Source organism: Geodermatophilus amargosae (assembly GCF_900116515.1).
In the GTDB taxonomy this organism is placed as follows: Bacteria; Actinomycetota; Actinomycetes; order Mycobacteriales; family Geodermatophilaceae; genus Geodermatophilus; species Geodermatophilus amargosae.
Genome location: NZ_FPBA01000005.1, coordinates 55,905 through 169,499, shown reverse-complemented (window position 1 = coordinate 169,499; position 113,595 = coordinate 55,905). Strand labels below are relative to the sequence as shown.

112 protein-coding genes and 1 tRNA gene (2 of these 113 running past the window's edge) are annotated in these 113,595 nt (G+C 75.1%); 64 read left to right on the top strand and 49 right to left on the bottom strand.

The window, feature by feature from the left end; genetic code table 11:
- Together BM414_RS09580 and BM414_RS09575 are read left to right on the top strand one after the other, a co-directional pair.
- On the top strand, positions 1-967 hold the 3' portion of the coding sequence (locus BM414_RS09580; protein ID WP_093579205.1) for an AGE family epimerase/isomerase. It extends 215 nt beyond the left edge of the window; the window shows 967 of its 1,182 coding nt (coding positions 216-1,182); the start codon falls outside the window, past its left edge; it ends in the stop codon at positions 965-967.
- A 79-nt stretch (positions 968-1,046) separates the two neighbouring features.
- The gene (locus BM414_RS09575) at positions 1,047-1,514 is read left to right on the top strand and encodes an SRPBCC family protein (protein ID WP_093579204.1); all 468 of its coding nucleotides are present in this window, start codon (positions 1,047-1,049) and stop codon (positions 1,512-1,514) included.
- Between the two features lie 160 nt (positions 1,515-1,674).
- Here the strand turns inward: BM414_RS09575 and BM414_RS09570 are convergent, their stop codons facing one another.
- The 4 genes from BM414_RS09570 to BM414_RS09555 are packed head-to-tail and all read right to left on the bottom strand — an operon-like array spanning position 1,675 to position 5,927.
- A complete protein-coding gene (locus BM414_RS09570) occupies positions 1,675-1,935 on the bottom strand; it encodes an HPr family phosphocarrier protein (RefSeq protein WP_093579203.1) in 261 nt (86 codons plus the stop codon).
- A gap of 51 nt (positions 1,936-1,986) precedes the next feature.
- Positions 1,987-4,119 carry a PTS fructose transporter subunit IIABC gene (locus BM414_RS09565; protein ID WP_093579202.1) on the bottom strand — a complete coding sequence of 711 codons (2,133 nt, stop codon included), beginning with the start codon at positions 4,117-4,119 and terminating at the stop codon, positions 1,987-1,989.
- A gap of 18 nt (positions 4,120-4,137) precedes the next feature.
- Positions 4,138-5,163, bottom strand: a complete 1,026-nt coding sequence (locus BM414_RS09560) for a 1-phosphofructokinase family hexose kinase (protein WP_093579201.1) — start codon at positions 5,161-5,163, stop codon at positions 4,138-4,140.
- The gene (locus tag BM414_RS09555; RefSeq protein WP_093579200.1) at positions 5,160-5,927 is read right to left on the bottom strand and encodes a DeoR/GlpR family DNA-binding transcription regulator; all 768 of its coding nucleotides are present in this window, start codon (positions 5,925-5,927) and stop codon (positions 5,160-5,162) included. The genes BM414_RS09560 and BM414_RS09555 overlap by 4 nt, the downstream gene beginning before the upstream one ends.
- Positions 5,928-6,114: 187 nt before the next feature.
- Between BM414_RS09555 and BM414_RS09550 the strand changes: the two genes are divergently transcribed.
- From BM414_RS09550 to BM414_RS31330, 3 genes are all read left to right on the top strand, one after another.
- Positions 6,115-7,797 (top strand): putative PEP-binding protein, encoded by a 1,683-nt coding sequence (locus BM414_RS09550; protein ID WP_093579199.1) that lies wholly within the window; start codon positions 6,115-6,117, stop codon positions 7,795-7,797.
- Positions 7,798-7,934: 137 nt separating this feature from the next.
- The gene (locus tag BM414_RS29265; RefSeq protein WP_175551521.1) at positions 7,935-8,087 is read left to right on the top strand and encodes a hypothetical protein; all 153 of its coding nucleotides are present in this window, start codon (positions 7,935-7,937) and stop codon (positions 8,085-8,087) included.
- Between the two features lie 213 nt (positions 8,088-8,300).
- Positions 8,301-10,400, top strand: a complete 2,100-nt coding sequence (locus tag BM414_RS31330; RefSeq protein ID WP_093579198.1) for a diguanylate cyclase domain-containing protein — start codon at positions 8,301-8,303, stop codon at positions 10,398-10,400.
- Between the two features lie 82 nt (positions 10,401-10,482).
- Here BM414_RS31330 and BM414_RS09540 read toward each other — a convergent pair whose 3' ends face one another.
- A complete protein-coding gene (locus BM414_RS09540; RefSeq protein WP_093579197.1) occupies positions 10,483-11,325 on the bottom strand; it encodes a tyrosine-protein phosphatase in 843 nt (280 codons plus the stop codon).
- 170 nt (positions 11,326-11,495) lie between these two features.
- Here BM414_RS09540 and BM414_RS29255 point away from each other — a divergent pair, with 170 nt between their 5' ends.
- Positions 11,496-11,834, top strand: coding sequence for a hypothetical protein (locus BM414_RS29255; RefSeq protein WP_175551520.1), 339 nt, complete (start codon positions 11,496-11,498; stop codon positions 11,832-11,834).
- Here BM414_RS29255 and BM414_RS09530 read toward each other — a convergent pair.
- From BM414_RS09530 to BM414_RS09520, 3 genes are all read right to left on the bottom strand, one after another.
- The gene (locus BM414_RS09530) at positions 11,831-12,706 is read right to left on the bottom strand and encodes a 3-methyladenine DNA glycosylase (RefSeq protein WP_093579196.1); all 876 of its coding nucleotides are present in this window, start codon (positions 12,704-12,706) and stop codon (positions 11,831-11,833) included. The genes BM414_RS29255 and BM414_RS09530 overlap by 4 nt on opposite strands.
- Positions 12,707-12,825: 119 nt before the next feature.
- Positions 12,826-14,766 (bottom strand): helix-turn-helix domain-containing protein, encoded by a 1,941-nt coding sequence (locus tag BM414_RS09525; protein ID WP_093579195.1) that lies wholly within the window; start codon positions 14,764-14,766, stop codon positions 12,826-12,828.
- A gap of 14 nt (positions 14,767-14,780) precedes the next feature.
- Complete coding sequence (locus tag BM414_RS09520; RefSeq protein ID WP_093579194.1) at positions 14,781-15,533, bottom strand: 3-hydroxybutyrate dehydrogenase; 753 nt, start codon at positions 15,531-15,533, stop codon at positions 14,781-14,783.
- A gap of 239 nt (positions 15,534-15,772) precedes the next feature.
- On the opposite strand from BM414_RS09520, the gene BM414_RS09515 reads away from it, so the two are divergent.
- From BM414_RS09515 to BM414_RS09495, 6 genes are all read left to right on the top strand, one after another.
- Positions 15,773-16,801 (top strand): MFS transporter, encoded by a 1,029-nt coding sequence (locus BM414_RS09515; protein ID WP_217644635.1) that lies wholly within the window; start codon positions 15,773-15,775, stop codon positions 16,799-16,801.
- The gene (locus tag BM414_RS30150) at positions 16,684-17,145 is read left to right on the top strand and encodes an MFS transporter (RefSeq protein WP_342716146.1); all 462 of its coding nucleotides are present in this window, start codon (positions 16,684-16,686) and stop codon (positions 17,143-17,145) included. Before BM414_RS09515 ends, BM414_RS30150 begins: the two co-directional genes overlap by 118 nt.
- 178 nt (positions 17,146-17,323) lie before the next feature.
- Positions 17,324-18,274, top strand: coding sequence for an ABC transporter ATP-binding protein (locus BM414_RS09510; RefSeq protein WP_093579193.1), 951 nt, complete (start codon positions 17,324-17,326; stop codon positions 18,272-18,274).
- A 31-nt stretch (positions 18,275-18,305) separates the two neighbouring features.
- The gene (locus tag BM414_RS09505; RefSeq protein ID WP_093579192.1) at positions 18,306-19,112 is read left to right on the top strand and encodes an ABC transporter permease; all 807 of its coding nucleotides are present in this window, start codon (positions 18,306-18,308) and stop codon (positions 19,110-19,112) included.
- A gap of 41 nt (positions 19,113-19,153) precedes the next feature.
- Positions 19,154-20,365 carry a sensor histidine kinase gene (locus BM414_RS09500; protein ID WP_217644633.1) on the top strand — a complete coding sequence of 404 codons (1,212 nt, stop codon included), beginning with the start codon at positions 19,154-19,156 and terminating at the stop codon, positions 20,363-20,365.
- Positions 20,362-20,967 (top strand): response regulator transcription factor, encoded by a 606-nt coding sequence (locus BM414_RS09495; RefSeq protein WP_093579191.1) that lies wholly within the window; start codon positions 20,362-20,364, stop codon positions 20,965-20,967. The genes BM414_RS09500 and BM414_RS09495 overlap by 4 nt, the downstream gene beginning before the upstream one ends.
- Here the strand turns inward: BM414_RS09495 and BM414_RS09490 are convergent.
- The 11 genes from BM414_RS09490 to BM414_RS09445 all read right to left on the bottom strand — a co-directional run bounded on the left by BM414_RS09490 (position 20,964) and on the right by BM414_RS09445 (position 27,702).
- Positions 20,964-21,155, bottom strand: coding sequence for a hypothetical protein (locus BM414_RS09490; protein WP_093579190.1), 192 nt, complete (start codon positions 21,153-21,155; stop codon positions 20,964-20,966). The genes BM414_RS09495 and BM414_RS09490 overlap by 4 nt on opposite strands.
- A gap of 14 nt (positions 21,156-21,169) precedes the next feature.
- The gene (locus BM414_RS09485) at positions 21,170-21,406 is read right to left on the bottom strand and encodes a hypothetical protein (RefSeq protein ID WP_093579189.1); all 237 of its coding nucleotides are present in this window, start codon (positions 21,404-21,406) and stop codon (positions 21,170-21,172) included.
- A gap of 223 nt (positions 21,407-21,629) precedes the next feature.
- Positions 21,630-23,474: an acyl-CoA dehydrogenase gene (locus BM414_RS09480; RefSeq protein ID WP_093579188.1), complete on the bottom strand. Its 1,845-nt coding sequence runs from the start codon at positions 23,472-23,474 to the stop codon at positions 21,630-21,632.
- Positions 23,475-23,646: 172 nt separating this feature from the next.
- Complete coding sequence (locus BM414_RS09475; RefSeq protein ID WP_093579187.1) at positions 23,647-24,021, bottom strand: LapA family protein; 375 nt, start codon at positions 24,019-24,021, stop codon at positions 23,647-23,649.
- A 52-nt stretch (positions 24,022-24,073) separates the two neighbouring features.
- Positions 24,074-24,259: a hypothetical protein gene (locus BM414_RS09470; RefSeq protein WP_093579186.1), complete on the bottom strand. Its 186-nt coding sequence runs from the start codon at positions 24,257-24,259 to the stop codon at positions 24,074-24,076.
- A gap of 46 nt (positions 24,260-24,305) precedes the next feature.
- Positions 24,306-24,731, bottom strand: coding sequence for a hypothetical protein (locus tag BM414_RS09465; protein WP_093579185.1), 426 nt, complete (start codon positions 24,729-24,731; stop codon positions 24,306-24,308).
- A 62-nt stretch (positions 24,732-24,793) separates the two neighbouring features.
- Positions 24,794-25,456 (bottom strand): TetR/AcrR family transcriptional regulator, encoded by a 663-nt coding sequence (locus BM414_RS09460; RefSeq protein ID WP_093579184.1) that lies wholly within the window; start codon positions 25,454-25,456, stop codon positions 24,794-24,796.
- A 148-nt stretch (positions 25,457-25,604) separates the two neighbouring features.
- Complete coding sequence (locus tag BM414_RS29250; protein ID WP_175551519.1) at positions 25,605-25,745, bottom strand: hypothetical protein; 141 nt, start codon at positions 25,743-25,745, stop codon at positions 25,605-25,607.
- Positions 25,746-25,950: 205 nt separating this feature from the next.
- Positions 25,951-26,103 (bottom strand): hypothetical protein, encoded by a 153-nt coding sequence (locus BM414_RS29245; RefSeq protein ID WP_163476889.1) that lies wholly within the window; start codon positions 26,101-26,103, stop codon positions 25,951-25,953.
- A gap of 29 nt (positions 26,104-26,132) precedes the next feature.
- Positions 26,133-27,101 carry a ribokinase gene (locus BM414_RS09450; RefSeq protein ID WP_093579182.1) on the bottom strand — a complete coding sequence of 323 codons (969 nt, stop codon included), beginning with the start codon at positions 27,099-27,101 and terminating at the stop codon, positions 26,133-26,135.
- A 34-nt stretch (positions 27,102-27,135) separates the two neighbouring features.
- The gene (locus tag BM414_RS09445) at positions 27,136-27,702 is read right to left on the bottom strand and encodes a DUF6328 family protein (protein WP_175551518.1); all 567 of its coding nucleotides are present in this window, start codon (positions 27,700-27,702) and stop codon (positions 27,136-27,138) included.
- A 94-nt stretch (positions 27,703-27,796) separates the two neighbouring features.
- Here BM414_RS09445 and BM414_RS09440 point away from each other — a divergent pair, with 94 nt between their 5' ends.
- The 4 genes from BM414_RS09440 to BM414_RS09425 all read left to right on the top strand — a co-directional run bounded on the left by BM414_RS09440 (position 27,797) and on the right by BM414_RS09425 (position 30,713).
- Positions 27,797-28,141 (top strand): DUF3140 domain-containing protein, encoded by a 345-nt coding sequence (locus BM414_RS09440; RefSeq protein WP_093579181.1) that lies wholly within the window; start codon positions 27,797-27,799, stop codon positions 28,139-28,141.
- A gap of 9 nt (positions 28,142-28,150) precedes the next feature.
- A complete protein-coding gene (locus BM414_RS09435; RefSeq protein ID WP_093579180.1) occupies positions 28,151-28,933 on the top strand; it encodes a class I SAM-dependent methyltransferase in 783 nt (260 codons plus the stop codon).
- A gap of 40 nt (positions 28,934-28,973) precedes the next feature.
- Entirely contained in the window at positions 28,974-30,002 is a 1,029-nt protein-coding gene (locus BM414_RS09430; protein WP_093579179.1) for a type III polyketide synthase, read from the top strand.
- A gap of 69 nt (positions 30,003-30,071) precedes the next feature.
- Entirely contained in the window at positions 30,072-30,713 is a 642-nt protein-coding gene (locus BM414_RS09425; protein WP_093579178.1) for a response regulator transcription factor, read from the top strand.
- Positions 30,714-30,719: 6 nt separating this feature from the next.
- Here BM414_RS09425 and BM414_RS09420 read toward each other — a convergent pair whose 3' ends face one another.
- From BM414_RS09420 to BM414_RS09400, 5 genes are all read right to left on the bottom strand, one after another.
- Entirely contained in the window at positions 30,720-32,423 is a 1,704-nt protein-coding gene (locus tag BM414_RS09420) for a sensor histidine kinase (protein ID WP_245784603.1), read from the bottom strand.
- Positions 32,424-32,434: 11 nt separating this feature from the next.
- Complete coding sequence (locus BM414_RS09415) at positions 32,435-32,872, bottom strand: universal stress protein (protein ID WP_175551517.1); 438 nt, start codon at positions 32,870-32,872, stop codon at positions 32,435-32,437.
- Positions 32,873-32,915: 43 nt separating this feature from the next.
- Complete coding sequence (locus BM414_RS09410) at positions 32,916-33,812, bottom strand: putative protein N(5)-glutamine methyltransferase (protein ID WP_245784602.1); 897 nt, start codon at positions 33,810-33,812, stop codon at positions 32,916-32,918.
- 29 nt (positions 33,813-33,841) lie between these two features.
- Positions 33,842-34,396 carry a TOPRIM nucleotidyl transferase/hydrolase domain-containing protein gene (locus tag BM414_RS09405; RefSeq protein WP_093579175.1) on the bottom strand — a complete coding sequence of 185 codons (555 nt, stop codon included), beginning with the start codon at positions 34,394-34,396 and terminating at the stop codon, positions 33,842-33,844.
- A 64-nt stretch (positions 34,397-34,460) separates the two neighbouring features.
- Positions 34,461-34,531, bottom strand: a tRNA-Gly gene (locus BM414_RS09400).
- A 343-nt stretch (positions 34,532-34,874) separates the two neighbouring features.
- Between BM414_RS09400 and BM414_RS30740 the strand changes: the two genes are divergently transcribed.
- Positions 34,875-35,957, top strand: coding sequence for a dihydrofolate reductase family protein (locus BM414_RS30740; protein ID WP_245784601.1), 1,083 nt, complete (start codon positions 34,875-34,877; stop codon positions 35,955-35,957).
- Complete coding sequence (locus BM414_RS09385) at positions 35,954-37,108, top strand: RNA polymerase sigma factor (RefSeq protein ID WP_245784600.1); 1,155 nt, start codon at positions 35,954-35,956, stop codon at positions 37,106-37,108. The genes BM414_RS30740 and BM414_RS09385 overlap by 4 nt, the downstream gene beginning before the upstream one ends.
- A gap of 10 nt (positions 37,109-37,118) precedes the next feature.
- On the opposite strand, the gene BM414_RS09380 is transcribed toward BM414_RS09385, so the two are convergent.
- From BM414_RS09380 to BM414_RS09365, 5 genes are all read right to left on the bottom strand, one after another.
- Positions 37,119-39,812, bottom strand: a complete 2,694-nt coding sequence (locus BM414_RS09380; RefSeq protein ID WP_245784599.1) for an ATP-binding protein — start codon at positions 39,810-39,812, stop codon at positions 37,119-37,121.
- Between the two features lie 150 nt (positions 39,813-39,962).
- Complete coding sequence (locus BM414_RS09375) at positions 39,963-40,913, bottom strand: methyl-accepting chemotaxis protein (protein ID WP_093579173.1); 951 nt, start codon at positions 40,911-40,913, stop codon at positions 39,963-39,965.
- A gap of 1 nt (position 40,914) precedes the next feature.
- Positions 40,915-41,274 carry a hypothetical protein gene (locus tag BM414_RS30145; RefSeq protein ID WP_217644632.1) on the bottom strand — a complete coding sequence of 120 codons (360 nt, stop codon included), beginning with the start codon at positions 41,272-41,274 and terminating at the stop codon, positions 40,915-40,917.
- Entirely contained in the window at positions 41,235-41,489 is a 255-nt protein-coding gene (locus tag BM414_RS30140; RefSeq protein ID WP_217644631.1) for a PAS domain-containing protein, read from the bottom strand. Before BM414_RS30140 ends, BM414_RS30145 begins: the two co-directional genes overlap by 40 nt.
- A 120-nt stretch (positions 41,490-41,609) precedes the next feature.
- Positions 41,610-44,285 carry a S8 family serine peptidase gene (locus tag BM414_RS09365; protein ID WP_139245767.1) on the bottom strand — a complete coding sequence of 892 codons (2,676 nt, stop codon included), beginning with the start codon at positions 44,283-44,285 and terminating at the stop codon, positions 41,610-41,612.
- Between the two features lie 158 nt (positions 44,286-44,443).
- On the opposite strand from BM414_RS09365, the gene dcd reads away from it, so the two are divergent.
- Positions 44,444-45,031, top strand: coding sequence for a dCTP deaminase (dcd, locus tag BM414_RS09360; RefSeq protein ID WP_093579171.1), 588 nt, complete (start codon positions 44,444-44,446; stop codon positions 45,029-45,031).
- On the opposite strand, the gene BM414_RS09355 is transcribed toward dcd, so the two are convergent.
- Both BM414_RS09355 and BM414_RS09350 read right to left on the bottom strand, forming a co-directional pair.
- Positions 45,000-46,274 carry a CynX/NimT family MFS transporter gene (locus BM414_RS09355; RefSeq protein ID WP_093579170.1) on the bottom strand — a complete coding sequence of 425 codons (1,275 nt, stop codon included), beginning with the start codon at positions 46,272-46,274 and terminating at the stop codon, positions 45,000-45,002. The two genes, dcd and BM414_RS09355, sit on opposite strands and share 32 nt — an antisense overlap.
- Positions 46,275-46,332: 58 nt before the next feature.
- Positions 46,333-47,304 carry a DUF389 domain-containing protein gene (locus tag BM414_RS09350; RefSeq protein ID WP_217644630.1) on the bottom strand — a complete coding sequence of 324 codons (972 nt, stop codon included), beginning with the start codon at positions 47,302-47,304 and terminating at the stop codon, positions 46,333-46,335.
- Positions 47,305-47,492: 188 nt separating this feature from the next.
- Here BM414_RS09350 and BM414_RS09345 point away from each other — a divergent pair, with 188 nt between their 5' ends.
- Positions 47,493-48,548 carry an alcohol dehydrogenase catalytic domain-containing protein gene (locus tag BM414_RS09345; protein WP_093579169.1) on the top strand — a complete coding sequence of 352 codons (1,056 nt, stop codon included), beginning with the start codon at positions 47,493-47,495 and terminating at the stop codon, positions 48,546-48,548.
- A gap of 82 nt (positions 48,549-48,630) precedes the next feature.
- Here the strand turns inward: BM414_RS09345 and BM414_RS09340 are convergent, their stop codons facing one another.
- Complete coding sequence (locus tag BM414_RS09340; RefSeq protein WP_093579168.1) at positions 48,631-50,922, bottom strand: (Fe-S)-binding protein; 2,292 nt, start codon at positions 50,920-50,922, stop codon at positions 48,631-48,633.
- 614 nt (positions 50,923-51,536) lie between these two features.
- Here BM414_RS09340 and dnaK point away from each other — a divergent pair.
- The 7 genes from dnaK (at position 51,537) to BM414_RS09305 (ending at position 58,760) form a co-directional block, all read left to right on the top strand.
- Positions 51,537-53,405, top strand: coding sequence for a molecular chaperone DnaK (gene dnaK / locus BM414_RS09335; RefSeq protein WP_093579167.1), 1,869 nt, complete (start codon positions 51,537-51,539; stop codon positions 53,403-53,405).
- On the top strand, positions 53,402-54,100 hold the full coding sequence (gene grpE, locus BM414_RS09330; protein WP_093579166.1) for a nucleotide exchange factor GrpE: 699 nt from the start codon (positions 53,402-53,404) through the stop codon (positions 54,098-54,100). Before dnaK ends, grpE begins: the two co-directional genes overlap by 4 nt.
- Positions 54,101-54,161: 61 nt before the next feature.
- Positions 54,162-55,388: a molecular chaperone DnaJ gene (gene dnaJ, locus BM414_RS09325; RefSeq protein ID WP_093579165.1), complete on the top strand. Its 1,227-nt coding sequence runs from the start codon at positions 54,162-54,164 to the stop codon at positions 55,386-55,388.
- On the top strand, positions 55,385-55,861 hold the full coding sequence (locus tag BM414_RS09320; RefSeq protein ID WP_093579164.1) for a heat shock protein transcriptional repressor HspR: 477 nt from the start codon (positions 55,385-55,387) through the stop codon (positions 55,859-55,861). Before dnaJ ends, BM414_RS09320 begins: the two co-directional genes overlap by 4 nt.
- A gap of 38 nt (positions 55,862-55,899) precedes the next feature.
- Positions 55,900-56,379 carry a MarR family winged helix-turn-helix transcriptional regulator gene (locus tag BM414_RS09315; RefSeq protein WP_175551516.1) on the top strand — a complete coding sequence of 160 codons (480 nt, stop codon included), beginning with the start codon at positions 55,900-55,902 and terminating at the stop codon, positions 56,377-56,379.
- A gap of 137 nt (positions 56,380-56,516) precedes the next feature.
- Positions 56,517-56,987 (top strand): MarR family winged helix-turn-helix transcriptional regulator, encoded by a 471-nt coding sequence (locus BM414_RS09310; RefSeq protein WP_093579163.1) that lies wholly within the window; start codon positions 56,517-56,519, stop codon positions 56,985-56,987.
- A 144-nt stretch (positions 56,988-57,131) separates the two neighbouring features.
- A complete protein-coding gene (locus tag BM414_RS09305; RefSeq protein ID WP_245784598.1) occupies positions 57,132-58,760 on the top strand; it encodes a DHA2 family efflux MFS transporter permease subunit in 1,629 nt (542 codons plus the stop codon).
- Positions 58,761-58,920: 160 nt separating this feature from the next.
- Here the strand turns inward: BM414_RS09305 and BM414_RS09300 are convergent, their stop codons facing one another.
- Both BM414_RS09300 and BM414_RS09295 read right to left on the bottom strand, forming a co-directional pair.
- Entirely contained in the window at positions 58,921-59,364 is a 444-nt protein-coding gene (locus BM414_RS09300; protein WP_093579162.1) for an OsmC family protein, read from the bottom strand.
- 102 nt (positions 59,365-59,466) lie between these two features.
- A complete protein-coding gene (locus BM414_RS09295) occupies positions 59,467-59,937 on the bottom strand; it encodes a MarR family winged helix-turn-helix transcriptional regulator (RefSeq protein WP_245784597.1) in 471 nt (156 codons plus the stop codon).
- Between the two features lie 201 nt (positions 59,938-60,138).
- Here BM414_RS09295 and clpB point away from each other — a divergent pair, with 201 nt between their 5' ends.
- From clpB to BM414_RS09255, 8 genes are all read left to right on the top strand, one after another.
- Positions 60,139-62,736, top strand: a complete 2,598-nt coding sequence (gene clpB, locus BM414_RS09290) for an ATP-dependent chaperone ClpB (RefSeq protein ID WP_093579161.1) — start codon at positions 60,139-60,141, stop codon at positions 62,734-62,736.
- 122 nt (positions 62,737-62,858) lie between these two features.
- Positions 62,859-63,524, top strand: a complete 666-nt coding sequence (locus BM414_RS09285; RefSeq protein WP_093579160.1) for a hypothetical protein — start codon at positions 62,859-62,861, stop codon at positions 63,522-63,524.
- 73 nt (positions 63,525-63,597) lie between these two features.
- Positions 63,598-65,307: a molybdopterin-dependent oxidoreductase gene (locus BM414_RS09280; RefSeq protein ID WP_217644629.1), complete on the top strand. Its 1,710-nt coding sequence runs from the start codon at positions 63,598-63,600 to the stop codon at positions 65,305-65,307.
- A 176-nt stretch (positions 65,308-65,483) separates the two neighbouring features.
- Positions 65,484-66,164 (top strand): fasciclin domain-containing protein, encoded by a 681-nt coding sequence (locus BM414_RS09275; RefSeq protein ID WP_093579159.1) that lies wholly within the window; start codon positions 65,484-65,486, stop codon positions 66,162-66,164.
- 125 nt (positions 66,165-66,289) lie between these two features.
- Entirely contained in the window at positions 66,290-66,892 is a 603-nt protein-coding gene (gene pyrE, locus BM414_RS09270) for an orotate phosphoribosyltransferase (protein ID WP_093579158.1), read from the top strand.
- 104 nt (positions 66,893-66,996) lie between these two features.
- A complete protein-coding gene (locus BM414_RS09265) occupies positions 66,997-68,391 on the top strand; it encodes an FAD-binding oxidoreductase (protein WP_093579350.1) in 1,395 nt (464 codons plus the stop codon).
- Between the two features lie 78 nt (positions 68,392-68,469).
- Complete coding sequence (gene fbaA / locus BM414_RS09260) at positions 68,470-69,504, top strand: class II fructose-bisphosphate aldolase (RefSeq protein WP_093579157.1); 1,035 nt, start codon at positions 68,470-68,472, stop codon at positions 69,502-69,504.
- A gap of 78 nt (positions 69,505-69,582) precedes the next feature.
- Positions 69,583-69,987: a DUF3151 domain-containing protein gene (locus tag BM414_RS09255; RefSeq protein ID WP_093579156.1), complete on the top strand. Its 405-nt coding sequence runs from the start codon at positions 69,583-69,585 to the stop codon at positions 69,985-69,987.
- 57 nt (positions 69,988-70,044) lie between these two features.
- On the opposite strand, the gene BM414_RS09250 is transcribed toward BM414_RS09255, so the two are convergent.
- The 3 genes from BM414_RS09250 to BM414_RS09240 form a co-directional block, all read right to left on the bottom strand.
- Positions 70,045-70,851 carry an ATP-binding cassette domain-containing protein gene (locus BM414_RS09250; protein ID WP_217644628.1) on the bottom strand — a complete coding sequence of 269 codons (807 nt, stop codon included), beginning with the start codon at positions 70,849-70,851 and terminating at the stop codon, positions 70,045-70,047.
- Positions 70,848-71,891 carry an ABC transporter permease gene (locus BM414_RS09245; RefSeq protein ID WP_245784596.1) on the bottom strand — a complete coding sequence of 348 codons (1,044 nt, stop codon included), beginning with the start codon at positions 71,889-71,891 and terminating at the stop codon, positions 70,848-70,850. The genes BM414_RS09250 and BM414_RS09245 overlap by 4 nt, the downstream gene beginning before the upstream one ends.
- A gap of 78 nt (positions 71,892-71,969) precedes the next feature.
- Positions 71,970-72,584: a hypothetical protein gene (locus tag BM414_RS09240; protein WP_093579154.1), complete on the bottom strand. Its 615-nt coding sequence runs from the start codon at positions 72,582-72,584 to the stop codon at positions 71,970-71,972.
- 66 nt (positions 72,585-72,650) lie between these two features.
- Between BM414_RS09240 and BM414_RS09235 the strand changes: the two genes are divergently transcribed.
- Positions 72,651-73,940, top strand: a complete 1,290-nt coding sequence (locus tag BM414_RS09235; RefSeq protein ID WP_093579153.1) for an adenylosuccinate synthase — start codon at positions 72,651-72,653, stop codon at positions 73,938-73,940.
- 79 nt (positions 73,941-74,019) lie between these two features.
- On the opposite strand, the gene BM414_RS09230 is transcribed toward BM414_RS09235, so the two are convergent.
- Positions 74,020-75,060 (bottom strand): glycerophosphodiester phosphodiesterase family protein, encoded by a 1,041-nt coding sequence (locus BM414_RS09230; RefSeq protein ID WP_093579152.1) that lies wholly within the window; start codon positions 75,058-75,060, stop codon positions 74,020-74,022.
- A gap of 105 nt (positions 75,061-75,165) precedes the next feature.
- Between BM414_RS09230 and rsgA the strand changes: the two genes are divergently transcribed.
- The 3 genes from rsgA (at position 75,166) to BM414_RS09215 (ending at position 77,937) form a co-directional block, all read left to right on the top strand.
- Positions 75,166-76,197 carry a ribosome small subunit-dependent GTPase A gene (rsgA, locus tag BM414_RS09225; protein ID WP_093579151.1) on the top strand — a complete coding sequence of 344 codons (1,032 nt, stop codon included), beginning with the start codon at positions 75,166-75,168 and terminating at the stop codon, positions 76,195-76,197.
- Between the two features lie 76 nt (positions 76,198-76,273).
- A complete protein-coding gene (purD, locus tag BM414_RS09220; RefSeq protein ID WP_093579150.1) occupies positions 76,274-77,539 on the top strand; it encodes a phosphoribosylamine--glycine ligase in 1,266 nt (421 codons plus the stop codon).
- Entirely contained in the window at positions 77,536-77,937 is a 402-nt protein-coding gene (locus BM414_RS09215) for a hypothetical protein (protein ID WP_093579149.1), read from the top strand. Before purD ends, BM414_RS09215 begins: the two co-directional genes overlap by 4 nt.
- A 4-nt stretch (positions 77,938-77,941) precedes the next feature.
- Here the strand turns inward: BM414_RS09215 and BM414_RS09210 are convergent, their stop codons facing one another.
- Positions 77,942-79,357: an AI-2E family transporter gene (locus BM414_RS09210; protein ID WP_093579148.1), complete on the bottom strand. Its 1,416-nt coding sequence runs from the start codon at positions 79,355-79,357 to the stop codon at positions 77,942-77,944.
- Between the two features lie 118 nt (positions 79,358-79,475).
- On the opposite strand from BM414_RS09210, the gene purB reads away from it, so the two are divergent.
- From purB to BM414_RS09175, 8 genes are all read left to right on the top strand, one after another.
- Positions 79,476-80,783, top strand: coding sequence for an adenylosuccinate lyase (gene purB / locus BM414_RS09205; protein ID WP_093579147.1), 1,308 nt, complete (start codon positions 79,476-79,478; stop codon positions 80,781-80,783).
- Positions 80,780-81,646 (top strand): phosphoribosylaminoimidazolesuccinocarboxamide synthase, encoded by an 867-nt coding sequence (locus BM414_RS09200; RefSeq protein WP_093579146.1) that lies wholly within the window; start codon positions 80,780-80,782, stop codon positions 81,644-81,646. The genes purB and BM414_RS09200 overlap by 4 nt, the downstream gene beginning before the upstream one ends.
- A complete protein-coding gene (locus BM414_RS09195; RefSeq protein WP_175551514.1) occupies positions 81,643-82,401 on the top strand; it encodes an alpha/beta fold hydrolase in 759 nt (252 codons plus the stop codon). Before BM414_RS09200 ends, BM414_RS09195 begins: the two co-directional genes overlap by 4 nt.
- A gap of 185 nt (positions 82,402-82,586) precedes the next feature.
- Positions 82,587-83,414 carry a DUF559 domain-containing protein gene (locus BM414_RS09190; protein ID WP_139245765.1) on the top strand — a complete coding sequence of 276 codons (828 nt, stop codon included), beginning with the start codon at positions 82,587-82,589 and terminating at the stop codon, positions 83,412-83,414.
- A gap of 103 nt (positions 83,415-83,517) precedes the next feature.
- Entirely contained in the window at positions 83,518-83,757 is a 240-nt protein-coding gene (gene purS / locus BM414_RS29240) for a phosphoribosylformylglycinamidine synthase subunit PurS (protein WP_175551513.1), read from the top strand.
- Positions 83,758-83,760: 3 nt separating this feature from the next.
- Entirely contained in the window at positions 83,761-84,432 is a 672-nt protein-coding gene (gene purQ / locus BM414_RS09185) for a phosphoribosylformylglycinamidine synthase subunit PurQ (RefSeq protein ID WP_175551512.1), read from the top strand.
- Positions 84,429-86,714, top strand: a complete 2,286-nt coding sequence (gene purL, locus BM414_RS09180) for a phosphoribosylformylglycinamidine synthase subunit PurL (protein ID WP_093579144.1) — start codon at positions 84,429-84,431, stop codon at positions 86,712-86,714. The genes purQ and purL overlap by 4 nt, the downstream gene beginning before the upstream one ends.
- 8 nt (positions 86,715-86,722) lie before the next feature.
- On the top strand, positions 86,723-87,121 hold the full coding sequence (locus BM414_RS09175) for a sterol carrier family protein (RefSeq protein ID WP_093579143.1): 399 nt from the start codon (positions 86,723-86,725) through the stop codon (positions 87,119-87,121).
- Positions 87,122-88,084: 963 nt separating this feature from the next.
- On the opposite strand, the gene BM414_RS29235 is transcribed toward BM414_RS09175, so the two are convergent.
- Together BM414_RS29235 and BM414_RS09165 are read right to left on the bottom strand one after the other, a co-directional pair.
- On the bottom strand, positions 88,085-88,243 hold the full coding sequence (locus tag BM414_RS29235; protein ID WP_175551508.1) for an MFS transporter small subunit: 159 nt from the start codon (positions 88,241-88,243) through the stop codon (positions 88,085-88,087).
- Complete coding sequence (locus tag BM414_RS09165; RefSeq protein ID WP_093579142.1) at positions 88,240-89,658, bottom strand: L-lactate MFS transporter; 1,419 nt, start codon at positions 89,656-89,658, stop codon at positions 88,240-88,242. Before BM414_RS09165 ends, BM414_RS29235 begins: the two co-directional genes overlap by 4 nt.
- Before the next feature lie 207 nt (positions 89,659-89,865).
- On the opposite strand from BM414_RS09165, the gene BM414_RS09160 reads away from it, so the two are divergent.
- On the top strand, positions 89,866-90,957 hold the full coding sequence (locus tag BM414_RS09160) for an S-(hydroxymethyl)mycothiol dehydrogenase (protein ID WP_093579141.1): 1,092 nt from the start codon (positions 89,866-89,868) through the stop codon (positions 90,955-90,957).
- Positions 90,954-91,562 (top strand): MBL fold metallo-hydrolase, encoded by a 609-nt coding sequence (locus BM414_RS09155; RefSeq protein WP_093579140.1) that lies wholly within the window; start codon positions 90,954-90,956, stop codon positions 91,560-91,562. The genes BM414_RS09160 and BM414_RS09155 overlap by 4 nt, the downstream gene beginning before the upstream one ends.
- A 28-nt stretch (positions 91,563-91,590) precedes the next feature.
- Here BM414_RS09155 and BM414_RS09150 read toward each other — a convergent pair whose 3' ends face one another.
- Positions 91,591-91,917 (bottom strand): hypothetical protein, encoded by a 327-nt coding sequence (locus tag BM414_RS09150; protein WP_093579139.1) that lies wholly within the window; start codon positions 91,915-91,917, stop codon positions 91,591-91,593.
- A gap of 143 nt (positions 91,918-92,060) precedes the next feature.
- Between BM414_RS09150 and purF the strand changes: the two genes are divergently transcribed.
- Both purF and purM read left to right on the top strand, forming a co-directional pair.
- Positions 92,061-93,644, top strand: a complete 1,584-nt coding sequence (gene purF / locus BM414_RS09145) for an amidophosphoribosyltransferase (RefSeq protein ID WP_093579138.1) — start codon at positions 92,061-92,063, stop codon at positions 93,642-93,644.
- Positions 93,641-94,708: a phosphoribosylformylglycinamidine cyclo-ligase gene (gene purM, locus BM414_RS09140; protein WP_093579137.1), complete on the top strand. Its 1,068-nt coding sequence runs from the start codon at positions 93,641-93,643 to the stop codon at positions 94,706-94,708. Before purF ends, purM begins: the two co-directional genes overlap by 4 nt.
- An 80-nt stretch (positions 94,709-94,788) precedes the next feature.
- Here the strand turns inward: purM and BM414_RS09135 are convergent, their stop codons facing one another.
- Both BM414_RS09135 and BM414_RS09130 read right to left on the bottom strand, forming a co-directional pair.
- The gene (locus BM414_RS09135; RefSeq protein ID WP_093579136.1) at positions 94,789-95,007 is read right to left on the bottom strand and encodes a DUF3073 domain-containing protein; all 219 of its coding nucleotides are present in this window, start codon (positions 95,005-95,007) and stop codon (positions 94,789-94,791) included.
- A gap of 186 nt (positions 95,008-95,193) precedes the next feature.
- Positions 95,194-96,258, bottom strand: a complete 1,065-nt coding sequence (locus BM414_RS09130) for a Glu/Leu/Phe/Val family dehydrogenase (RefSeq protein ID WP_093579347.1) — start codon at positions 96,256-96,258, stop codon at positions 95,194-95,196.
- Positions 96,259-96,486: 228 nt separating this feature from the next.
- On the opposite strand from BM414_RS09130, the gene BM414_RS09125 reads away from it, so the two are divergent.
- Positions 96,487-97,830, top strand: coding sequence for a M23 family metallopeptidase (locus BM414_RS09125; RefSeq protein WP_093579135.1), 1,344 nt, complete (start codon positions 96,487-96,489; stop codon positions 97,828-97,830).
- Positions 97,831-97,957: 127 nt separating this feature from the next.
- Here the strand turns inward: BM414_RS09125 and BM414_RS09120 are convergent, their stop codons facing one another.
- Positions 97,958-98,503 carry a hypothetical protein gene (locus BM414_RS09120; protein ID WP_139245763.1) on the bottom strand — a complete coding sequence of 182 codons (546 nt, stop codon included), beginning with the start codon at positions 98,501-98,503 and terminating at the stop codon, positions 97,958-97,960.
- Between the two features lie 58 nt (positions 98,504-98,561).
- Here BM414_RS09120 and BM414_RS09115 point away from each other — a divergent pair, with 58 nt between their 5' ends.
- The 5 genes from BM414_RS09115 to BM414_RS09095 all read left to right on the top strand — a co-directional run bounded on the left by BM414_RS09115 (position 98,562) and on the right by BM414_RS09095 (position 104,851).
- On the top strand, positions 98,562-99,428 hold the full coding sequence (locus BM414_RS09115) for an MBL fold metallo-hydrolase (protein WP_093579346.1): 867 nt from the start codon (positions 98,562-98,564) through the stop codon (positions 99,426-99,428).
- Positions 99,425-100,735, top strand: coding sequence for a class I adenylate-forming enzyme family protein (locus BM414_RS09110; RefSeq protein ID WP_093579133.1), 1,311 nt, complete (start codon positions 99,425-99,427; stop codon positions 100,733-100,735). Before BM414_RS09115 ends, BM414_RS09110 begins: the two co-directional genes overlap by 4 nt.
- Positions 100,732-102,261 carry a mycofactocin dehydrogenase MftG gene (gene mftG, locus BM414_RS09105; protein ID WP_093579132.1) on the top strand — a complete coding sequence of 510 codons (1,530 nt, stop codon included), beginning with the start codon at positions 100,732-100,734 and terminating at the stop codon, positions 102,259-102,261. The genes BM414_RS09110 and mftG overlap by 4 nt, the downstream gene beginning before the upstream one ends.
- A gap of 98 nt (positions 102,262-102,359) precedes the next feature.
- Positions 102,360-103,340 (top strand): phosphotriesterase family protein, encoded by a 981-nt coding sequence (locus BM414_RS09100; RefSeq protein ID WP_093579131.1) that lies wholly within the window; start codon positions 102,360-102,362, stop codon positions 103,338-103,340.
- Positions 103,340-104,851, top strand: a complete 1,512-nt coding sequence (locus BM414_RS09095) for a class I adenylate-forming enzyme family protein (RefSeq protein ID WP_093579345.1) — start codon at positions 103,340-103,342, stop codon at positions 104,849-104,851. The genes BM414_RS09100 and BM414_RS09095 overlap by 1 nt, the downstream gene beginning before the upstream one ends.
- Before the next feature lie 63 nt (positions 104,852-104,914).
- Here BM414_RS09095 and BM414_RS09090 read toward each other — a convergent pair whose 3' ends face one another.
- The gene (locus BM414_RS09090; RefSeq protein ID WP_093579130.1) at positions 104,915-105,130 is read right to left on the bottom strand and encodes a hypothetical protein; all 216 of its coding nucleotides are present in this window, start codon (positions 105,128-105,130) and stop codon (positions 104,915-104,917) included.
- Between the two features lie 131 nt (positions 105,131-105,261).
- Here BM414_RS09090 and BM414_RS09085 point away from each other — a divergent pair, with 131 nt between their 5' ends.
- Positions 105,262-105,960 carry a phosphodiesterase gene (locus BM414_RS09085; RefSeq protein ID WP_093579129.1) on the top strand — a complete coding sequence of 233 codons (699 nt, stop codon included), beginning with the start codon at positions 105,262-105,264 and terminating at the stop codon, positions 105,958-105,960.
- Between the two features lie 133 nt (positions 105,961-106,093).
- Complete coding sequence (locus BM414_RS09080) at positions 106,094-107,107, top strand: glycosyltransferase (protein WP_093579344.1); 1,014 nt, start codon at positions 106,094-106,096, stop codon at positions 107,105-107,107.
- Here the strand turns inward: BM414_RS09080 and BM414_RS09075 are convergent.
- The 3 genes from BM414_RS09075 to BM414_RS09065 all read right to left on the bottom strand — a co-directional run bounded on the left by BM414_RS09075 (position 107,068) and on the right by BM414_RS09065 (position 109,037).
- Positions 107,068-107,559, bottom strand: a complete 492-nt coding sequence (locus tag BM414_RS09075) for a GNAT family N-acetyltransferase (RefSeq protein WP_093579128.1) — start codon at positions 107,557-107,559, stop codon at positions 107,068-107,070. The two genes, BM414_RS09080 and BM414_RS09075, sit on opposite strands and share 40 nt — an antisense overlap.
- Before the next feature lie 445 nt (positions 107,560-108,004).
- Complete coding sequence (locus BM414_RS30135) at positions 108,005-108,235, bottom strand: hypothetical protein (protein WP_217644627.1); 231 nt, start codon at positions 108,233-108,235, stop codon at positions 108,005-108,007.
- A 136-nt stretch (positions 108,236-108,371) separates the two neighbouring features.
- On the bottom strand, positions 108,372-109,037 hold the full coding sequence (locus BM414_RS09065) for a 3-keto-alpha-glucoside-1,2-lyase-like domain-containing protein (RefSeq protein WP_139245762.1): 666 nt from the start codon (positions 109,035-109,037) through the stop codon (positions 108,372-108,374).
- A gap of 522 nt (positions 109,038-109,559) precedes the next feature.
- Here BM414_RS09065 and BM414_RS09060 point away from each other — a divergent pair.
- The 5 genes from BM414_RS09060 to wecB all read left to right on the top strand — a co-directional run.
- On the top strand, positions 109,560-111,200 hold the full coding sequence (locus BM414_RS09060; RefSeq protein WP_139245761.1) for a DUF2334 domain-containing protein: 1,641 nt from the start codon (positions 109,560-109,562) through the stop codon (positions 111,198-111,200).
- A gap of 72 nt (positions 111,201-111,272) precedes the next feature.
- Positions 111,273-111,458, top strand: coding sequence for a hypothetical protein (locus BM414_RS09055; protein WP_093579125.1), 186 nt, complete (start codon positions 111,273-111,275; stop codon positions 111,456-111,458).
- The gene (locus BM414_RS09050) at positions 111,455-112,804 is read left to right on the top strand and encodes a glycosyltransferase family 2 protein (RefSeq protein ID WP_217644626.1); all 1,350 of its coding nucleotides are present in this window, start codon (positions 111,455-111,457) and stop codon (positions 112,802-112,804) included. Before BM414_RS09055 ends, BM414_RS09050 begins: the two co-directional genes overlap by 4 nt.
- A gap of 4 nt (positions 112,805-112,808) precedes the next feature.
- Positions 112,809-113,501 (top strand): 3-keto-alpha-glucoside-1,2-lyase-like domain-containing protein, encoded by a 693-nt coding sequence (locus BM414_RS09045; protein WP_175551511.1) that lies wholly within the window; start codon positions 112,809-112,811, stop codon positions 113,499-113,501.
- 26 nt (positions 113,502-113,527) lie between these two features.
- Positions 113,528-113,595, top strand: the start of a protein-coding gene (gene wecB / locus BM414_RS09040; protein ID WP_093579123.1) for a non-hydrolyzing UDP-N-acetylglucosamine 2-epimerase. Its footprint extends 1,099 nt past the window's final position; the window shows 68 of its 1,167 coding nt (coding positions 1-68); its start codon is at positions 113,528-113,530; its stop codon lies off the right edge, out of view.

Here is a 113,595-nt window from a genome sequence, read left to right as displayed (position 1 = left end):
GGGGCCGCTGCACGACGGCGTCTCCGGCGGCTGGCGCGCGGCCGAGGACGACGACACCAAGAGCGCGTACGTGCACGCGTTCGCCGTCCTCGCCGGGGCGACGACGACGGTGGCGGGTGTCCCGGGCGGGCGGGCGCTGCTGGACGAGGCGCTGGCCGTGTGGGACGCGCACTTCTGGGACGACGCCGAGGGCCTCGCCGTGGAAGAGTGGAGCGCGGACTGGTCGCGGCTGTCGGACTACCGCGGCGCCAACGCCAACATGCACGGCGTCGAGGCCACGCTGGCCGCGGCCGACGCCCTGTCCCTGGCCGGCGGCGCCGAGGAGGACGCCGTCCGGCTGCGGCGGCACGCGCTGCGCAGCACCGAGCGGATCGTGCACGGCTGGGCCCGGGAGCGGGACTGGCGGCTGCCCGAGCACTTCGACGCCGCGTGGACGCCGCTGCCCGAGCACAACCGCGACCGGCCGGCCGACCCGTTCCGGCCCTACGGCGTCACCGTCGGGCACCAGTTCGAGTGGGCCCGCCTGTGCCTGCACCTGCGCGCCGCGCTCGGCGACGCCGCACCCGGCTGGCTGCTCGACGACGCCGTCGGGCTGTTTGACGCCGCGGCCGGGCGCGGGTGGGCGGCCGACGGGACGCCGGGCTTCCCGTACACGCTCGACTGGGACGACCGTCCCGTGGTGACGGCGCGGATGCACTGGGTGCTGTGCGAGGCGGTCGCGGCGGCCGCCGTGCTCGGCGCGGTCACCGGCGAGGACCGCTACGCCGACCTGGCCGCGGCCTGGCGGGCACACGGCGAGGAGCGCTTCGCCGACCCCTCCACCGGCAGCTGGCACCACGAGCTGACGCCGTCGGGCGAGGTGGCCACCGGCACGTGGGCCGGGCAGCCCGACGCCTACCACCTGGCGCAGATGCTGCTGCTGGAGAGCGCGCCGGTGCGGGGGAGCGTGGCCCTGGCGCTGCGCTGACCCGGGTGTGTCCCCTCCAGCGACCCGGGGTAGGGGCGCGAGGACCGCAACGACACCCCGAGCCAAGAGGAGCGTTCCCGTGGCGAGCGTGCAGCAGTCCGTCGACGTCGACGTCCCGATCCGGGTCGCCTACGACCAGTGGACGCAGTTCGAGTCCTTCCCCCAGTTCATGGGCGGCGTCGAGCGCATCACGCAGATCGACGACACGCACACGCACTGGGTCACCAACATCGACGGTGTGAAGCGTGAGTTCGACGCCGAGATCACCGAGCAGCACGTCGAGGAGCGGGTGGCCTGGACGAGCACCGGCGGCGACGCCAAGCACGCCGGGGTCGTCACCTTCCACCGCCTCGACGACACCAAGACCCGCGTCATGATCCAGATCGACTGGGAGCCCACCGGGCTCGTCGAGAAGGCCGGTGCCGCGCTCGGCTTCGACGACCGCCAGGTCAAGGCCGACGCCAAGCGGTTCAAGGAGTTCATCGAGAGCCGTGGCACCGAGACCGGCGCCTGGCGCGGCGACGTCCCGCGCCCCGACCAGGCCTGAGCGAGGACCTCGCTGCCCCCACTCCTCGCAAGCTCGGGGCGGGTCCCCGCAGCGAGGCCGAACACAGACGACGGCGCCCGTCCCCTCCGGCCGGAGGGGACGGGCGCCGTCGTCTGTGCGGTCAGGCGGCAGGAACGGGCGTCTCTGCCGCCTGCGGGTGCTACTCCGCGTCGAGGTCGGCGGCCACCAGGCCCGCGATCTGCTCGACCACGGCGGCGTCGTCACTGGTGACGGTGACCTCGGCGCCCTTTTGGGCACCGAGCGTCATGATCATCAGCGGCGAGCCGGCGTCGACGGGGTTGCCGCCGGGCGTGGCCAGGGTGACCGGGACGCCGGCCTTGCCCACGGCCTCGGCGATGAGCGCGGCCGGGCGGGCGTGCAGGCCGACCCGGGAGCCGACGGTGACGGTCTGAGTGGGCATGGGCGGTGTCCTCGCTGCTCGGGGTGGGTGGACGGGGTCGAGCCTGCCGTGTCAGACGCGCGCGGGCGCGCTGACGGCGGGAGCCGGGTTGTGGGCGTGGGCGAGGTCGACGGCGTCCTCGGGCACCTCGTCGGCCTTCTTCCGGCCGATGCTCTTGGCGACGGTGACCGCGAGCGCGCCGACGACCGTGCCGACGAGCAGGGCGACGAGGAACATCAGCACCCCGTTCATCGCGAAGAGCACGAAGATGCCGCCGTGCGGGGCCCGCAGTTCGACGCCGCTGGCCGCGACGATCGCGCCGGTGGTGGCCCCGCCGAGCATCATCGAGGGGATGACGCGGAACGGGTCGGCCGCGGCGAACGGGATGGCCCCCTCGGAGATGAACGAGGCACCGAGCAGCCAGGCCGCCTTGCCCTGGTCCCGCTCGGCCGGGGTGTAGAGCCGGGGCCGGACGGCGGTGCTCAGCGCCATCGCCAGCGGCGGGACCATGCCCGCGGCCATGACCGTGGCCATGATGACCAGCGGGGCGCCGCTGCCCGCGGCCAGGCCCGTGGTGGCGAAGACGTAGGCCGCCTTGTTCACCGGGCCGCCGAGGTCGAAGCACATCATCAGGCCGAGGATGATCCCGAGCAGCACCGCCGAGGTGCCGGTCAGGCCGTTGAGCCAGTTGCCCAGCCCCGAGAGCGCCGCGGCCAGTGGGCGGCCGAGGACCACGGCCATCAGGCCGCTGGAGATGACGGTGGCCAGCAGCGGGATGATCACGACCGGCTGGAGCCCGCGGACACCGGTCGGCAGCTTCCAGGAGGCGATCCACCGGGCGGCGAAGCCGGCGATCACACCGCCGACGAGACCGCCGATGAAGCCCGCGCCCACGCTGCCGGACACGGCGCCGACGACGAAACCGGGGACGATGCCCGGACGGTCGGCGATCGCGTAGGCGATGTAGCCGGCCAGCGCCGGCACCAGGAAGCCGAACGCCGCCTGGCCGAGGACCGCGCACACCGCGCCGAGGTAGCCGAGGAGGCCGTCGTTGAGGCCCTCGATGCCCGGCGCGCTGGGCAGGTCGAACAGCGAGTTGCTCAGCACCCAGCTCAGCGCGTAGTTCTGGCCCTCGACGTCGGGGTTGCCGGTGACGATCCGGTAGCCGCCCAGCAGGAAGCTCAGCGCGATGAGCAGGCCGCCCGCCGCGACGAACGGGATCATGTAGCTGACGCCGGTGAGCAGCCAGCGGCGGACCTCGGCGCCGGTGCCCGGCCTGCCGCCGCCGCCGGAGGTGGACGCGGCAGCCGCGGCGCCGCTGCCCGCCACCTTGCGGGAGTGGGGGTCGTCGGCGGCCGCGAGCGCCTCGCGGATCATCACCTCGGGCTCGTTGATGGCCCGCTTCGTCCCCGACTGGATCACCGGCTTCCCGGCGAACCGGTCCTGGTCCCTGACACCCACGTCGACGGCGAAGATGACCGCTTCGGCGTCGCGGATGAGCGCCGGGTCCAGCGGGGTGGAGCCCGAGGAGCCCTGCGTCTCGACGACGAGGTCGACGCCCTCGGCCTGCGCGGCGGCGGCGAGCTTGTCCGCGGCCATGTAGGTGTGCGCGATGCCGGTGGGGCAGGCGCTGACGGCGATCAGGCGGCGGCGGGCCGGAGCGGCGGCAGCGGATCCGGCCGCGGGCTCGGCGGCCGCCGGGGAGCTCGCGGGCGAGGGGACCGAGGTCGCCGCGGTCGCACCGGTGGCCGGCTTGGGGGAGACGACCTCCTCGACCAGTGCGACGACGTCCTGCGCCGAGCCCGCGGCCCGCAGCGAGGCGACGAAGTCCGGCCGGACCAGGGCGCGGGCCAGCGCGGACAGCAGCGTGAGGTGGTCGGCGTCGCCGGCCGCGGGGGCGGCGATGAGGAAGACCAGGTCGGCGGGTCCGTCGGCAGCGCCGAAGTCGACCCGGGGCTCCAGGCGGGCGAAGGCCAGCGACGCCTGCGTCACCGCGGCCGACCGGCAGTGCGGGATCGCGATGCCGCCGGGCAGGCCGGTGGCGGCCTGGGCCTCACGGGCCAGCGCGTCACCGGCCAGGGCATCGGCGCCCGTGGCACGGCCCGCGTCGGCGACCAGGCCCGCCAGCCGGCGGACCACCGCGGCCTTGTCGGAGCCCAGGTCGGCGTCGAGGACGACCAGCTCGGGGGAGATGAGTGCGGTCATGACGGACCTTCCGGGGCGTCAGGGGACGTCGCGGCCGGCGGCCGCGACGGGATCGGGGGAGGGCGCGAGCCCGGACAGGCCGGGCGCCACGACGACGGCGGCCGGGTCGACCTGGTGCGGCACCGGCACCGCGGACCCCGGCAGCGCGGCGGCGGCCGAGCCGGTGGCGACCGCGCGCTGCAGCCGCTCGGCGGGCGGGGCGCCGGCCAGGTCGGCGAGCAGGTGGCCGGCCAGGCTCGAGTCACCGGCGCCGACGGTGCTGCGGACGGTGGTGCGCGGCGCGCGTGCCGACCAGACGCCGTCGGCCGTGGACAGCACGGCGCCGTCGCCACCGAGGGTCAGCAGCACCTCGGCGACGCCCCCGGCGTGCAGCGACCGGACCGCGGCGCGCAGTGCGGCCGGGTCGGCCAGGAGCGCGGCCTCCGTGGTGCCGGCGACCTGGGCGAGCTCCTCGGCGTTGGGCTTGAGCAGGTCCGGCGCCGCGTCGGGCCCGGCGGCGAGCAGTGCGCGCAGCGGCGCCTCGGAGGTGTCGACCGCGACGCGGGCGCCGGTGGGCCGGACCGCCCGGACCAGCTCGGCGTACCAGTCCGCGGGCGTGTCGGGCGGCAGGGAGCCGGAGAGCACCACCCAGCGGGCCTCGGCCGCGGCCCCGGTCAGCACGGCCCCGAGCGCGGCCCGGGTGTCCTCGTCGAGGGCCGTCCCCGGCTCGTTGAGCTTGGTGGTGGTGCCGTCGGGCTCGGTCAGCGAGTAGTTGGTGCGCACCGGGGTGCCGGTGGGCACGGTGAGCAGCGGCAGCCCGAGCGCGGTCAGTGCGGTGACCAGCGGGTCGGTCCGGTCGGCCGGGACCACGGCGACGACGTCGGCGCCGGCGGCGGCCAGCGCCCGCGCGACGTTGACGCCCTTGCCGCCCGGCTCGGTCGAGCTGGCGCCCAGGCGGGCCACCCCGCCACGGGCCAGCGGGCCGGGGAGGGCCAGCGTCCGGTCGAGGCTGGGGTTGGCCGTCAGCGTGACGACCCGTCCCCCGTGCGTGCGGCCGCCGGTCACGCGACCACGACCTCGACGCCCGAGGCCTCCAGGTGGTCGAGGACGGCCGGTTCGGCCCCGCCGTCGGTGATGACCACGTCGACGTCGTCGAGGGAGGCGAAACGGACCAGGTGCTCGCGTCCGAGCTTGCTGCTGTCGGCCAGCACGACCACCCGCTGGCCGGCGCGCACCATGGCCCGCTTGACCGAGGCCTCGGCCTCGTCCGGGGTGGTCAGACCGTGGCCGGGGGCGATGCCGTTCGTACCCAGGAAGGCGACGTCGACCCGGAGGTCGGCCAGCGCCCGCACCGGCGTCTCACCGACGGCGCACTGGGTCAGCCCGCGGACCCGGCCGCCCAGCACGTGCAGGGTGACGCCCGGGGCGTTGGCCAGCCGCGCGGCGATCGGCACCGAGTTGGTGGCCACGAACAGCGTCCGGTCGGCCGGCAGCACGTCCGCCAGGGCCGCCGTGGTGCTCCCGCCGTCGAGCAGCAGGCTGCCGCCGCGGCCGGGCAGCAGGTCCAGCGCCGCGGCGGCGATCTTGCGCTTCGCCTCGGCGTGGGTGGCGTGGCGTTCGGCCAGGGCCGTCTCCACGAGGGTGAGCGCCGCGGCGGGTACCGCGCCCCCGTGCACGCGCCGCAGGACACCCGCCCGCTCGAGGGTGGCGAGGTCCCGGCGCACCGTCTCGGTGGTGACACCGAACTGGTCGGCCACCGCGGTGACCGCGATCCGCCCCTGCTCGACGACGAGTGTGGCGATGGCCTGCTGGCGCTCCTCGGCGTACACCGTCCATCCCCTCGGTCGGTGCGCGAGACCACGGCGGGGCCTCGGCAGATGCCCGATCGTGTGGGACCGGACTTGTGTCTGTGTTGTTCTACGTGGATTACGTTGACAAGTCAACACCAAGTGGTGAGGCTGGTCACGGACGACGAGGTCCGGCGCCCGCCATCCCTCCGACCGACGTGAGGTCCGCATGTCCACCACCGCCGCCCGCACCGTGCTCACCGGGACGCCGGTCGTCCCCGGCGTGGTCCTCGGTCCCGTCGTCCGCCCGTCCGGCGCGGTGATCCTGCCCGCCGAGGCGTTCGACCCGCTGCCGGAGACGGCCCGGGAGGAGGAGCGGGCGCGGTTCACCGCGGCCGCCGAGGCCGTCGCCGGCCGGCTGGCCGAGCGTGCCGCGGCCGCGACGGGGATGACCGCCGAGGTCCTGTCGGCGACCGCCGGGATGGCGCGCGACCGCGGGCTGCTGGGCGCGGTCGAGCAGCGGATCACCGCCGGCGTCCCCGCCGCCGTGGCGACCGTGCAGGCCGCGCAGCAGTTCGTCGACGTCTTCACCTCGCTGGGCGGCGTGATGGCCGAGCGGGTGACCGACGTGCGCGACGTCCGCGACCGCGTGGTGGCCGAACTGACCGGCCAGGGGGAGCCCGGCGTCCCCTCGCCGGCGGAGCCCTCGGTCCTGCTCGCCGACGACCTCGCCCCCGCCGACACCGCCGGCCTGGACCCCGCGCGGATCGTCGGGCTGGCCACCCGCCTGGGCGGGACCACCAGCCACACCGCGATCATCGCCCGCCAGCTGGGCCTGCCCCTAGTGGTCGCGGTGGAGGGCCTCGACGCCGTCCCCGCCGGCGCGACGGTCCTCCTCGACGCCGAGGAGGGTGCGGTCACCGTCGACCCCGACCCGGAGGCGGCCGCCGGCCAGCTCGCCGCCGCGCGCCGGGCCGCCGAGGCGCTGGCCGGGTACGCCGGGCCGGGCACCACCCGCGACGGCGTCGCGGTCCCGGTGCTGGCCAACGTCCAGGACGGCGACGGCACACGGGCCGCCCTGCGCGCGCACGCCGAGGGGGTCGGCCTGTTCCGCACCGAGCTCGCCTTCCTCGGCCGGGCCTCCGAGCCGACCGTCGAGGAACAGGCGAGCGGCTACGCCGACGTCCTCGAGGCAGCGGCCGGCCGGCGGGTCGTCCTGCGCACCCTCGACGCCGGGTCGGACAAGCCGCTGGAGTTCGCGACGCCGCCCGAGGAGGCCAACCCGGCGCTCGGCGTCCGCGGCCTGCGGGTGGCCCGCCGCGACCCCGGTCTGCTCGACCGCCAGCTCGACGCCGTCGCCGAGGCCGCCCGCCGTACCGGTACCGCGCCGTGGGTGATGGCGCCGATGGTGGCCACCGAGGGCGAGGCCGCGGACTTCGCCGCGCGCGTGCGGGAGCGGGGGCTGGTGCCCGGCGTGATGGTCGAGGTCCCCTCGGCAGCGCTGCTGGCCGACCGGATGCTGCGGCACGTCGACTTCCTGTCCATCGGCACCAACGACCTGTCGCAGTACGCGCTGGCCGCGGACCGGCTCTCCGCCGACCTGGCCGACCTCACCGACCCCTGGCAGCCGGCCCTGCTGGCGCTGGTGGAGACGACGGCGGCGGCGGGCCGGAGGGCGGGCAAGCCGGTGGGCGTCTGCGGCGAGGCCGCGGCCGACCCGCTGCTCGCCTGTGTCCTCGTCGGTCTCGGCGTGACCTCCCTGTCCTGCGCCGGATCGGCCGTCGCGGGCGTCGGTGCGCGGCTGGCCACCGCCGACCTCGCCGCCTGCCGGGACGCCGCGGCCGCCGCGCTGGCCGCCGACGACCCGCGGGCGGCACGGGCCGCGGCGCGGGGGGTGCTGACCCGCGCGTGAGGGGGCATGACCTCTCCGATGGGTGAACGATCGTCGGACATCACATGACAGTCCCTGCGATCCTTCGGAATATTGACGTCCACACCTGCTTTGCTATGGGTGTAGGACGAAGACGTACCGAAGAGGGAGACACGGACATGTCCATCGGGACCACTTGGCGCCAGCGTCGGCAGGCGGCTCGCACGCGGCGGGCCATCGACCGGGCTCTCGCCCGTACCGGCAGCCCCGCGATGCGCGACGAGCTGCTCACCATGGCCAACAGCAGCGCGTTCTTCACCCGCGAGGTCTGACGAAGGACCTCCCTGCCCCCGCCCCTCGCACGCTCGCGGCGGGGCCCTGCAGGGAGGCGGCGCCGGTGACGGCGCCCGATCCGCACGGCCCCGGTCTGCACCCGCAGCCCGGGGCCGACTGCTGTCCGGGGCAGGTCCCCCGTGCGGGGGAGCGGGCCGCCCGCACGGGCCGGCGCACTCAACCCGGGCCAGGCCCGTGCCGAAGGTGCCGAGGTGAGCGCAGCGCGACCGGCGGACCCGGCACCCCAGGCGGAGGCGCGGGAGACGTCGGGCGCGACGACGGCCCTCGTCCTGGAGTTCGTCCGCCAGCACGCCGGTGAGGCGGCGGTCGAGGAGACCCTCCGCCGGTCCGGCGTGCCGTTCACCGCCGCCGAGCTGTCGCGGCCCTCGACCTGGACCAGCTACGACACGCGGATCCGCCTGTTCACCGCGGCCACCGAGGTCCTGGGCGACCCCGGCGCCATGTTCCGCATCGGCGCCGACTCGCTGCGCACGGGCATGAACGCCTCCGTCGTCGTCCTCGTGCGGGCCATGGGCTCACCGCGCCAGGTGTACGCCCGGCTGCCGCGCGCGGTCGCCAACTTCACCACCACCTCCACCATGGAGGTGCTCCGGTCCGACGCCACCTCGGCGACGCTGCGCTACCGACTGCACGAGGGCTACGCCCACTCGCGACTGGACTGCGACTACGCGCGCGGGCTGATCAGCATGGTCCCGACCGTCTTCGGCCTGCCCCCCGCCCGCGTCGTCCACGAGGAGTGCGAGTCCTCCGGCGCCCCGGCCTGCGTCTACCTGCTCTCCTGGGACCGCCGCAGCCGGTGGTCGCGCCGCCGCGGCAACGCGCCCTCGGCCGACCCGGAGCTGACCGCCCTCCGTGCGCAGGTCCGGAGCCTGCAGGAAGCGGCCACCGACCTCGTCGACGGCGGGGACCTCGGGACCGTCCTGCGCCGCATCGTCGACCGCGCGGCCTCCGCCGTCCTCGCCCCCGCCTACCTGCTCGCCGTCTCCGCCCCGCACGGCGGCGCGCCGCTCGTGCACAGCTCCGGCCTGGACCCCCACGAGGTGCCGCTGCTGGTCGCCCGGCTGCTGGCCGGCGACGACCTGGGGCCGGGAGCGGTGACCGTCGACGTCGCCTCCGCCCGCCGGACCCACGGCCGCCTGGCCGCGCTGCGCCGTCCGGGCGAGGGAGGGCTCGGCGACGAGCGGGCGATGCTCGCCGCCTACGCCGACCACGCGGCCGCGGCCCTCGACCTCGTCCTCGCCCTCGAGGACAGCCGGGCGGAGGCCCGCCGGGCCGGCGCCCTGCTCGACCTCGCCCACGAACTGGCCTCGGCGGCCGGGGCGCCGGAGGTCTGCGCCGTGGTGGCGGGGGCCCTGCCGGGCATCGTCGGCTGCGGCAGTTCCGGCGTGCTGCTCTGGGACCCCGCCGACGCGGTCCTGCGCGCGTCGGCCTGCGCCGGCCTGCCCCCGGAGCAGGAGGCGGTGCTGCGGGCGGCGACCCTGCGGGCCGGGGACGTCCCGGAGGTCTTCGGCATCCTCACCGATCGCGAGCCGCGCGTCATCAGCGCGACCGGTGCCAGCGCCCCGATGCGCGACCTGCTCGCCGCCCTGCTGCTGACCGACGTCGTGGCCGTCCCACTCCTCGCCGGCACGACTTTCCTCGGCGTGCTCACCGCGAGCTGGGCCGACGGCGAGGTCAGCCACGCCCTCGACGCCGACGTCCTCGCCCGGCTGCGCGGCGTCGGCGACCAGGCCTCCACGGCGCTGCAGAAGGCCCGGCTGCTGGAGACCGTCCGGCACCAGGCCAGCCACGACGCCCTGACCGGCCTGCCCAACCGCCGGCTGTTCCGCGAGCGGCTGGTCGACGCGCTCGCCGCCGTCGCCCCGTCCGGGTCCGTGGGCGTGCTGTTCTGCGACCTCGACCGGTTCAAGGCGGTCAACGACACGCTCGGTCACGCCGCCGGCGACGAGCTGCTGCGGCAGGTGTCGGCGCGGCTGCGCGCCGCCGTCCGCCCCGGCGACACCGTCGCGCGGCTCAGCGGGGACGAGTTCGGGGTGCTGCTGCCGCGGCTGGGCTCCCCGTCGGACGCCCAGGCGGTCGTGGGCCGGGTGGCGGCGGCCTTCACCGAGCCGTTCCGGCTCGACGGCCTCCCGGTGCCCGTGGGGACGAGCACCGGCGTCGCCGTGCACACCGGTCCCGGCGAGGACCCGTCCGCGACGGCCGAGCGGCTGCTGCGCGAGGCCGACGCCGCGATGTACCGCCACAAGCACCGCGACCGCCCGCTGGCCCGGGCTCCCCGCCTGCCGGAGTAGCGCCCGCTCGAGACGAGAGCGCGTCCACGGCGGTCCTCCCGGCCCCGGGGACGACCGTCAGCGCGTGGTGATCACGCGCGCGTCAGTCGCGGAGGCGGGCGCGCAGGGCGGCCTGCTCGCGGGCCCCGAAGCCGTTCTCCTCCAGCCACCCCAGCGGCCCGCCGTGCCGCTGGCGGAGGATCTCCAGCAGCCGGCGCATGGTCTCCGCCCGGGGCGTGTGGACGGCGACCTCGCGGCGGGTCATGTCCTCGGCGTAGGTCGGGGACTGCCGCAGCTTGGCCACCAGGGCGTCGATGACGTCGGCGGTCATGGCGTAGTCGGCGACGATCTCCTCGTCGGGCACGCCGGCCGCGGCCAGCGTGAACATCGCGACGACGCCGGTGCGGTCCTTGCCCGCCGCGCAGTGGACGACCACCGCGCCGTCCCCGGCCGCGACCGCCCGCAGCGCGGCCAGCACGTTGTCGGGCCGGTGGTGCAGGTAGCCGAGGTAGGAGCGCACCGCCGGCGGCTCGACCTCGTCGGCCTCGGTGGTCTGCCGCGGGAGCACCGTCTCGGCCCAGCCGGCTGGCAGTTCGGGGAGCTCGTCCTCCTCGGCGGCGAAGACGTCGGTGTGGTGCCCCCGCTCGGGCAGCAGGCTGAAGTGGAGGTGCGTGACGCCCTCGACCCCGCGCAGGGGCCCGCGCCCCTCGAGCAGCACCTCGGCCGTCGTGCGCAGGTCGATGACGTCGCGCAGGCGCAGGTCCTCCACCAGGCGGCGGACGTCGTCGTCGCTGAGGGTCTGCAGGTTGTCGCTGCGCAGGACGCGGCCGAACGCCGTGGTGCCGCCGTCACTGGTCGGCAGGCCGCCCAGGTCGCGCGTGTTGGTCGTCCCGTCGAGTCGCAGCCAGCGGCCGGTGCGCAGGTCATCGGGGGAGGTCGAGGTCACGCCCCGACGGTACGGCGCGCGCACGACCGGGAGGCGACGGGACGGTGACCGGCGGTCGCGACGGACGGCGCGAGTCCCCGTGTGGTCGGTGGCTCCACGCCCCGCACGACGACCGCCGACTTCACCCTCGGCCTGCTGGTGAGGGTCGTGCTCGGCGGGACGGGCAGCCGGTGGGCGCGGTGCTCGGCGGCGTCCTCTACACCCACCTCGACAGCCGGCTCACCGACCTGGCGTCCTCGGCCGTGGTGCAGGACCTGCCGGCGTGGCGGCGGGTCCCGCTGTCGGAGCCGCTGTTCCTGCTCGGGTCGCTGTTCGTCCTGGTCGTCTTCTTCGTCCCGGTCGGCATCGCGGGCCTGGCCGCCCGGCTGCGCGAGCGGCGCCTCGGCCGGCGTCCGGCCGCACCGACCGGAGGCGCCACGCCGCCGCCCGGCCGGGTGGTGGAGCAGCTGCGGGAGACGGCGTCGCGCGGGGTGGGCGTCGGCGCCGGCGGCCCCCGCGACGGCGTCTAGCCCAGCAGGGCGTCGCAGACGTCGACCAGCCGCTGCCGCAGCGGGGCGGCGCGCTCGGCGAACCCCCGCTGGGCGACGACGTACGCCGCCTTGCCCTCCGGCGTCTCGACCGGCACCGGCTCGTAGCCGCGGTCGCGCAGGTCGTAGGGCGAGGCGCGCATGTCCAGCTCGCGCACCTCGACGGCGAGCGCGAAGCAGTCGGCCACGAGCTCGCCGGGCACCGCGGGGGAGAGCTTGTAGGCCCACTTGTAGAGGTCCATCGTGGCGTGCAGGCAGCCCGGCTGCTCCATCGCGACCTGCGTCTCCCGCGTCGGCCGCAGCCGGTTGAGCCCCACCGCCGACGGCGTGAAGAAACGGAACGCGTCGAAGTGGCTGCACCGGATCGGGTGCGACTCCACGACGGCGTCGGTGCCCGCCTGCCCCAGCCGCAGCGGGACCGCGTGCCGCCGCTCGTCGGCGCGGTGCACCATCGCCCACTCGTGCAGACCGAAGCACCCGGTGTGCGCCGGCCGCGACGCGGTGGCCACCAGCAGGTCGCGCACGAACCGCACGGTGGGCGCGCGGTCGGCCAGGTAGCCGTCGACGTCGAGCCGCACCGTCCCGTCGTCGCCGGTCGCGTACCAGCGCCACCCGGCGTGGGGGGCCGGGCCGTCCGCCGACGGCGCCAGCGCGACGCCGGGGCCCGGGTGCCAGCGGCGCAGCCGCGACGGCGTCTCGGAGTAGTAGGTGAACAGGAAGTCGAGCACCGGGTGGCTCTCGCCGCGGCGCCGCCGCTCGCGGTGCGGTGCCGTCCACCGCTCCACCCGCGCCTCGTGCGCGGCCGCCCGCGCCGCCCACTCGCCCGCCGGCAGGCAGGGCAGGAGGGCGGTCACCGGACCAGGGTAGGAGGGTCCTCGGGACTCGCCGGCGGTGGCGCGGTCCCTCCCGCGGAGGTGGTGTGCGCTCCCGGCGCGTCCCGGAGCCGGAGTGCGCAGGCGCACACCACCGGCGCTCAGTCGTCGGCAGAGGTGAGCCGGTGCAGCCGCAGAGCCAGCTGGACCTCCAGCGCCCGCTCGGGCGCCGACCAGTCCCTGCCCAGCAGCCGGGCGACCCGGTCCAGCCGCTGGGTGACGGTGTTGACGTGCACGTTGAGCGTCTCGGCGGCGCGGGCGGGGGAACCGCCGGTGTCGAACCACGCCCGCAGCGTGGTGACCAGGTCGGTGCCGCGGCGCGCGTCGTAGTCGAGCACCGGCGCCAGCGTGGCCGTGACGAACCCCGGCACGTCCCGCCCCTCACCCACCAGCAGGCCGACGAAGCCCAGCTCGTCGGCGCTGGCCGACTGGCCGCCCCGTCCCAGCGCCTCCAGCGTCGAGGCGCACCGCCGGGCCTCGGCCTCCGCACCGGCGACCGCCGCCGGACCGTGCGCGGGGCCCGCGCCGCCGGCGGTGACCGCCCGCCCGACCGCGGCGGCGACCTCCTTGCACACCAGCGCCGCGGCGGCACCGGGAGCGAGGTCCGGCAGGCACAGGACGACGCGGCCGTCGCGCACCCCGGCCAGCCCGGCGCGGGTGGCGGCCAGGTGGGCCGCGGCGGCCAGCGCCCGCCCGCGGCAGCGCTCCTCCACCCGGACGACGACCACCGCCTGCGGCCGGTCGAGGTCGGCGCCCAGCCGGCGGGCCCGCTCCCGCAGGCCGTCGGGGTCGCGCAGCGGTCCGGTCAGCAGCTCGTCGAGCAGCTCGCCGCGCACCCGGCCCTCGGCCTCGCCGGCGGTGCGCCGGATGAGCAGCAGCAGAGCGGTGACCAGCGCCGCCCGTTCGAGGATGCGCTGGTCGGCGTCGGACAGGTCGCCGGCGCGCTGCAGCACCAGGCCACCGAGCAGGTCGTTGCCCACGGTCACCGCCGCGGTCCACCACTCGCCGTCGCCCACGGTGCGGCCGGTCGACCGGGCCAGGCCCAGCGCGCCGGCCGGGTCGGGGGGCAGGGCGCTCCCGGGGACCTCGGCGGGCGTGGGCCGGCCCTCCTCGTCGAGCACGGTGATCCGCCCGCCGAGGGCCTCGGTCACCGCGGCCGCCACGCCCTCGACGCCGCCGCCGCGCAGCACGACGTCGATGAACCGGTCGTGCGCCCCGGCGGCCCGCTCGACCGACTCGGTGTGCGCCCGCAGCTCCCGGGTCGCCGCCGACAGCTCGTCGAGCGCCGTGCGGGTCTCCTCGAGCAGCCGGGCGTTGTCGATGGCGATCGCGGCGTGCGCGGCCAGCGACCCGAGCAGCGCCACCTCCGAGCGGTCGAAGGTCCGCTCGGTGCGGTCGGCGGCGTAGAGGACGCCGATGACCTGCGACCCGCGGATCAGCGGCACGCCGAGGATGGCGACCAGGCCCTCCTCGCGGACGCCGCTGTTGATGTCGTCGGTGTGGTGGAACCGGGCGTCGGTGAAGTAGCTCGCCGTCGCGTACGGCGCGGCCGTCTGGGCGACCAGCCCGCCCAGGCCCTCGCCCATGGGCAGCCGCAGCGCCTGGAACCGGGCCGAGACCGAGCCGTCGGTGACCCGCATGTAGGTGTCGCCGTGGGCGTCGTCGTTGAGCGTCAGGTAGGAGACGTCGGTGCCCAGCAGCTGGCGCGCGCGGCGGACGATCGCGGTCAGGACCGAGTCGACACCGCGTAGCGTGGCCAGGTCGCTCGCCGTGTCGAACAGCGCCGACAGCTCCGACTCGCGGCGCCGGCGGGCGGCGAAGGCGGCGCGCACCTGGAGCGCCAGCAACCGCACCCGCTCGACCTCGGCGAGGGTGTCGGGGTCGGCGCCGCCGGCCCGGGCGCGCACCAGCGGGCCCTCGTACTCGATGGCCGCGGCGTCGTCGAGGACGAGCTGCAGGTACTCGGCGGCGGCCGAGGGGACGCGTGGCGCGCGTCCGGGACCGTCGGCGGGCAGCGGCGCGGTCCGGGTCACGACCGGCATCCTCCCCGGCCGCATCAGTGGGCGGTCCACCCGCCGTCCATCCGCAGCGACGTGCCGGTGACCGAGGTCGCGGCGGGGGAGCAGAGCCAGGCGACGGCGTCGGCGACCTCGGCGGGCTCGATCAGCCGCTTGAGCGCCGCGGGCGCCAGCATGACCTGCGCGACCACCTCGTCCTCGGAGATCCCGTGGGTGCGCGCCTGGTCGGCGATCTGTCCCTCCACCAGTGGCGTGCGCACGTAGGCCGGGGCCACGCAGTTCGACGTCACGCCGTGCGGGGCGCCCTCGAGCGCGATGACCTTCGACAGCCCCTCGAGCGCGTGCTTGGCCGTCACGTACGCGGACTTGAACGGCGACGCCCGGTGCCCGTGCACCGAGCTGACGTTGACCACCCGTCCCCAGCCCCGCCGGTACATGTGCGGCAGCGCGCCACGCACCAGCCGGAACGGCGCCTCGACCATCAGCCGTTGGATGGTCGAGAAGACCTCGACCGGGAACTCGTGCAGCGGCGCGACGTGCTGGAACCCCGCGTTGTTGACCAGGACGTCGACGTCGAGGTCGAGCGCGTCGACGGCGGCCAGGTCGGACAGGTCGACGGCGACCGCGCGGCCCCCGACGGTGCGGGCGACCTCCTCCGCCGACGCGCCGTCCCGGTCGACGACGACCACCTCGGCGCCGGCCTCGGCCAGCCGGGACGCGACCGCCCGCCCGATGCCCGAGCCCCCGCCGGTCACCATCGCCCGCCGCCCCTGGAGGTCGTCTGCGCCCATGGCCGGGACGGTAGGCCGCGGTGGCGGTGGCTGTCACGGCTCCGGCCCACACAGCTGGCACGGCCGGGGTGGGCGCTGACCACACCGCGCCCCGGTCGTCGACCGGCCACCGTCTCCCCGCTGGACATGGAGGCGGACCACATGAGCCCGCTCACGACACTGGCCTCGGCCACATGGGCGGTCCCGCCGGATCTTCCTGGCGTCGGGGCGGAACGGACCCGTCCACCGAGGAGACCCGCATGTCCGCACCCAGCCAGACGCCGCAGAGGCGGAGCTTCGGCCGTGTCGTCGGCGCGAGCATCATCGGCACCACCGTCGAGTGGTACGACTTCTTCCTCTACGGCTCGGCCGCCGCGCTCGTGTTCAGCGACCTGTTCTTCCCCGAGCAGGACGACTTCGTCGGGACCCTGGCGGCCTTCGCCACGTACGCCGTCGGCTTCTTCGCCCGGCCCGTCGGCGCGCTCGTCTTCGGGCACTTCGGCGACCGGATCGGCCGCAAGAAGCTGCTGGTCGTCCCGCTGCTGATGATGGGCGGGGCCACGTTCCTGATCGGCCTGCTGCCCACCTACGCGACGGTCGGCGTGCTCGCCCCCGTGCTGCTCGTCGTCCTGCGCCTGGTGCAGGGCTTCGCGCTCGGCGGTGAGTGGGGCGGCGCGGTCCTGATCGTCTCCGAGCACGGCCGGCCCGAGAACCGCGGGTTCTGGTCCTCCTGGCCCCAGGCCGGCGCTCCCGCGGGCAACCTGCTGGCCACCGGCGTCCTCGCCCTGCTCGCCGCCTTCCAGTCCGACGAGGCCTTCCTCAGCTGGGGCTGGCGGATCCCCTTCCTGCTCTCGGCCGTGCTGATCGTCGTGGGCCTGTTCGTCCGGCTCGCCGTCTCCGAGTCGCCGGTCTTCCTCGAGGCGCAGCGGGCCGCCGCCGAGACCGCCGCCCGCACGGGCGTGCAGGAGAAGGCTCCGATCGTCACGATCCTGTCGCGGTACAAGCGGGAGGTCCTCGTCGCGATGGGCGCGCGGATCGCCGAGGACGTGTCCTTCTACGTCCTCACCGCGTTCACGCTCGTGTACATCCGCGACGTGCGCGGCCTGGAGGCCTCGTTCGCGCTCAACGCCGTCCTCATCGCCTCGGCCGTGCACCTGGTGACCATCCCGATGTGGGGGCGCTGTCGGACCGGGTCGGCCGGCGCCCGGTGTACCTCCTCGGTGCCGCCGGCATCGGCGTGTGGGCGTTCGCGCTGTTCCGCATGCTGGACAGCGACGACTTCGGGCTGACGGTCCTCGCCATCACGATCGGCCTGCTCTTCCACGGCGCCATGTACGGGCCGCAGGCGGCGTTCTTCGCCGAGCTGTTCGGCACCAAGGCCCGGTACACCGGCGTCTCGGTGGGCGCCCAGCTGGCGTCGCTCGTCGCCGGCGCGCCCGCGCCCCTGATCGCGATCGCCCTCCTGGGCAGCTTCGACGAGCCGCGGCCAGGGCTCGTGGCCCTGTACCTGGTCGTCTGCGCCGCGATCACGCTCGTCGCGGTGTCCACCTACGGCGAGACGCGCACCCGTGACCTCGCCGCCGACCACGCGGTCCCCGCGCAGCGGACCGGCAGGAGCGCCGAGCGCGTCTAGCGGCACGCCGCCGGCACGTCCCGGGGCACCCCTGACACGTGTCAGGGGTGCCCCGTGCGCAGGTCCGGGCAGGTCGTGAGGGACGGCACCTGTGCCGGGCCCGGTCCGGCGGGAGCGTGGGGACGTGCCCCGGAGGACCGGCCCACCTCGGGCCGGCGGGGCACGAGGAGGAGGCCCCGTGCAGCTCACCCGCCCGCGCACCGACGTCCGCCCCCGCGGCGACGTCGGCAGCCCCGCCGTCGAGGTCACCGACCTGCGGCGCCGCTACGGCGACGTCGAGGCCGTCCGCGGCATCAGCTTCGAGGTCCACCCCGGCGAGGTCTTCGCGCTGCTCGGCGTCAACGGCGCCGGCAAGACCTCCGCGCTGGAGGTGCTCGAGGGGCTGGCCCCGGCGTCCGGCGGCACCGTCCGCGTGCTCGGCGCCGACCCCGTGGCCGACCGCGCCGCCGTCCGCCCGCACCTCGGCGTGCTCCTGCAGTCCAGCGGCCTGCCCGCCGACCTCACCGTGCGCGAGACGGTCCGCCTGTGGGGCGCCACCCTCACCGGCGCCCGCCCCGAGGACGAGGCGCTCGCCCAGGTCGACCTGACCGGCCGCGCCGACGTGCGCGTGCGCAGCCTCTCCGGCGGCGAGCGGCGCCGGCTCGACCTCACCCTGGCGCTGCTCGGCTCCCCGCGGGTCGTCGTCCTCGACGAGCCCACCACCGGCCTGGACCCCGAGAGCCGGCGGACGGTGTGGGGGCTGGTCCGGCGGCGGGTGGCCGAGGGGGCCGCCGTCGTCCTCACCACCCACCACCTCGAGGAGGCCGAGGAGCTCGCCGACCGGATCGCGGTCATGCGGGCCGGCCGGATCGTCCTCTCCGGGACCGCGGCCGAGATCGCCGCCACCCAGCCCGCCACGATCCGCTTCACGATGCCCGCCGGGGCGCCGGCACTGCCCGCCGTGCCGGGTGCCGAGGTCGTGACCGCGGCGCCGCGCGTGGTGCTGCACACCCGCGCGCTGCAGCCGGTGCTGACCCGGCTGCTGGCCTGGGCCGACGCGCACGGGCTCGAGCTCGGCGGGCTGCAGGCCCGCGCCGCGTCCCTCGAGCAGGCCTTCCTCGCCGTCGCCGACGGCGCCGACCCGTCCTGACCCACCCCTCCCGAGAGCGAGGAGCTCCGCCATGACCACCCTGACCGCCCCGGCGGCCGCGCCCACCCGGCTGCGCCGCACGCTCGCCCTGGCCGGCGCCGAGACCCGGCTGCTGCTGCGCAACCGCACCGCCGTCGTCAACTCGGTGCTGCTGCCGCTGTTGCTCGTCGCGTTCGTGCCCGTCGCCGGGCTCGGCGGCGACGGCCCGGTCGGCCCGCGCATCGCCGTCGCCGCGTTCGCCGTGACGCTGGTCTTCCTCACCTACTACAACCTGGTGACCACCTACGTCGCCCGCCGCGAGGAGCTGGTCCTGCAGCGGATGCGCAGCGGCGAGCTCACCCCCGGCGAGGTGCTGCTGGGCACCGCCACCCCGACGCTGCTCGTCACGGTCGCGCAGGTCCTCCTGGTCCTCGCCGGCACCGCCGTCATCGGGGAGTGGTCGGCGCCGGCCGACGTCGTCCTGCCCCTGGTGGCCCTGGTCGGCGGGATGGTGCTCATGACGCTGCTGGCCGCGGCGAGCACGTCGTTCACCCGCACCGCCGAGAGCGCGCAGATCACCACCCTGCCGCTGGTGGTGCTGGCCTCGGTCACCTCCGGCGTGGTCGTGCCGCTGGCCTCCTTCCCCGACCAGGTCGCGCAGGCCATGCGGCTGACGCCCATCGAGCCGATCGTCGAGCTCGCCCGGCTGGGCCTGGTCGGGCAGACCTGGGACGGCCGGTCGGTCGACTGGGCCGGCGCCTGGGCGGCCGCGCCGCAGCCGCTGCTGGTCCTCGCGGCCTGGATCGCCGTCGCCGCCGTCGTGGCGCCCCGGGTGTTCCGGTGGGCGCCCCGCCGGTGAGCGGTACGACCCGCGGCGGTCGGTACGGCAGCATGGGCGCCGTGCCGACCGTCGCGCGCTGGTGGCGGGACCGCTCCGACCCGCAGCGCCTGGACCTCTACACGCGCTGGTCGTTCTACGGCTGGCTGGGGCTGTCGCCGCTGCTCGCCCTGATGGTCGCCGGGTCGGCCGAGGACCCGGCCCCCGGAGCCCGGGTCGCCGCGTTCGTCGGCGGGTCGGTCGCCGTCGCGGTCACCACGCTCCTCCTGGCGCGGGCATGGCTCGCCGCGCGCCGGGAGGACCGCCCTCCCGCGCGGGCGCCGCTGGTCGCCGCCGCTCTCGCCGGCCTGGTGACCGCGGCGCTGGGCGTGCTGGCGTTCGCCGGCCAGGCGGACCGCACGCCGGCCCTGTCCTGGGGGGTGGCGATGCCGCTGGCCATGGTGCTGACCGCCACGACGCCGGTCTGGCCGACCCGCACGATCGCGCGGTGGGGCTTCGGCATCGGCGGAGCGACGGCGATCGTCGTCCTCGCCGCGGAGACCCCGTTCGGGACCGCAGCCGTCCTCGCCGTCGTCCTCGGGGCCGCGGTGACCGGGCTGGCCCTGGCCTTCCGGTTCTCGGTGTGGGTGCTCGACGTCGTCGTCGAGATGGACCGCAGCCGGGGCGTGGCGGCCCGGCTGGCCGTCGCCGAGGAGCGGCTGCGCTTCGCCCGCGACCTGCACGACGTCCTGGGCCGCGACCTCTCCGTGATCGCGGTCAAGAGCCAGCTGGCCGGCGAGCTGGTCCGCCGCGGGCACCCGGGTGCGGCCGACGAGCTCGCCGACATCAGCCGCGTCGCCGAGCAGTCGCTGCGCGAGGTCCGCGACGTCGTCCGCGGCTACCGGACCACCGACCTGGCCGGGGAGCTCGCCGGCGCCCGCTCGGTGCTGCGCGCGGCCGGCATCGCCTGCACCGTGACCGGCGAGGAGGTCGGTGCCGGGCTGCCCGAGCCGGTGCAGGTGGCGCTGGGCTGGGTGGTCCGCGAGGCGGTCACCAACGTGCTGCGGCACAGCTCGGCGGCGGAGTGCACGGTGACGCTGACCGCGGGGGACCCGGTGCAGCTGCGCGTCGAGAACGACGGCGTCGGTCCCGGCGGCGGGGGCCGCGGCAACGGCCTGCGCGGGCTGTCGGAGCGGCTCGCGGCCGCCTCCGGGCAGCTGTCCGCGGAGCGGGAGGGCGACCGGTTCGTCGTCGTGGCGCGCGTGCCCGTGCGCGCGGTGGAGGAGGTGCGGTGATCCGGGTCCTGCTCGCCGACGACGAGAACCTGATCCGCTCGGCGCTGGTCGCGCTCCTGGCGCTCGAGGACGATCTCGAGGTGGTCGCCGAGGCGGCCTCCGGCAACGAGGCGCTGGCCATGGCGCGGGCGCACACCCCTGACGTCGCCGTCCTCGACCTGCAGATGCCCGACCTCGACGGCATCACCGTCGCCGCCCAGCTCGGGTCGCTGGTGCCCGGCTGCGCGGTCGTCATCGTCACCGGGCACGGCCGCGCGGGGCACCTCAAGCGGGCGCTCGCGGCGGGCGTGCGCGGGTTCCTGCCCAAGACCGTGGCGGCGCCGGTCCTCACCGACGTCGTCCGGACCGTGGCGCGCGGCGGCCGCTACGTCGACCCCGAACTGGCTGCCGAGGCGATCAGCGCCGGCGACAGCCCGCTGACGCCGCGCGAGGCCGACGTCCTGGAGCTGGCCGCGGGTGGCGCCCCCGTCGAGGAGATCGCCGCCCGCGCGCACCTGTCACCGGGGACGGTGCGCAACCACCTGTCGTCGGCCGCGGGCAAGCTCGGCGCGGCCAACCGGCACGCCGCGGTGGAGGTCGCCCGCCGCCACGGCTGGATCTAGCTGGCCTCGTTGCCGCCGCGCACCACGGAGTCGTCGCGCTGGGCGTCCTCGTCGGTGGTCAGGGTGACGTCGTTCTCGCCGCCGTCGGAACGGTCCTCGCCGGGGACGCCGTCGACCATGTTGCTGCTCGTCGGTCCGTCGGAGGTGTCGGGGGACTCGCCGTAGCCGCTGTCGTCGGTCTCGCTCATCGGTCTGCTGCTCCTCAGGAACCGGGGGTGGGGCCGTCGACCTCGCCGGACGCACCCGCACCCCGGGCGCGGGCGACGTCGCTGTCGGCGCGAGCGGGCAGGTCGTCGTCGTGGGCGGCGTCCCGCTCGATCGCCTCGTCGGCGGTGAGCGGCACGTCGTCGAACGAGGACCCGGTGCTGCTGTTGTCACCGGTGGCCGACGCGGTCGGGATGTCCTGCTGGATGCGGTCGCTGCCCTGGGGGTCGCTCACCGTGGCCTCCTGTCCGACGCTGTCGGAGGGGCCATGCCCGTGGGCCCGGTCCGGAAAACGACCGGCGGCGGCGCGCCACCGTCCTCACCGCGCGGTGCCCGTCCCCACCCCGCAGCGCGAGGACGGCCACCGCGAGGTGGGGCCCGTCGCCGTCACGCCCGGACGGACGACGGCGGCCGCCGCCCCACGGGGGACGACGGCCGCCGGACGCGGGTCGCGAGGCTCAGAAGGCGCCCTCGGGGACCTCCATCAGCGCGTTGTCGGTCGCCTCGACGACGGCCCGCTCGCCGGCCAGGCGCGGCAGCACCTGGGTGGTGAAGAAGCGGGTGGCGGCGAGCTTGCCCTCGTAGAACAGGCGGTCCTTCTCGCCGACCTCGCCGGCCAGCGCGGCCAGCGCCACCTCGGACTGGCGGATCAGCAGCCAGCCGGTGACGAGGTCACCGGCAGCCAGCAGGAGACGGCTGGTGTTCTGCGCGACCTTGTAGAGCGAGGTCACGTCCTCCTGCGCAGCGGTCAGGTGGCCGAACATCGCGGCCAGCATCCCCTGCACGTCCTGCAGGGCGTTCGCCAGCAGCGCCCGCTCCTCCTTGAGACGCCCGTTGCCCGCCTCGGTGTCGATCGTGGCCTGGATCTGCTCGGCCAGCCAGGTCAGCGCGACGCCGCCGTCCTTGACGATCTTGCGGAAGAAGAAGTCCTGACCCTGGATCGCCGTCGTGCCCTCGTAGAGGGTGTCGATCTTGGAGTCGCGGATGTACTGCTCGATCGGGTAGTCCTGCAGGTAGCCCGAGCCGCCCAGGGTCTGCAGCGACTCCTGGGTGAGCAGCTGGGTGGCCCGTTCGGAGCCGAAGCCCTTCACGATCGGCAGCAGCAGGTCGTTGACGCGGGCGGCGAGCCTGGCGCGCTCGCCGTCGCCCTCCCCGGCGGCCTCGGCCTCGGTGACCTGGTCGCGGAAGCTCGCCGCGTACAGGTACAGGGCGCGCATCCCCTCGGCGTAGGACTTCTGGAGCATGAGCGAGCGGCGCACGTCGGGGTGGTGGGTGATGGTGACCCGCGGGGCGTCCTTGGAGGTCGACGTGAGGTCGGCGCCCTGGACGCGGGTCTTCGCGTAGTCGAGGGCGACCTGGTAACCGGCCGACAGCGTGGCGATCGCCTTGGCGCCCACGAACATGCGGGCGTGCTCGATGACCTTGAACATCTGCGCGATGCCGTCGTGCACCTCGCCCACCAGCCAGCCCTGCGCCGGCACGGGGCCGTCGCCGAAGGTCACCTCGCAGGTCGTGGAGACCTTGAGGCCCATCTTCTTCTCGACGTTGGTGACGTAGACGCCGTTGCGCTCGCCGAGCGCCCCGGTCTCGAGGTCGACGTGGAACTTGGGGACGACGAACAGCGACAGGCCCTTCGTGCCGGCCTTCGCGCCCTCGGGGCGGGCCAGCACCAGGTGGACGATGTTGTCGCTGAGGTCGTGCTCGGCCGACGTGATGAACCGTTTGACCCCGTGGACGTGCCACGAGCCGTCGGGCTGCCGCACGGCCTTGGTCGTGCCCGCGCCGACGTCGGAGCCCGCGTCGGGCTCGGTGAGCACCATCGTGGCGCCCCACTTGTGCTCGAGCATCAGCTCGGCCATGCGCTTCTGGTCCGGGGTGCCCAGCTCGTCGAGGATCGCGGCGAACGCGGCGCCCGAGCCGTACATGAAGACGGCCGGGTTGGCGCCGAGGATCATCTCGAAGGCGCCCCAGGTCAGCACGTGCGGCGCCCCGAAGCCGCCGAGGTGCTCGGGCAGGTCGAGGCGGTACCACTCGCCGTCCTCGACGGCGCGCACGGACCGCTTGAAGCTCTCGGGCAGCGTCACGGAGTGGGTCGCCGGGTCGAACACCGGCGGGTTGCGGTCGGCGTCGACGAAGCTCTCGGCGATCGGGCCCTCGGCCAGCCGGCGGATCTCGGCCAGCACCCCGCGGGCGGTCTCGGTGTCCATCTGCTCGAACGGTCCGGTGCCGAACCGGTCCTTGGTGTCGAGGAACTCGAACAGGTTGAACTCGAGGTCGCGCAGGTTCGCGGTGTAGTGGCTCATGGGGCGCTGGCTCCGTTGCTCCGTACCGGTGGACGGGAGGTCCGTACTCGTCGGTAACAAACGATATTACCGACGGGTAACCAGGAGCAAGGGTGCAACCCGGGACACGCTCGCAGGGGTCAGTGCGGCGCGGTCCCGGGCCGCCGGGGGCGCCGGGTGCGGCGGGGTGCGGTCAGCGGTTGCGCCGGCGGGCGCGCATCACCGCACCGGCGAGCGAGGCGATCGTCGCCCCGAGCACCGCGGCGATGACCAGCGCCAGCACCAGGGGCGCGTCGACGTCGGCGAAGACGAGGCTGATCTGCACGGTCTGCCCGTTGAACACGACGAACAGCACCAGGATCACCGTGACGGCGATCAGGAGGGCCAGCGCCAGGCCCAGGCCGGCGGTGCGACCGGCCGCCCGCGCCCGGGACGGGTTCGCGGGGCGGGTCGTGGCGGGCGGCGGCGAGGCCGGCGCACCCGTCCCGTACGGGGCGGCGCCGGTCGCGAACGGGTCGGTGCCCGGCGCGGAGGGCCGGGGCTCGCTAGGCGTTCCGGGAGCGGTCACACAGGAGGTCTGTCCGCCTGGCGTGGTGCTCAAACCGGCCGTGCGCGACCGGTCAGTCGCGGTGGGCGGCCGGCTCCGTCTCCGCGGGGGGCCAGGAGGGGCCGGCCGCGCCGTCGGCCGGACCGGTCGCCTCGGGGCCGTCGGAGTCGGGCGCCGGCGGCTCCGAGGTGGCGCTGCCGAGGGGGCCGACCGAGCGCGGCTCGTCCGGCTCGGGCATCTTCTGCTCGCGGGTGCTCACCGCACCGAGTCTGCGTCCCGGCCGCCCGCCCGGCGACCGGGGGAGGTCACTCCGAGAGCGCGGGGCCCGCCTCGTGCGCGGGGTGCCCGGCGGTGCGCTCCCGCTGCTTCATGCGTGCCTCGAGCACGTGCCGGTCGCCGCCGGACAGCTCGGTGCGGGCCCGCTCGTCGAAGGCGCGGAAGACCGACCAGTAGTTGTCGTCGAAGTCCTCGACGACCTGGAAGGTCCACCGGTCGGCGATGACGTTGCGGCCCACCAGGTCGCGGTCGAGGTCGTCGGCGAGCTGCGAGTGCCCCGCCTCCCGGAAGAGCTCCACGGCCTCCTGCACGAGCCGGTCGGCCTTGCCGGAGTGCTGGTGGAAGCCGTAGAGCTGGCCGCGGGCCTGCTCCATCGTCTCCAGGGCCTCGGAGAGCCTGCCCAGGCCCTCGACGGTCGTGTCGTCCAGGTCGGGGCGGCTGCGGTCGACGGTCACCGGCCCATCCTGGGGTCGGGGGACCGGGGCTGCCCGCCGAGCGACGGGGGCCGGGGAGCCGGTCAGGCGGGGAAGACCCGGCCCGCCGCGGACTCCGCGACCGCGAGGTCGACCAGGCGCCCGGCCAGCTCGCGCCCGTGCGCGGCCGGGCCGTCGGGGCCGAGCAGCCCGCCGGAGAGGTACATGCCGTCCATGATCAGGTGCACCTGCGCGGCGAGGTCCTCGCCCCTGCCGGGCGCCACCTGCTCGGCCAGCCGCTCGAGGCGGGCGTGCAGCTCGAACTTGTAGTCGGCGGCCGCGCTGCGCGCCGGGTGCTCCGGGTCGTCGTACTCGCTGCTCACGTTGGTGAACGGGCAGCCGCGGAAGCCCGCGCGGGTCACGTCGCCCTCCACGTACTCGACGACGGCGAGCAGCGCGGCGCGCGGGTCGCCCTCGAGCAGCACCAGGATCTCGTCGATGTGACCCAGCACCGTGGCTGCCTTGCGCGCGAGGTAGGCGCCCACGAGCTCGTCCTTGCTCTTGAAGAGCCGGTAGACGGTCATCTTGCCCAGGCCGGTCTCGCGGACGAGCTCGTCCATGCCCACGCTGCGCGAGCTGCGGGCGGAGAACAGCCGCTCCGCGGTGTCGAGGACGATCGCCTCCCGCTCCGCGCGGCTGCGGCGGACCGGGGAGGGGCTGTCGGCGTCGGCGTCGGCGTCGGCGAAGGAGAGGGCGGCGGCGGTCACACGGGGGATGGTGCCGCCTGCCGTGACGGATCAGTTCGCGGCACGCCGGGCGCCCGGCACGGCTGCTCGCTCCCGGGTGCAGAGGGACGAACGCGCAGGTCGGGGCGGCGGGGGAGGGTGGGACCGCTGTGACGACGGCCCACCCGGCTCAGGAGCGGCGGATGCGGCGGGGGTTGGCCAGGAGGCGGGCGACGCGCTCGGCCACGGCGTGCGGCGAGCCGGGGTCCTCGGCCGGCGGCGCGCCGGGGGTGTGGTCGTCCGTGTGGTCGTCGCGCTGCGCGTCCTCCATGCCCACCAGCCTGCCCCGCCCCCGGCCTGCGGGGACGGCTCCGGGCGGGCGTTCCACCCTCCCGGGCGGTGAGAGCTGCACCACCCTCGCCCGCGTCCTGGCTCACCGCCGCGCGTCCTGGGTCACCGCCGACGCCGAGCCGGGACACGGCACGACCAGCTCACCTGATGGTGCCGCGCCCCGGCCGGGACGGGTCCGTCCCGTCTCAGACGTCGGGTGTGTCGGCGGGGCCGTCGCCCGTCGGCCGGCCCTCGGCGGGGTCCTCGGAGCGCGGGGTGCGGCCGGCGTCGGACTCCTCGCCGGGCGGGTCGCCCTCCGCGCGCTCAGGGCTGCGCGGCGGCCGTTCTGGCTCGGTCACGGCGTCCTCCTCGGGATCCGGCGGTGTGGTCACCGACGGCCTTGCCCACCTGCGCGCCGCCGAACCGCGGCTCCGTGCACGCGCGTGGCCGCGGGCACCCGCGGCAGCACCTCCGCGACGGCGGCGGCGTCGGGCAGGGCACCCCGGGCGCCGGGCCCGGTGGTCGACAGCGCCGCGGCCGCGACCGCCTCGCGCACCGCGCCGGCCAGGTCCGCCCCCCGCGCCAGGGCGGTGCCGAGCGCGCCGGAGAAGCAGTCGCCCGCACCGGTGGTGTCCAGGGCGTCGACCGGCGGGGGCGCCTGCAGCAGCACGGGCCCGTCCTCCGGCACCACCAGCGCGCCGCGGGCGCCGAGGGTCACCACCGTGGCCGCCGCGCCGAGGGTGCGGGCGAGGGCGGCGAGCTCCGCCGGGGTCCGCGGTGCCGGGTCCGCGCCGGCCAGCTGCACCAGTTCGTGCTCGTTGGGCACCAGGACCGTCACCCGCTGCAGCAGCTCCGGCGGCAGCGGCTGCGGCGGTGCCGGGGTGAGCACGACGGTCCCCGACGCCGCGCCGGCCGCCGCCCGCACGGTGGCCAGCGGCACCTCCAGCTGCAGCAGCACCACCGCGGCGCCCCGCACGGCCGGGACGTCGACGTCGTCCGGCGCGAGCGCGGCGTTGGCGCCCGGCACGACGACGATGAGGTTCTCCCCGCTGCCGTCCTCGACGGGGATGGTCGCCGAGCCGGTCGGGTGCCCGGGCGTGGCCAGGACCAGCGCGGTGTCCACGCCGGCGTCGGCCAGCGCTCCCCGCTGCCGCTCCCCGGCCGGGTCGTCGCCCACCCGGCCGACCATCGCGACCCCCGTCCCCGCCAGCCGCCCGGCGGCCGCGGCCTGGTTGGCGCCCTTGCCGCCCGGCGCGAGCACCGCCGCCCGGCCGACGACGGTCTCGCCGCGGCCCGGCAGCCGCCCGACCGCGACCAGCACGTCCTCGTTCAGGCTGCCGACGACGGTGACGGACACGGGCGACCTCCGGGGAGCGCGGCGACGACGGCGCTCAGTCTGCGGGGCGGTCGTCGTCGTCGTCCGGGTCGGGCTGCACCCCGCGCGCCCAGAGCGGCAGCCCGTACCAGGTCAGCACGCCGACGAGCAGCACGGACGCCCCGCCGGCCACACCCGGCCCGCGACCCAGGACGACGCCGAGGATGAGCAGCACGCCGCCGCTGATCGCCAGCACGAGCAGCGCGAGGCCCACCAGCAGCAGCCGGTCGGCCACCGCGATGAGCACCGCCTTGCGCCGTCGCCGGAAGACCAGCCGGTGGAACGACACCGGCGCGATGAGCACCACCGTCGCCAGGGCCGTGGCCAGCAGCGTCACCGTGTAGACCGTGAGCTCGAAGTCGTCGAGCTCGGTGAAGCGCTGGGTGAAGGCCAGGCCGAGCAGGAAGGCGAAGAGCACCTGCACGCCGGTGATGGCCACCCGCAGCTCCTGCAGGAGCTCGGCGAGGTTGCGGTCGAGCACCTGGTCGAGCGTCTCGCCGCGGGCCTGCGCGGTGCGGAGGGCGGCCGAGCGGTCCGGCCGGCCGGCCCGCCGCCGCCTCGTCCCCGCCCGCGCCGCGTCCACGGGCACGGCGTACCCGGCGGGGTGTCGTCGCGACACCCGTTTCCCGAGGTCGGCGGCGCGGTACCGCCCCGGGAGGACCGACCGAGGAGGGGCCGTGGCCGACGACGACAGGGACACCATCCGCGCGGAGTTCCGCGAGGCGGTGAACATGAGCGCCTCGGAGCTGCAGGAGTGGCTGCAGACCGACGAGTCCCAGGCCGTCGGGCAGAAGAGCGGCGGCTCGGGGGAGTCGACCGGGCACGAGTCGGGGCGGCGGATCGTGGAGATCCTGCACAAGGCGAAGGACGACCTGACCGACGACGACCTCGCGCACATGCGGAAGGTCCACGGCTACGTCCAGCGGCACCTGGCCCAGGAGCCGGCCAAGGAGGACGTTGAGACCTCGAGGTGGCGGTACTCGCTCATGAACTGGGGTCACGACCCGCTGAAGAAGAAGTAGCGGCCACCGGTGCGCCTCGACGACCCGCGCCGCAACGACCCCGCCCAGTACGACGGCCTGGCCGACCAGTGGTGGGAGGCCTCGGGCGGGTTCGCGATGCTGCACTGGCTGGCCGCCTCGCGCGCCGGGCACATCCCGCCGGCCCCTGACCCCGGGGCGCTGCTGGTCGACCTCGCCTGCGGCGGCGGGCTGATGGCGCCGCACGCGGCGCGTCTGGGCTACCGGCACGTCGGCGTCGACCTGAACGCCGCGGGCCTCGCGGTCGCCGCCCGGCACGGCGTGGCCGCGGTGCGCGGCTCGGTGCTCGCCGTCCCGCTGCGCGACGGGTGCGCCGACGTCGTGGTGGCCGGCGAGGTCCTCGAGCACGTCGAGGACGACGTCGCGGTGCTCGCCGAGGCCGCCCGGTTGCTGAGGCCCGGCGGGACGATCGTCGTCGACGCCATCGCCGCCACCCGGCTGGCCGAGGTCGTCGCCGTCCGGATCGCCGAGCGGCTGCCGGGCGGGCCGCCGCCGGGCATCCACGACCCCGCCCTCTTCGTCGACCGCCGCAGGCTGCTGGCCGCCGCCGACCGGCTGGACCTGGACCTGCGGCTGGTGGGGCTGCGGCCTTCGCTGCGCGACGTCGTCGCCTGGCGGCGCGGGCGGCGCGACGTCGTCCGGATGCGGGAGCTGCCGACGACGGCGGTGCTGTTCGCCGGCTACGGGCGCAAGCGCGACGTTCCGCGTCCGCCGGGGAGCGTCCCGCGACCCGGGGAGCGTGCGACCGCTCCCGCACGTACCGTCGGGGAGTGACCGCCTCGCTGAGCAGCGCGTTCCCCGCGGAGTCCCGCGGGTGAGCGCCGCCGTGCTGACCGGCGCCGGCGCCGCCCTGCCGGCCACCCTCGACCAGGACGCCGCGTGGGAGGGCTTCTTCGCCCGCCACTACGAGGGTGTCCGCGCCGCCCACCGCATCTGGGCCGGTGCCGGCGTGCGGACGCGGCACGCGGTGGCCAACCCGGTCGACGAGGACCTGAGCCAGTGGGGGACCGGCGCGCGCATGGCGCGCTACGTCCAGGAGGCGCTGCCCCTGGGCAAGCAGGCGGTCGCGGGCGCGCTCGACGTCGCGGGCCTCGCGCCCGGCGACGTCGGCCTGTTCGCCGTCGCCACCTGCACCGGGTACGCCACGCCCGGCTTGGACATCCGGCTGGCCAGCGACCTGGGCATGCCGCCGGGCCTGCAGCGGCTGCTGGTCGGGCACATGGGCTGCTACGCGGCGATCCCCGGGCTGGCCGCCGTCGGCGACTTCGTCACCGCCCGCTCGCGCCCAGCGGTGCTGCTGTGCTGCGAGCTGACCAGCCTGCACGTCCAGCCGGCGGTGCGGGACCTCGACCAGGTGGTCGCGCACGCGCTGTTCTCCGACGCCGCGGCGGCCGTCGTCGTCGAGCCCGGTGCCGGCCGCGGACGGCGGCTGGCAGGCGTGGTCGCGCGCACCGACCCGTCGACGGCCGACCACATGACCTGGGACGTCACCGACCTGGGCTTCCGCATGGGCCTGTCGCCGCGGGTGCCCGACGTCCTGTCCCGGCACGTGGGCGACGTCGTCGCCGAGTTGCTCGACGGCGCCGGCCTGCGGGTCGAGGACGTCGCCGGCTGGGCGGTGCACCCCGGCGGGCCGCGCATCCTCGACGTCGTCCGGGACGAGTTGGGGCTCGCCGAGGCACAGGTCGCGGCCTCGCGGCGGGTGCTGGCCGAGCACGGCAACTGCTCGTCGGCCACGGTGCTGCTCGTGCTGCAGGAGCTCGCCGACGTCGACGGTCCCGTCGTCGCCATGGCCTTCGGTCCGGGGTTGACCCTGTACGCAGCGCTACTGATGCCTGCCTGACCTCGCGCGAGGGCTGGGCGGGGCACTACCCTCTGTGATCGCGATCACGATCCGCGAGGGGAGTCGCCCATGGCCACCGGTGGGTCCGTCCGGGTGTTCCTGGTGGACGACCACGAGGTGGTGCGCCGCGGCGTCGCCGAGGTGCTCGAGGACGACCCCGCGCTGATGGTGGTGGGCGAGGCCGGGAGCCTCGCCGAGGCGCTCGCGCGCGGCCCGGCGGTCCGGCCCGACGTCGTCGTGGTGGACATGCGGCTGCCCGACGGGGACGGCGCCGAGGTCGTCCGCCGGCTGGGTGAGCGGCTGCCGGGGGTGCGCTGCCTGGTGCTGTCCAGCTACGCCGACGAGGCCGCGGTCGCGGCGGCCGCGGCGGCGGGCGCGGCCGGCTACCTGGTCAAGCAGGTGCGCGGCGCGGACCTCGTCTCGGCGGTCCGCACGGTGGCGGCCGGCGGGACGCTGCCCGGCTGGCCCGGGCGGCGGCCGGGTGCGACCGGCGACGGCGACCGGCGACTGGCCTCGCTCACCGAGCAGGAGCGCACCGTGCTCACGCTGATCGGCGAGGGCCTGACCAACCGGCAGATCGGTGAGCGGATGGGGCTGGCCGAGAAGACGGTGAAGAACTACACCAGCCACCTGCTCGCCAAGCTGGGCCTCGAGCGGCGCACCCAGGCCGCCATCCTGGCCACCGAGATGCGCGGCCGCCGGCCCTCCTGAGGGAGGTCAGGACCCGCGCGGTCCCGGCACCGTCCAGGTGACCTCGGTACCGGACGGCCCCCCGGCCGCGGTGAGCCGGCCGCCGCGGCGCTCGGCCCGCTCGGCGAGGTTGGCCAGCCCGCTGCGCACGGTCACCTCCGGCAGCCCGCGGCCGTCGTCGGCGACCCGGACCCGCACGGGCGAGCCGGCGACGGCCTCGGCCTCGACGGTGACCTCCAGCCGGCCGGCGGCGGCGTGCCGGACGACGTTGGTGACCAGCTCCCGCACCACCGCCAGCAGGTCGGTGGCCAGGTCCGACGGCAGGCCGTCGAGGTCGCCGCGCAGCCGCAGGCCCGGCTGCACCTCCGAGCCCTCGGTCACCTGCCGGACGGTGTCGGCCAGCCCCGCGGCCAGTCCGGCCGGCGCGGCGTCGTCGTGCAGGCCGAAGATCGCCGAGCGGATCTGCCGCAGCGTGGCGTCGAGTTCGTCGACGCTGCGCCCCACCCGCAGGGCCGCGTAGGGGTCGACGTCCTCGAGGGCCCGCCCGACGCGGTCCAGCGACAGCGCCGTCGCGTAGATCCGCTGCACCACGTGGTCGTGCAGGTCCCGGGCGATCCGGTCGCGGTCGGCCTGCACCTGCAGCCGGCGCTCCCGGCGCTGGCTGCGCGCCAGCTCCAGGGCCAGCGCCGCCTGGGCGGCGAACGCGGACAGCGACTCGAGGACCTCGGCGTCGAACGGCTCCCGCCCGGCGCAGCGCATGCAGACCAGGGTCCCGAGGGCCTGCCCGAGCGGGACGATCACCGCCGACCGCGCGCCGCGCGAGAGCTCGACGGCGACCTCCGCGTGCCGGCCGAGGACCGGGTCGACCGTGACGTCCTCGACCAGTTCCCCGACCCCGGTGCGGTGCACCCGGCCGACGTGGGTGTCCTCGAGCGGGACGCGCACGCCCTCGAGCTCGTCGGCCATCCGGCCGGCGGAGGCGACGATCGTCAGCGCCTCGCCGTCGCCCTCCTGGGCGACCAGGAGCGCCCCGCCGTCGGCGTCGCTGAGCGCGACCGCCCGCTCGGCCACGGTCACCAGCACCTCGCCGGGGTCCTGGCCGGAGAGCAGGGCGGTGGACACCTCGGTGGCCGCCTGCACCCACGCCCGGCGGCGCTCGGCCGCCTCGGCGAGCCGGGCGTTCTCGACGGCGAGGCCGGCGGCCGCCGCGAGGGCCAGCACGGCCTCCTCGTCGGCCTCGGTGAACTCACCACCGGAGCGCTTCTCGGTGAGGTAGAGGTGGCCGAAGACCGCCTCGCGGACGCACACCGGCACGCCGAGGAAGGACCGCATCGGCGGGTGCCCCGGCGGGAAGCCGACCGAGGCCGGGTGCGCCCCGAGGTCGGGGAGGCGCAGCGGCCCCGGCTGCTCCACCAGCAGGCCGAGGATCCCCTCGCCGGCCGGGAGGCGCTCGATGCCCTCCCGGGTCTCGTCGTCCATGCCGACGATGACGAACCGGTCGAGACGCCGTCCGTCCCGGGTGAGGACGCCGAGGGCGCCGTAGGAGGCGTCGGCGTGCGCGACCGCCGCCTCGACGATCGCGCGCAGCGTCGCCTCGAGGTGCTCGCCGGCCGCGGCCGCGCGCACGCCGGCGGCCAGCGCCGGCGGTGGACCCTCCGGGGTGGGCGGGGTCACGGCCCGTCCGGAGGGGTCCTGCAGGGTGCCGGGCTCGTCCTGTTCGGGCTTGCTCACGCTCCGGGTGCTCACGCGCCGCGCGCGAGGCGGCCGGGGTGGCGGGGCGGGACGTGCCGCAGCAGGGCCCGTCCCGCTCCGGCCACGAGGACGAGGTCCCCGCCGCGACCGGCCGCGGTCAGGGCCTCGAGCACCGGGCGCTCGACGGTGGCCGTGCGGATCCGGCCGGTCACGCCGGTCTCGGCGATCGCGCGGACGACCTGGGCCTCGACCCGCCCGAGGGCCGTGGCGCGGACCCGCTCGCCGGCCGGGCGCTGCCCGGGCAGCGGCCCGTCCGCGGGGTCGACGACGTCGACGGCGAGCACGGTGCCCTCGCGGCGGGCGGCCTCGCGCAGCGCCCAGACCAGCGCGCCGTAGGCGGCGGCCGAGCCGTCGACGTGGACGACGAGCGAGGGCGCGGGGCGGCGGGACAGCTGGGGGACCAGCCGGACCGGCTCGACGGACGGCACGGACCGGTCCTCCGACGGAACTGGAGCGGTCGGATCGGCCATGCTAGTGATCCTGACGACACCCCGCCCGTTCGGACAGGGACCAAGGACCCGGCGTCACGGATCCGCCCCGGTCAGGGCGGTGCCCGGGTGTCGCTCGGGTCGCGGGCCGGGTCCCGGTGACCACCGTGGTGCCGTCCTCCTCGGGCCCGTGCACGTGCGGGTGCAGTCCCGCGGCGGCGAGCACGGCGGCCAGGACGGGTGCCTGCTCCTCGCCGACCTCGGCCAGCGCCACCCCGCCCGGGGCGAGCCAGGCCGGCGCTCCCGCGGCCACCCGGCGGTGGACGTCGAGCCCGTCCCCGCCGCCGTCGAGGGCGACCCGGGGCTCGTGCAGCCGGGCCTCGGGCGGCAGCAGGGACAGCGCGCCGGTGGGGACGTAGGGCGCGTTGACCACCAGGACGTCGACCCGCCCCCGCAGGTCCGTGGGCAGCGCGTCGAACAGGTCGCCGCCGTGCACCCGCCCGCCCACCGGGGCGAGGTTGCGCCGCGCGTACGGGAGGGCCGCGGGGTCGACGTCGGCGGCGTGCAGCTCGGCCAGGTCGACAGCGGTGGCCAGGGCCAGCCCGACCGCGCCGCAGCCGCAGCACAGGTCGACGGCGACCGGCGCCCGCCCGGTCTCCTCCCGGAGCGCGCGCGCTTCCTCGGCCGCCCGCGCGACCAGGGTCGCGGTGCGCTGGCGGGGCACGAAGACCCCCGGGCCGACGGCGATCCGCAGGCCGCGGAACTCGACCGCGCCGAGCAGGTGCTCGAGCGGCTCGCCGGCCACGCGCCGTCCGGCCAGCTCCTCGAGCTCGGCGGGCGTGGTGGCGGCGGTGGTGAGCAGGCGCGCCTCGTCCTCGGCGAAGACGCACCCGGCGGCGCGCAGCCGCGCCACGAGGGCGTCGGGAGTGGAGGACGGCACGCTCCCCAGGCTGCCAGCCGTGCCCGGCGTCAGACGCACGCGAGCACGGACCGCAGCGGCGCGGGGACCGCCGGGGGCTCGAGCCGTTCGACCAGGGCTCGGGCGTAGCGGGCCTTGCGCCCGCTGGTGGTGCCCAGGAACCGGTGCAGTTGTGCCTCGGGTGACCGGCCGCGCTGCGCCGGCTGCCGCCGGAAGGTCGTCAGCGCGACGGACTCGCCGTGCTCCGCGACGGCCGCCTCCACCCCGGCGATCCCCGCCGCCCGGACGAGCTCCTCCTCGAGGTCGGCCACGCAGGCGAAGAAGTGCGCCGTCGCCGGGTCGCGGCTCCCGAGCGCGCGGCGGAAGAACTCCTCCTCGGCGAGGTCGTACACGCCGGCGACGCGGACGCCGGGATGGCGCGCGGCCACCAGCGCGAGGTGCCGCCGGATCGCGGTGGCACCGCCCATCGGGACGACGTGCACCCCGTCGGCGGCCAGGTCGCGTCCCTGGCCCCGTGCGGCCGCCAGCACGGCCTCGCGGTCGCTGACCCCCTCGACGAGCAGCACAGCCCGGAGGGCGGGCTCGGGCTGCGCGGATGCGGCCACGCGCGGACCGTCCCACGCGGAGGGGCGGTCAGGCGACCGGGTTCGCCGGTCGGGGGAGGAAGAGAGCGGGTGACGAGAATCGAACTCGCACTGTCAGCTTGGGAAGCTGATGTTCTACCATTGAACTACACCCGCGACGCCGTGACCTGCGAGGACACCGCCGTCCCCACGGGTCGAGCTCCAGCGCAGAGACTACACGGGACGGGCGGCGTGACCCAGCCCGGGGTGGCCGCCGGACCGCTGGACGACCACCACCGCGCAGCCCCGCGCGGCCCGCCGCCGCCCCGGGTCACCTCCGCAGCGACCGCCCGGACCGCCCGCGATGATGAAATCCCGTCCCGGGACGGGTCACCACTGGCACGAGCACGTCGGCACGAGCACGTCGGCACGAGCACGTCGGCACGCGGGAGGAGAGCCCGACGGCGAGCCTGATGGTGGACGTCATCGTCTCTCTCGACGGACACGCGTCCGCGGAGGGATGGCCCGGCTACCGGGCCTGGAGGGACCCGAGTACCTCGCCTGGACCGGTGAGGACGCGGAGGACGAGCACACCGTCCTCATGGGTGCGACGACGTACCGGCTGATGTCCGGGTTCGCCGCCGAGATGCCCGACGAGCCGGGATTCGCCGCCCTGACCGCGATGCCCGAGGTGGTGTTCTCCTCGACCCTGGAGGAGCCGCTCGCGTGGGCCGGCACCGAGCTGGTCAGCGGGGACGCGGTCGAGGCCGTGCGGGACGTGAAGCGGCGCGGCGCCCGGGACCTGCGCACGGTCGGCAGCCTCACCCTGTGCCGGTCGCTGCTCGGAGCCGGCGTGGTGGACCGCTTCCGGGTGGTCGTCCTCCCGGTCGTCACCGGGGTCACCGGGAGGGAGCGCATCGTCGACGGGTGGCCCCCGACGTCGCCCTCGACCTGGTCGGGAGCCGCACGTTCGACGGCCGGCTCCAGCTGCTCGAGTACGGCCCCACCGTGCTCGACGGGCCGCCCGGGGTCGGTGGCCCGTGAGCGCTCCGGCCACCCGGGTCCGGCGCTGACCGACGACCCGTCGTCGGTCTCCGCGAGGAAGATCCGCGGGGGGATGTCGAGAACCCGCCCCCGGCTCCGTCCCCGGGGTGGACGCGGCCAGGATGGGCCGCACCTTCCGAGGGAGAACACCATGGCCAAGTACCTGCTGCTCAAGCACTACCGCGGCGCGCCGACGCCGGTCAACGACGTGCCGATGGACCGGTGGACGCCGGAGGAGGTCTCGGCGCACGTGCAGTACATGGAGGACTTCGCCGCCCGGCTCGAGGGCAGCGGCGAGTTCGTCGACGGTCAGGCGCTCTCCCCGGAGGGCACGTGGGTCCGCTACGACGGCGAGGGCCGCCCGCCGGTCACCGACGGCCCGTTCGCGGAGACCAAGGACCTCATCGCCGGCTGGATGGTGATCGACGTCGACACCCACGAGCGGGCGCTCGAGCTGGCCGGTGAGCTGTCCGCGGCCCCGGGTGCGGGCGGGAAGCCGATCCACGAGTGGCTCGAGGTGCGCCCGTTCCTCGGCGCCGCGCCGACCGTCACGGAGTGACGCCGGTGGACGAGGCCCTGCTGCGGGCGATCGTCCCCACCGTGATCAGGGTCCTCGGCCGCCGCGGAGCCGACTTCGCGGCGGCCGAGGACGCCGTCCAGGAAGCGCTCGTCGAGGCGGTGCGCGTGTGGCCGGACGACCCGCCGCGGGACCCGAGGGCCTGGCTGGTGGCCGTCGCGTGGCGCAGGTTCCTCGACGCCGTCCGCGCCGACACCTCCCGACGGCGTCGCGAGGAGCTCGTCGACGACGAACCGGCGCCCGGGCCGGCCGAGACGCGGGACGACACGCTGCAGCTGTACTTCCTGTGCGCCCACCCGTCCCTGACCCCGGCCTCGGCCGTCGCGCTCACGCTGCGCGCGGTCGGCGGCCTGACCACGCGGCAGATCGCGCAGGCCTACCTCGTGCCGGAGGCCACCATGGCCCAGCGCATCAGCCGGTCCAAGCGGACCGTCTCGGGCGTCCGGCTCGACCGGCCCGGCGACGTCGCCACGGTGCTGCGGGTGCTGTACCTGGTCTTCAACGAGGGCTACTCCGGCGACGTCGACCTCGCCGCCGAGGCGATCCGGCTCACCCGCCAGCTGGCCGCCGCGATCGACCACGAGGAGGTGACCGGGCTGCTCGCGCTGATGCTGCTGCACTCCGCGAGGCGCCCTGCCCGGACCCGCCCCGACGGCAGCCTCGTGCCCCTCGCGGAGCAGGACCGGGGCCTGTGGGACACGCGGCTGATCGCCGAGGGCGTCGACCTGCTCCAGGCCGCCCTCGGCCGCGACCGGCTGGGGGAGTTCCAGGCGCAGGCCGCCATCGCCGCCCTGCACGCCGACGCCCGCACGGCAGCGGAGACCGACTGGGTGCAGATCGTCGAGTGGTACGACGAGCTGGTGCGGCTCACCGGCAGTCCGGTGGCCCGTCTCAACCGGGCCGTCGCGGTCGGCGAGGCCGACGGTCCCCGGGCCGGCCTGGCCGCCCTGGCCGGTCTCGACCCCGCCCTGCCCCGGCACACCGCCGTCGCGGCGTACCTGCACGAGCGGGACGGGGACCCGGTCACCGCGGCCCGGCTCTACGCCGAGGCCGCCCGGGCGGCGCCGAACCTGGCCGAACGCGACCACCTCACCCGGCAGGCCGCCCGGCTCAACGCGGGACGGCGGGGCTGAGCGCCGCGGCTCAGGCCGCCGGCCGGGGGCTGCGGATGGTCACCGTGGTCCCCGCCGGGCCCGGCACGGCCGTGATCTCGGCGAAGGCGCTCATCAGCATCGAGCCGCGACCGCGGTCCATGCTCGACGTCCGCTCCTTCCACTGCCCGTGGTCGCGCACCGCGATCTCCACGGCGCCGTCGTCGAGGGTCACCCGGACGTCGACGACGGGCTCGCCGGGGTCCTGCGCGTGCTCGACGGCGTTCGTGGCGGCCTCGCAGGCGGCCAGCACGAGGTCGTAGACGCGGTCCCCGTCCAGGCCGGCGCCGTCGAGCAGTGCCCGCAGCCGGCGGCGCAGCGCCGGGATCGACGACGCGCGCGAGGGGAACCGCCAGGTCGTCGTGCTGTCCGGCCGGCCGACGGGGGCCTGCGGCGGCGCGGCGGTGGCTGTCACGGTGCCGGCTGTCACGGAGCCGGCCGCGCGCGGTCGCGGCGGCGGAGCGGGCGCGGCCGACGCGGCCGCCGGGAGCGCCGCCGGGAGCACGGGCTCCCGCCGTCCGCGCGAGCGCTCGAACACCGCGCGGAGCCGGCCGAGCAGTTCCGCGGACTCGAAGGGCTTGGGCAGGTAGTCGTCGACGCCGGCGTCGAAGCCCTCGACGGCGGCCTCCTGCCCGGCCCGCGCGGTGAGCATGACCACCGGGACCGCCTGCGTGGCCGGATCGGCGCGCAGGGCCCTGAGCAGCCCGAACCCGTCGAGGCCCGGCATCATCACGTCGGTCAGCACCACGTCGGGGCACACCCGCGCGACGTCGTGCAGGGCCTGCTCGCCGTCGGACGCCGTCCGCACCGTCCACGACGGCGACAGCAGCCGGGTCAGGTAGGCGCGCATGTCGGCGTTGTCGTCGACCACGAGGACGGTGCCCAGCGGGTCGGCGGAGCGGCCCTGCCAGGCCAGGTCGTCGTCCCAGGGGGTCAGCGCGGCGCCGCGGACCTCGGCCGGTGACGCGGGCGGCGCGGTGTCGGTGTCGGGTTCGCCGAAGGGCACCCGGACGGTGAACGTGCTCCCGGTGCCGGGCTCGCTCTCGACCGACACGGTGCCGCCGTGCAGCCCGACCAGCTCGCGGACCATCGCCAGGCCCAGCCCGGTGCCCTCGCGGCTGCGCGCGGGGGAGTCGGCGACCCGGTGGAACCGCTCGAACAGCGCCGGCAGCTCGGCGGCGGGGATGCCCACGCCGGTGTCGGAGACCCGCAGCACGACCTCGTCGCCGTCCGCGCGCAGGGAGACGGCGATGCTGCCGACGAAGGTGTACTTGACCGCGTTGGCGACGAGGTTGAGGACGATCTTCTCCCACATCCGCGGGTCCACCGCGGCGGGGCGGGGCAGCGGCGGGCAGTCGACCGTGAGGGTCAGCCCGGCCCGCTCGGCGGCGGCGCGCAGCACGCCGGCCAGCTCGGCGGTAGTGACCGCCAGGTCGGTGGCCACCCGCACCGCCGCCGTGCGCCCGGCCTCGATGCTGACGAACTCCAGCAGGTCGTCGACCAGGCGCTTGAGCCGCTGGCCGTTGCGCAGGGCGAGGGTGAGCTGCTCGCGGACCGGCGCCGGCAGCTGCCCGCCGGACTCGGCGAGGGCGTCGGTGATCGGGCCCAGCAGCAGGGTCAGCGGCGTCCGCAGCTCGTGGCTGACGTCGGAGAAGAAGGTGGTCTTGGCCTGGTCCAGCTCGGCGAGCGCCTCGGCGCGGGCACGCTCGGCGGCGTAGGCGCGTGCGTCGGTGACGGCGGCGGCGACCTGCCCGGCCAGCAGCTGGTGGAAGGTCCGGTACTCCTCGTCCAGCGCGCGGTTGGGGCTGACGCCGACCAGCAGCGCCCCGACCGGCTCGCGACCGGCGCCGCCCGACAGCGGCAGGGCCACGGCCTCGCCCACCTCGTCGCCGAACGGCCCGCCGGGCACGTGCAGCGCCACGACGTCGACGTCCCCGAGCTCGGCGGCCCGCTCCGCCGTCGCGGGCAGCGCGGCGGCGTCGACGCCGACGGTGGCCACCTGGTGCAGCCGCGCGCCGTCGCCGGTGAGGTAGACGGCGGCGAACGGCACGTCGAGCAGGTCACCGGCCAGCGCGCCGCACACCTGCGCGGCGAGGTCGCGCTCGTCCTCACGACGCCCGGCGGCGGTGGACACCTCGTGCAGCAGCCGCTGCCTGCGCTCGGCCACCACCTGCCGGGTGACCTCGGTACAGACCGCGTGCATCCCGGCGACCTCGCCGTCGTCGCCGAACGCGGGGGCGTGCGAGACGGTGAAGTAGGTCTCCTCGCGGTACCCGGCGCGCTCCAGCAGCAGGAGCAGCTGAGGGATCCACGAGGCCTCGCGGGTGGCCATCGCGTGCTCGACCGGCTGCTGCAGCGCCGCCCAGCCCTCCGCCAGCGTGATCCGCAGGTCGTCGCCGATGGCGCCGGGGTGCTTCGCGCCGATGAGCTCGGCGTAGGCGTCGTTGTAGAACTGCGTGTACTCCCGACCCCAGGTCAGGATCATCGGGAACCGCGAGGCCAGCACGGTGCGGACGGCGTAGCGCAGGCTCGCCGGCCAGGTCTCCACCGGCCCGATCGGCGTCGTCGACCAGTCGAAGGCCGCCATCAGGCGCCCGTTGCCACTGCCGCCGGCGAAGACGTCCTCCGTGCCGGGGCCGGGTGCGACGTCCTGGAGCCCGGTCCCCGCGACGGGATCCGGTGCCACGCACACCTCCAGGCACACACGTGCGGACGCCGGGTGGACTCCCACCCTGGCGTCAGGGACTCGGGAGCCGCAGCGGCTCCACGTTGCCTGCACCGTACATGCGCACTCCGGGCGGCTCCGGCCCCGTCCGGAGGCTCGCCGGGAGGGGCCTCACCGGCGCATGACGGCGAGGAAGCCGGTGGCCTCCGAGCGCAGCCGTTCGGCCATCCGGGACAGCCCGGTGACGTCGGTGTCGGCCGTGCCCAGGGACGCCGTGCCGTCGACGGCCGCGGCGATCCCGTCGACGAGGCCGTTCATCTCGGTCACCGTGTCGCCCACCGAGCCGATGACGGCGGTGACGTCGTCGCAGGCCGCGCGGATGGCCTCGACCTGCTCGGTCACCCGCTCGGTGGCCTGCGCCGTCTGGTCGGCGAGGTCCTTGACCTCGGAGGCGACGACGGCGAAGCCCTTGCCGGCCTCCCCGGCGCGGGCGGCCTCGATCGTGGCGTTGAGCGCGAGGAGCCGGGTCTGCGCGGCCACCGACTCGATGAGGGCGATGACCTCGCGGATCTCGGCGGAGGTGCGGGTCAGTGACCCCAGCGTCCCGGTGGCGTTGCCCACCTCGGCCGACGCTGCGGACGCCGCGCTGGTCAGCCCCGCCGCCGACGCACTCATCTCCGTGGCCGCCGTCGCCACCTGCATGCTCATGGCCAGCACGACCGGCTCGAACTGGTCGGCCAGGCGCAGTCGCGAGGTCTGGGCCTCGGTGACCCGGCCGGCCGTCTCGCGCATGGCGTCGCGGGCGGTGTTGACGTCGGTGGCCGCGTGCCGGTAGGCGCCCTGCAGCCCGGTGCGCAGCACCTTGCGGTGGTGGCGGCCCTCGGCGGCCGAGGCCAGCGCGGCGCGCGACTCGCGGACGAAGGCGTCGCTGACGTCCAGCGCGCGGTTGACCCCGTGCTGCAGGGTGACCAGCTCTGGGACGGCGTCCGAGCCGGGCACCGGCACGGCGCGGGCCTCGAGGTCACCGCGCGCAGCCGCCTCGCAGGTCTCGGTCAGGCGCCGCACGAACGCGCGGTGGACCTCGAGCTCCGCGGCGGCGGAGCGGTTGCGGAAGCGCGCCATCTCAGTCCTCCTCCTCGCCGATGACCGACCACACGAGCTCCTCGTAGGACGCGGCCTGCTCGGCGACCAGCCGCTGGAACAGCTCCGACGACGCCGCGACGGCCGCGCGGGCGCTCGGGTGGCGCCGCTCCTCGGCCAGGAGGCGCTCGTAGAGGGTCCGGACGCGCTCCACCGCGCGGCGGGAGGGCCGGCGGCGGTTGGAGTGGTAGCCCACGGCCGAGCCGTCGGCGCCGTAGGACGGCGTCACGTGGGCGAGCACCCAGTAGGACGGGCCGTCGGCGACGAGGTTCTGGATGTACGCGAACAGCTCCCGGCGGGCGGTCAGGGTCTCCCACAGCAGCGCGAAGACCGCGCGCGGCATGTCGGGTGGCGGATCAGGTCGTGCGGCTGCCCGATCACCTCGTCGAGGGAGTAGGCGCCCACCCGCAGGAAGACGTCGTTGGCGTAGGTGATCACCCCGCGCGGGTCGGTCCTGGAGACGATGAGCTCGTCGGCCGCGAAGGTCCGCTCCTCGCCGGTGGGCCGCACGGCCGTCCGGGCGGCACGCGCCGCCGTCCGCGGGTGGGTGTCGAGCACGCGGGTGTCCTCCTGGGCTCCGTGGGTCGCGCCCCGGGTATCGGCCGATCAGGAGCCGGGATGAGCCGGACCCGCCGGGCCGGGACCCAGGTCCCGGCCCGGCGGGTCCGGGTGGGCACCTCAGGCGCGCAGCACCACACCGCGGCAGGACGACGAGCAGTCCAGCGACCAGACCGATGCCGGCATCGCGGCCCACCGGGCCGAGCGGACCAGCCGCAGGCCCCCCGGACCGGTCACCTCGGACGGCGCGGTCGGAGCCGCCCCGCCGCTCCCGCCGCCCGGGGCGGGGGTGCTGCCGGCGCCGGGCGGAGGCGTCGTGCCGCCGCCGCCCGGGGTGGGCGTGGTCCCGCCGCCGGCGGCTGCCGCGACGTACTCCAGGACGCTCCGGAGCACCTCGGACCGGCCGTCGGGGGCGAAGACCGTGACGTCGTACCGCCCTGCGACGCGGGCAGGGGCCCGGAACACGACCTCGGTGGTGCTGGAGCGGACCACCGTGGCCGCGCCGGACGAGCCGACGAGCACCCGCGCCCCCGCCGGGAGCGCCAGGCCGGTCACGCGGACCTCGGTGCCACCGGCCACCGAGACGCGCACCGGGCTGATCGAGGTGATGCGGAAGGTGCCGGTGCCCGGGTAGGTCTGCTGCCCGCCGTCGGCCGGGGCCGGCGTCGAGGTGCCGGGGTTGCCGGTGCCGGGGTTGCCGGTGCCGGGGTTGCTGGTGCCCGGGTCGGTCGTGCCCGGCGTGCTGCTCCCCGGGTCCGGGGTGCCGGGGGTCGTGGTGTCCGGGGTCGGGGTGCCCGGGGTCGGGGCGCCCGGGGTCGGGGCGCCCGGCGTGGTCGTCCCGGGGGTCGGGGTCCGGGGCGTGGTGGTGCCGGGGTTGCTGGTCCCCGGGTCGGTCGTGCCCGGCGTGCTGCTCCCCGGGTCCGGGGTGCCGGGTGTGGTGGTGCCCGGGGTCGGGGCGCCCGGCGTCGTGGTCCCGGGGGTCGGGGTCCGGGGCGTGGTGGTGCCGGGGTTGCTGGTCCCCGGGTCGCTGGTCCCCGGGTTCCTGGTGCCCGGGTTGGCCGTGCCCGGCGTCGGCGTCCCGCCGGACCCACCGCCGGCCGGGGCCGGCGCGCCCACGACGAGTGGAGCCGCACGGGTCCCGCCCACCGGCGCGCCGTCGCGGGTGAGCTGGACGGTGAGGACGTAGCGGCCCTCACCGAGCGGCATCGACGGCGCCAGGACCAGCCCGGCGAGCGAGGTGCGGGCGCCGAGGGAGAAGGTGGCCTGCCCGTCGTCGTCGGTGGTCACGGTCGCGCCGCCGAGGACGACCGGGACGTCGGCGACGGCCCAGGTACTGCCCTGGTGCTGCATGCCCAGGCCGAGGGTGACGGCGAAGGAGCCCGGCGCCACCGTGCCGCTGACGGCCACCCGCGGGGTGGCGGTACCGGGCGCGGCGGTCATGGACGTGAAGGCGTACTCGACGGCACCGACACCGGCCGTGGCCAGGCCCGACACCGTCAGCCGGCCGCCGCTGACCGACCGGCCGCGGAAGGCGGCGACCGGGTCGACGTCGGCGAGCAGCGCGGAGCGCAGGGCGGCCGCGCTGAGGTCGGGGAAGGCCGCCCGGTAGAGCGCGACCGCGCCGGCGACCTGGGGCGCGGCGATCGAGGTGCCGCTGACCAGCTCGTAGCCGCCGCTGTTGGCGGTGGTGAAGACCTGGGTGCCCGGCGCGAACAGGTCGACAGTGGTGGCGCCGTACGCGGAGAAGGAGCTGACCGTGTCGGCCGCGGTGCTCGCGCCGACGGTCAGCAGGTTGAGCTCGGCGTAGGCCGCCGGGTAGACCGGGACGCGGTCGCGGTCGGCGGCGTCGTTGCCGGCGGCCGCCACCACGACGACGCCCTTGCTGCCGGCGTAGGCGATGGCCGAGCGCAGGTACTCCAGCGCCGCGCCGCTCATCGAGCCGCCCCAGGAGGCGTTGACGACGTCGGCTCCGTGGTCGGCGGCGTAGCGGATGGCCTCGGCGCCCAGGATCACGTCGACGCCACCGCCGCTGCCGATGACCAGCGGCATGATCGTCACGTCGGGCGCGATGCCCGCGGTGCCGCGGTTGTTCCCGGTCCGGGCGCCGACCGCGCCGGACACGCCCGCGCCGTGCTCGCCCCCCGCGCCGTTGTCGACGTCGGGCGAGTTGGTCGTGAAGTTCCAGCCGTGGCAGTCGCCGGCCTTGCCGTTGCCGTCGGTGTCGCGGGTGCCGCAGGGCTCGGCCGGGTTGGTCCACAGCGCACCGGCGAGGTCCTCGTGGTCGCTGTCGTAGCCGGTGTCGACGACGGCCACGACGACGCCGGACCCGGTGCCGCCGGCCCACCCGTCGGGAGCGTCGGTGTCGGCGTCGGCGACCGCGCTCTGCCCGGGCGCGTTGGTGCCGGTGTTGACCAGGTTCCAGCCGTAGGACGGGACGTAGGGGTCACTGACGGTCCCGAGCACGGGCACCTGGGGCGAGACCCCGACGGATGCGACGCCGTCGACGGCGGCCAGGTCGTCGGCGGTGAGCCCGTCGGTGGCCACCAGCGCGCGGCCGTCGCTGAGCTGCTGGGCGCTCGCGACGCCGTCCAGCGCTGCCAGCGGGGCCAGGAGCGTCGAGGCGTCGGCGGCGTCGGCGGTGACCACGTAGCGGTCCAGGCCGTCACCGGGGCCCCAGCCGTCCGCCACGGCGACGGAGGGGGCGGCCAGCGCCACCACCGTGGCCGCTCCGGCGAAGCCGGTGGCCGCGGCCGTGACCAGCACGACCGCCTGTGTGCGCCTGCTCAGGGTCGCCACGTCTGTGCTCCTCCCCGGCCCGGGGCCCGTACCCGGCCGGCGACCGGTCCTCCGATGGGCCGGCACGGGGACCTCGGCGTCCCGGCGGCGGGCCTGCAGCCGGGGCCCGCGGCGGTGACCCGATGGGGGGAGACGGCGTGCTCCCTAGACTCCGCGCCATGCTGCTGTCCGACCGCGACATCCGCGCCGCGATCGCCGAGGGGCGTCTCGGCATCGAGCCGCACGACGCGGGCCTGGTGCAGCCCTCGAGCATCGACGTCCGGCTCGACCGCTTCTTCCGGGTCTTCAACAACGCCCGCTACACCCACATCGACCCGGCGCAGCAGCAGGACGACCTGACCACCCTGGTCGAGCCCGACGGCGACGAGCCGTTCGTGCTGCACCCCGGGGAGTTCGTCCTGGGCTCCACGCTCGAGGTCGTCTCGATCCCCGACGACCTCGCAGCCCGCTTGGAGGGCAAATCGAGTCTAGGGCGTCTCGGATTGCTCACGCACTCGACGGCGGGCTTCGTCGACCCCGGCTTCTCCGGCCACATCACGCTGGAGCTGTCCAACGTGGCGAACCTGCCGATCACGCTGTGGCCGGGGATGAAGATCGGGCAGCTGTGCCTGTTCCGGCTCACCACGGCGGCCGAGCACCCCTACGGGTCGGAGGTCTACGGCTCCCGCTACCAGGACCAGCGCGGGCCGACGCCGTCGCGGTCGTTCCGCAACTTCACCCGCGCGGAGACGCGGGAGCAGGGCTGACCGCCGCGGGCGACCAGCCGGGCACCTCGTCGTCGACGAAGCGGTCGCGGGTGGCCAGCCAGCCGGTGACCGTGAGCCCCACCGTGGCCACGGCGATGAGCACGAACATCCCGGTGTAGCCGCCGGTCGCCCCGCGCAGCACGCCGACCAGCAGCGGGCCGGTGCCGGCCAGCACGTAGCCCCAGCCCTGCGTGACCGTGGAGAGCGCGGCGACCGTCTCCGGCGTGCGGGCGCGCAGGCCGATCAGCGCCAGCACCATGCTGAAGGTCCCCATGCCGACGGCGAGCACGCTCATCCACAGCCAGGGCAGCGTGCGCGGGGCCAGCCACAGCCCGGTCCAGCCCACGGCGTAGCAGGCCATGAACCCGAGCAGCAGCGGCCGCTGCCAGCGTTGCCGGACGGTCAGCGACGGGACGACGGCGTTGACCGGGATGACGACGATCGAGTTGATCCCGAGCAGCAACCCGGCGGTCGCGGCGCTCAGCCCGGAGTCCCGCAGGTACTGCGCCGACCAGCCCATGACCACGTACGCCTGCATCGCCTGCAGCCCGAAGAAGGCGGCCATGGTGAGGGCGAGCGGGCTGCGCGCCAGCGGGCGCATCCGGACCGAGCGGTGCGCGGCGCGGCCGGCGCCGGGCTGGCGCGGGGTGAGGAACCACGGCACCGCGGCGACCAGCGCCAGCACCGCCCAGACGCCCAGCCCCCAGCGCCAGCCGCCCGGGCCGACGGCGGCCGCGATCGGGGCGGTGGAGACCGCGGCGACGGCGCCGCCGATGGCCATGCTCGCGCTGTAGGCGCCGATCAGCAGCCCGGTGCGCCCGGGGAACCAGCGCTTGACCAGGCCGGGCAGCAGCACGTTGCCGAGCGCCCCGCCGACCATGGCCAGCACGGTGCCGGCGAGGAACAGCGGGAAGGAGTCGACGACGGCCCGGAGCACCAGCCCGGCGGCCATGGTGAGCAGCGCGCCGGCGAGGACGTGCGCGTCCCGGAAGCGCGCGGCCAGCGGCGGCCCGGCGAAGCCGATGGCCGCGAAGCACAGCACCGGCATGGTCGTCAGCACGCCGGCGGCGGCGCTGGAGACGCCGAGCCCGTTCTCGATCTCCTCGAGCACCGGGCCGACGGTGCTCACCGCCGTCCGCAGGTTCGCGGCGGTCAGCACGATGGCCAGTGCGACCAGCAGCAGGCCGCGCCGGGAGTCGCCGGCCGTGGAGATCGGGGGCGCGTCATCGGCCGTGCGGGTCACCCGTCGATGGTCCTCCCGACCGCCGAGCGGGCCGGAGGCGGGTGCAGAAGGCAACGACTCAGGCACGCATCCCGGTGCGCGTCGTCGCCTCGAAGCGCGGCAGCACCTGCGGGACCCGCCGCCACAGCACCCGCTGGAGGACGAGGGTCACCACGGCGGCCACGACGATGCCGACGAGGTTGATGCCCAGCTGCAGTGCCGCCCGCCAGAACTCGGCGCCGCCGCCCAGCGCGAGGGACACCGCCATGTCCGCGGCGGCCGGCACCGTCGTCACGGAGATGAAGACGCCCACCAGCGCGCCGCTCTTGGCCGACGTCAGCGACAGCACGCCCGCGATGCCGGCGAGCACCGCGACCACCACCGACCAGTGGTCGGGTGCGGTGATGAAGCCGGTCTGCGGCCGGTCCATGGTGAGGACCCCGGGGCCGAACCAGCCCAGCCCGCGCCCGGCCAGCGTGACCAGCGTGGTGACCGCGATGGCCACGAGGAAGCCCACGGCGAGCGCCCGGGTCGCGGCCCGGGCGATGCTCCGCCGGCGGTGGACCAGCGCGACGGCGAGCCCGGCCAGCGGGGCGAACTCGGGGCCGAGCACCATCGCGCCGATCACCAGGATCGCCGAGTCGTTCACGATCGCGACGGCGGCCAGCAGCGTCGCGATGGTCAGGAAGGACAGGTAGGAGACCGACAGCGACGAGTCCGCCGCCGTCGTCCGCACCACCTGCTCCCACACGACGGCGTCCGAGCCGTCGCCCGGGGCGTCCAGCTCGGCGCGCTCGGCGCTCGCCGAGACCGCGGTGTCCACCGCCTCGATGGCGATCCCGCCGTCCCGGTCGACGTGCAGCACGCGCAGGCCGGCCACCAGGGCGTCGGCGGACTCGCGGGCGACGTCGGCCAGGACCAGGTCGCCGGGCGGGGACACCGAGGCACCCGGCAGCACGGCCAGGTGCGCCGTCCCGGGGCAGCGGTGGAAGAGGTCGCGGACGTCGTCGGTGCGATCGGGCGGGACGGTCACCCGCAGCTGCAGCAGCACCCGGGGTTCCTACCGCATGACGGGTCTGCGCGGTGCTCTGCGGGAGTGGCCGGCCACGGGAGGTCCGGACACGCTGCGTGCCGCTCACCGGCCTGCTCCGGCCCGGCCGCGGGGCGACGCCTGCCCGTCCCCGCCGCTACCGTCGCCGCACGCGCGGGGGAGACGCAGCCGAGCCTCGGGGAGGCGTCGTGGGCGGTCCCGATCTGATGCGAGCGGCCCGGTTCAGAGGCGCCGGCGAGCCGCTGACGGTGCAGGACGTCGCCGTGCCACGGCCGGCGGCCGACGAGGTGCTGGTCCGGGTGGCCGCGACGGGGCTGTGCGGGTCCGACGTCCACATCGCGGTGGAGGGCATCACGCCGACGGCGCACCTGCCGATCACGCTCGGCCACGAGATCGCCGGCACGGTCGCCGCGGTCGGCGACGCGGTGGACGAGTGGACCGCCGACCAGCGGGTGTGCGTCTTCCCGGTCCTCTCCGACGGCACGTGCCGCAGCTGCCTGACCGGCCACAGCGAGATCTGCCTGGACCGCCGCATCGTGGGGATCCACGCCGACGGGGGTCTGGCGGAGTACGTCGCCGTCCCGGCGAGGAACCTCGCGGCCGTCCCCGACGGCGTGCCCCTCGAGCAGGCCGCGGTCTGCACGGACGCGGTCGTGACCCCCTTCCACGCCCTGACCGACGTGGCCCGGGTGGCACCGGGTGAGTCGGTCGCCGTGATCGGGGTCGGCGGCCTGGGCCTGCACGCCGTCCAGATCGCCGCGCTCAGCGGCGCCTCACCCGTCGTCGCCGTCGACACCCGCCCGGCGCAGCTGGAGCGCGCCCACCGGAGCGGTGCCGACGTCGTCGTCGACGCGACCGGGGAGTCCGTCGTCGACGCGGTGCGCGCGGCCACGGGTGGGGTGGGGGTCGACGTCGCCGCGGAGTTCGTCGGCGCCCAGGCGACGATCGCCCAGGCGGTCGAGTGCCTGCGCATCGGAGGCCGTGCGGTGGTCGCGGGGCTGGGCGCGGACCCGATCACGGTCCTGCCACCCACCTCGTTCGTCCGCGGGCAGCTGCAGCTGCTGGGCTCCTACGGCGGGACGCTGGTGACGCTGCACCGGGTGCTGCAGCTGCTGGCCACGGGCCGGCTCGACCTCAGCGGGTCGATCACCCACACCTTCCCCCTCGCGGACGCCGACGCGGCGCTGCGGACCCTCCACGAGAAGTCGGGCGACCCCCAGCGGGTCGTGGTCCTCCCCGGCTGACCCGGGAGACGACGGACGCCGCCGGCGAGGGGGTGCCTCGCCGACGGCGTCCGTCGGGTGGTGCTGTCGGTCAGGCCGGGGATCAGGCCTGGCTGTGTCCCGTGGCGGCCGAGCCGGTGCCCGCGATGTCGTCGTCGGCGGTGCCGACCTCGGCGCCGTGCTCGGTGCCCGGGGTGCCGACCGGCGCCATCGAGCGGAGCAGGATCTGGCTGACGTCGAGGACCTCGACGTGCTCGGCGGCCTCGCCGTTCTGCTTCTTCGACGTCAGGGCGTCCGAGAGCATCGTGATGCAGAACGGGCACGCGGTGGAGATGACGTCCGGGTCGAGGCCCAGGGCCTCCTCCGTGCGCTCCACGTTGATCCGCTTGCCGATCTTCTCCTCCATCCACATGCGCGCGCCGCCGGCGCCGCAGCAGAAGCCGCGGTCCTTGCAGCGGTGCATCTCCTGGGTGGAGAGGCCCTGCACGCTGTCGAGGATCTCCCGCGGCGGCGTGTAGACCTTGTTGTGCCGGCCGAGGAAGCACGGGTCGTGGTAGGTGACCTTGCGGTCGACCGGGGTGACCGGGGTGAGCCGGCCCTCCGCCACCAGCTGGCTGAGCAGCTGCGTGTGGTGCACCACCTCGTACTCGCCGCCGACCTGCGGGTACTCCTTGCCCAGCGAGTTGAAGCAGTGCGGGCAGGTGGTGACGATCTTGCGGGTGCCCGGCACGCGGCCCTCGAAGACGCCGTTGAGGGTCTCGACGTTCTCCTGCGCCATCATCTGGAACACGAACTCGTTGCCCATGCGGCGGGCCGGGTCACCCGAGCAGGTCTCGCCCGAGCCCAGGACGGCGAACTCGACGCCCGCGGTGTGCAGCAGCTCGGCGACGGCCTTGGTGACCTTCTTGGCGCGGTCGTCGATGGCGCCGGCGCAGCCGACCCAGAACAGGTACTCGACGTCGTAGGGCAACGGGCCGTCGGCCATGCGGACCTCGAAGTCGACCTCCTTGATCCAGTCCTCGCGGGTGCTCGGGCTGACGCCCCAGGGGTTGCCGCGGTTCTCGAGGTTGCGCAGCATCACACCGGCCTCGGACGGGAAGTTCGACTCGATGAGCACCTGGTAGCGGCGCATGTCCTCGATGTGGTCGACGTGCTCGATGTCGACCGGGCACTGCTCGACGCAGGCGCCGCAGTTGGTGCAGCTCCACAGGACGTCGGGGTCGATGACCCCGCCCTCCTCGAGGGTGCCGACCAGCGGGCGGTGCGCCTGGGCGTCGTTGGTGCCCTCGATGCGGGCGTATCCGGAGGCCCACACCTGCTCGTCGCTGGGCTTGAGGACGTCGTAGTCCGGCGCCGTCTCCGCCGCCGTCTTCTCACCGAGCAGGTACGGGGCCTTGGCGTACAGGTGGTCCCGCAGGTCCATGATCACCATCTTCGGCGACAGGGGCTTGCCGGTGTTCCACGCCGGGCACTGGCTCTGGCACCGCCCGCACTCGGTGCAGGTGGTGAAGTCCAGCATCCCCTTCCAGGTGAAGTCCTCGATCTTGCCGCGACCGAAGACGTCGTCCTCTCCCGGGTCCTCGAAGTCGATCGGCTTGCCGTTCGAGGTCATGGGCTGCAGCGGGCCGAGCGCGACGGAGCCGTCGTCGTTCCGCTTCCAGTAGATGTTGAAGAACGCGCTGAACCGGTGCCACGCGACGCCCATGTTGAGGATCCGGCTGATCACCACGAGCCAGGCCAGCGAGACGACGATCTTCACGAACGCGACGACGCTGAGCAGCGTCGGGCTGTTCGGCAGCACGGTGGCGACCAGGCCGGAGACCGGGTGCGACCAGGCCGGGGCGTCGGTCAGGTCCGAGGAGATCTTCAGCGCGCGGATGAGCAGGATGCAGACGCCGACGGTGAGGACGACGGCCTCGACGAAGTAGCCGCGGCCCTCGTTGGAGCCGGCGAAGCGGCTGGTGCGGCCCTGGCGGCGCGGGTGGTCCTTCTGGCGCCGGTAGATCAGGTACAGGATCCCGAGGATCGTGCCCGCGCCGATGAGGTCGGCGAACAGGTTCCACAGACCCCACTCGCCGATGAGCGGCAGGTGGAAGGCCGGGTTCCAGACCTCGCCGAAGGCCTCGACCAGCGTGAGGAACAGGCCGTAGAAGCCGACGAACACGAACCAGTGGGCGGCGCCGATGGCCGACCACTTGAGCATCCGGGTGTGGCCGAGCGACTCGACGGCGAGCGTCTTGAGCCGCGGGCCGACCGGTCCGTTGCGGGTGCTGTCGGGTTGGCCGGTGCGGATGATGCGCACCATCGCGCGCACCGCCCGGTAGGCCAAGACGACGGCCACGATGAGGAACAGCACGCTGATCGTGCCCAGCACGACCTGCAGGGGGCCCGTCATGATTCCCTCTCCCCACGCCTCGCGGCGTCGGTTGGCTCCGTCCGCACCGGCCGGCGAGAGGGGTCCCGCCGCCGTCACCGGTCCACGGGACCGGCGGCGGATCGCGCGCGGGCGGCTGTGCCCACGCAGCCCGCACGATAGCTGGCCGACGCACAGGTTACTCGTCGGTAACCCTGGGCGCCGAGCCCCGATCCGACCCACGCCGGAGGTGCTCGGCGTCCACCCGAGTGGACGCCGACCTGCGCTTTCGCGGTCGTCGCCGCGCACTGCAACACGCCGCGAGGGTGTTTCCGGTTCTGCGTCGTCCGCCGCAGAGGTGACCGGGCTCACCGCCCCGGGTCACGGCCCGGTCACCGCCGTCGGCTGAGGCGTCCCGCCTCACCGCACGGTGCCCGGCTCACCCCACAGCGCGAGGTCGGACACCGCACAGTGGGGACGGGATCCCCGTGGTGGCACGAGATCCGTGTCGGCCCACCCACCCCGGGAACACCTGCGGGCGGTCTGCCGTTACTCTGGGCAGGAAAGTTGAGTGGACCCCGCGCAAGAGCGGGTCGCTCCCTCGACCGACCTCCCTGACACCCGCACCACCCGCACACGGAAGAGGAGCCAGCTCCATGGCACGAGCGGTCGGTATCGACCTCGGCACCACCAACTCCGTCGTCACCGTCCTGGAGGGCGGCGAGCCGACGGTCATCGCCAACAGCGAGGGCTCGCGCACCACTCCCTCGGTCGTCGCCTTCGCCAAGAACGGCGAGGTCCTGGTGGGCCAGTCGGCCAAGAACCAGGCGGTCACCAACGTCGACCGCACCATCCGGTCGGTCAAGCGCCACATGGGCACGACGTGGCAGACCGGCGAGATCGACGGCAAGAAGTACACGCCGCAGGAGATCAGCGCCCGCATCCTGCAGAAGCTCAAGCGGGACGCCGAGACCTACCTCGGCGAGCCGGTGACCGACGCGGTCATCACCGTCCCGGCCTACTTCGAGGACGCCCAGCGCCAGGCCACCAAGGAGGCCGGTGAGATCGCGGGCCTCAACGTCCTGCGCATCGTCAACGAGCCCACCGCGGCGGCGCTCGCCTACGGCCTGGACAAGGGCGAGACCGAGCAGACCATCCTGGTCTTCGACCTCGGTGGCGGCACCTTCGACGTCTCGCTGCTGGAGATCGGCGAGGGCGTCATCGAGGTGAAGGCCACCGCCGGTGACAACCACCTCGGCGGCGACGACTGGGACGAGCGGGTCGTCAAGCACCTGGTGCAGACGTTCAACGCCCAGAACGGCATCGACCTGTCCAAGGACAAGCTGGCCATGCAGCGGCTCCGCGAGGCCGCCGAGAAGGCCAAGATCGAGCTGTCCGGCGCGCAGTCGACGAACGTCAACCTGCCCTACATCACCGCCGGCGCCGAGGGCCCGCTGCACCTCGACGTCACGATGACCCGCGCGGAGTTCCAGCGGCTCACGCAGGACCTGCTCGACCGCGCCCGCGCGCCGTTCAACCAGGCGATCCGCGACGCCGGCGTCCCCGTCGACGCGATCGACCACGTCGTCCTGGTGGGTGGCTCGACCCGCATGCCGGCCGTGTCCGACCTGGTCCGCGAGCTCACCGGCGGCAAGGAGCCCAACAAGGGCGTCAACCCCGACGAGGTCGTCGCCATCGGCGCCGCGCTGCAGGCCGGTGTCCTCAAGGGCGAGGTCAAGGACGTCCTGCTCCTCGACGTCACCCCGCTGTCCCTGGGCATCGAGACCAAGGGCGGGATCATGACCAAGCTCATCGAGCGCAACACCACGATCCCGACCAAGCGCTCGGAGATCTTCACGACGGCCGACGACAACCAGCCCTCCGTGCAGATCCAGGTCTTCCAGGGCGAGCGCGAGATGGCGATGTACAACAAGAAGCTCGGCATGTTCGAGCTGACCGGTCTGCCGCCGGCGCCGCGTGGCGTCCCGCAGATCGAGGTCGCCTTCGACATCGACGCGAACGGCATCGTGCACGTGTCCGCCAAGGACCTGGGCACGGGCAAGGAGCAGTCGATGACCATCACCGGCGGCTCGGCTCTCCCCAAGGACGACATCGAGCGGATGATGCGCGACGCCGAGGCCCACGCCGAGGAGGACAAGCGCCGCCGCGAGGAGGCCGAGACCCGCAACCTCGCCGAGTCGCTGCAGTACCAGACCGAGAAGTTCCTCGCGGAGAACGGCGAGCGCATCCCGGCCGACAAGAAGGAGGAGCTCGGCGAGGCCCTCACCGAGCTGCGCTCCGCCCTCGGCGGCTCGGACATCGCCGCGATCAAGTCGGCGCAGGAGAAGGTCGCCCGCATCTCGCAGGAGGTCGGCGGGGCGCTCTACGCCCAGCAGGCCGACGCGGGTGCCGCGGCCGGTGACGGCGCCGGTCCCGGTGCCGGTGCGACGGGTGCCTCCGCCCCGTCCGGCGACGACGACGTCGTCGACGCCGAGATCGTCGACGAGGACAGCGACCGCCGATGAGCCAGGGGGACGAGCAGTCGCGGGTCGTGATCCGTGACAAGCGGCGGATCGACCCCGTCAGCGGCGAGGTGCGGACGCCGGCCGGCGAGCAGCCGGCCGGCGTCCCGCCCCGTCCGTCCACGGCCCACCCGATGCCAGGGGAGCAGATGACCGAGAACGAGACGGCCGCCGTCCCGGAGGCGCCCGTGCAACCGGCCGCCGACAGCACCGCGGACGGTGACCTGTCCCGCCAGCTGGCCGAGCGCACCGAGGACCTGCAGCGGGTCACGGCCGAGTACGCCAACTACCGGCGGCGGGTCGACCGCGACCGCACCCTCGTCGTCGACCAGGCGGCCGAGCGGTTCGCCGCCCAGCTGTTCCCGATCGTCGACGACATCGAGCGGGCCCGGGACCACGGCGACCTGACCGGCGCCTTCAAGGTCGTCGCCGACCGCGTCCTCGGGCTGCTCGACGGCCTGGGCGTGGAGGCGTTCGGGGTGGCCGGCGACCCGTTCGACCCGTCGCAGCACGAGGCGGTCCTGCACGACACGTCCGACGAGGTCAGCGTGCCGACCGCGACGACGGTCCTGCGGCAGGGTTTCCGCCGCGGGGACCGCGTGCTGCGGACGGCCATGGTGTCGGTGAGCGAGCCCTCGGGCGTCGCCGCCCAGCCGGCCGGCGACGGCGCGCCGGGGGAGACCCCGGCCGCCGGTTGACCGGCGGGACCGGGACCGACCGCGACATGCGGATGCACGAGGACCAGGGAGGAGGCGCCCGATGAGCACTCGGGACTTCATCGAGAAGGACTACTACGCCGCGCTGGGCGTCTCCCAGAAGGCCGACGCCGCGGAGATCAAGAAGGCCTACCGCAAGCTGGCGCGGGACCTGCACCCGGACAAGAACCCGGGCAACACCGACGCCGAGGCCCGCTTCAAGGACGTCTCCGAGGCCTACGACGTGCTCTCCGACCCGAAGCGGCGCGGCGAGTACGACGACGCCCGGCGGCTCTTCGGCGGCGGCGGCGCCGGGGCGCGGGCCGGCTTCCCCGGTGGGTTCCCGGGCGCGGGCGGCGGTCAGCCGTTCGACCTGGGTGACCTCTTCGGCCAGGCGGCCGGCGGGGCCGGTGCCCGCGCCGGGGGCCTGGGTGACCTCTTCGGCGGCCTGTTCGGCGGCGGGGGCGGTGCCGCGCCGGGCTCGGCCCGGGCCCGTTCCCAGGCGGCGTCCGGGCCGGCCCGCGGCCAGGACGTGGAGACCGAGGCGACCCTCTCCTTCGAGGAGTCCGTCCTCGGCGTCACCGTGCCGCTGCGGATGCAGAGCCCGGGCACCTGCCCGACCTGCACCGGAACCGGCGCCCGGCCCGGCACCTCGCCACACACCTGCGAGGTCTGCGGCGGCGCCGGCGTCACCAGCCGCAGCCAGGGCGCGTTCGCCTTCTCCGAGCCGTGCCGCGCCTGCCGCGGCACCGGCCAGGTGGTCGACGACCCGTGCCCGACCTGCCACGGCGACGGCGTCACCACCCAGACCCGCACCATCACCGTGCGGATCCCGTCCGGCGTCAAGGACGGCCAGCGCATCCGGCTGGCCGGCAAGGGCGCGCCGGGGCGGCGGGGCGGACCGGCCGGCGACCTGTTCGTCGTCGTGCACGTCAGCGACCACGACCTGTTCGGCCGCAAGGGCGACGACCTCACCCTCACCGTGCCGATCACGTTCCCCGAGGCCGTCCTCGGGACGACGCTGACCGTGCCGACGCTGGACGCGAACGTCACGCTCAAGGTCCCCGCCGGTACCGCCAGCGGCCGCACGCTGCGGGTCCGGGGCAGGGGAGTGCCCGGCCGCGGCCGCAACGGCGACCTGCTGGTGACGGTCGAGGTCGCCGTCCCGCAGCGGCTGTCGGCCGAGGCCGAGCGGGCGGTGAAGACCCTCGACGCCGAGCTGGGCGACCCCCGGCCGCAGATCACCGCGGCCGCGCAGGCGAGGAGCACCGGACCCGGGAGCGTCCGGTGAGCACCCCGGGCGCCGGGGGCCGCGAGCGGGCAGACGGCGCCCGCGCCGTGGCCGACGACGCCCCGGTGTTCGTCATCTCGGTGGCCGCCCAGCTGGCCGGCATGCACGCCCAGACGCTGCGCCAGTACGACCGGCTCGGCCTGGTGACGCCCGGCCGCACGCCGGGCGGGGGCCGGCGCTACAGCCCGCGGGACGTCGCACTCCTCCGGGAGGTCCAGCGCCTCTCGCAGGAGGACGGCGTCAACCTGGCCGGGATCAAGCGGATCATCGACCTGGAGTCCCGGGTCGAGGCCCTGCAACAGCGGGTGCACGAGCTGATCGACGAGCTCGAGAGGTCCGAGCACCGCCGGATGTCCGCCGAGTCGGCCATGGCCAGCGGCTACGGCCGCAACCTCGGGGGGACCGACCTCGTGCCGCTGCGGCAGGCCAGCGCCGCGCTGGTCGTCTGGCGTCCGCGGGAGTCGCAGCGGTGAGCGGGAACCCCAGCGGGGCCGCCGTCGTGGATGGGGACGTGACCACCACGCCCGTGGACGCGCACGAGTCCTTCGTGCGGCTCGAGCGCGAGATCGGACTGCTGCTGCGCCGGTCGCGGGCCATCTCGGCCCGGCTGGCCCGCGAGCTGCACCCCGATCTCGACGGCGCGGCCTACGGCCTGCTGGCGCTGCTGGCCGACACCGGACCGCTGCGCGCCAGCGACCTGGTCGCCCGCCTCGGCCTGGACAAGAGCACGGTGAGCCGTCAGGTGTCCTCGCTGGTCGCCCTCGGCCTGGTCGACCGCGAGGCCGACCCCGCCGACGGCCGGGCCCAGGTGCTCACCCCAACGGCCGAGGGCGCGGCGCGACTGGCCAGGATCCAGGCGGCGCGCCGGGAGCGCTGGGAGGCCGACCTGTCCGGGTGGCCGGCCGAGGACGTCGCCGTCCTCGGCGAGCTGCTGGCCCGGCTCAACCGGCTGGGCGAGGCCCGCGAGGCAGGGGCTACCTCCACCGCCTGAACCACCGACCCTCCACGGCGCCCGGACCTCCCCGGTCCGGGCGCCGTCGTCGTGGCGGGGCGCTCAAAGAGGGTCCGTTGCAGACAGCAACCAAACGGATGTATGGTTGCGGTCTGCAATCACTCCTCGAGGACCCCATGCCCCTGACCTCCCCGACGCGCGAGCGGCTCACCGCCGGCATCGCCCGTCTCGTCCAGGCCGGCCGGTACGTCTCCAGCCGCGCCGCGGACTCCCTCTACGGCGACCTGCCCTCCTTCGGCTGGGCGCTGCTCGTCCCGCTCGAGCGCGACGGCGAGCAGCGCTGCAGCGCCCTCGCCCTGCAGTCCGGCGTCGACGTCTCCGTCGCCAGCCGGCAGGTGACCGCCCTCGAGCGGTCCGGCCTGGTCGAGCGCCGGCCCGACCCGCACGACGGGCGCGCCAGCCTCATCCGGCTCTCCGCTGCCGGTGCCGCCGCCCTCGCCCAGACCCGCGCCCTGCGCGCGGAGTGGGCCGGCGAGGCCCTCGCCGACTGGGACGAGGACGACGCCTGCCTGCTCAGCGAGCTGATCGAGCGCCTGACCGACGACCTCGACCGCGCCGCACCGCCCGCCGTCCGCACCGCCTCGTGACCGGCACCGCCTCGTGACCGGCACCGCCTCGTGACCGGCACCGCCTCGTGACCGGCACCGCCTCGTGACCGGCACCGCCTCGTGACCGCCACCCGGCCCTCCGGGCCGCCGTCCCCCACCCGAACCGAGCCGTCCAGGAGCACCGTGACCACCACCCGCGAGCCGACCGCGGCCGCACCGGGGACGCAGGCGCCCGCCGAGCAGCAGGGGCGCATGACGCACCGGCAGATCCTCGAGGCCCTCTCGGGGATGTTGCTGGCGATGTTCGTGGCGTTCCTGTCCTCGACCGTCGTCTCCAACGCCCTGCCGACGATCATCACCGACCTGCGGGGCAGCCAGAGCCAGTACACCTGGGTCGTCACGGCCACCCTGCTGGCCTCGACCGCGTCGACGCCGATCTGGGGCAAGCTCTCCGACCTGTTCAGCAAGAAGCTGCTGATCCAGCTCGCGATCGTGGTCTTCATCGTCGGCTCGATGCTCGCCGGGCTGTCCCAGTCGGTGGGCACGCTCATCGGCTGGCGCGTGCTCCAGGGTCTGGGCCTGGGCGGCCTGCAGGCGCTGGTGCAGATCGCGATGGCCGCGATGATCAGCCCCCGCGAGCGTGGCCGGTACTCCGGCCTGCTCGGTGGCGTGATGGCCGTGGCCACCGTCGGTGGTCCGCTGCTCGGCGGCCTGCTGGTCGACACCAGCTGGCTGGGCTGGCGCTGGTGCTTCTACGTCGGCGTCCCCTTCGCCGCCGTGGCGCTGGTGCTGCTGCAGCGCACGCTGCACCTGCCGGTCACCAAGCGCCGGGTCCGCATCGACTACCTCGGCGCCACCCTGCTCACCGCGGGCGTCTCGGGCCTGCTCATCTGGGTCACGCTGGCCGGCGACCAGTTCGCCTGGGCCTCGTCGGAGACCGCGCTGTTCCTCGCCGGCAGCGTGCTGGCGATCGTCGCCTTCGTCGTCACCGAGACGCGCGCGGCGGAGCCGATCGTCCCGCTGCGGCTGTTCCGCGACCGGACGACGACCCTCGCCATCGTGGCCAGCGTCGCCATCGGCGTCGCGATGTTCGGCTCGACGGTCTTCCTCGGCCAGTACCTGCAGATCTCCCGCGGCTACTCGCCGACTGCGGCCGGTCTGCTGACGATCCCGATGGTCGGCGGCCTGCTGGTGTCCTCCACCGTCTCGGGCATCCTCATCACCCGCACCGGCCGGTGGAAGCGGTTCCTCGTGGCCGGCTCGGTGCTGGTCGCCGCCGGCTTCGCCCTGCTGGCGACGATCGACCACGAGACGGACATGGTGCTGCTCGGCGTCTTCCTGTTCGTCCTGGGCGTCGGCATCGGCATGACGATGCAGAACCTGGTGCTGGCGGTGCAGAACACCGTGGCCGCCGGCGACCTCGGTGCGGCGTCCTCCGCCGTGGCGTTCTTCCGCAGCCTGGGCGGCACCATCGGCGTCTCGGTGCTCGGCGCGGTGCTCAGCAACCGGGTCGGCGACCTGATCGCCGCCGGTCTCCCGCCGGGGCCGGCCGCGGCCGGCAGCGGCTCGGGCAGCGTCGGGCTGGCCGACCTCGCGGATGCGCCGCCGGCCGTCCAGGAGCTCATCCGGGTCTCCTACGGCGACGCGACCGGCCGGATCTTCCTCGTCTCGGCGATCGTCGCCGTGGTCGCCGTCGCGGCGATACTGCTCATCCGCGAGGTGGCCCTGCGCACCGAGAGCGGCGAGGAGCGGCTGCAGCGCGAGTCCCGCCCGGCGCTCGCCGACGACGAGGCGGTCGGCACCGCCCGGTAGACGGAGGACCCCCTCGCGCCCTACAGACAGAGGCGGGCCCCGCGAGGGGTCGGGACAGAAGACGGCCCGCTCCCCGGAAGGGGAGCGGGCCGTCGTGTCCGCGGCCCCGTCCGGAGGCTCGCGCCGAGCGTGCGAGGCGTGAGGGGGACGGGGTCCTCGCTCAGCTCTCGAGCGCGGCGTCCAGGGTGATGTCGACGCCGGCCAGGGCCTTGCTGACCGGGCACCCGGCCTTGGCCTCCTGGGCGGCCTTCTCGAACCCGGCTGCGTCGAGGCCGTCGACCTCGCCGCGCACGGTGAGCTTGATGCCGGTCAGCTTGAAGCCGCCGTTGGCCTGGTCAGGGCCGAGGGAGACGTCGGCCTGCACGTCGAGGGACTGGGGCGTCCCACCGGCCTGGGCGATGTTGGCCGACAGCTGCATCGCGAAGCAGGCGGAGTGGGCCGCCGCGACGAGCTCCTCGGGGCTGGTGGTGCCGCCGGCCTCGTCGGCCGCGCGCTTGGGGAAGTTCACCTCGTACGTGCCGACCTTCGAGCTGGTCAGCTCGACCTGGCCGGAGCCCTGCTCGAGGGTGCCGTTCCAGGCGGTGCGTGCGGTGCGGGTGGGCATCTGGGCTGCCTTCCGGTCGGGGGGCGCGCCGGCGTGGTCTCGCCGGCGCGCAGGGGCCGTGGAGCCCTACCCCGATCGGTTGCGGGCAACCCGCCCGCCGTGTCAGGCGCGCGGGGCCTCGGTGACCCGCTGGGTCAGCACGTTGAGCGTCTGCTTGAGGTCGGCGAAGGACTCCACGTCGAGCTCCAGCGCGCAGATCATGTCCTGCGAGATGGCGAAGGCCTTGTCCCGGAGGGCCCGGCCGCTGTCGGTGAGCGCGATGGCCACCGACCGCTCGTCCTCGACGCGGCGGTGGCGCGTGACCAGGCCGGCAGCGGTGAGGCGCTTGAGGAGGGGGGAGAGGGTGCCGCTGTCGAGGGCCAGACGGGCGCCGAGCTGGCCCACGGTCTGGTGGTCCTCCTCCCAGAGCAGCATCATGACCAGGTACTGGGGATAGGTCAGACCCAGTTCCTCGAGCATCGGCCGGTACCTGGCGGTCATCGCGCGCGAGGCCGCGTAGAGCGCGAAGCACAGTTGGTCGTCGAGGGCCACGCTCGGGGCGGGGAGGTGCGAGTCCCCGCTCGTCATCGTCATAGCCAGAGTGTAGGGACAACAGGGTCGCGTGGCATGCAGTTGTGTGGTTCGTCAACCCCTCGGAGTGGAAGTTCCTCCGGCGGGTCGGGGTGAGCGCCGGGGTTGAGTGGAACAGACTCAACCTCTGGGTCGTTGGACAGCTCGACACCAGCCTGCCGGGGCCGTCCCGGCACCCTGACGAGAGGACCGACCGCACCGATCATGGAGAGCAAGCTGACCACCCGATCGCAGGAGGCGTTCGCGGCCGCCCAGCGGCTGGCGGTCGACCGGGGGCAGGTCGCCCTCGAGCCCCTGCACCTGCTCGCCGCGCTGCTGCAGCAGACCGACGGCATCGCCGGCCCCCTGCTGACCGCCGTCGGCACCGACCCGGCCGAGGTCCGGGCCAAGGCCGAGGCGGCGCTGCGCCGCCTGCCCAGCGTCAGCGGCGCCACCGTGCCCGTGCCCTCACCGTCGCGCGAGACGCTGCGCGTGGTCAACGCCGCAGGCGAGCAGGCGAGCGCGCTGGGTGACGAGTTCGTCTCCACCGAGCACCTGCTGGTCGGCCTGGCCGGCTCCGAGGGCGAGGCCGGTGCGGTGCTCACCAGCGCCGGTGCCACCCGCGACGCGCTGCTCGCCGCCTTCCGCACCGTGCGCGGCAACCGGAAGGTCACCACGGCCGACCCCGAGAGCACCTTCCAGGCGCTGCAGAAGTACGCCGTCGACCTGACCGAGCGCGCCCGCGAGGGCAAGATCGACCCGGTCATCGGCCGGGACACCGAGATCCGCCGCGTCGTGCAGGTGCTCTCCCGGCGCACCAAGAACAACCCGGTGCTCATCGGCGAGCCCGGCGTCGGCAAGACGGCGATCGTCGAGGGCCTCGCCCAGCGCATCGTGGCCGGCGACGTCCCCGAGAGCCTCAAGGGCAAGCGGCTGATGGCGCTCGACCTCGGCGCGATGGTGGCCGGTGCCAAGTACCGCGGCGAGTTCGAGGAGCGGCTCAAGGCCGTGCTGCAGGAGATCACCGAGGCCGAGGGTCAGGTGGTCACCTTCATCGACGAGCTGCACACCATCGTCGGCGCCGGTGCCACCGGCGACTCGGCCATGGACGCCGGCAACATGATCAAGCCGATGCTCGCCCGCGGTGAGCTGCGCATGGTCGGCGCGACGACGCTCGACGAGTACCGCGAGCACATCGAGAAGGACCCCGCGCTCGAGCGGCGCTTCCAGCAGGTCTTCGTCGGCGAGCCCTCGGTCGAGGACACCATCGGGATCCTGCGCGGCCTCAAGGAGCGCTACGAGGTCCACCACGGTGTCCGCATCACCGACGCCGCGATCGTCGCCGCCGCCACGCTGTCGGACCGGTACGTCACGGCCCGCTTCCTGCCCGACAAGGCGATCGACCTGGTCGACGAGGCCGCCAGCCGGCTCCGCATGGAGATCGACAGCCGCCCGGTCGAGGTGGACGAGGTCGAGCGCGCCGTGCGCCGCATGGAGATCGAGGAGATGGCGCTGGCCAAGGAGGACGACCCCTCCTCCCTCGACCGGCTCGCGGTGCTGCGCAGCGACCTGGCCGACCGGCGGCAGGAGCTCGCCGAGCTGACCGCCCGCTGGCAGCAGGACAAGAGCGCGATCACCCGCATCCAGCAGATCAAGGAGGAGCTGGAGCGGGCCCGCCTGGAGGGGGAGCGCGCCGAGCGGGACGGCGACCTGGCCACGGTCGCCCAGATCCGCTACGGCCGGCTGCCCCAGCTGGAGAAGGCGCTGGCCGACGCCGAGGCCTCGGTCGCGAGCTCGGAGTCGATGCTCAAGGAGGAGGTCAGCCCCGACGACATCGCCGACGTCGTCCAGGCCTGGACCGGCATCCCCGCCGGCCGGCTGCTCGAGGGCGAGACGCAGAAGCTGCTGCGGATGGAGGACGGGCTCACCCGGCGGGTGGTCGGCCAGCCCGACGCCGTCCGCGCCGTCTCCGACGCCGTCCGCCGCGCGCGGTCGGGCATCGCCGACCCCGACCGGCCCACCGGCTCCTTCCTGTTCCTCGGCCCCACCGGCGTCGGCAAGACCGAGCTGGCCAAGGCGCTCGCGGAGTTCCTGTTCGACGACGAGCGGGCGATGGTCCGCATCGACATGAGCGAGTACTCCGAGAAGCACTCGGTGGCCCGGCTGGTCGGTGCCCCTCCGGGCTACGTCGGCTACGAGGCCGGCGGCCAGCTCACCGAGGCGGTCCGGCGGCGGCCCTACACCGTCGTGCTGCTCGACGAGGTGGAGAAGGCCCACCCCGACGTCTTCGACGTGCTGCTGCAGGTCCTCGACGACGGCCGGCTCACCGACGGGCAGGGCCGCACGGTCGACTTCCGCAACACGATCCTGATCCTGACGTCGAACCTGGGCTCGCAGCTCATCGCCGACCAGTCGGTCCCCGAGCAGCGGCGGCGCGACGCGGTCATGGACGTGGTCCGGTCGCACTTCAAGCCGGAGTTCCTCAACCGGCTCGACGACGTCGTGGTGTTCCGGGCGCTGGGCAGCGAGGAGCTGGCCGGGATCGTCGACATCCAGGTGGGCGTGCTCGCCCGCCGGCTGGCCGCCCGCCGGCTGACGCTCACGGTCACCGACGCCGCCCGCGAGTGGCTGGCGCTCAACGGGTTCGACCCCGTGTACGGCGCCCGCCCGCTGCGCCGGCTGGTGCAGTCGGCCATCGGCGACCCGCTGGCCCGCGCGCTGCTGGCCGGGGAGATCCGCGACGGCGACGAGGTCGTCGTCGACTGGCCGGCCGACGTGGCCGGCAGCGACGCCGACGCCGGGCTGACCGTCCGCCGCTTGTGAGCGAGCGCTCCTGACGGGTCCGTCGTCCCTCCGGGGGACGGCGGACCCGTCCGCGCGTCGGAGGGTGTTCCGGGGGCGGACGGTCGACCATCATTCGGGCGATCGCACGAGAGAGGACGGACATGACCGCAGGACAGGGACCGCAGGGCTGGGACCAGCCGGGGCAGCAGCCCCCTGGGCAGCCGTACGGACAGCCGCCGCAGGGGCAGGGCCCCTACGGGCAGGCTCCCCACGGCCAGACCCCCTACGGGCAGAACCCGTACGGCGGCTACGCGTCCGCGCCGGCGGCGCCCGACGGGTTCGGCGCCCCACGACCGGTCGAGCGGCCCTCGGCCGTGAAGCTGGGGATCGGCGCGTTCCTCGCGAGCACCGTGCTGGGGATCCTCGGGTCGATCGTCACGTTCGCCCAGTTCGACGAGATCGTCGACCGGGCCCTGGTCGACGCCGGCCTCGACCCGGCGGACTACAGCGACGTGTCCGACGCGGCGACCGCCGGCGTGGTCACCACCACCGTCGTCGTGGCGCTGCTCTTCATCGGCCTGCAGCTGCTGTTCATCTGGTTCGCCTGGCAGGGGCGCAACTGGGCGCGGATCGTGCTCTGGGTGCTCGGCGGCCTCGCCGTCGTCTCGGGCTTGGTCTCCCTCGCCGGGCCGTCGCTGTCGGGGCTGCTGACCACGCTGTCGCTGATCCAGACCCTGCTGATCGTCGTCGGCATCGTCGCGCTGGCCCAGAAGCCGGCCAGCGAGTGGTACCGGTACCGCGGCTGGCAGCGCGCCCGCGGCCTCTGACCGGCCTCCGGACCGGCCCGCCGGCTCCCCTCGCCGGGGAGCCGGCGGGGGACCGGTCGCCCGTTATCCCATCGTGACCAACCTGGATGAACCGCTGGCCGGGTCGTCCCGAACCCAGGGCGTGACCACCACCCAGCAGGCCCCCGCGCCGGCCACCGGACCGGACGGGGCCCAGCCCCCCGCCCGCCGCGGGCTGCGCCGGCTGCTCGGCGCGCTCGCCGGCCTGGTCGCCGCGGCCGTCGCACTGGGCGTGGCCGAGCTGGTCGCCGCGCTCGTCGGTCCGGCGTCCTCGCCCGTCGTCGCCGTCGGGGACACGGTCATCACGTTCGTCCCCGAGCCGGTCAAGCAGTTCGCCATCTCCACCTTCGGCGAGAACGACAAGATCGCCCTGGTCGTCGGCACGCTGGTCGTCGTCGCCCTGTACGCGCTGCTCATCGGGCTGCTGTCCCTGCGGTCGCGCCGCCTCGGGGTGGCCGGCATCGCCCTCTTCGGCGTCGTCGGCGCCCTGGCCGCGGCCACCCGGCCGGCCGGCGGGCTGCTCGACGCGCTGCCGTCGGTGGTGGGCGCCCTCGTCGGGATCGTCGCGCTCCTGCTGCTCGTCGACCCGCTGACGCTGCCTGCTCCTGCCGCCACCTCCCGCGCCGCCGACGAGGCGGTCATGGTCCGGCTCCGGGACGCGCTGTCGATGGCCGACCGCAAGGGCACGGGCATGGACCGCCGCCGCTTCTTCCTCACCGGTGGCGTCGCCCTGGGCGCGGCGGCGGTCACCGGCGGCGGCGGGCGCTTCCTGCAGCGCCGGTTCGACGTCAGCAACGCCCGGGGTGACCTGTCCCTGCCGACGCCGTCGTCGCCGGCCCCGGCCCTGCCCCCGGGTGCCGACCTCGCCGAGCAGGTCGAGGGCCTGACGCCGCTGTTCACCCCCAACCGCGACTTCTACCGGGTCGACACCGCGCTCACCGTCCCCCAGGTCCGCCCGGCCGACTACCGGCTCGAGCTGACCGGGATGTTCGACTCGCCGCGCAGCTACACGCTGGCCGACCTGTTCGGCCGCGACGACGTCATCGAGCGCGACGTCACGCTCACCTGCGTCTCCAACGAGGTCGGCGGCCAGCTGGCCGGCACCGCCCGCTGGACCGGCATCCCGCTGGGCGACCTCCTCCGCGAGAACGGCGTCTCCGACCGCTCCGACCAGCTGGTCTGCCGGTCCGTGGACGGCATGACCATCGGCGCCCCGACCCGCTCGGCGCTCGAGGTCGAGGACGCGATGATCGTCTTCGGGATGAACGGCGAGCCGCTGCCGGTCGAGCACGGCTTCCCCGTCCGGATGCTCATCCCCGGCCTCTACGGCTACGTCTCCGCCTGCAAGTGGATGACCTCGATCGAGGCCACCACCTACGACGCCTTCGACGCCTACTGGGTCGAGCGCGACTGGGCCGCCGACGGCCCGATCAAGCTGGCCTCGCGGATCGACACCCCCGCCCCGCTGCGGCAGTTCCCCGCCGGGCGGCGCGCCATCGCCGGCGTCGCCTGGGCCCAGACCCGCGGCATCCGCCGCGTCGAGGTCCGGGTCGACGACGGCGAGTGGCAGGAGGCCCGGCTGGCCCCCGCCGTCGACGCCGACCTGTGGCGGCAGTGGCAGCTGCCCTTCGACTTCGCCCCCGGCTCCTACCAGCTCACCGTCCGGGCCACCGCGGCCGACGGCGAGGTGCAGACCGAGGAGCGCGCCCGGCCGTTCCCGAACGGCGCGAGCGGCCTGCACTCCATCCGGGTGATCGCGACCTAGCGGTCCCCGCCCGGCCGGCAGCCAGCCGGCAGGGCAGCCCCCACCCCCCAGAGCCCGTCTCGGCCACGCTGGCCGCAGACGCCTCTCCCGACCCCTCGAACGGGCCGGGAGGGACCACCGCGGGGACCACCCCGTCCCCGAACGGACCAGCACGACGACCGAGGAGCACATCGAACGTGAAGAGCACCCTGACCCGCGGCATCCTCCTGGCCTCCGCCTCCACCCTGGCCGTCACCCTGAGCGCCTGCGGCTCCGACGAGACCAGCGCCGCGAGCGACAGCCCGGCCCCCGACAGCAGCTCGTCGTCGGCCTCGGAGAGCTCGGGCTCGATGGAGAGCAGCAGCCCCATGGCCGAGCCGGCCAGCGACGAGCCCTTCGGCGCCGGCTGCACCGCCGTCCCCGCCGACGGCGAGGGCAGCTTCACCGGCATGACCGACGACCCGGTGGCCACCGCGGCGAGCAACAACCCGGTCCTGTCCACGCTGGTGCAGGCGGTCACCGCGGCCAACCTGGTCGACACGCTGAACACCACCGACGACATCACCGTCATCGCCCCGGCCAACCCCGCGTTCGAGGCCATCCCGGCCGACCAGCTGCAGGCCGTCCTCGCCGACCAGGCGACGCTGACCCAGATCCTGACCCACCACGTCATCCCGGGCCGGCTCTCGCCCGACCAGCTCGCCGGCACGCACACCACGGTCGCCGGTGACGAGGTCACCATCGAGGGCTCGGGGGAGAACTTCACCGTCGCCCAGACGGTGACCGGCACCCCGGCGAGCGTGATCTGCGGCAACGTGCAGACCGCCAACGCCACCGTCTACATCGTGGACCAGGTGCTGGCCCCCGCTGCCGCCTGAGTGAGGACCCTTCTGCCCCCACCGCTCGCGAGCTCGCGGCGGGGCCCTGCAGAGGGGCCGACCTGCACGGCACCGGCCCGGCTCCCTCGCGGAGCCGGGCCGGTGCCGTGCGTAGGGTCGGCCGCATGGAGAAGGACCCCGTTCCCCCCCACCCCTCGTCCCTCGGGGCGGGCCCCTGGAACGGGGCCACCCATCCCGACCGCGACCGCCTGCTGGAGCTGGTCGTCGACCTCGCCGTCGTGCACGGGCGGGTCACGCTGTCCTCCGGACGCGAGGCCGACTGGTACGTCGACATGCGCCGGCTGACCCTCCACCACGAGGCCGCCCCGCTCGTCGGCCGCGTGATGCGCCAGCTGACCGGTGACCTGCGCTACGACGTCGTCGGCGGGCTCACCCTCGGCGCCGACCCGGTGGCCGCGGCCATGCTGCACGCGGCGTCCGCCGGCGAGGGCTTCCTCGACGCGTGCGTGGTCCGCAAGGCCGGCAAGGCGCACGGGCTGCAGCGGCGGATCGAGGGCCCCGACGTCGCCGGGCGCGCGGTGCTCGTCGTCGACGACGTCTCCACCACCGGCAGCAGCCCGCTGGCCGCCGTCGAGGCGCTGCAGGAGGCCGGCGCCGAGGTGATCGGCGTGGCGGTGATCGTCGACCGCGGCGGGCGTGCCGCCGTCGAGGCCGCCGGGCTGGAGTACCGCGCCGCCTTCGAGCTGTCCGACCTCGGCCTCGGGTAGTCGCGCACCGACCCCACCGGGTGGTGCCCGACCTCGCCCCGCAGCGCGAGGTCGGGCACCGCGCGGCGAGGCCGGGAGCCGGGCAGCAGCCGTACGGTGTGGCGGTGACCACACTCGCCACCGCGTGGGTCGACGAGCTCGCCGCCGCGCTCGGTCCGCACGGCGTCCACACCGATCCCGACGTCACGGCCAGCTACGCCCGCGACCAGGCCATGCTCGCCGAGGCCGGCACGCCCGCCGCGGTCGTCCTCCCCCGGGACACCGCCGACGTCGTCGCGGTGATGCGGGTGGCCTCGCGACACGGCGTCCCCGTGGTCCCGCGCGGCGCGGGCTCCGGGCTGGCCGGGGCGAGCAATGCCGTCGACGGGGCGATCACGATGGTCATGACCCGCATGGACGCCGTCCTGGAGGTCTCCCCGGCCGACCGGCTCGCCGTCGTCCAGCCCGGCGTGGTCAACAAGGCGCTGCGCGACGCCGTCGCCGGGTCCGGGCTGTTCTACCCGCCGGACCCCTCCAGCTACGACTGGTGCACGATCGGCGGCAACCTCTCGACGAACTCCGGCGGCCTGTGCTGCGTGAAGTACGGCGTCACCACCGACTACGTGCTGGGCCTGGAGGTCGTGCTCGCCGACGGGCAGGTGCTGCGCACCGGTCGCCGCACGGTGAAGGGCGTGGCCGGCTACGACCTGGCCCGGCTGTTCGTGGGCTCGGAGGGCACGCTCGGCGTCATCACCGAGGCCACGCTGGCGCTGCGCCCGGCGCCGCAGAAGCCGGTGACCCTCGTGGCCACCTTCGCCACCACCGCGCAGACCGGGCAGGTGGTCGAGCGGGTCGTCACGACGGGGCTGGTGCCCAGCCTGCTGGAGGTCATGGACAACACCTGCATCCGCGCCGTCGACGACCTGCTGCACGCCGACCTCGACCGCGACGCCCACGCGCTGCTGGTCGCACAGTCCGACGCCGGGGGAGAGGCGGCCCGACAGGACGTCGAGGCGCTGGCGCAGCTGTGCCGGGAGGCCGGCGCGCAGCTGGTGCACACCACCGAGGACCCCGCCGAGGGCGACCTGCTGCTCGCCGCCCGGCGGATGGCGCTGCCCGCGCTGGAGCAGCTCGGCACCACGCTGATCGACGACGTCGCGGTGCCGCGCTCGCGGATCGCGGCCTTCCTCGACGGCTGCGACGGGATCGCCGTCCGCCGGGAGCTCACGATCGGCGTCGTCGGCCACGCCGGCGACGGCAACATGCACCCGACCATCTGCTTCGACCCCACCGACCCCGACCAGCGGGTGCGTGCCTTCGCCGCCTTCGACGACATCCTCGAGCTCGGGCTGGCGCTGGGCGGCACGGTCACCGGCGAGCACGGCATCGGCTCGCTGAAGGTCGAGTGGCTCGAGCGCGAGGTCGGCGCGGTGTCGCTCGACGTGCACCGCCGGATCAAGGACGCCCTCGACCCGGCCGGCCTGCTCAACCCCGGCAAGGTGCTGCGCCGCGGCGCCTGAGGCCCCCGCCGGTGTCGGCGCCCCCGGTCCAGGCGCGATACTGACGGCCGACCAGCGTCGATCGACAGGAGTGCCCCGATGCCCATCGCGACCCCCGAGGTCTACGCCGACATGATCAGCCGGGCGAAGGAGGGCGGCTTCGCCTACCCGGCCATCAACTGCACCTCGTCGGAGACGATCAACGCGGCCCTGCGCGGGTTCGCCGACGCCGGCAGTGACGGGATCATCCAGTTCTCCACCGGCGGCGCCGAGTTCGGCTCGGGCACCCGGGTCAAAGACATGGTCACCGGCGCGGTGGCGCTGGCCGAGTTCGCGCACGTCGTCGCCGAGCGCTACCCGGTCAACGTCGCGCTGCACACCGACCACTGCCCCAAGGACAAGCTGGACGCCTACGTCCGCCCGCTGATCGCCCTGTCGAAGGACCGCGTCGACGCCGGCCAGGCGCCGCTGTTCCAGTCGCACATGTGGGACGGCTCGGCGATCGACCTGGAGGAGAACCTCCAGATCGCCGAGGAGCTCATCGACAAGTGCGCGGCGGCCAAGATCGTGCTGGAGCTCGAGATCGGCGTCGTCGGCGGCGAGGAGGACGGCGTCGCGCACGACATCAACGAGAAGCTCTACACCGCCCCCGGCGACTTCGTGGCCACGGCGAAGCACCTCGGCCTCGGCGAGCGGGGCGTCTACCTGCTCGCGGCCACCTTCGGCAACGTCCACGGCGTCTACAAGCCGGGCAACGTGAAGCTGCGGCCGGAGATCCTCAAGCAGGGCCAGGAGGTCGTCACCGCCGAGCTGGGCCTGCCCGAGGGCAGCAAGCCGTTCAACTTCGTCTTCCACGGCGGCTCGGGCTCGCTGCAGTCGGAGATCCGCGAGGCGCTGTCCTACGGCGTGGTGAAGATGAACGTCGACACCGACACCCAGTACGCCTTCACCCGGCCGATCGCCGGGCACATGTTCAGCAACTACGACGGCGTCCTGAAGGTCGACGGCGAGGTCGGCAACAAGAAGGCCTACGACCCGCGGCCGTACATGAAGCTGGCCGAGACCGGCATGGCCGCCCGCGTCGAGCAGGCCTGCGAGGACCTGCTGTCGGCCGGCCAGTCGCCGAGCGCCTGACGTGACCGAGCTCGCCAGGTCACGCGTGCACGGAGCGACCCGGGGCGCAGCTCCGACGAGCGCCAGCGAGGAGGATCTGTGACCCACTCCCACAACCTGCTGGGCGAGCCGCCGGCCACCCTGCTGCCGGGCGACCCCGAGGCCGAGGCCGCGCTGGCCGCCGGCACCGACCCCGCCGAGGTGGCCGCCGGACACCCGCGCGCCAGCGCGGCCTGGGCGGCGCTGGCCGAGGCGGCACTCGGAGGCGGCCGCACCATCGAGGCCTACGCCTACGCCCGCACCGGCTACCACCGCGGCCTGGACGCGCTGCGCAAGAACGGCTGGAAGGGCTACGGCCCGGTGCCGTGGTCGCACGAGCCCAACCGGGGCTTCCTGCGCTGCGTCACCGTGCTGGCACGCGCCGCCGAGGCGATCGGCGAGGCCGACGAGCAGGAGCGCTGCACCCAGCTGCTGCGCGACTGCGACCCGACTCTCGTGCCCTGACTGCCCGTCGGGCGCGGCGTCAGTCCCGTCACCTGACCCGCATCCCGGGCACGGCGGTCAGCGGTCGCCGAGCTCGGGGTGCAGCTCCTGCAGGCGGGTGGTCAGGGCGGTCAGCTCCTCGCCGCCGGCCATGAGCCGGGTGAGGTCGTCGGAGTCGACGTCGGCGCGGGTGAGGTCACCGGCCACCTGGCCGCGCGCCAGCAGCAGGAAGCGGTCGCCGACCAGGTGCGCGTAGCGCGGGTTGTGGGTCACCAGGACGACGGCCAGCCCCTGCGCCCGCGCGCCCAGCACGGCCTGACCGATCAGCGTGTGCTGGGCGATGGTCATCGGCTCGGTCGGCTCGTCGAGGACCAGCGCCCGCGCGCCGTAGTGCACCGCCCGCGCGATGGCCAGGCTCTGCCGCGCCCCGGGGCGCAGCGTGTTCACCGGCTGGTCGGGGTCGACGCCGGTGACGCCGATGCGCTCCAGCGCGCGCACGGTGGTCTCCCGGGCGGCGTCGACGTCGAGCCGGCGCAGCGGCCACGTACCGCGGGTCGGCTCGGCGCCCAGGCACAGGTTGCGCCACACCGACAGCAGCGGGGCGACGGCGAGGTCCTGCCAGACCGTGGCGATCCCCGCCGCCCGCGCGGCCCGCGGGCTGCCGAAGCGGACCGGGACGCCGTCGAGGAGGAGCTCTCCCTCGTCGTGCCGGCGCAGCCCGGACAGCACCGACACCAGCGTCGACTTGCCCGACCCGTTCTCCCCGAGCACGCAGGTGATCCGCCCGCCCTCGAGCGTGACGCCGACCCGGTCGAGCGCCGGCACGCCGCCGTGGCGGACGCTCAGCCCGCGCAGCTCCAGCACCGGGGGCACGGGACCGCTCACGACCGCGGCGCGGCCCGCAGCCGACCGCGCACCGTCCCTCCCACCAGCAGGGCGACCAGCAGCAGGACGCCGAGCGCGGCCTGCGACCAGCGCTGGTCCCACCCGGCGAGCTCCACGCCCTCGCGCGCGACGGCGTAGAGCAGCGCGCCGACCGCGGCGCCGGCCATGGAGCCGAAGCCACCGGTGAGCAGGCAGCCGCCGATCACGGCGACGACCACGAAGTCGATCGCGGTCACCAGGGACGGGGTGGCGCCGACGCTCGCGGCCGGCACCAGCGCCAGCGTGCCGAGCAGCCAGCCGGCCGTGGCGGTGAGCGCGTAGAGGACCAGCGTCGTCCGCGGGACCGGCACGCCCAGCTCGCGGGCGGCGCGGCGGGAGCCGCCCATGGCCAGCACCTCGTTGCCGAACCGGGTGCGCCACAGCAGCCAGCCGGCGCCGGCGGTCACCGCCAGCCACCACAGCAGCGAGACGGGGAAGACGCCGCCGCCCACCTCGGCGGTCGCGCCGAACACCGCCGACGCCGACGGCCAGTCCGGCGCCGCGTCCAGCCCGCTGATCCGCGGCGCCCCGGCGATCAGGGGCAGCGCCGAGAGCGTGGTCCCCTGCAGCACCAGCGCGGTCGCCAGGGTGACGAGGAAGCTCGGCAGGCCGGTGCGGACCACCAGCAGGCCGTTGACCAGCCCGACGGCCAGCGACGCGGCCAGCGAGGTGAGCAGGGCCGGCCAGATGCCCCACTCGCCGAGGCCGACGAGGACCGCGGTGAGGACGGCACTGGCGAGGGTCACCGTGCCGATCGAGAGGTCGAAGTGGCCGCCGACGAGGAGCAGGCCCACCGCGACGCCGCCGATGCCGAGCAGTGCCGCGGAGTCGAGGACCGCGGCCAGGCCGGCCGGCGTGAGCAGGTCGGGGACCCGCAGCCCGAAGAGCAGGACGACGACGGCCAGTCCCAGGACCGCGGCCAGGCTGGGCCGGGCGAGCACCCGGTCGAGCAGCCGCCGGCGCGGCGGCTCGGCCCGGAACGGCAGGCGGTCGACGGACACCGGGGCGGACGGGCGCAGGAGGGCCTCCTCGGGCTGGAACGGCTCCAGTGTCCACGACCCGCCGGGTGCGGGCGCGCGTCAGGGGCGCAGCCGCCAGCGCACCCGGTCGTCGGCGTACCAGGTCCAGCGCGACACCGGCCGGGGGTAGACGACGCCGTCGCGGGTCACCTGCGCCGGGTCGCTGGCCAGCTGCAGCGCGCGGCCGGTGCTGCGCCGCGGCGGGCGCATGAGCTGCGGCGACACGACGACCCGGATCGTGTCGACGGCGCGCCAGTCGGGCCGCACGTCGATGCGCGCGACCATCCCGTCGGCCACCTTCTCGTCGTCGTGGTGGGCCTGCACGCCCAGCCGCGCGGCCAGCGGGAGCCGGCCCTGCTCCGCGGCCTCGTACCGGCCGTGCTGCAGCAGCACCCCGCCGTGGTCGTCGCGGACCAGCGACAGCTCCCGCTCGTCACCGGTGCCGATGCCCAGGTCGCGGGCCAGGCCGCGGGAGGAGGCGTCCTCGGTGGGCTCCCACGACACCGGCACCTCCGCCGTCCGCCCGGCGGCGTGCAGCGCGGCGAGCACGGTCCCCAGCGCCGGCACGGGGCCGCGCACCAACAGCGACCCGGCGTCGGCGACCCCGGCCACGGACGCCCGGTCGGGCGCCTGCCCGGGCCCGAGACCGCGCAGGTCGAACTCGACGAGGGGCATGCCGATACCCTGCCACCTGCCAGCCGGTCGACCGCCGGTGACGAGTCCCAGGGGGATGACAGCGAGATGCCGGCAGTCGTGCTGATCGGTGCCCAGTGGGGCGACGAGGGCAAGGGCAAGGCCACCGACCTGCTCGGGGGCCGCGTGCCCTACGTGGTCCGCTACCAGGGCGGCAACAACGCCGGGCACACCGTCATCACGCCCGACGGTGAGCGCTACGCCCTGCACCTGATCCCCTCGGGCATCCTCACGCCCGGGTGCACGCCGGTCATCGGCAACGGCGTCGTCGTCGACCCGGAGGTGCTCATCGGCGAGCTGGCCGGGCTGGAGGAGCGCGGCGTCGACACCTCGAAGCTGGTCATCTCCGCCGACGCGCACCTGATCATGCCGCACCACCGGGCGCTGGACCGGGTCACCGAGCGGTTCCTCGGCAAGCGCAAGATCGGCACCACCGGCCGCGGCATCGGCCCGGCCTACGGGGACAAGGTGGCCCGCACCGGCATCCGGGTGGCCGACCTGCTCGACCTGTCGATCCTGCGGCAGAAGCTCGAGGGCACGCTGGCCGAGAAGAACCAGGTCCTGGTCAAGGTCTACAACCGCAAGGCCATCGACGTCGACGAGGTGGTCGAGGAGTACGCCGGCTACGCCGAGCAGCTCAAGGAGCGCATCGCCGACACCCGGCTGCTGTTGGGCAGCGCCCTCGACGCCGGCGAGTGGGTGCTGCTCGAGGGCTCCCAGGGCACGCTGCTCGACGTCGACCACGGCACCTATCCGTTCGTGACGTCGTCGAACCCGACGGCGGGCGGCGCGGCCACCGGCAGCGGGATCGGGCCCACCCGCATCTCCCGGGTCGTCGGGATCCTCAAGGCCTACACGACCCGCGTGGGCTCCGGCCCGTTCCCGACCGAGCTCTTCGACGCCAACGGCGAGTACCTGCGCAAGCAGGGCGGCGAGGTCGGCGTCACCACCGGCCGGGACCGGCGCTGCGGCTGGTTCGACGCCGTCGTCGCCCGCTACGCCAGCCGGGTCAACGGGATCACCGACTACTTCCTCACCAAGCTCGACGTGCTCTCCGGGCTGGAGACGGTGCCGATCTGCGTCGCCTACGACGTCGACGGCGTCCGGCACGACGAGATGCCGATGACGCAGACCGGCTTCCACCACGCCAAGCCGGTGTACGAGGACATGCCGGGCTGGTTCGAGGACATCCGCACCTGCCGGACCTTCGACGAGCTGCCGGCCAACGCGCAGGCCTACGTGCGCCGGCTCGAGGAGCTCTCCGGCGCGCGGATCAGCGTGATCGGCGTCGGTCCCGGCCGCGACGAGAACGTCGTCGTCCACGACCTGATCGGCTGACGCCCCCTCCCGTGCGAGATCGGCGATCTCGCACAGGAGGCGCGCCGGGAGCGGACGAGATCGGCGATCTCGCCGGGGGTCAGGCGGCGACGGAGCGCGCGGGGGAGGCCTGCAGCTCGGCGACGGCGGCCACGACGACGTCGGGGTTGTCGGTGATGATCCCGTCGACGCCCAGCGCCAGCAGCAGCCTGGCCGCGCCGAGGGCGTCCCCGGGGGCCGCCGGGTCGTCGCTGCTGCGCAGGTGCAGCGGCAGGAACGTGTTCTCGGCGGCCAGCGTCCACGGCACCACGGACAGCCCCGCCCCGTGCGCCCGGGCCACCAGGTCGGAGACGCCGGTCATCCGGTCGTCGGCGTCGCGCAGCAGGATGCGGTCCACGCTCGGTGCGATGCCCTGCGCGTAGGTGGAGACCGCGCGCAGTCCGGCGTTGGTCAGCAGGTGGTCGTCGCAGCCGGGCTTGTCGACCAGCTGGAACATCGTCGGGCCGTCGTCACCGAGGTCGGCGCGCAGCCGGCGCAGGCCGGCGGTGTCGAAGGACTGCAGCACGACCGGCCCGTCCGGGGCGGTCGCGTCGAGGCGGCGCAGCTCGGCGGCCACCAGCTCGGTCATCGGCTGGCCGCGCTCGGCCGACCAGCTGGGCTTCTTCAGCTCGGCCAGCACGCGGACCTGCCGCTGCGGCGTGGACCGGCGGCGGGCGATCTCGACCACGTCCTCGAGCGTGAGGACGCCGAAGTGGCCGTCGTAGGCGGTGTTGAGCGGGCGCAGGTCGGGGTGCCGCTCGACGGCGCGCAGGGTGCGCAGCTCGGCGAGCGTGAAGTCCTCGGCGAACCAGCCGGTGCGGCGCTTGCGGCCCACCCGGCGGGTGGTGCGCCGGTCGGCGAACTCCGGCCGGGTGGCGACGTCGGTCGTGCGCGAGAGCTCGTTCTCGTGCCGCGCGACCAGGGCGCCGTCGCTGGTGACGACGATGTCGGGCTCGATGAACTCGGCGCCCATGTCGATGGCCAGCTCGTAGCTGGCGATCGTGTGCTCCGGGCGGTACGCACAGGCACCGCGGTGACCGACGACGAAGGGATCCGAGGAGCGGACCCGTGCGTGAGTCGCGAGCGACTCGGTCGCGTGCATGTCCTCCACAACACCCGACCGAGGTGTCGGGACGGCGAACGCCGACTGGCGAGTCGCTGAGAAATGGGAGGACGGCGCGCTGACCTGCGGAGCACCATCTCGTCCGTGACGCATCTCTCAGGGATCGGCTGGTCGCCCGACCGACTCGAGCACCTCCCCGTGGGCACCTCCCCCGGACGGGTGGCGCGGGTCGACCGTGGCCGCCTCAGCGTGCTCACCGCCGACGGCGAGCGGCGCGTGCACCCGGCCGCCGGCCTGTACGACCCCGACGGCATCGGGGCCCCCGCGGTCGGCGACTGGGTGGCGCTGTGCGGGGAGCTGGCCGTCGCGCTGCTGCCCCGCACCTCGGCGTTCACCCGCACCGTGGCCGGCCGGACGTCGGCCGCGCAGGTCGTGGCCGCCAACCTCGACCTGGTGTTCGTCGTCGACGCGCTGGCCGGGCCGACGCGCGCGCGGCGGGTCGAGCGGTACCTGGCCGTGGCGTGGGGGAGCGGGGCGACGCCGGTCGTCGTCCTCACCAAGGCCGACCTGTGCGACGACGTCGCCGCGGCCGTGGCCGAGGTGGCCGAGGACGCCCTCGGCGTCGAGGTGCTCGCCGTGAGTGCACGCACCGGGGAGGGGCTGGACGCGCTACGGGCGCTGCTCGGACCGGGACGGACGGCGGCGATGGTCGGCCCCTCCGGCGTCGGGAAGTCCTCACTGGCCAACGCGCTGGCCGGGCGGGAGGTGGCCCCCACGCAGGACGTCCGGGAGGCCGACGGGCGCGGGCGGCACACCACCACCTCGCGCGAGCTGCACGTGATGCCCGGCGGCGGCTTGCTGGTGGACACCCCCGGGATGCGCGAGCTGGGCCTCTACGACGACGAGGGCGTGGACACCGCCTACGCCGACGTCGCCGAGCTGGCCACGGAGTGCCGGTTCCGCGACTGCGCGCACCGCACCGAGCCCGGCTGCGCCGTCGCGGCGGCGATCGACGACGGCCGGCTCGACCCCGCCCGCCTCCTGGGCTGGCGCAAGCTGCAGGCCGAGGCGCACCGCCAGCTGCTGCGGTCCGACGCGCGCGCCCGCGCCGCCGAGCACCAGCGGGCCAAGGCGCTGTTCCGCGCCTACCGCTCGCAGCCGAACCGAGTGCGCTGAGGCCCCGTCCAGGGCACCGCCCCGAGCTCGCGAGGGGTGCAGAGGACGGGGTCCTCCGACGGTAGGGTCGCGCTCCGTGCGCGTGCTCGTGATCGGCTCCGGAGCCCGGGAGCACGCCCTGTGCGTCGCTCTGACGTCCGACCCCGCGGTGACCGCGCTGGCCTGCGCGCCGGGCAACGCCGGCACGCGGACGGTCGCCGAGACCGGGGCGGGCGGAGAGTCGCTGGTCGTCGCCGACCCGGTGGCGGTCGCCGCGCTGGCCACCGGCTGGGGCGCCGACCTCGTCGTCATCGGGCCCGAGGTGCCGCTGGTCGCCGGCGCCGCCGACGCCGTCCGCGACGCCGGGATCGCCTGCTTCGGCCCCTCGGAGCAGGCCGCGCAGATCGAGGGCAGCAAGTCCTTCGCCAAGCACGTCATGGCCGCTGCCGGCGTCCCGACCGCGCGCTCGTGGCCGGTCGGCGGGCCCGCCGAGCTCGAGACGGCGCTGGACGAGGCGGGTGCGCCGTACGTCGTCAAGGACGATGGGCTGGCCGCCGGCAAGGGCGTCGTCGTCACGGCCGACCGGGACGCCGCCGTCGCCCACGGCCACCGGGTGCTCGACTCCGGTGGGGCGGTGCTGGTCGAGGAGTTCCTGGACGGCCCGGAGGTCTCGCTGTTCGCCGTCACCGACGGGACGACGGTGCTGCCGCTGCTGCCCGCGCAGGACGCCAAGCGCCGCGACGACGGCGATGCCGGCCCCAACACCGGCGGGATGGGCGCCTACGCACCGCTGCCCTGGGCGCCGCCCGGCCTGGTCGACGAGGTGCTCGCGACCGTGCTGCAGCCGACCGTCGACGAGATGCGCCGCCGCGGCGAGCCGTTCAGCGGACTGCTCTACGCCGGCCTGGCGCTGACCTCCCGCGGGGTGCGGGTGGTCGAGTTCAACGCCCGCTTCGGCGACCCGGAGACCCAGGTCGTGCTGCCGCTGCTGGAGACGCCGCTGGCCGGGCTGCTGCACGCCGCGGCCACCGGGACGCTCGCCGACCACCCGCCGCTGACCTGGCGCGACGGTGCCGCGGTGACCGTCGTCGTCGCGGCGTCCGGCTATCCGGAGGCGCCGCGCACCGGCGACCCGGTGACCGGCGCGGACGGGCCCGGCGTGCTGCACGCCGGCACGGCCGTGGGCGCGGACGGGACGGTCCGCTCCGCCGGCGGGCGGGTGCTCGCGGTCACCGCCACCGGCGCCGACCTCGCCGCGGCCCGCCAGGCGGCCTACGAGCGGGTGGCTGCCGTCCGGCTGGCCGGCGCGCACTGGCGCAGCGACATCGCGCTGGCCGCCGTCGAGGGCCGGATCGCTCCGTGAGCGCGGACGCCGACGAGGTCTGGAACCGGGCCTGCGACCCGTACGCGCCGTTCCCGCACGCCGGGGACGCCGCGCCGGCCGCGGTGCTGCTCTGCCACGGCATGGCGGTGAACGGCGGGCTGCTGCACGCCGTCGAGGGACTGGAGCCGGAGCAGCGGGCCGCGGCGGCCGCCGGGTTCCGCCTGTTCGGGCTGGACGCCGCCGCGGACGCCGTCGAGGACGTCGCCCGGCAGGCGGCGGACCTGCAGGACGACGACCTCGACGCCGCGGAGCGGCTCGAGGCTGAGGCGAACCGCCGCTACGATGCCGCCCTGCCCGTCTGGGACGAGACGGTCGAGCAGGCCTTCCGCGAGCACCTGCGCGCACACCCGGAGGCGTACGCCCCGCTCGACGGCTGACCGCTCAGCCGCGCACGCCCACGGCCGAGCGGGCCCGTTCGGGCCGCGGTTCGGGTGGCCGCGGACCGTCGTGCCGGCGGGACAGGTAGGTGCCGGCCACGTTGGCGCAGGCCACCACCGGCACCGCGATGAGCGCGCCGAAGATCCCGGCGATGAGCAGGCCGGCGGCGATCGCCAGCACGACGGCCAGCGGGTGCACGTGCACCGCCTTGCCGAGCAGCAGCGGCTGCAGGACGTGCCCCTCCAGCTGCATGACGAGGACGACGATCGCCAGCGCGATCAGCGCGGTGATCGGGCCCTTGGTCACCAGCGCCACCAGCACGGCGACCGACCCGGCGAGGAACGACCCGATGATCGGGATGAACGCGCCGAGGAAGACCAGCGCGGCCAGCGGGATGACCAGCTGGACACCGAGGATCGCCAGGCCGATGCCGATGCCGATGGCGTCGACCATGGCGACGGCGACCGTGGCCCGCACGTAGGAGATCAGCGTCCGCCAGGAGCGGCGGGCGGCCTCGTCGAGGTAGGCCCGGGCGTCGCGGGGGAACAGGCCGACCAGCCACAGCCAGATGGACCGGCCGTCCTTCAGGAAGAAGAACAGCGTGAACAGCGCGAGGACGATGCCGGTGAAGACCTCACCGACGGTCGTCGCCGTGGTGATCGCGCCGGAGGCCAGCGTCTCCTGGTTGGCGACGAGCGCGTCCTGGGCGGCGGTGACCGCCTCGTCGATCTGCCGCTGCGTGACGGGGAAGGTGTCGACGGCGAAGTCGCGGATCTGCCCGAGGCCCTGGCTGACCTGGTCGGCGAGGTCCGAGAAGCCTGCGCTGATCTGCTGGACGACGAGCGTGATGATCCCGGCGACCACCGCCAGCCCGACCAGCAGCATCGTGAAGGCGGCCAGCGACCGCGGCCAGCCGTGCCGGATGAGGGCCGCCGCCCCCGGCTGCAGCAGGGCCGCCAGCAGCAGCGCCACGAACACCGGGACGACGACGACGGCGACGTGGGCGGCCAGGTAGAGCAGCACGTAGAGGCCGGCGAGGACGGCGATGAGCCGCCACGAGTACGCCGCGGCCGTGCGCAGCGCGCTCGGCACCGAGGAGTCCCCACGCGGCGGCTCCCGGCCGGGACCGAGCAGCCGGCGGCCGCGCTCGACGGCCCGCTGCGGGCGCCCGCCCTCCGGCGGACCGCTCACCCCGCCGGGCCCGAGCGGCCCGTCGAGGTCGGGGGCGCCGGGCTCGGGGCTGCCCAGGGGCGGCTCCTCGTCGGCGGACGTCTCGACCGGGTCGACGTCGGCCTGGTCGTCGTGCACGAGGATCGCGCGGTCGTCGTCGCGCTCGGGCCACGCGTGCGGATCACGCTCGGCCGCGGCCCGGATGCGCTCGCGCGCCCGGGCGACCAGGTGGTTGGCCTGCCGCAGCATCGCCGGTCCTCCCGCATCCGTAGGGGGCGTGTTCGATCACGCTAGCGCTGCGGGAGGATGACCCCGTGCTGCGACAACCTCCGCGGGGACGAGCTGACCAGGTGCGGGCGGTACCCGCGTGATCGACCGCTACACGCTCCCCGACATGGGCCGGGTCTGGAGCGACGAGCACAAGTACGAGCTCTGGTGCCGGGTGGAGACGCTGGTCCTGGAGGCGCACGCCGCCGCCGGGCGGGTGCCCGCGGACGTCGTCGAGCCGGTGCGGAACGCCCCGCCGCCGACGGCCGCGCGCGTGGCCGAGATCGAGGAGACGACGCAGCACGACGTCATCGCCTTCCTCAGCGCGTGGGCCGACAACACCGAGCCCCGCTCGGCCGCCGCGTACGTCCACCACGGCATGACGTCGTCGGACCTGCTCGACACCGCGCTCGCCGTGCAGCTCACCGAGGCCACCGACGTGCTGCTGGCCAAGGCCGACCGCCTGGTGGCCGCGCTGCGCGACCACGGCCTGGCGCACCGCTCGACGCTCAAGGTGGGGCGCACGCACGGCGTGCACGCCGAGCCGGTCGTGTGGGGGCACCGGGTCGCCGACCTGGCCTTTGCGACGGCCCGCTCCCGCGACCGGCTGCGGGCGGCCCGCGAGCGCGTGGGCGTCGTCGCCATCTCCGGCGCCGTCGGCACGTACTCGCTGATCGACCCGTCGGTCGAGGTCGCCGTCGCGCAGGCGCTGGACCTGCGGCCGGCCGACGCGTCCACCCAGGTCGTGCTGCGCGACTCGATCAGCGAGTGGGTCGCGGCGCTGGCCGTTCTCGCCACCGTGTGCGAGGCGGTCGCGCTGGAGGTGCGGCACGGGCAGCGCACCGAGGTGCGGGAGCTGTCGGAGGCCTTCGGCTCCGGCCAGAAGGGCTCCAGCGCGATGCCGCACAAGAAGAACCCGATCCGCTCGGAGCGGATCGCCGGGCTGGCGCGGGTGGTGCGCGCCGCCGTCGTCCCGGTGATGGAAGGCATCCCGCTGTGGCACGAGCGGGACATCTCGCACTCGTCCACGGAGCGGGTCTTCCTCCCCGACGCCGCGATCACCACCGACTACCTGCTGCACCTCACCACCGGCCTGGTGGAGAACCTGGTCGTCGACGTCGAGCGGATGCGGGCCAACCTGGACCTGACCGGCGGGCTGATCTACACCTCCGCCGTCCTGCTGGAGCTGGTCGAGTCCGGCCTCTCGCGCGAGGACGCCTACGCCCTGGTGCAGGGCGCGGCGATGGAGACGTGGAACTCCGGGACGCCGTTCCGCGCCACGCTGCGCTCCCGTGCCGAGGGCTCCGGGGTGGCCCTGGACGAGGCACGGCTGGACGAGATCTGCCGGCCCGAGGGCTACGTGCGGCAGCTGGGCCCGCTGTTCGACCGGCTGGCCGCGCTGTCGTGACGCTCGACCTGCCCCTCATCGCGCGCGGCAAGGTCCGCGAGGTCTACGACGCCGGTGCCGGCCGCCTCCTGCTGGTGGCCTCGGACCGGATCTCCGCCTACGACCACGTGCTGCCCACGCCGATCCCGGACAAGGGGCGGGTGCTCACCGCGCTGTCGGTGTGGTGGTTCGGGCAGCTGACCCCGGTGCTGGAGGCGTTCGGGGCGTCGCACCACCTGGTGTCGGCCTCGGACGTCCCGGGCGACGTGGCGGGGCGGGCGATGCTCGTGCGGCGGCTGGAGATGCTGCCGGTGGAGTGCGTGGCCCGCGGCTACCTGTCGGGCTCGGGGACGGCGGAGTACCGGCGCACCGGCTCGATCCGCGACGTGCCGCTGCCCGCGGGGCTGACCGAGGGCTCCCGGCTGCCGGGACCGGTGTTCACGCCGTCGACGAAGGCCGCGGCGGGCGAGCACGACGAGGCGATCGACTTCGCGCAGGTGGAGTCGCTCGTGGGCGCTCCCCGGGCCGCCGAGCTGCGGGAGCTGACCCTCGCGCTGTACCGGCGCGGGGCGGAGATCGCGGCCGCCGCCGGCATCGTCCTGGCCGACACGAAGTTCGAGTTCGGGCTGTCCGCCGACGGCGGGCTGGTGCTGGGCGACGAGGTGCTCACGCCCGACTCCTCGCGCTTCTGGCCGGCGTCGTCGTGGTCACCGGGCGCGGCGCAGCCCTCGTTCGACAAGCAGTACGTCCGCGACTGGCTGACCGCCTCGGGCTGGGACCGCGTCTCGCCGCCGCCCGAGCTGCCCGACGAGGTCGTCGCCGCCACCCGCGAGCGTTACGTCGCCGCCTACGAGCAGCTGACGGGCACCCCCTTCCGCTCATGACGACGCGTGCCGGCATCACCTACCGCTCCGGCGGATCGGGCGGGGACCTGCTGCTGCTCCTCCACGGGCTCGGGGCGACCGGCGCCGTGTGGAACCCGCTGCTGCCGCTGGTCGAGCGGTCCTGGCCCGGTTCCTGGGCGGTCCCGGACCTGCGCGGGCACGGCGCCTCGGTGGCCGAGCCGCCCTACGGCTACGCGGTGCACGCCGCGGACGTGGCGTCCGTGGCGGTGGCCTGCGGTGCGACGCGGGTCACCGTGCTCGGCCACTCCTTCGGCGGCGTCGTCGGCGCGGTGCTCGCCGGCGGCTGGTACGGCGTCGAGGTGACCCGGGTCGTCGGGGTCGGCGTCAAGATCGACTGGACCGACGACGAGGTCGCGCGGGCCCGTGCGCTGGCCGCCCGCCCGCCGCAGGTGTTCCCCACCGCCGCCGAGGCCGCCGAGCGGCACCTGCGGCTGGCCGGGCTGAGCGGGCTCGTGGCCGCGGACGACCCGGTCGCGCTCGCCGGCGTCCGCGAGACCCCCGACGGCTTCTCCCCGGCGCTGGACCCGCGGGCGTTCGGCGCCGTCGGCCCGCCGGTGGAGGAGGTCCTGTCGCGCGCGCAGGCGCCGCTGCGGCTCGCGGCCGGGTCGGCCGACCCGATGGTGGGCCTGCCCGCGATGCGGCGGGTCGATCCGGACGCGGTGCTGCTCGAGGGCGCCGGCCACAACGCCCACTGGGAGGCCCCCGACGCCGTCTGGCGGCTGCTGGCGCCCTGAGCGGCGGGACCTTCGCGGCGAGATCGGCGGTCTCGTACGGACACGGGCCCCGGAGCCGTCGAGATCGCCGATCTCGACCGGGGGCTGTGGACGACGCCGGCGCGCAGGTGCGGGACCACGGCAGGCTCCCGCCCGTGCCGCGACGTCGTCCGCCCTCGCGCCTGACCGGACCCACCACCCGGGCCATGGCTCTCCAGGACGGCCTCACCGAGCGGCAGTTGCGGCACCCGGCGGTGGTGCGACTCTCCCGGGACACCTACCTGCCGCGTGCGCTGGCCGGTGAGACGAGCGCCCGCCTCGCCGCGGTCCTGCTGACCGCCCCGCCCGGTGCCGTGCTCAGTCACGCCACCGCTGCCGACCTCTGGGGCATCGCCATCCCGTTGCAGGCCGAGGGCGGGGCGCGGGTCCACCTCACCGTGCCCATGGGCTCGCGGGCGGAGAGCCGCCGGGACCGGAGCGTCCATCGGACGCAGCTGCCCGACGGTGACACCACCCGGCGCGGCGGGATGCCGGTCACCACGCCGGCGCGTACCTGGCGTGACCTCGCAGCCGTCCTGCGGCCGTCGGCACTGCTCGCCGTCAGTGACCAGGTGCTGGCCCGCTGGTGCAGCCGGGGCGACCTCGAGCAGCAGCTGGCGTGCCGCCCCACCGGTCGAGGGTCCGCGCGAGCCCGCGCCGTCCTCCCGGTGGCCGATCCGCGTGCCGAGTCGCCGATGGAGTCGGTCCTGCGATGGCTGGTCCACGAGGCGGGGCTGCCGCCGCCGGAGCTGCAGTACGTCGTCCGCGATGCGCACGGGCGGACGACGGCCCGTGCCGACCTGGCCTGGCCCGACCGGAGACTGCTCGTCGAGTTCGACGGGGACGTGCACCGTCAGCGGGACGTCTTCGTGAACGACCTGCGCCGGCAGAACCGCCTGGTCGCGGCGGGGTGGACGGTCCTCCGGTTCACCTCCGCCGACGTCCTCGGCCGCCCGGACGACGTCATCGCGGAGATCCGCCGCGCGCTGCGTTGACGAGATCGGCGCTCTCGTACGGATGGGGACCCGTGCGCGTACCAGATCGCCGATCTCGGCGGGCGGGGAGGGCGCGGGACCCCGACAGGTAGGCTGGGGAACCGTGCCGCAGGTGGTCGTCGACGTCGTCCTCAAGCCGGAGATCTCCGACCCCCAGGGGCAGGCGGTGCTCGGCGCACTCGGCCGGCTGGGTCACACCCAGGTCACCGGCGTCCGCCAGGGCAAGCACTTCGTCCTCGACGTCGAGGGCACGCCGGACGAGGCGGAGCTCCGGCAGATCGCCGAGACTCTGCTGGCCAACCCGGTCATCGAGGACGTCGAGCTGCACCTCTCGGGGGTCTGAGCCGTGCGCATCGGGGTCATCACCTTCCCGGGCTCCCTGGACGACGTCGACGCCGCCCGCGCGGTGCGCCTCGCCGGAGCCGAGCCGGTCGCGCTGTGGCACGCCGAGCACGACCTGAAGGACGTCGACGCCATCGTCCTGCCCGGCGGGTTCTCCTACGGCGACTACCTGCGCGCCGGTGCCATCGCCGCGCGGGCGCCGATGGTGCAGGACGTCGTCGACCGCGCCCGGAAGGGCATGCCGGTCCTCGGCATCTGCAACGGCTTCCAGGTGCTGTGCGAGGCCGGCCTGCTGCCCGGCGCGCTGACCCGCAACAGCCACCTGCACTTCCGCAACCGCGACCAGCGGCTGCGCATCGAGCGCGCCGACACCGCGTGGACCTCGGACTACGCGACCGGCCAGGAGATCGTCGTCCCGGTCAAGAACGGCGAGGGCCGCTACGTCGCCTCCCCGGCCGAGCTCGAGCGGCTCGAGGGCGAGGGTCGGGTGGCGGTGCGCTACGTGGGCGGCAACCCCAACGGCAGCCTCCGCGACGTCGCCGGCGTCACCGGCGAGGACGGCCGGGTCGTCGGGCTCATGCCGCACCCCGAGCACGCCGTCGAGGACCTCACCGGGCCGTCCACCGACGGGCTCGGCTTCTTCACCAGCATCCTCGAGGCGGTCGTCAGCGCATGACCGTCGACACCGTCGAACTCGCCGCGACGACCCCGGACGTCGAGCAGCCCCACGCCGAGCTCGGGCTCAAGAGCGACGAGTACGCCCGCATCCGCGACATCCTCGGCCGCCGGCCCACAACCGCCGAGCTGGCCATGTACTCGGTGATGTGGAGCGAGCACTGCTCCTACAAGAGCTCGAAGGTGCACCTGCGCCGCTTCGGTGACCTGCCGCCCAGCGAGCACCTGCTCGTCGGCATCGGCGAGAACGCCGGCGTGGTCGACGTCGGCGACGGCTACGCGGTCACCTTCAAGGTCGAGAGCCACAACCACCCGAGCTACATCGAGCCCTACCAGGGCGCGGCCACCGGCGTCGGCGGCATCGTCCGCGACATCCTCACCATGGGCGCCCGGCCGGTCGCCGTCATGGACTCGCTGCGCTTCGGCCGCGCCGACGCCCCCGACACCGCTCGCGTGCTGCCCGGCGTCGTCGCCGGCGTCGGCGGCTACGGCAACTGCCTGGGCCTGCCCAACATCGGCGGCGAGCTGCTCTTCGACGAGTGCTACGCCGGCAACCCGCTGGTCAACGCGCTGTGCGTCGGCGTCATGAGGCACGAGGACGTGCGGCTGGCCAGGGCCGAGGGCGTGGGCAACAAGGTCGTCCTGTTCGGCGCCCGCACCGGCGGCGACGGCATCGGCGGCGTGAGTGTCCTGGCCAGCGAGACCTTCGATGCCGAGGGTCCGGCCAAGCGCCCGAGCGTGCAGGTCGGCGACCCGTTCACCGAGAAGCTGCTCATCGAGGCGTGCCTGGAGATCTTCGGCCAGGACCTGGTCACCGGCATCCAGGACCTCGGCGGTGCCGGGCTGTCCTGCGCGACGTCGGAGCTGGCCAGCGCCGGCACCGGCGGCATGCACGTCGACCTCGACCGCGTCCCGCTGCGCGACAGCACCCTGACGCCGGCCGAGATCCTGATGAGCGAGTCCCAGGAGCGCATGTGCGCGATCGTCGAGCCGGGCAAGGTCGACGCCTTCCTCGCCGTCTGCCGCAAGTGGGACGTGCTGGCCACCGTCATCGGTGAGGTCACCGCCGGTGACCGGCTGACCGTCGACTGGCACGGCGAGCGCATCGTCGACGTCCCGCCGCGGACCGTGGCGCACGAGGGCCCGGTGTACGAGCGGCCGATGCGGCGCCCCGCGGACCTCGACGGCCTGCAGGCCGACGACCCGGCCGCGCTGCCCCGCCCGGCGACGCCGGAGGAGCTCACCGCGCACTGGCTGGCCGTCGTCGCCAGCCCCGACGGCGCGGACAAGACCTGGGTGACCGAGCAGTACGACCGCTACGTCCGCGGCAACACCGTGCTCGCCCAGCCCGACGACGCCGGCGTGGTCCGCATCGACGAGGACTCGCACCGCGGCATCGCCCTCGCCCTGGACGGCAACGCCCGCTACGCCCGGCTGGACCCCTACGCCGGCGCGCAGCTCAACCTGGCCGAGGCCTACCGCAACGTCGCCGTCACCGGCGCGCGCCCGCTGGCGGTCACCAACTGCCTGAACTTCGGCTCCCCGGAGGAGCCCGAGGTCATGTGGCAGTTCGCCGAGGCCGTCCGCGGCCTGGCCGACGCCTGCCGCGACCTCGGCCTGCCGGTCACCGGCGGCAACGTGAGCCTCTACAACCAGACCGGCGACGTCGCGATCAACCCGACCCCGGTCATCGGCGTCCTGGGCGTGCACGACGACGTCCGCGACCGCGTGCCCACCGGCTGGCGCGCCGCGGGGGAGACGGTGCTGCTGCTCGGCGAGACGCGGCCGGAGTTCGGCGGGTCGGCGTGGGCGTCGGTCGTGCACGGCCACCTCGGCGGTCGCCCGCCCGCCGTCGACCTGGCGGCGGAGCGCGCGCTGGGGCGGCTGCTTGGGGCGCTGGGCCGCGAGGGCCTGGTCACCTCCGCGCACGACCTCGCCGACGGCGGCCTGGCGCAGGCGCTGGCCGAGTCGGCGCTGCGCTACGGCACCGGCGCCACGCTGCGGCTCGCCGCGGACCCGTTCACCGCGCTGTTCAGCGAGTCCGGCGCCCGCGCCCTCGTCACCACGACCGACCCCGAGGCGGTGCGGACGACGGCCGAGTGGGCCGGCGTCGCGGTCACCGAGCTGGGGACCACCGGCGGGGACGTGCTCGCGGTCGACGGCGTCGGGGAGCTGCCGCTGGCGGAGCTGCGGGCGGTCTGGACGGCGACCCTCCCGGCGCTGTTCGGCTCCCCCGAGGCCACGGTGGGCGCCGTCCCCGCGGGGACCGTCCCGACCAGCTGAGGCCCGCCGTGCCCCCGACGACGAGGCCCATCCCCGCGGAGGAGCTGCACGCCGCCGTCGACGCCGTCCGCCCCTGGCTGGCCGGCGACGCCGAGCAGCCCGCGCGGTCGGTGCTGGGTGCGGCGGTGAAGACCAGCGCCCGGTGGCTCGCGCAGCAGGTGCCCGGCCGGTCGGTGGAGCTGCGGGTGCCCCCGCACGTCGCCGTCCAGCTGGTGCCGGGCCCGCGGCACACGCGCGGCACGCCGCCGAACGTCGTCGAGACCGACGCCGCCACCTGGCTGCGGCTGGCGACGGGGGAGCTGACCTGGGCCGAGGCCGTCGCCGGGGGCCGGGTCGACGCGAGCGGCAACCGCGCCGACCTCTCCGACCACCTCCCGCTGCCTCCGCTGCGCCGAGGACCGTCGTAGGCCCGTCCTAGCCTCGCCGCGCCTCCGCCGCCCGGGCGGGGCGGAGGGCAGGAGGACGGCGTGACCACGGTCGGCCGGGGACGGATGCGCATCGGGGTCGCCACGTGCCGGGCGGCCCCGGACCTCGACGAGGACGGACCGCTGCTGCTGGCCGCGTTGGGCGCCGCCGGTGCCGACGCCGTGCCCGCCTCTGGGACGACCCCGGCGTCGACTGGGCGGGGTTCGACGGCGTCCTCGTCCGCAGCACCTGGGACCACCCGCTCCGCCGGGACGCCTTCCTGTCCTGGGCCCGCGGCTGCCGCCGGACGGTCAACCCGGCCGGCGTGCTCGCGTGGAACACCGACAAGCGCTACCTGCAGGACCTGGCGCGGGCCGGGGTGCCGACGGTCCCCACGGTCTTCCTCGCGCCGGGCGGGCCGGCGGGAGAGGTGCCGGGCGCCGGCGACGTCGTCGTGAAGCCCGCCGTGAGCGGGAGCGCGGCCGACACCGGCCGGTTCGCCGGCCTGTCCGACCCGGGCGCGGCGGCGCTCGTGGCCGCCCTGCACGCGCAGGGGCGGACGGCCATGGTGCAGCCGTACCTGTCCGGGATCGACACGCAGGGGGAGACCAGCATGGTCTTCCTCGGCGGCGGGTTCTCCCACGCCGTCCGCCGCGAGCCGCTGCTCGGCGACGTGGGGGTGCGCCGGGCCGTCGTCGTCGCCGACGTCCTCGGCACGGTGCGGCGGGTCGAGCCGGACGACGCGCAGCTGGCGGTGGCGCGGGCGGCGCTCGACGCGGCACCCGGCGGGCTGCGCCGCGCTGTCCTGCGCGCGGGTCGACGTCATCCCGGGGGACTCCGGCCCCGTCCTGCTCGAGCTCGAGGTCACCGACTGCTTCCTCTTCCTCGCCTCGGCGACACCGGCCGCCCGCGCGCAGCTCGCCGGGCACGTGCTCGGCGAGCTGCGCCGGGAGGGATGAGTGCGGTCAGCCGGTCAAGAGGGTCAGCGCGGTCTTCACCGTCTGGTACAGCCCATAGGCCAGCGGGACGCCGACCAGCGTCCACGCGAAGGCGATGAGCCCGGCCGGGGTGTGCACGGGCTGCTGCCCGTTCGGCGAGGACTCCTGGGAGAGGGACGTGCTCATCGGACGGCGCTCCTCGCGGCGGTCGGGGTGGCGGTGCCGGCGGCGTCACGGTGGGGCTCGTGCCACTTGCTGGCCACCGGGCGGACCAGCAGGTTCGCGATGAAGCCGACGGCGAGCAGGCCGACCATGATGAACAGCGCCGGGCGGTAGTTGGCCGCGACGAGGCTGCCGGGCTCGCCCTGGGTGTCCAGGACGCTGTTGACGATCAGCGGGCCGGCCACACCGGCCGCCGACCAGGCGGTGAGCAGCCGGCCGTGGATGGCGCCGACCTGGTAGGTGCCGAACAGGTCGCGCAGGTAGGCCGGGACGGTGGCGAAGCCGCCGCCGTAGAACGAGATGATCACCGCGGCGAGCAGCACGAACAGCCAGGTGGCGCTGCTGCCGATGGTGGCCAGCGCGACGTACAGCACCAGGCCCACGCCCAGGTAGACCATGTAGATCGGCTTGCGGCCGATGTAGTCCGACGTCGAGGACCAGACGAACCGGCCGGCCATGTTGAACAGCGACAGCACGCCGACGAAGCCGGCGGCGGCCGTCACGGCGACGGTCGAGGTCTCCCCCGTGCGGAAGAAGTCCTGGATCATCGGCGCGGCCTGCTCGAGGATCCCGATGCCGGCGGTGACGTTGCAGAACAGCACCGTCCACAGCAGCCAGAACTGCGGCGTCTTGACGGCGTTCTTCGCCGAGACGCTCTCGGTCGTGACCAGCGCCTTCTGCTTGACCGTGGAGGGGTCGAAGCCGTCGGGCCGCCAGCCCTCGGCGGGCACCCGGACGATGAACGCGCCGAACATCATGAAGACGAGGTAGACGGCCGCCAGCGTGAAGAACAGCGCCGAGACGGCGCCACCGCTCGGGACCGTCCCGGCCACCGCGGGGTCGTACTCGGGGTCGTACCAGTTCATCAGCTGGCGGGACAGCGGCGAGGCGATGAGCGCACCGCCACCGAAGCCCATGATCGCCATGCCGGTGGCCAGGCCCGGGCGGTCGGGGAACCACTTGATCAGCGTGGAGACCGGCGAGATGTAGCCGATCCCCAGGCCGATGCCGCCGATGACGCCGTAGCCGAGGTAGAGCAGCCACAGCTGTCGGGTCTCGATCCCCAGCCCGCCGACGACGAAGCCGGTGACCCAGAAGCAGGCCGCCGTGAACATGGCGGCGCGCGGCCCGTTCTTGTCCACCCAGGTGCCGAACAGCGCGGCCGACAGCCCGAGCATGACGATGGCGATCGAGAAGACGATGCCGATCGCCGTCTGCGAGGTCCCGAAGTCCTCGACCAGCGCGGTCTTGTAGACGCTCGTCGCGTAGGCCTGGCCGATGCACAGGTGCACCGCCAGCGCTGCCGGCGGGATGAGCCACCGGTTGAAGCCGGGGCGGGCGACGATGCGCTCACGCTGCAGGAAGCCGGGTAGGGCCACGGAGACCTCCGCTCGGTCGGGACCACGGCCCCGGTCGGACCAAAACGTGAGGAACGCTACGTCCGCGCCCCGGAACCCGCGCGGCGAGTGACCGGATCGTTGTGCGGCACCCGGCGGCACACCGCCGGCGTCGCCGGGCCGGCTTCCCTGCCGCTGGACGGCAGGACGGCATCGGCTCCGCGCGCACGGCGGCCATAGGCTCCGGTCATGGCCTACGAGGTGAGGGGCGTCGTCGCCCGCAGCAAGGGAGCACCGGTCAGCGTGGAGACGGTCGTGGTGCCCGATCCCGGCCCGGGTGAGGCGGTGGTGGACGTGGCCGCGTGCGGGGTGTGCCACACCGACCTGCACTACCGCGAGGGCGGCATCAACGACGAGTACCCGTTCCTGCTGGGGCACGAGGCCGCGGGCACGGTGGCCGCCGTCGGCGAGGGCGTCACCAACGTGGCCGTCGGGGACTTCGTGGTGCTCAACTGGCGGGCGGTGTGCGGCCAGTGCCGCGCCTGCCTCAAGGGCCAGCCGCACTACTGCTTCGACACCCACAACGCCGCGCAGAAGATGACGCTGGCCGACGGTACGGAACTCTCCCCGGCGCTGGGGATCGGCGCGTTCGTGGAGAAGACCCTGGTGCACTCCGGGCAGTGCACCAGGGTCGACCCGGCGGCCCCCGCCACGGCCGCGGGCCTGCTCGGCTGCGGTGTGATGGCCGGCGTGGGTGCGGCGATCAACACCGGCGGCGTGCAGCGCGGCGAGAGCGTGGCGGTGTTCGGCTGCGGCGGCGTCGGGGACGCCGCGATCGCCGGCGCGAAGCTGGCCGGTGCCAGCACGATCGTCGCCGTCGACGTCGACGACCGGAAGCTGCAGTGGGCGCGGCGGTTCGGCGCCACCCACACCGTCAACAGTCGGGAGACGGACGCGGTCGAGGCCATCAAGGGCCACACCGGCGGCTTCGGCGTCGACGTGGCCATCGACGCGGTGGGCCGCCCGGAGGTGTTCGAGCAGGCGTTCTACGCCCGGGACCTGGCCGGGCGCGTCGTCCTGGTCGGTGTGCCCACGCCCGACATGCAGCTGACCCTGCCGATGATCGAGCTGTTCGGCCGCGGCGGGGCACTGAAGTCCTCCTGGTACGGCGACTGCCTACCCAGCCGGGACTTCCCGATGCTGGTCGACCTCTACCGCCAGGGTCGCTTCCCGCTGGAGGAGTTCGTCAGCGAGACCATCGCCCTGGACGACGTCGAGGCCGCGTTCGCCAAGATGCACGCGGGCGAGGTCCTGCGCTCGGTCGTGGTGTTCGACGAGTGAGCGCGCGCATCGAGAAGGCCGTGGTCAGCGGGGTCTTCAGCCTGGACGGGCAGGACTTCGACGTGGACAACAACGTCTGGCTCGTCGGCGACGACGAGCAGGTGCTCGTCATCGACGCGCCGCACGACGCCGTGCCGATCCTCGCCGCGATCGGCGACCGCCGGGTCACCGCCATCGTGCTCACCCACGGGCACAACGACCACATCACCGCTGCGGTCGACCTGCGCGAGGCCACCGGCGCTCCGATCTGGTTCAACCCCGCCGACGCGATGCTGTGGAACGTCGTCCACCCGGGGGCGAGGCCGGACGAGGTACTCCGCGAGGACACGAGGTTCCGGGTGGCCGGCACGTCGCTGACCGCGCTGCACACCCCGGGTCACTCCCCGGGCAGCACCTGCCTGCACGCTCCCGACCTGGCCGCCGTCTTCACCGGCGACACGCTGTTCCACGGCGGCCCCGGGGCCACCGGGCGCTCGTTCAGCGACGAGCCGACGATCCTCAACTCGATCCGCAGCAAGCTGCTGACCCTGCACGGCGACACCGTGGTCCACACCGGGCACGGCGAGGACACCCGCATCTCCGCAGAGCTCGGCTCCGTGCACTGAGGGCCGGCCGGGGCCGACCCGCCCGGGGTCACCCCCGGTCGGTGTCGCCCCCGGTCGCGTCCTCGGCGCCGGGCCGGGGCCTCTGCGGCGTAGTGCGCTCCAGGCGCTGGCGGATGGCCGCGACGTTGAGCGCGAGGTCCTCGAGCGCCTCGACGGCGCGCGTGGCCAGGGCGAACGTGAGGTTCTCGCGTCGCTCCTCGGGGCTCGGCTCCCGGCGGCGCTCCCGCGTGGCGGAGCCGCGGTCGGTCGCCCCCGCCCACGGCTCGTCGTCGCCCCGCGACGGGTCGAACAGCCCCCGCAGCATCTTCTGCGCCATCTCGATGAAGTCGTTCGGGTCGGGCCGGTCGGCGGACATGTCGGCTCCTCTCGACGTACCGGTGTCCAACGTGCCCTACCCCGGTCCGGGTTCCGGCAGGCACCGACACCGTGCGGTGACGACTGGCCCGGGGTGGCGGGCGCCACCCGGCACGGATGCCGAGCGCCGGTAGGCTGAGGGGTGTGCCTCGCGGTGACGGACGGCTGACGCACGCCCTCGACCCCTCTGCTCCCGGCCCCCAGGACGCCTGTGGCGTCTTCGGTGTCTGGGCGCCGGGGGAGGAGGTCGCCAAGCTGACCTACTTCGGCCTGTACGCCCTCCAGCACCGCGGTCAGGAGGCAGCGGGCATCGCCGTCTCCGACGGCGCCTCGGTGGTCGTCTACAAGGACCTCGGCCTGGTCAGCCAGGTGTTCGACGAGTCCACGCTGGGCAGCCTGCGCGGCCACCTCGCCGTCGGCCACACCCGGTACTCGACCACCGGTGCCTCCACCTGGGAGAACGCCCAGCCGACGTTCCGCACCACCGACGCCGGCACCGGCCTGGCGCTGTGCCACAACGGCAACCTGGTCAACACCCAGGAGCTCGCGAGCCGGGCCGCCGACGCCGGCGTGCCCGGGGCGTTCGCCGCCACGACCGACTCCGACCTGGTGACGGCGCTCATCGCCGCGCGCCCCGACATGAGCATCGAGGCCGCGGCCATGGAGGTGCTGCCGCAGCTGCGCGGCGCCTTCAGCTTCACCTTCATGGACGAGGACACGCTCTACGCGGCGCGCGACCCGCAGGGCGTCCGCCCGCTGGTCCTCGGCCGGCTCGAGCGAGGCTGGGTGGTCGCCAGCGAGACCGCGGCCCTCGACATCGTCGGCGCCTCCGTCGTCCGCGAGGTCGAGCCCGGCGAGCTGCTGGCCATCGACGAGAACGGCCTGCGCAGCCAGCACTTCGCTCCCGCCGAGCCCAAGGGCTGCGTCTTCGAGTACGTCTACCTCGCCCGGCCCGACACCACGATCGGCGGCCGCGGCGTGCACGCCGCCCGTGTCGAGATCGGCCGCCGGCTGGCCAAGGAGCACCCCGCCGACGCCGACCTGGTCATCCCGGTGCCGGAGTCCGGCACGCCGGCCGCCGTCGGGTACGCCGAGGCCTCCGGCATCCCCTACGGCCTGGGCCTGGTGAAGAACTCCTACGTCGGCCGCACCTTCATCCAGCCGTCGCAGACCATCCGCCAGCTGGGCATCCGGCTGAAGCTCAACCCGCTGCGCGACGTCATCCGCGGCAAGCGGCTGGTCGTCGTCGACGACTCGATCGTGCGCGGCAACACCCAGCGCGCGCTGATCCGCATGCTGCGCGAGGCCGGCGCCCTCGAGGTGCACGTCCGCATCTCCAGTCCGCCGGTGAAGTGGCCGTGCTTCTACGGCATCGACTTCGCCAGCCGCGCCGAGCTGGTCGCCAACGGCCTCGACGTCGACGGCGTGCGGGCCTCGATCAACGCCGACTCGCTGGGCTACGTCTCCGAGCAGGGTCTGATCGCGGCCACCGAGCAGCCGGCCACCCGGCTGTGCACCGCCTGCTTCACCGGCGAGTACCCGATCCCGCTCGGCGAGGCCGGGGTGCTCGGGAAGCACGTGCTCGAGGGCGGTCTCCCCAACGGCGTGGCGCGCACGCCCATGCCCCGCGTCGACGAGGGGGAGCGGGCCGTGAGCGGCTGGACCGGCCAGCAGGCCGGCAGCCCGGCGGTCCCGGGCGGTGCCGACGACGCCCTGCGCCGTCCGTGAGCCCGTCGCCCGGGAGCACGGGGGAGTTCACCTACGCGGCGTCCGGCGTCGACATCGACGCCGGTGAGCGCGCAGTCGCCCTCATGCGGACGGCGGTCGAGCGCACCCGCCGGCCCGAGGTGGTCGGCGGCCTGGGCGGCTTCGCGGGGCTGTTCGCCCTCGACACCACCCGCTACCGGCGCCCGCTGATCGCCTCGTCCACCGACGGCGTCGGCACCAAGATCGCCCTCGCCCGTCAACTGGACCGGCACGACACCGTGGGCATCGACCTGGTCGCGATGGTCGTCGACGACCTGGTCGCCTGCGGCGCCGAGCCGCTGTTCCTGCAGGACTACGTGGCCATCGGCAAGGTCGTGCCCGAGCGGGTCGCCGCGATCGTCACCGGCATCGCGGCCGGCTGCGAGCAGGCCGGGGCCGCACTCGTCGGCGGGGAGACCGCCGAGCACGGCGACCTCATGGACGCCGACGAGTACGACCTGGCCGCCACCGCGGTCGGGATCGTGGAGGCCGACGCGGTGCTAGGCCCGGAGCGGGTCCGCGACGGCGACGTGGTCGTGGCCATGGCCTCCAGCGGGTTCCACTCCAACGGCTACTCGCTGGTCCGCCGCGTGGTGTCCGCCGCCGGGCTGGACCTGGCCGCCACCCCCGCCGGCCTGGACCGCCCGCTCGGCGAGGTGCTGCTCGAGCCGACCCGCGTCTACGCGCTCGACTGCCTGGCGCTGGTGGAGCAGTCCGGCGTCGACGGCGTGCACGCGTTCGCGCACATCACCGGGGGCGGGCTCGCCGGCAACACCGCGCGGGTGCTCCCCGACGGGCTGGAGGCCGTGCTCGACCGCGGCACCTGGGCGCTCCCCGCAGCGGTGTCGCTGCTCGAGGAGCACGGCGTGCCCCGCGAGGAGTCCGAGCGCGCGTTCAACTGCGGCGTCGGCATGGTCGCCGTCGTCGCCCCCGAGGCCGCCGACGCGGCGGTGCGCCTGCTGACCGGCCGCGGTGTGCCGGCCTGGGTGGCCGGCACCGTCGGAGACGGGGATACCGGCGCGCGGCTGGTGGGCACCTACCGCTGAGGACGCCGGGCACCGCCGTCCCTCGCGGGACGGCGGTGCTTGGCGCTCACGTGCTCAGAGGACCGGCGGGCAGCCGACCGTCAGCGACTGGCCGCCCAGTCGTCCTCGGCGTCGTCGTCCGCCCAACGGTCGGCGTACTCGTCGTCGTCCTCGTCGTCGTCCTTGGCCGCCGGAGCGGTGTAGGACGGAGTGGAACCCGCCAGCTCGCGCTGAAGCGCGGACAGGTCGGTGTTCGGTGAGCTGTACTTGAGCTCACGGGCCACGCGTGTCTGCTTGGCCTTCGCTCGGCCGCGCCCCATCGGCTCGACCCCCTCATAACGGAGAACGGGAGCCCAGCTCACGGGCTGGACGGCCCGCGTGGCGACCCCGACTGAGTGACTGTGTCTTGAGCAAGACTACGACACGGATGGACCACCGGCACGGGTCTCCCCCCGCCGTCCCCCGAGCGGGGGCGTGGTAGAGGACACGCCGGGCCCGTCCGCAGCTCAGCGGGGCAGGCGGATGATGGCCAGCCGGCCCACCGAGGCGATGCGCTCCTCGGCCAGCCGGTCGGCGGCCACGGCGGGGGAGACGCCCTCGGTCGCGGCGGTGTCGAAGACCCGCAGGGCGACGTCGAAGATGCCGGCCGCCTTGGCCTCGGCGCGGGCGAAGGAGAAGCCGTGCCGCTCGTCCTCGACCTGGATGACGCCGCCGGCGTTCACCAGGTAGTCGGGGGCGTAGAGGATCCCGCGCGCGGTGAGCTGGTCCGCGATGCCCTCGTGGGCCAGCTGGTTGTTGGCGCCCCCGCAGACCACCTCGGCCTGCAGGACGGCGACCGTCGCGTCGTCGAGGGCCCCGCCGAGCGCGCAGGGCGCGTAGACGTCGGCCGGCCGGCGCACCAGCGCGGCGGTGTCGGCGACGGCCTCGACGCCGGGGTGGCGGGCGCGGACCCGCTCGACGGCGGCGGGGTCGACGTCGGTGACGAGGACGTCGGCGCCGTCGGCCACCAGGCGGTCGACCAGCCAGCCGCCGACCTTCCCCACCCCGGCCACGGCCACGGTGCGGCCGGAGAGCGTCGGCTCGCCCCACCGGTGCTGGGCGGCGGCGCGCATGCCCTGGAAGACGCCGAACGCGGTGAGCACGGAGGAGTCCCCGCAGCCGCCGTGGACCTCGGAGCGGCCGTGGGCGAAGCGGGTCTCCCGGGCGACGACGTCGAGGTCGGCGTTGGTGGTGCCGACGTCGCAGGCGGTGAGGTAGCGGCCGCCCATGGCCTCGACGAAGCGCCCGTAGGCGCGCAGCCGCGCCTCGGTCTTGTCGGTGCGCGGGTCCCCGATCACCACGGCCTTGCCGCCGCCGAGGTCGAGCCCGGCCAGGCTGTTCTTGTAGGACATGGCCCGGGCCAGGCGGAGCGCGTCGGCGACGGCCTCGTCCTCGGTGGCGTAGGGGTGGAAGCGGGTGCCACCCAGGGCCGGGCCCAGCGCCGTGGAGTGCACGGCGATGACCGCCCGCAGGCCCGAGCCCGGGTCGGAGCAGAAGACCACCTGTTCGGCACCGGATCCGAAGACGTCCACGGACACCGAGCCTAGAGCGCGCCCGAGTGGGATCCGTCACCCCGGGAGAAGGGGCGCCGGGGCTCAAGGAGGAGCAGCCTCGTGTCGACAAGTGATGTGACGGATGTCGATGACCGTGCCGAGGGGTCACGGTGTGACCTCCGTGCCGCGTGTTGCGGAAGTGACACGCGCCGACGGGGCGACGCTCTCTGCGTACCCCGCGCCACCCTCTTCCCCAGGGAGTCACCGATGCCGCAGTGCCGTCCCGCCCGGACCGGCCGTCGCCGGGGCGTGCGCGCCGCCCTGGCCGGCCTCCTCACCGGAGCGGTGCTCCTGGGCACCGCAGGGCCGGCGCTGGCCGTACCGGAGCCGCCGCCCAACCCGAGCGACGGCCAGATCGCCGACGCGCAGGCGGCCCAGGAGGCCGCCGCGGCCGAGGTCGGCCGGCTGGCCGCCGAGGTCGCCGCCGCCGAGATCGAGCTCGAGCGCCTCGGCCTGCAGGCCGAGGCCGCCGGCACGGCCTTCCTGGCCGCCGAGGAGGCCCTCGCCCTGGCCCAGGCCGCCGCCGACCAGGCCGCCGCCGACCTGCAGGCCGCGGCCGACGCCGTCGACGCCGCGCTGGGCCGCATCGCCGGCTTCGCCCGCGAGAGCTACGTCGACGGCGCCGGCCTGAGCACCGCGGCCGCCCTCCTCGACTCCGCCGGCCCCGGCGAGCTGATCCAGCGGGCCGCGCTGCTGGAGTACGTCGCCGACACCCAGGTCGAGCTGCTCGAGGAGCTCGAGGTGGCCCGGGTCCGGCAGGCCAACGCCGAGTCCTCCGCGCGGGTCACCCGCGACGCCGCCGCGGCCGCCGAGGACGAGGCCGCCGCCGCCAAGGCCGCCGCCGACGCCCAGGTGGCCGCCCAGGAGGACGCCGTCGTCGCCGCCGAGGCGAACAAGGCCTCGCTCGACCAGCAACTGCAGGCCGCCCAGATCCAGCTGCTGGAGCTGCAGGGCGCCCGTGACGCCTACCAGCAGTGGCAGGAGCAGAAGGCCGCCGAGGAGGCCGCCGCCGCCGCGGCCGCCGCCCGCGCCGCCGAGGAGGCTGCCGCCGCGGCTGCCGCGGCTGCCGCGGCCCGTGAGGCCGCCCGTGCCGCCGCGTCGTCCGGGAGCGGTGGGAGCGGGAGCGCCAGCGCCGCCTCCGGCGGGTCGGGCTACGTCAAGCCGACGTCGGGGCGCACGTCGAGCTGCTTCGGCAACCGCTGGGGTCTCCTGCACGCCGGCGTGGACATCGCCGCGCCGATCGGGACGCCGATCTACGCCGCCACCTCCGGGGTCGTGCAGCGCACCGGCCCGGCCACCGGCTTCGGCACGGCCGTCTACATCCGCGGCGACGACGGCGCGATCACCGTGTACGGCCACGTCAACGCCGAGTACGTGGAGAAGGGCGAGCGGGTCACCGCCGGCGAGCTGATCGCCGAGGTGGGCAACCGCGGCCAGTCCACCGGCCCCCACCTGCACTTCGAGGTGCACCCCGGCGGCGTCATGTACGGCGGCCAGGTGGACCCGGTGCCGTGGCTGCGCGCCCGCGGCGTCGCCATCAGCGGCTGCTGAACCCCCTCGGACGACGACGGCCCGCTCCCCGACCGGGTAGCGGGCCGTCGTCGTGAGAACGAGCTCCTCCGGCCACCCTGCGGGGGCCCGCTGCGAGCGTGCGAGCAGTGGGGGCAGGGCGGTCCTCCTAGGAGGTGGGAGCCGCGGCGCCGCAGTTCTGCTCGCCGAACTGGGTGACGTTCGTGGCCTCGGGGCCCTGAGCGACGGTGACGAACTGCTGGGCCGCCGTCTGCAGCTGCGCCTGGCCGTCGGGGGTGGTCAGGTCGACGGAGTTGGCGGTGTCGGAAAACGCCTGCACGGCGTCGCCCACGACCTGCCAGTCGCCGGCGATCGCGGCCGGCGGCTGCACGGAGTCGAAGGCCGCCGCCGCCTGCTGCAGCAGCCCGGGCAGTTGCTCGGGCGTGGCGGCCGACAGCTGGTTGCCGAGGTCCTCGTACTGCGCGGCCTGCTGGCAGAACGCCGCCACGGCGGGGTCGTCGCCGGCCGACGACGACGGGCTGGACGAGGACGAGGACGAGCCGGTGCTGGGCGCCGCCGAGCTCGACGTGTCGGCGCTGGTGGACTCTGCGGTCTCCTCGCTGCCCGACCCGTTGCCGCCGCCGCAGGCCGTCAGCAGGACGGCGGCGGCTGCGGCCACGAGGGCAGAGCGGGACGGGGACGGGATGGATCGCATGCCGGGAGGCTAACTGCCGGGCGGGCGGCACGCGGCCGTGCGCGGCTACCGTGCGGACGTGCGCGCCCCTGCCGACCCACGCGTCACCTGGGACCTCCCCGCCCCTGGCGGCCTGCCGCGGACGGCGGACCTCGAGCCGCTGGTCACCCGTGTGCTGGCGCCCAACCCGTCGGGGATGACCCTCGACGGGACCAACACCTACCTCGTCGGCGCGCCGGGCACCGGGCAGGCCGTCGTCGTCGACCCCGGGCCCGACGACCCGTCCCACCTCGCCGCGGTCGAGGAGGCGCTGGCCGCCCGCGACGCGCGCTGCGTCGCCGTGCTGGTCACCCACCACCACGGAGACCACGCCGAGGCCGCGCTGCCGTGGGGCGCCCGTTTCGGGGCTCCCGTGGCCGCCGCCGACGTCGCCGTCGCCGGGCCGCGCGGCCGGGTGCTCGAGCCGGGGGAGCGGCTGCACCTGGCGGGGACGGTGCTGGGCGTCGTCCCCACCCCGGGGCACACCGCCGACCACCTGGCGTTCCGGCTGGAGTCCGGTGCAGTGCTGGTGGGCGACCACGTCCTCGGCCGCGGCACGTCGGTGGTCACCCATCCCGAGGGCGACGTCGTCGCCTACCTGGAGTCGCTGCGCCGAGTGCTCGACCTCGGCCCGAGCGCCCTCTACTGCGGTCACGGCCCCGAGCTGACCGAGGACCCGGCCGCCGTCCTGCACTTCTACCTGGCCCACCGCGCGTTCCGGGAGTCGCAGCTGCTGGCGGCGCTGGTCCGCGGCGCCGGCACGGTCGACGCGATGGTGGCCGACGTGTACGCGGAGGTGCCGCAGGCGCTGTGGCCGGCGGCGGCCGAGTCGACGCGCGCCACGCTGGCCAAGCTCGCCGCGGAGGGGCACGTGGTGGTCGACGGCGAGCGAGTGGGGCTGCCGTGACCGAGGGGGTCGCCGTCGTCCGGGCCGCCGACGGCGAGCGCGACCAGCGGCGGGCCGCGGCGGCCCTGCGGGCGGCGGGGCTGCGGCCCGGCGACCGGCTGCTGCTCTCCGCCGCGTCGTCCCCGGCGCTGCTGGCCGCCGTCCTCGGCGCGCTGCGCAGCGGGATCGTCCCCGTCGTCCTCGACCCCGCGCTGCCCGCGGCCGAGCGGGCCGGCCTCGCCGCCGACGCCGATCCGGCCCTCGACCTCGGCAGCGACCCCGCCCGGCTGCTCACCGGCACCGACGAGGCGTCCCTCGCCGACGTGCCGCTGGCCCGGCCGATGCACTACACGTCGGGCACCACCGGGCGGCGCAAGGGCGTGTGGTCCGGTGTCCTCGAGGACGGCGACGCCCGCGCGCTGGCCGCCGAGGAGATCGGCCTGTGGGGCTTCACCGCGGCCGACCGGCACCTGGTGCTCTCGCCGCTGCACCACTCGGCGCCGCTGCGCTTCGCCGTCCACACGCTCCTGGCCGGCGGCGAGGTGCTGCTGCCCGGCCCGTTCGACGCGGACCGCGCCGCCGCCACGATCACCGGGCGGGCCCCCACGACGACGTTCTGCGTCCCCACGCACCTGCGCCGGCTGGTGGCCCGCGACGACGTCGACTGGTCGTCGTTCCGGCGCCTGGTGCACGCCGGAGCGCCGTGTCCCGAGCCGCTCAAGCGGGCGGTGCTCGACGCGCTCCCGGCCGGCAGCGTGTGGGAGTTCTACGGCTCCACCGAGGCGCAGTTCACCGTCTGCTCGCCGGAGGACTGGCTCGCCTCCCCCGGCAGCGTCGGCCGCGCACGGCCCGGCCGGCGGCTGGAGACCGACGCGCGCGGGCAGCTGTGGTGCGCGGTGCCGCGGTGGGCGCGCTTCGAGTACTGGCGCGCGCCGGACAGGACCGCGGCCGCCTGGCGGGGCGACCTGGTCACCGTGGGCGACCTCGGCCGGGTCGACGACGACGGCACCGTCTGGCTCGACGGCCGCCGCGAGGACCTGGTGATCTCCGGCGGCGTGAACGTCTACCCGGCGGAGGTCGAGGCGGTCCTCGACGCGCACCCCGGCGTCGTGGAGAGCGCGGTGGTCGGCGTCCCGGACGAGGAGTGGGGCCAGCGGGTGGTCGCCGCCTACGTGGGCGCCGCCGATCCCGCCGACCTCGGGACGTGGGCGCGGGAGCGGCTGTCGCCGGCCAAGCGGCCCAAGAGCCTGCACCCGCTGGGCGAGCTGCCCCGCACCTCCACGGGCAAGGTGCGCCGCCTCGACCTGCCGGAGGTCCTCGGGCTGTGACCTCGGAGTGGGACGTCGTCGTGGTGGGTGCCGGGTCGTCGGGCTGCGCACTGGCCGCCCGCCTCGCCGACGCCGGCCGCTGGGTGCTGCTGCTCGAGGCCGGCGCCGACCACGCCCGCCCCGCCGACTTCCCCGCCGACCTGCGCGACGCCGCCACGCTCGGCGCCACCGTCCCCGGGCACCCGGCGAACTGGTCGTTCACCACGGAGCTGCTGCCGGGCACCTCCGCGCCGTTGCCGCGCGGGCGGGTGGTCGGCGGGTCCAGCGCGGTCAACGGCGGCTACTTCGTCCGCGCCACCCCGGCCGACCACGCCGGCTGGGCCGCGGCGGGCAACGACTTGTGGAGCCTCGAGGCGACGCTGCCGGCCTGGCGCCGCCTCGAGGACGACCGGCAGTACGGCGACCGGCCCGGGCACGGCCGCGGCGGCCCGGTGCCGGTCACCCGGCCGGTCGGGATCTCCCCGCTGACCGAGGCCCTCGCCGGCGCGGCCGCGGAACTCGGGTTCCCCGACGAGCCGGACAAGAACGCCGGAGGCCCGCCCGGCTACGGGCAGGTGCCCCTCACCGTCGACGGCGGGGTACGGGTCAACACCGCCATGGCCTATCTCGCCCCGCGGCGCGGCTCGCCGTCGCTGACCGTCCGCGGCGGGGTGCGGGTGCGGCGGGTGCTCGTCGAGCACGGCCGCGCCGTGGGCGTGGACACCGACGCCGGCCCCGTGCGCGCTGCCGAGGTCGTGCTCTGCGCCGGGGCCGTCGGCTCGGCCCACCTGCTGCTGCTGTCGGGCATCGGCCCTGCGGCCGACCTGCGCGCACACGGTCTCGACGTCGTCGCCGACGCCCCGGGCGTGGGCACCGCGCTGTCGGACCACCCGCTCGTCTACCTGCCGTGGGTACCGGTGCCGGGGCTCCCCGAGGGCGACTGGCCGCTGCCGCTGCACGGGTCGCTCGACGCGACGTCGTCGGACTCACCCGTGCCCGGCGACCTCGAGGTGCTGCCCTGGCTGCGGCCCTGGGCGCAGGTGGTCCCCGGCGGCGGTGGGGACGACCGCACGCTCGCGCTGGCCGCCGGCCTGTTCCGCGAGGAGAGCCGCGGGCGTCTGACGCTCGCCTCCGGCGACCCCGCGGCCGCGCCGCGCGTGGCGCACGGCTACCTGGCCACCGCAGCCGACCGGCGGCGGCTGCGCGAGGCCGTCCGCCTGGCCGCGGCGCTGCTGCGCACCCGCGCGCTGTCCCCGCTCGTGGGGGCCCGCCCCGGCCCCGGCGACGACGTCCTGGCCGACGACGCCGCCCTCGACGGCTGGATCCGGACCTCCGTGGCGACGGCGCAGCACCTGGCCGGCAGCGCCCCGATGGGCCCCGACGGCGATCCGGGCGCCGTCGTCGACCAGCGCCTGCGGGTACGGGGGGTCGAGGGGCTGCGGGTGGCCGACACCTCGGTGCTGCCCGAGGTGCCCACGCGCGGGCCCGCGGCGACCGCGGTCATGGTCGGCGAGCGGGCCGCGGAGCTGATGACCGGGCGCGCCTGACCCCGGCGCCTTCCCCACTGTGATCCGGGTCACGTCCTCGGTAGCGTCCGGTGCCCCGCCCGGCACCGGCGCCGGGCGCCACCCGTGAGGAGGACCGCGTGCCGCAGGTCCAGACAGTCAAGGGTCCCGTCGACACCGCGGAGCTCGGCACGACCCTCATGCACGAGCACGTCTTCGTGCTCGACGCCGACGTCCAGCAGAACTACCCCGAGGAGTGGGGCAGCGAGGACGACCGCGTCGCCGACGCCGTGCAGAGGCTGACGAAGCTGGCCGGGGTGGGCGTGCGCACGATCGTCGACCCGACCGTCATCGGGCTCGGCCGGTACATCCCGCGGATCCAGCGCATCGCCGAGCAGGTCGACCTCAACATCGTGGTCGCCACCGGCTGCTACACCTACGACGACGTCCCCTTCTTCTTCCACTACCGCGGCCCGGCGCTCGACGAGGCGCTCGGCACCGAGGTGCCCGACCCGATGGTCGACATGTTCGTCGGCGACGTCACCGACGGGATCGCGGGCACCGGCGTGCGGGCCGGGCTGCTCAAGTGCGCGATCGACCGCCAGGGCCTGACGGCCGGGGTGGAGCGGGTCATGCGCGCCGTGGCCAGGACGCACCGCGCCACCGGGACCCCGATCACCGTGCACACCCATCCGGGCAGCCGGCAGGGGCTGGCGGTCGAGCAGGTGTTCGACGACGAGGGCGTGGACCCGCGGCGGGTGGTGCTCGGCCACAGCGGCGACACCACCGACGCCGACCACCTCAGCGAGCTGGCCGAGGCGGGCTTCGTCCTCGGCATGGACCGCTTCGGGATCAACCTGGAGACGACGTTCGAGGCGCGGGCCGACACCGTCGTGGAGATGTGCCGCCGCGGCCACGCCGGTCAGATGGTGCTCTCGCAGGACGCCTCCTGCTACATCGACTGGCTGGCGCCCGGCGTCATGGACCTGCTGCCCCAGTGGCACTACACGCACATCCACGAGGACGTGCTGCCCTACCTGCGCGAGCACGGGGTGACCGACGAGCAGATCACCACGATGCTGGTCGACGTCCCCCGCCGGTACTTCGAGGGGGCCGCGTGATGGTGCACCACCCCTTCGACGAGAGCGGCGTCGAGCGCGACGCCGTCGGCGTGAAGCACTACACCGACCTGCCCGACTCGGTCGTCGCGATGCTGCGGGCCTCGGTCGACCGCGACCCCGGCGGCGAGGCCGTCGTCGAGGTCGACGGGCCCCGCATGACGTTCCGGGAGCTCTGGGACGGCGCGGCACGCGTCGCCGGCGGTCTGCGCGAGGCCGGCGTGGGCCGCGGCGACCGGGTGGCGATCCGGCTGGGCAACGGCGTCGACTGGGTGCTCGGCTTCTTCGGCACGCTGATGTCCGGCGGCGTGGCGGTGCCGGTCAACACCCGGTTCACCGAGGCGGAGGCGCAGTACGTCGTCGACGACAGCGGGGCCCGGGTGGTGCTCGCGCCCGGGACGGCGCTGCCCGACGGCGAGCCGTACGCCGAGGAGGGGCTGTCCCGGTCGGACCTCGCGGCGATCTTCTACACCTCGGGGACCACCGGCTTCCCCAAGGGCGCGATGACCAGTCACGAGAACTTCCTGACCAACACCGAGAACGCCCGCCGGGTGGTGGGGCTCGGCCGCGACGACCCGTCGCTGCGCAACCTCATCAGCGTCCCGCTGTTCCACGTCACCGGCTGCAACAGCCAGCTGCTGCCCGCGCTGCAGAGCGGCGCCGCTGCGGTGGTCATGCCGGCGTTCGAGGTGGGCCGGTTCCTGCAGGTGGTCACGGAGGAACGGATCGCGGTCCTCACCTCGGTGCCCGCGGTGTTCTGGCTGGCGGTCAACCAGCCGGCCTTCGCCGACGTCGACGTCACCGGCGTCCGGTTCGTCACCTACGGCGGGGCGCCGATCGCCCCTGAGCTGGTCGCGCGGATCAAGGAGGCGTTCCCGGCGGCGAAGGTGGGCAACGGCTTCGGGCTGTCGGAGACCTCGTCGATCTCGACGTTCCTGCCGCACGAGTACGCCGGCACGCACGCGGACTCGGTGGGCTTCCCCGCGCCCGTGGTCGACCTGCGGCTGGAGGGCGTCGACCCGTCGACCGGCGTCGGCGAGCTGCTCATCCGCGGCGCGAACGTGGTGCAGGGCTACTGGAACAAGCCGGAGGCGACCGCGCAGGCGTTCACCGACGGCTGGCTGCACTCCGGCGACCTCGCACGGATCGACGACGACGGCTTCACCTACGTCGTCGACCGGGCCAAGGACATGATCAACCGCGGCGGCGAGAACGTGTACTGCGTCGAGGTCGAGAACGCGCTGGCGGCCGCGCCCGGCGTCTTCGAGGTCGCCGTCGTCGGGGTGCCCGACCCGGTGATGGGGGAGAAGGTCGGCGCCGTCGTGGTGCCGGTCCCGGGCACCGAGATCGACGTCGAGGCGTTCATGGCCCACGCTCGCGCGCACCTGGCCGACTTCAAGGTGCCGCAGTTCGTGTCGGTGCGGTCGGCGGTGCTGCCGCGCAACCCCGGCGGCAAGGTGCTCAAGCCGGTGCTGCGCGCCGAGTCGCAGTGGGAGCCGGTCCGCCGCCGGTGAGCCGGGCGGGTCGTCCCGGCGGCGCGCCGTCGCCGCCGCCGGGACGCCGGACCAGGGGCCCGGTCAGCGGACCGGGCGGATCTCCGTCGTCGTGGTGCTGGTCAGCGGCGACCAGGCGTCGGGGTGCGGGCGGCCGGCGTCGGCCACCCAGCCGGCGGTCCGCTCGCCGGGCCGGGGGGCGGTACGGGGCGCGGGCCGGGAGCTCAGGGCGACGATCAGGGCGAGGAGCAGCATCAGACCGGCAAGGACCCCGCCGGTGACCAGGAGCGTCGTGAGCACTCACTGAACGTATGCGGCGGACCGCTCCGTGTCACAGGCAAGGAACGACGGACATCACGGCCGACACCGGCAGGTCCTGCCGGTTGACGCACCGCACGTGCGCGTCCCCGTGCGGCGGGTAGGGGACGGGCATGGCGGACCTCGCGACGTTGGCCGGTCGACTGGCCGCGGTACCCCTCGGCAGCCTGGCGCGGTGGCGCGACGGCAAGCCGATGCACCCGCGGGGCGCCGTCCTCTCCGCCGTCGTGGAGCGCACCGGCGTACCCGGCGACTGGGGCGTCCGCTGGTTGGAGGAGCACGCCCGCGAGGACGCCGTCGTCCGGCTGTCCCGCGGCGCGGGCCTGCCCGCCCCGCTGCCCGACGTGCTCGGACTGGCCGTCCGGCTGCCTGACGGCCACCGGCCGGTGGACCTGCTGCTGTCCACCACCGGTCGCGGGCGATGGACCCGCTTCCTGCCCGTGCCGCGGGTCGAGGCGGCGGTGCCCTACTCGTCGATCATGGGCTACCGGTCGGCCGCCGGGACGCTGCGGCTGGCCGCCGTCCCGGACGGGCCGCGACACCTGCCGTCGGACCCCGGGCCGGTCGCCGCCGCGGCACCCGGGGCGGCGTTCCGGCTGCTGGTCGCCCGCGGCGCGGGGGAGTGGGTGTCCTTCGGCCGGCTCGTGCTCGGGGACCCGCCGCCCGACCTCGACCCCGACCTGCACTTCGACGCCGTCCGGAACCCGCCGCCCGGGCTGCTGGCCGACGGCCCGATGGCGCGCTTCCGGGCGCCGGCCTACGCCGCGGCGCAGGAGGCGCGCAGCAACACCGGCGCGGACCCCTTCGGGTGAGGCGATCGATCGAGTGAGTTCGCACACGGTTGTGCGGCACGATCCCGGGTATCGGAACTCACCGGAGTTCATCGAGGAGCACCGCCCCTGCTGTCGCAGTGCTCGACTGCAGGAGGAGTGCGCCCACCGCGTGATGCACGCCCTACCGCCATCGGCGTCCCCGGCGCGGATCCGGATCGCGACGGTGCCGCACGCCGATCCCTACGTCGACGCCGTGCTGCCCGCCTCCGCGGTGCGGGTGGGTCCCCGGCACGACCGGAGCCCGTGGCTGGACCCGGCCTACCTCACCGCGCACGCCGGCCGGGTCGACGTCGTCCACGTGCACGCCGGCTACGGCCACCTGCCCGAGGACGAGGTGGTCAGCTGGACAGAGGCGGTGCGCCGCACCGGCGTGCCGCTGGTCGTCACCGTCCACCAGCTGCGCGACCCCGCCCAGCCCGGGCGGCACCGGCACGACGCCCACCTGGCCGCACTGCTGGCCACCGCCGAGGTGGTCTTCACGCTGACCCCCGGCGCGGCCGACGAGATCGCCGAGCGCTTCGGACGGACGGCGATCGTCGTCGCACACCCGTCGGTGGCCGTGCCCGATCCGGACACCGGCGCCGAGCGGGGCCTGGTGGGCCTGTCACTCGGCACCCCGGTGACGGCGGTGCCCGACCCCGCGGCGATGGTGCGCGCGGCCCTGTCCGGAGCGGTCTCCGGCGGCGGGCGGCTGCGGGTCTTCCTCGAGCCCGGGCAGGAACTGCCGGGCGCGACGGAGCTGACCCGCGCCGAGGGGCTCGAGGTGGTGACCCGGGACCCGGCGCGCTGGGCGGCGCAACTGCAGGAGCTGCACGTGGCAGTGCTGCCGGAGCGCTGCGGCACCCACTCGCGCGACCTGGAGGTGTGCCGCGACGTCGGCACGCGGGTCGTGGCGCCCAGCTGCGGCTGGTTCGCCGACCAGTGGTCCGACGTCGTCGTCTACGGCAACGACGAGGTGTGCGGATTCGACCCGGTCTCGCTGGGGGTGGCGGTCGGCGCGGCACTGGCCCGCCCGATGCCGCGGCCGGCCGACCGGGCGTGGCGGTGCGAACAGCGGGCAGCGGTGCAGGCCGTGCACGAGCAGGTCTACGACCAGGTGGTGGCCGACCGCGTCGTCGGGGTCTGAACCGTGCGGGCCAGGTCGACCACCCACAGGCCCGGCAAGACCTCCCGCTCGGCGACCTCCCGGAACCCGGCCCGGGCGTAGAGCCGGCGGGCCGGGGTGTTGTCCCGGCCGGTCGAGACGGTGACCGGCCGGTCCCCGGCCAGGTCGAGGACGGCGGCGACCAGCGCCCGGCCGGTGCCGCGGCGCGCGTACGCCGGGTCGACGACGAGGCGGTCGACGTCGACGCCGTCGCTGGTGGACTGCCAGCCCAGGGCGCCGAGGACCGCCGTGCCGTCGCGGGCGACCAGCCAGGACAGGCCGGCCGACGTCAGGCCGGCCAGATCCTCGTGAAGCGCGGGGATGCGGTCGTCGCCGATGAGCCGCGCCTCGACGGCGTAGGCGGCGTGCTGGACCTCGAGCAGGCGGGCGGCCAGCGCCGGGTCCCGAGCCGGGTCGCGGACCTCGACGACCACCGGGCTCCGTCCGGGGAGAGAGTGTGTGGGCAGGGGCGGGGTCGAACCGCCGACCTCTCGCTTCTCAGGCGTCACGCCGCTGACCTCGACATCCATTCGTCGTATGGAGCGGAGAGCGGCACGTCGGAGCCGACGTCACGCGGTGGCCGGAGGAGTTCCGACTCACAGAACCGGGCAGATGTGTCAGCACGAATCGTGACGGCATGATCGTCCTTCCCTTGCGGGCGGACGCGCCTGCGCGAGGCCAGCGTCAACGGCCCGGCCGGGTGTTCGTGGCCCGTCGGGGCGGCAGGGGGCCGACCACCACCATCCTGGGTGCCAGGGAGCCGGCCGACCTGGTGGAGCGGATGCTGTCTTGATCCGGAGTAGGTCGTGGTGCCAACGCTCGCTGGGCCGACTGAAGACCAGAGCCCCGATCACGGCACCGACCGGATGGAGGGCGCGATCATCCGCTCCCAGCCGTGCCGATGCCGAACTCGTCGCTGATCTGCAGCAGCGCTCCGGAGATGATGCCCGTTTCGTAGCCGTTCAGCAGCCCCGAGATGGCCGACACCAGCGCCACCACGACCACGGCGCCGGTCGGCCCACCGCCGCCGTCGGGGCGGGCGTTCGCGGCGACGGGGTCCGTGGCGGCGACACTGGACGGGGTGGAGCCAGGGCCCTCGGTTGCGGCCACGGGGGCTCTCTTGCGTCGTCGTGGGAGTGCAGCCCCCGCAACGCTGCGGCCGCCGCCACGCGAAACCGCCTGTCGGAGGCCGTGCCGGGCACCCACCCGGGCGGGCGTGCCGCTCGGGGCGGACGGGCCGGCGACGTCAGTCCGCCCGGCGGATCTCCAGGTCGGCGTGCTCCACGTGCGCGTCCTCGGTGTAGAGACCGACGTGCCCGCCGGAGTAGGGCCGCTCGCGGTCGACGAACCGGGTCAGCCGCCGGCCGTCGCCCCAGACCTCGATCGTGTCGCCGGTGTGCCGGACCCGTGCGGTGTGCCAGTCCCCGAGGGGGAAGGTGGGGCTGGAACCGGTGGCGAGGAAGCGCTGGGCGCCCGGGTAGGCCGGGTCGGCCTTCCCCAGTTCCCAGCCGTTGGGCTTGAGGACGAGGTAGTAGAAGTGCTCGTCGTCGGAGTGCGCCCACAGCAACCAGGGCACTTCCCACGTGTTCGGGTTCGACGCGCGGAGTTGCTCGACCGTGCGTTGCCGCACGATCACGTCGACGGCCCCGTACTCCTGCACCGTGACGGCGAGCGCTGCGTGGGTCTCGTCCTCCCACGTGGCCGCCATCGGTCGCTGGGAGAGCACCGCCGGCTCGCCGCCGCGCAGGAGGACGGTGCCGTAGCCGTCGTAGAGCGACCGCCAGGCGCCGTGCCGGCTGCCGTCCACCCAGGGGGCGTCGGTCTCGATCCCAGCGAACGGGTTGCCGAGGAGGACGTCGTCACGCGCGAGAGCGGGCCGGTCGGTCACCGGGTCCTCCGCTGCCCCGTCCACGGCCTCCAGCGTGGCGGCGTCCCCGGCGGCGTGCCGCGCGAGGTCCGCGGGGCCAGCGCAGCCGAGGAGGGCCGGCACGAGGAGAACGGAGGCAGCGACGGCTGCTGTGGTCGCTCGGGACACACGCATGCTGGTATCTCCGATGCGAGGGCGGGTGGGGACCAGATGGACATTCGTTACGCAATGTAGCCACGTGCTCACCCTAGCCTGCCCCGACGCGCCCGACGGTACTGGATCGTGGCTATGGCCCGAACGGAGCGCTGCGGGAGAACGGCGTCCATGTCCCGTGGCACTCGGTGACCGTTCCGAATACGACCGTGCATTCTCGCAAAGGGTCAGCGATCACTGACTCGGCGTTACGCAAAGAAATCGACGGGAAGCCTGTACGCACCGCAGATGGACTGCTTCTATTTCTGCAGTATTCCGGCCGCTGCACCCATCGAGATGCGCGAGACGCGTTTCCCGTGGTGAGGACCCTGCGGTGTGAGGAGCTGAGGAAGCGGACGGGGAGTGGTCAGCCCGATGGAGGACACGGACGACGTGCCGTCGCGGCCCAGGGTCCTCGCCCGGTGGCTCCTCGCACTCGTTGTGTGCACGGCCTTCTTCTCGTCCGCCGCCCTGGTGGGCCTGTCCGCGGCCGTCCGGGTCGAGGAAGCCGGGCAGCGCCGCGCCGACCTCTCCGGGCTGGAGTTCCCAGCGAGTGCCGTGCAGGCCCCGTCCGCGCCGTCGGGTACGGCGTCCTCGCTCGTCCTCTTCGACGACACGGGCGAGTACCAGCAGATGTCCCAGCTCTACGGCATGCTCGCGGCGGCGCTCGGCTCCCACTTCGGTACACCACAGGTCCACGGCGTCTCCACCTACGCGCCGGGTGAGATGGGCGCCCACCGGGGGGTCGTGTACCTGGGTACCAACGCCGACCAGGTGCTCCCGCCAGCCTTCGTCGCGGACGTGAGGAACGGCGGCACGCCGGTCCTCTGGCTGGGGGCCAACCTGGACGAGCTGACGGGCCTGGAGGCGCAGGGGATCTCCTGGACCCCCGCCGATCCGCGGCCGGCGCTGCGGGTCGCGTACGAGGGCGCCGAGCTCTCTCGACCGTCGGATGCCGGTGCCCCCGCCGGCATCACCGTCACCGACCCCACCAGGGTGCAGGTCCTGGCCGACACGGTCCACGACGACGGGAGCAGGACCCCCTGGGCCGTGCGGTCGGGCGCCCTCACGTACGTCGCCGAGGTCGCCCTTGACCCCGCTGGAGAGAGCGGGGACCGCTACCTCGCCGTCTGCGATCTGTTCATCGACCTGCTCCGACCGGATGCCCCCGTGCGGCATCGCGCCCTCCTGCGCCTCGAGGACGTCAATCCCCTGTCCGATCCCGAGGAGCTCCGCCGCACGGCCGACGCGCTGAACCGGGCCGGCGTGCCGTACAGCTTCGCCCTGTACCCGGTGGCCGTCGACGGCCTGGACGTCGAGCCGCGCCGCACGGTGAGACTGGTGGAGCGGCCGGACGTGGTCGAGGCGGTCGCCCACATGATCCAGCGTGGCGGCACCATGGTGCTGCACGGGTACACCCACCAGCTCGGCGGCCAGCGGAACCCCGACACCGGCGGCAGCGGCGCGGACTTCGAGTTCTTCCAGGTCCAGCGCGCGCCCGACGGCGCACTGGTCTACCAGGGCCCGGTCCCCGGGGACTCGCCGGCGTGGGCCACCGAGCGCCTGCGTTCCGCCATCACCGAGGTCACCCGGACCGGTCTGCCGAGGCCGCAGGTGTTCGAGTTCCCCCACTACGCCGCCTCCGCAGCCTCCTACGAGGCGGCCGCGCAGCTCTTCGCCGCCCGTTACGACCGGCCCTACTACCTGTCGGGAGGATGGAGTGCCGGCCCGATGAACGACTTCCTGTTCGCCCAGTACGCGCCCTATGTCGTGCGCGACGGATACGGGAGCACGGTCATCCCGGAGAACCTCGGCTTCGTCCAGGGGCCGCCGATCCCCGCGGTGGGCGTCGGGTCCCTGCAGGCCATCGTGGACGGTGCCCGGCAGAACCTCGTCGTCCGGGACGGTGTCGCCAGCTTCTTCTACCACCCTTACCTGGGCACCGAGGGACTGCACTGGATCGTCGACCGGCTCCAGGACCTCGGCTACGAGTTCGTGTCCCCGGGGGAGCTGTGAACCCCGTGCCGCCGTCGCCCGCTCCCGGCCGTCACCAGCACGCCGGCCGCCCGGCCGAGCGCGGGAGCGGCGATGGGTGACGCGGCGTTCGGGCTCGCGCGCTTGGCGCTGGCGACCGCCGGTGCGGCCTTCACCTGCTACCTGCTCGTGCTCGTCTGCCTGGTCGTGGCCAGCCGGTTCCTCCACCCCCCACCCAGGCACGTCCAGCCCCACCGGGCCCGGAGGCGTCCTCGTGACGCCGGTGCGGGGAACCCGTGACCACGACCGGGATCCTCATCCTGGCGGCCTCTGCAGCGGTGATCTGCTCGCTCACCTACGCCCTCGGGATGTACCTGGAGACCGGTGTCGTGCCACTGCGCCTCCACCGATCAGGGACCGGCACCCTCTTCTTCGTGTTCCTGGTCCCGTGCCTGGACGAGGAGGAGGTGCTGGCTGGCACCCTCGACCGCCTGATCTCCCTGCCGCTGCACGAGTTCCTCGTCCTCGTCATCGACGACGGTTCGACGGACGCCACCGCCGACATCGCCCGGGCGCACCCGGACCCCCGTGTACGCGTCCTGCAGCGGACGCTGCCTGACGCCCGGCGCGGCAAGGGAGCCGCCCTGAACGCCGCGGTGGACCACCTGGTGACCGTGGAGCTGGCGGACCGCGATCCCGACCGGGTCGTCATCGGTCTGCTCGACGCAGACGGCCGCCTCGACCCGCACACGCTCGAGGCCGTCGTGCCCTACTTCGCCGACCCGAGGGTGGGCGGTGTGCAGATCAGCGTGCGGATCGGCAACCGGCGGCAGGGACTCCTCACCCGCCTGCAGGACATGGAGTTCGTCACCTACACGTCGATCTTCCAGGTGGCCCACAACAGGCTCGGTATCGCCGGTCTGGGTGGCAACGGCCAGTTCACCCGGCTGGCCGCGCTGACGAGTCTCGGTCCCGCCCCGTGGTCCGACGTCCTCACCGAGGACCTCGACCTGGGCGTCCGCCTGCAGCTGGCCGGCTGGTGGACCTTGCACTGCCCCCTCGTCGCGGTCCACCAGCAGGGCCTCACGAGCCTGCGCCGGCTGGTCCGACAGCGATCCCGCTGGTTCCAGGGCAACCTGCAGGCCTGGCGGCTGGTGCCGCAGGTGCTGCGACACTCGTCGGGGCGCGCGGCCGCCGAGACTCTGCACACCATCCTGATGCCGGTCCTGATCCTGGTCAGCTCACTGATGGTGCTGTCGCTTGTCGCCTCGGTCGTGGGGGTCGCGGCCTCGCCGCTGGCACGGGCACAGGTGCTGCAGTGGCCGGTCCTCCTGTCCTGGTACCTGCTGACCTTCCTGCCGGGAGTCCTGTTCGCGCACGTGTACCGGCGCCGAGGGGATCGGATCAGCCGGCTGGGTGTCGTCCTCTTCGGGCACGCCTTCGTCCTCTACGGGCTGTTGTGGATGGCCGCGGGCTGGTGGGCGGTCCTCCGGGTACTGCAGGGCCGCCGCTCGTGGCTCAAGACCGAGCGGCTGCCCGACCGCGCCCGGTCCGGCCACACCGGGGTCGGGTCGGACGGCGTCGTCGTCGCCTTCCCCGGCAAGGGCACCGGTGCCCGATCGGCCTCCAGCCGACGGGGAGCCTGACCCGGTGGGTGCCGGCCGCGGGGGGTTCGCCCGGTCGCTGCTCGGCGGCCTGGTCACGTGCACACTCCTCACCGGGTGCACCGGCGGCGACGTCGCCGATGCCGACGCCACGGACTCCGTCGTCTGCGATCCCTGGCACCAGGGAGACCGATGCGGCGGGTGGCGGCTGGCCTTCGACGGCTACGGCACCGCCAGCGGCACACAGCGTCCCGAGGGCTGGCTGTACCGGCTGGCGCCGCAGACCGTCGACGACGAGAGCAAGACGGCCGCTGCGCTGGCGCTCAGCGAGCAGGAGTTCGGGGACGTCGAGGTCTCGGTGCGGCTGAGGACACGCGAGCAGCTCCGCAGACCGAGGGGGAACCCCTGGGAGGTCGCCTGGCTGGTGTGGCACCACACCGACAACCAGCACTTCTACTACGTCACCCTGAAACCCAACGGGTGGGAGGTCGGCAAGGCCGACCCCGCGTTCCCCGGTGCCCAGCGGTTCCTGACGAGCGGCACGGCACCGACCTTCCCGGTGGGGTCCTGGTACGAGGTCCGGATCCGCCAGGTGGGCGCCGAGATCGAGGTGTCCGTCGACGGCGCACCGCTGGCGCGGGTCGTGGACACCGGTGACCCCTACACGGGCGGGTCCGTGGGGCTCTACACCGAGGACGCCGCCGTCGAGTTCGAGGACATCCAGCTCACGGCCGTCTAGGCCGGTCGACCTCCCGGAGGTAGGACATGAGGCACGTCATGGTGGTGTACGGAACTCGTCCGGAGGCGGTGAAGATGGCGCCCGTCGTCCGCGG

What these genes read in the sequence shown, in the direction of transcription:
- BM414_RS09570 (WP_093579203.1), bottom strand. Translation starts at nt 1,935, where the DNA reads ATGCCCACTCAGACCGTCACCGTCGGCTCCCGGGTCGGCCTGCACGCC.
- BM414_RS09565 (WP_093579202.1), bottom strand. Translation starts at nt 4,119, where the DNA reads ATGACCGCACTCATCTCCCCCGAGCTGGTCGTCCTCGACGCCGACCTG.
- BM414_RS09550 (WP_093579199.1), top strand. Translation starts at nt 6,115, where the DNA reads ATGTCCACCACCGCCGCCCGCACCGTGCTCACCGGGACGCCGGTCGTC.
- BM414_RS29265 (WP_175551521.1), top strand. Translation starts at nt 7,935, where the DNA reads ATGTCCATCGGGACCACTTGGCGCCAGCGTCGGCAGGCGGCTCGCACG.
- BM414_RS09525 (WP_093579195.1), bottom strand. Translation starts at nt 14,766, where the DNA reads ATGCCGGTCGTGACCCGGACCGCGCCGCTGCCCGCCGACGGTCCCGGA.
- BM414_RS09520 (WP_093579194.1), bottom strand. Translation starts at nt 15,533, where the DNA reads ATGGGCGCAGACGACCTCCAGGGGCGGCGGGCGATGGTGACCGGCGGG.
- BM414_RS09515 (WP_217644635.1), top strand. Translation starts at nt 15,773, where the DNA reads ATGTCCGCACCCAGCCAGACGCCGCAGAGGCGGAGCTTCGGCCGTGTC.
- BM414_RS09505 (WP_093579192.1), top strand. Translation starts at nt 18,306, where the DNA reads ATGACCACCCTGACCGCCCCGGCGGCCGCGCCCACCCGGCTGCGCCGC.
- BM414_RS09490 (WP_093579190.1), bottom strand. Translation starts at nt 21,155, where the DNA reads ATGAGCGAGACCGACGACAGCGGCTACGGCGAGTCCCCCGACACCTCC.
- BM414_RS09480 (WP_093579188.1), bottom strand. Translation starts at nt 23,474, where the DNA reads ATGAGCCACTACACCGCGAACCTGCGCGACCTCGAGTTCAACCTGTTC.
- BM414_RS29250 (WP_175551519.1), bottom strand. Translation starts at nt 25,745, where the DNA reads ATGGAGGACGCGCAGCGCGACGACCACACGGACGACCACACCCCCGGC.
- BM414_RS09425 (WP_093579178.1), top strand. Translation starts at nt 30,072, where the DNA reads ATGGCCACCGGTGGGTCCGTCCGGGTGTTCCTGGTGGACGACCACGAG.
- BM414_RS30740 (WP_245784601.1), top strand. Translation starts at nt 34,875, where the DNA reads ATGGCCCGGCTACCGGGCCTGGAGGGACCCGAGTACCTCGCCTGGACC.
- BM414_RS09375 (WP_093579173.1), bottom strand. Translation starts at nt 40,913, where the DNA reads ATGGCGCGCTTCCGCAACCGCTCCGCCGCCGCGGAGCTCGAGGTCCAC.
- BM414_RS30145 (WP_217644632.1), bottom strand. Translation starts at nt 41,274, where the DNA reads ATGCCGCGCGCGGTCTTCGCGCTGCTGTGGGAGACCCTGACCGCCCGC.
- dcd (WP_093579171.1), top strand. Translation starts at nt 44,444, where the DNA reads ATGCTGCTGTCCGACCGCGACATCCGCGCCGCGATCGCCGAGGGGCGT.
- BM414_RS09340 (WP_093579168.1), bottom strand. Translation starts at nt 50,922, where the DNA reads ATGACGGGCCCCCTGCAGGTCGTGCTGGGCACGATCAGCGTGCTGTTC.
- dnaK (WP_093579167.1), top strand. Translation starts at nt 51,537, where the DNA reads ATGGCACGAGCGGTCGGTATCGACCTCGGCACCACCAACTCCGTCGTC.
- grpE (WP_093579166.1), top strand. Translation starts at nt 53,402, where the DNA reads ATGAGCCAGGGGGACGAGCAGTCGCGGGTCGTGATCCGTGACAAGCGG.
- dnaJ (WP_093579165.1), top strand. Translation starts at nt 54,162, where the DNA reads ATGAGCACTCGGGACTTCATCGAGAAGGACTACTACGCCGCGCTGGGC.
- BM414_RS09310 (WP_093579163.1), top strand. Translation starts at nt 56,517, where the DNA reads ATGCCCCTGACCTCCCCGACGCGCGAGCGGCTCACCGCCGGCATCGCC.
- BM414_RS09300 (WP_093579162.1), bottom strand. Translation starts at nt 59,364, where the DNA reads ATGCCCACCCGCACCGCACGCACCGCCTGGAACGGCACCCTCGAGCAG.
- BM414_RS09295 (WP_245784597.1), bottom strand. Translation starts at nt 59,937, where the DNA reads ATGACGATGACGAGCGGGGACTCGCACCTCCCCGCCCCGAGCGTGGCC.
- clpB (WP_093579161.1), top strand. Translation starts at nt 60,139, where the DNA reads ATGGAGAGCAAGCTGACCACCCGATCGCAGGAGGCGTTCGCGGCCGCC.
- BM414_RS09285 (WP_093579160.1), top strand. Translation starts at nt 62,859, where the DNA reads ATGACCGCAGGACAGGGACCGCAGGGCTGGGACCAGCCGGGGCAGCAG.
- pyrE (WP_093579158.1), top strand. Translation starts at nt 66,290, where the DNA reads ATGGAGAAGGACCCCGTTCCCCCCCACCCCTCGTCCCTCGGGGCGGGC.
- fbaA (WP_093579157.1), top strand. Translation starts at nt 68,470, where the DNA reads ATGCCCATCGCGACCCCCGAGGTCTACGCCGACATGATCAGCCGGGCG.
- BM414_RS09240 (WP_093579154.1), bottom strand. Translation starts at nt 72,584, where the DNA reads ATGCCCCTCGTCGAGTTCGACCTGCGCGGTCTCGGGCCCGGGCAGGCG.
- BM414_RS09235 (WP_093579153.1), top strand. Translation starts at nt 72,651, where the DNA reads ATGCCGGCAGTCGTGCTGATCGGTGCCCAGTGGGGCGACGAGGGCAAG.
- BM414_RS09230 (WP_093579152.1), bottom strand. Translation starts at nt 75,060, where the DNA reads ATGCACGCGACCGAGTCGCTCGCGACTCACGCACGGGTCCGCTCCTCG.
- BM414_RS09210 (WP_093579148.1), bottom strand. Translation starts at nt 79,357, where the DNA reads ATGCTGCGGCAGGCCAACCACCTGGTCGCCCGGGCGCGCGAGCGCATC.
- BM414_RS09195 (WP_175551514.1), top strand. Translation starts at nt 81,643, where the DNA reads ATGACGACGCGTGCCGGCATCACCTACCGCTCCGGCGGATCGGGCGGG.
- BM414_RS09190 (WP_139245765.1), top strand. Translation starts at nt 82,587, where the DNA reads ATGGCTCTCCAGGACGGCCTCACCGAGCGGCAGTTGCGGCACCCGGCG.
- purL (WP_093579144.1), top strand. Translation starts at nt 84,429, where the DNA reads ATGACCGTCGACACCGTCGAACTCGCCGCGACGACCCCGGACGTCGAG.
- BM414_RS29235 (WP_175551508.1), bottom strand. Translation starts at nt 88,243, where the DNA reads ATGAGCACGTCCCTCTCCCAGGAGTCCTCGCCGAACGGGCAGCAGCCC.
- BM414_RS09160 (WP_093579141.1), top strand. Translation starts at nt 89,866, where the DNA reads ATGGCCTACGAGGTGAGGGGCGTCGTCGCCCGCAGCAAGGGAGCACCG.
- BM414_RS09150 (WP_093579139.1), bottom strand. Translation starts at nt 91,917, where the DNA reads ATGTCCGCCGACCGGCCCGACCCGAACGACTTCATCGAGATGGCGCAG.
- BM414_RS09135 (WP_093579136.1), bottom strand. Translation starts at nt 95,007, where the DNA reads ATGGGGCGCGGCCGAGCGAAGGCCAAGCAGACACGCGTGGCCCGTGAG.
- BM414_RS09125 (WP_093579135.1), top strand. Translation starts at nt 96,487, where the DNA reads ATGCCGCAGTGCCGTCCCGCCCGGACCGGCCGTCGCCGGGGCGTGCGC.
- BM414_RS09120 (WP_139245763.1), bottom strand. Translation starts at nt 98,503, where the DNA reads ATGCGATCCATCCCGTCCCCGTCCCGCTCTGCCCTCGTGGCCGCAGCC.
- BM414_RS09095 (WP_093579345.1), top strand. Translation starts at nt 103,340, where the DNA reads ATGGTGCACCACCCCTTCGACGAGAGCGGCGTCGAGCGCGACGCCGTC.
- BM414_RS09085 (WP_093579129.1), top strand. Translation starts at nt 105,262, where the DNA reads ATGGCGGACCTCGCGACGTTGGCCGGTCGACTGGCCGCGGTACCCCTC.
- BM414_RS09080 (WP_093579344.1), top strand. Translation starts at nt 106,094, where the DNA reads ATGCACGCCCTACCGCCATCGGCGTCCCCGGCGCGGATCCGGATCGCG.
- BM414_RS09060 (WP_139245761.1), top strand. Translation starts at nt 109,560, where the DNA reads ATGGAGGACACGGACGACGTGCCGTCGCGGCCCAGGGTCCTCGCCCGG.
- BM414_RS09055 (WP_093579125.1), top strand. Translation starts at nt 111,273, where the DNA reads ATGGGTGACGCGGCGTTCGGGCTCGCGCGCTTGGCGCTGGCGACCGCC.